Annotated in this window: 92 protein-coding genes and 2 pseudogenes (2 of these 94 running past the window's edge); 49 read left to right on the top strand and 45 right to left on the bottom strand. The window is 74.0% G+C overall.

Annotation, left to right across the window (positions count from 1 at the left end; genetic code table 11):
* The 3 genes in view from CHR28_RS04110 to CHR28_RS04100 are tightly spaced (at most 1 nt apart) and all read right to left on the bottom strand, a layout consistent with a single transcriptional unit that may run on beyond the window.
* A protein-coding gene (locus tag CHR28_RS04110; protein WP_094052038.1) for a tripartite tricarboxylate transporter permease crosses the window boundary here: on the bottom strand, positions 1-741 show its 5' end (the start). Its footprint begins 753 nt before the window's first position; only the first 741 of its 1,494 coding nucleotides appear in the window; it begins with the start codon at positions 739-741; the stop codon falls past the left edge of the window.
* 1 nt (position 742) lies between these two features.
* On the bottom strand, positions 743-1,282 hold the full coding sequence (locus tag CHR28_RS04105) for a tripartite tricarboxylate transporter TctB family protein (protein WP_094052037.1): 540 nt from the start codon (positions 1,280-1,282) through the stop codon (positions 743-745).
* Positions 1,279-2,262 (bottom strand): Bug family tripartite tricarboxylate transporter substrate binding protein, encoded by a 984-nt coding sequence (locus tag CHR28_RS04100; protein ID WP_179272305.1) that lies wholly within the window; start codon positions 2,260-2,262, stop codon positions 1,279-1,281. The genes CHR28_RS04105 and CHR28_RS04100 overlap by 4 nt, the downstream gene beginning before the upstream one ends.
* 287 nt (positions 2,263-2,549) lie before the next feature.
* Between CHR28_RS04100 and CHR28_RS04095 the strand changes: the two genes are divergently transcribed.
* The gene (locus CHR28_RS04095) at positions 2,550-2,720 is read left to right on the top strand and encodes a DUF5670 family protein (RefSeq protein ID WP_031108245.1); all 171 of its coding nucleotides are present in this window, start codon (positions 2,550-2,552) and stop codon (positions 2,718-2,720) included.
* A gap of 71 nt (positions 2,721-2,791) precedes the next feature.
* A complete protein-coding gene (locus tag CHR28_RS04090; protein WP_094052035.1) occupies positions 2,792-3,283 on the top strand; it encodes a hemerythrin domain-containing protein in 492 nt (163 codons plus the stop codon).
* 66 nt (positions 3,284-3,349) lie between these two features.
* Here CHR28_RS04090 and CHR28_RS04085 read toward each other — a convergent pair whose 3' ends face one another.
* A complete protein-coding gene (locus CHR28_RS04085) occupies positions 3,350-4,891 on the bottom strand; it encodes an alpha/beta hydrolase (RefSeq protein ID WP_094052034.1) in 1,542 nt (513 codons plus the stop codon).
* A 367-nt stretch (positions 4,892-5,258) separates the two neighbouring features.
* Here CHR28_RS04085 and CHR28_RS04080 point away from each other — a divergent pair, with 367 nt between their 5' ends.
* The 4 genes from CHR28_RS04080 to CHR28_RS04065 all read left to right on the top strand — a co-directional run bounded on the left by CHR28_RS04080 (position 5,259) and on the right by CHR28_RS04065 (position 8,717).
* Positions 5,259-6,383 carry a Gfo/Idh/MocA family protein gene (locus tag CHR28_RS04080; protein WP_094052033.1) on the top strand — a complete coding sequence of 375 codons (1,125 nt, stop codon included), beginning with the start codon at positions 5,259-5,261 and terminating at the stop codon, positions 6,381-6,383.
* Positions 6,380-7,306, top strand: a complete 927-nt coding sequence (locus CHR28_RS04075; RefSeq protein ID WP_094052032.1) for a PmoA family protein — start codon at positions 6,380-6,382, stop codon at positions 7,304-7,306. The genes CHR28_RS04080 and CHR28_RS04075 overlap by 4 nt, the downstream gene beginning before the upstream one ends.
* Complete coding sequence (locus CHR28_RS04070) at positions 7,300-8,061, top strand: cupin (RefSeq protein WP_094052031.1); 762 nt, start codon at positions 7,300-7,302, stop codon at positions 8,059-8,061. The genes CHR28_RS04075 and CHR28_RS04070 overlap by 7 nt, the downstream gene beginning before the upstream one ends.
* Before the next feature lie 203 nt (positions 8,062-8,264).
* The gene (locus CHR28_RS04065) at positions 8,265-8,717 is read left to right on the top strand and encodes a phospholipase (protein WP_094052030.1); all 453 of its coding nucleotides are present in this window, start codon (positions 8,265-8,267) and stop codon (positions 8,715-8,717) included.
* Positions 8,718-8,813: 96 nt separating this feature from the next.
* On the opposite strand, the gene CHR28_RS04060 is transcribed toward CHR28_RS04065, so the two are convergent.
* The 4 genes from CHR28_RS04060 to CHR28_RS04045 all read right to left on the bottom strand — a co-directional run bounded on the left by CHR28_RS04060 (position 8,814) and on the right by CHR28_RS04045 (position 13,440).
* Positions 8,814-9,515 (bottom strand): phosphatase PAP2 family protein, encoded by a 702-nt coding sequence (locus tag CHR28_RS04060; RefSeq protein WP_094052029.1) that lies wholly within the window; start codon positions 9,513-9,515, stop codon positions 8,814-8,816.
* Positions 9,516-9,687: 172 nt separating this feature from the next.
* Positions 9,688-10,761, bottom strand: a complete 1,074-nt coding sequence (locus CHR28_RS04055; RefSeq protein WP_179272301.1) for a FecCD family ABC transporter permease — start codon at positions 10,759-10,761, stop codon at positions 9,688-9,690.
* Complete coding sequence (locus CHR28_RS04050) at positions 10,758-11,816, bottom strand: FecCD family ABC transporter permease (protein WP_094052028.1); 1,059 nt, start codon at positions 11,814-11,816, stop codon at positions 10,758-10,760. Before CHR28_RS04050 ends, CHR28_RS04055 begins: the two co-directional genes overlap by 4 nt.
* A complete protein-coding gene (locus tag CHR28_RS04045) occupies positions 11,806-13,440 on the bottom strand; it encodes a (2,3-dihydroxybenzoyl)adenylate synthase (protein ID WP_094052027.1) in 1,635 nt (544 codons plus the stop codon). Before CHR28_RS04045 ends, CHR28_RS04050 begins: the two co-directional genes overlap by 11 nt.
* Positions 13,441-13,574: 134 nt before the next feature.
* Between CHR28_RS04045 and CHR28_RS04040 the strand changes: the two genes are divergently transcribed.
* From CHR28_RS04040 to CHR28_RS04000, 9 genes are all read left to right on the top strand, one after another.
* Entirely contained in the window at positions 13,575-14,918 is a 1,344-nt protein-coding gene (locus tag CHR28_RS04040) for a salicylate synthase (RefSeq protein ID WP_094052026.1), read from the top strand.
* Positions 14,919-14,926: 8 nt separating this feature from the next.
* Positions 14,927-16,216: an enterobactin transporter EntS gene (gene entS, locus CHR28_RS04035; protein WP_094052025.1), complete on the top strand. Its 1,290-nt coding sequence runs from the start codon at positions 14,927-14,929 to the stop codon at positions 16,214-16,216.
* Between the two features lie 22 nt (positions 16,217-16,238).
* Positions 16,239-17,051: an alpha/beta fold hydrolase gene (locus tag CHR28_RS04030; protein WP_094052024.1), complete on the top strand. Its 813-nt coding sequence runs from the start codon at positions 16,239-16,241 to the stop codon at positions 17,049-17,051.
* 67 nt (positions 17,052-17,118) lie between these two features.
* Positions 17,119-17,550 (top strand): aspartate 1-decarboxylase, encoded by a 432-nt coding sequence (panD, locus tag CHR28_RS04025; RefSeq protein WP_373453320.1) that lies wholly within the window; start codon positions 17,119-17,121, stop codon positions 17,548-17,550.
* A 3-nt stretch (positions 17,551-17,553) separates the two neighbouring features.
* Positions 17,554-17,772, top strand: coding sequence for an MbtH family protein (locus CHR28_RS04020; RefSeq protein WP_094052023.1), 219 nt, complete (start codon positions 17,554-17,556; stop codon positions 17,770-17,772).
* Entirely contained in the window at positions 17,772-21,008 is a 3,237-nt protein-coding gene (locus CHR28_RS38740) for a non-ribosomal peptide synthetase (protein ID WP_094052022.1), read from the top strand. Before CHR28_RS04020 ends, CHR28_RS38740 begins: the two co-directional genes overlap by 1 nt.
* Positions 21,005-25,552, top strand: a complete 4,548-nt coding sequence (locus CHR28_RS04010) for a non-ribosomal peptide synthetase (RefSeq protein ID WP_094052021.1) — start codon at positions 21,005-21,007, stop codon at positions 25,550-25,552. The genes CHR28_RS38740 and CHR28_RS04010 overlap by 4 nt, the downstream gene beginning before the upstream one ends.
* Positions 25,549-33,525 carry a non-ribosomal peptide synthetase gene (locus CHR28_RS04005; protein ID WP_094052020.1) on the top strand — a complete coding sequence of 2,659 codons (7,977 nt, stop codon included), beginning with the start codon at positions 25,549-25,551 and terminating at the stop codon, positions 33,523-33,525. Before CHR28_RS04010 ends, CHR28_RS04005 begins: the two co-directional genes overlap by 4 nt.
* An 18-nt stretch (positions 33,526-33,543) precedes the next feature.
* On the top strand, positions 33,544-37,104 hold the full coding sequence (locus CHR28_RS04000; protein WP_094052019.1) for a non-ribosomal peptide synthetase: 3,561 nt from the start codon (positions 33,544-33,546) through the stop codon (positions 37,102-37,104).
* A gap of 70 nt (positions 37,105-37,174) precedes the next feature.
* Here CHR28_RS04000 and CHR28_RS03995 read toward each other — a convergent pair whose 3' ends face one another.
* Together CHR28_RS03995 and CHR28_RS03990 are read right to left on the bottom strand one after the other, a co-directional pair.
* Complete coding sequence (locus CHR28_RS03995) at positions 37,175-38,185, bottom strand: iron-siderophore ABC transporter substrate-binding protein (RefSeq protein ID WP_094052018.1); 1,011 nt, start codon at positions 38,183-38,185, stop codon at positions 37,175-37,177.
* A gap of 125 nt (positions 38,186-38,310) precedes the next feature.
* Entirely contained in the window at positions 38,311-39,264 is a 954-nt protein-coding gene (locus CHR28_RS03990; protein ID WP_094052017.1) for a methionyl-tRNA formyltransferase, read from the bottom strand.
* An 84-nt stretch (positions 39,265-39,348) separates the two neighbouring features.
* On the opposite strand from CHR28_RS03990, the gene CHR28_RS03985 reads away from it, so the two are divergent.
* The gene (locus CHR28_RS03985; protein ID WP_094052016.1) at positions 39,349-40,692 is read left to right on the top strand and encodes a lysine N(6)-hydroxylase/L-ornithine N(5)-oxygenase family protein; all 1,344 of its coding nucleotides are present in this window, start codon (positions 39,349-39,351) and stop codon (positions 40,690-40,692) included.
* 136 nt (positions 40,693-40,828) lie between these two features.
* On the opposite strand, the gene CHR28_RS03980 is transcribed toward CHR28_RS03985, so the two are convergent.
* Both CHR28_RS03980 and CHR28_RS03975 read right to left on the bottom strand, forming a co-directional pair.
* Entirely contained in the window at positions 40,829-43,075 is a 2,247-nt protein-coding gene (locus tag CHR28_RS03980; RefSeq protein WP_094052015.1) for a heavy metal translocating P-type ATPase, read from the bottom strand.
* A 2-nt stretch (positions 43,076-43,077) separates the two neighbouring features.
* Positions 43,078-43,290 carry a heavy-metal-associated domain-containing protein gene (locus CHR28_RS03975; protein ID WP_094052014.1) on the bottom strand — a complete coding sequence of 71 codons (213 nt, stop codon included), beginning with the start codon at positions 43,288-43,290 and terminating at the stop codon, positions 43,078-43,080.
* A 189-nt stretch (positions 43,291-43,479) separates the two neighbouring features.
* Here CHR28_RS03975 and CHR28_RS03970 point away from each other — a divergent pair, with 189 nt between their 5' ends.
* Entirely contained in the window at positions 43,480-44,439 is a 960-nt protein-coding gene (locus CHR28_RS03970) for a hypothetical protein (protein WP_094052013.1), read from the top strand.
* A 3-nt stretch (positions 44,440-44,442) separates the two neighbouring features.
* Here CHR28_RS03970 and CHR28_RS03965 read toward each other — a convergent pair whose 3' ends face one another.
* Both CHR28_RS03965 and CHR28_RS03960 read right to left on the bottom strand, forming a co-directional pair.
* Positions 44,443-46,278 carry a glycoside hydrolase family 15 protein gene (locus CHR28_RS03965; protein ID WP_094052012.1) on the bottom strand — a complete coding sequence of 612 codons (1,836 nt, stop codon included), beginning with the start codon at positions 46,276-46,278 and terminating at the stop codon, positions 44,443-44,445.
* Between the two features lie 64 nt (positions 46,279-46,342).
* The gene (locus CHR28_RS03960) at positions 46,343-47,122 is read right to left on the bottom strand and encodes a DeoR/GlpR family DNA-binding transcription regulator (RefSeq protein ID WP_094052147.1); all 780 of its coding nucleotides are present in this window, start codon (positions 47,120-47,122) and stop codon (positions 46,343-46,345) included.
* 152 nt (positions 47,123-47,274) lie between these two features.
* On the opposite strand from CHR28_RS03960, the gene CHR28_RS03955 reads away from it, so the two are divergent.
* Both CHR28_RS03955 and CHR28_RS03950 read left to right on the top strand, forming a co-directional pair.
* Positions 47,275-48,156 (top strand): SIS domain-containing protein, encoded by an 882-nt coding sequence (locus CHR28_RS03955; RefSeq protein ID WP_094052011.1) that lies wholly within the window; start codon positions 47,275-47,277, stop codon positions 48,154-48,156.
* A 13-nt stretch (positions 48,157-48,169) separates the two neighbouring features.
* Positions 48,170-49,030 carry a class II fructose-bisphosphate aldolase gene (locus CHR28_RS03950; protein WP_094052010.1) on the top strand — a complete coding sequence of 287 codons (861 nt, stop codon included), beginning with the start codon at positions 48,170-48,172 and terminating at the stop codon, positions 49,028-49,030.
* On the opposite strand, the gene CHR28_RS03945 is transcribed toward CHR28_RS03950, so the two are convergent.
* Positions 49,020-50,150, bottom strand: coding sequence for a methyltransferase (locus CHR28_RS03945; RefSeq protein WP_094052009.1), 1,131 nt, complete (start codon positions 50,148-50,150; stop codon positions 49,020-49,022). The two genes, CHR28_RS03950 and CHR28_RS03945, sit on opposite strands and share 11 nt — an antisense overlap.
* 67 nt (positions 50,151-50,217) lie before the next feature.
* Here CHR28_RS03945 and CHR28_RS03940 point away from each other — a divergent pair, with 67 nt between their 5' ends.
* From CHR28_RS03940 to CHR28_RS03925, 4 genes are all read left to right on the top strand, one after another.
* Complete coding sequence (locus tag CHR28_RS03940; protein ID WP_094052008.1) at positions 50,218-50,859, top strand: alpha-ketoglutarate-dependent dioxygenase AlkB family protein; 642 nt, start codon at positions 50,218-50,220, stop codon at positions 50,857-50,859.
* Between the two features lie 36 nt (positions 50,860-50,895).
* Complete coding sequence (locus CHR28_RS03935) at positions 50,896-52,140, top strand: ROK family protein (protein ID WP_094052007.1); 1,245 nt, start codon at positions 50,896-50,898, stop codon at positions 52,138-52,140.
* A gap of 157 nt (positions 52,141-52,297) precedes the next feature.
* Positions 52,298-53,188 carry an NAD(P)-dependent oxidoreductase gene (locus CHR28_RS03930; RefSeq protein WP_094052006.1) on the top strand — a complete coding sequence of 297 codons (891 nt, stop codon included), beginning with the start codon at positions 52,298-52,300 and terminating at the stop codon, positions 53,186-53,188.
* A gap of 19 nt (positions 53,189-53,207) precedes the next feature.
* Positions 53,208-53,630: a PPOX class F420-dependent oxidoreductase gene (locus tag CHR28_RS03925; RefSeq protein WP_094052005.1), complete on the top strand. Its 423-nt coding sequence runs from the start codon at positions 53,208-53,210 to the stop codon at positions 53,628-53,630.
* Positions 53,631-53,632: 2 nt separating this feature from the next.
* On the opposite strand, the gene CHR28_RS03920 is transcribed toward CHR28_RS03925, so the two are convergent.
* The 3 genes and pseudogenes from CHR28_RS03920 to CHR28_RS03910 form a co-directional block, all read right to left on the bottom strand.
* On the bottom strand, positions 53,633-54,544 hold the full coding sequence (locus CHR28_RS03920; RefSeq protein WP_094052146.1) for a phosphotriesterase family protein: 912 nt from the start codon (positions 54,542-54,544) through the stop codon (positions 53,633-53,635).
* A complete protein-coding gene (locus tag CHR28_RS03915) occupies positions 54,541-55,119 on the bottom strand; it encodes a DUF4865 family protein (RefSeq protein ID WP_094052004.1) in 579 nt (192 codons plus the stop codon). The genes CHR28_RS03920 and CHR28_RS03915 overlap by 4 nt, the downstream gene beginning before the upstream one ends.
* 12 nt (positions 55,120-55,131) lie before the next feature.
* A pseudogene (locus CHR28_RS03910) lies at positions 55,132-55,709 on the bottom strand (TetR/AcrR family transcriptional regulator).
* A 164-nt stretch (positions 55,710-55,873) separates the two neighbouring features.
* Here CHR28_RS03910 and CHR28_RS03905 point away from each other — a divergent pair.
* Entirely contained in the window at positions 55,874-56,155 is a 282-nt protein-coding gene (locus CHR28_RS03905) for an SHOCT domain-containing protein (RefSeq protein WP_094052003.1), read from the top strand.
* A 377-nt stretch (positions 56,156-56,532) separates the two neighbouring features.
* Here the strand turns inward: CHR28_RS03905 and CHR28_RS03900 are convergent, their stop codons facing one another.
* Positions 56,533-57,033 (bottom strand): ATP-binding protein, encoded by a 501-nt coding sequence (locus CHR28_RS03900; protein WP_094052145.1) that lies wholly within the window; start codon positions 57,031-57,033, stop codon positions 56,533-56,535.
* A gap of 213 nt (positions 57,034-57,246) precedes the next feature.
* Positions 57,247-57,570 (bottom strand): hypothetical protein, encoded by a 324-nt coding sequence (locus CHR28_RS03895; RefSeq protein ID WP_094052002.1) that lies wholly within the window; start codon positions 57,568-57,570, stop codon positions 57,247-57,249.
* 451 nt (positions 57,571-58,021) lie between these two features.
* Here CHR28_RS03895 and CHR28_RS03890 point away from each other — a divergent pair, with 451 nt between their 5' ends.
* Positions 58,022-59,146 (top strand): PLP-dependent cysteine synthase family protein, encoded by a 1,125-nt coding sequence (locus tag CHR28_RS03890; protein WP_094052001.1) that lies wholly within the window; start codon positions 58,022-58,024, stop codon positions 59,144-59,146.
* A gap of 16 nt (positions 59,147-59,162) precedes the next feature.
* Here the strand turns inward: CHR28_RS03890 and CHR28_RS38895 are convergent.
* A pseudogene (locus CHR28_RS38895) lies at positions 59,163-59,261 on the bottom strand (SRPBCC family protein); the annotation flags it as partial.
* A 118-nt stretch (positions 59,262-59,379) separates the two neighbouring features.
* Positions 59,380-60,216 (bottom strand): DeoR/GlpR family DNA-binding transcription regulator, encoded by an 837-nt coding sequence (locus CHR28_RS03880; protein WP_094052000.1) that lies wholly within the window; start codon positions 60,214-60,216, stop codon positions 59,380-59,382.
* A 291-nt stretch (positions 60,217-60,507) separates the two neighbouring features.
* On the opposite strand from CHR28_RS03880, the gene CHR28_RS03875 reads away from it, so the two are divergent.
* On the top strand, positions 60,508-62,853 hold the full coding sequence (locus tag CHR28_RS03875; RefSeq protein ID WP_094051999.1) for a hypothetical protein: 2,346 nt from the start codon (positions 60,508-60,510) through the stop codon (positions 62,851-62,853).
* Positions 62,854-62,860: 7 nt separating this feature from the next.
* Here CHR28_RS03875 and CHR28_RS03870 read toward each other — a convergent pair whose 3' ends face one another.
* The 4 genes from CHR28_RS03870 to CHR28_RS03855 all read right to left on the bottom strand — a co-directional run bounded on the left by CHR28_RS03870 (position 62,861) and on the right by CHR28_RS03855 (position 67,633).
* Entirely contained in the window at positions 62,861-65,299 is a 2,439-nt protein-coding gene (locus CHR28_RS03870; protein WP_094051998.1) for a right-handed parallel beta-helix repeat-containing protein, read from the bottom strand.
* 226 nt (positions 65,300-65,525) lie between these two features.
* Positions 65,526-66,131: an Rv1733c family protein gene (locus tag CHR28_RS03865; protein ID WP_094052144.1), complete on the bottom strand. Its 606-nt coding sequence runs from the start codon at positions 66,129-66,131 to the stop codon at positions 65,526-65,528.
* A 174-nt stretch (positions 66,132-66,305) separates the two neighbouring features.
* On the bottom strand, positions 66,306-67,133 hold the full coding sequence (locus CHR28_RS03860; protein ID WP_094051997.1) for an MOSC domain-containing protein: 828 nt from the start codon (positions 67,131-67,133) through the stop codon (positions 66,306-66,308).
* Positions 67,134-67,201: 68 nt separating this feature from the next.
* A complete protein-coding gene (locus tag CHR28_RS03855; protein ID WP_094051996.1) occupies positions 67,202-67,633 on the bottom strand; it encodes a DUF6643 family protein in 432 nt (143 codons plus the stop codon).
* A gap of 296 nt (positions 67,634-67,929) precedes the next feature.
* Here CHR28_RS03855 and CHR28_RS03850 point away from each other — a divergent pair, with 296 nt between their 5' ends.
* On the top strand, positions 67,930-69,228 hold the full coding sequence (locus CHR28_RS03850; RefSeq protein WP_094052143.1) for a TerD family protein: 1,299 nt from the start codon (positions 67,930-67,932) through the stop codon (positions 69,226-69,228).
* 16 nt (positions 69,229-69,244) lie between these two features.
* Here the strand turns inward: CHR28_RS03850 and CHR28_RS03845 are convergent, their stop codons facing one another.
* Positions 69,245-70,438, bottom strand: a complete 1,194-nt coding sequence (locus CHR28_RS03845) for a glycosyltransferase (protein WP_094051995.1) — start codon at positions 70,436-70,438, stop codon at positions 69,245-69,247.
* Positions 70,439-70,477: 39 nt separating this feature from the next.
* Here CHR28_RS03845 and CHR28_RS03840 point away from each other — a divergent pair, with 39 nt between their 5' ends.
* Both CHR28_RS03840 and CHR28_RS03835 read left to right on the top strand, forming a co-directional pair.
* Complete coding sequence (locus tag CHR28_RS03840) at positions 70,478-71,263, top strand: glutamate racemase (RefSeq protein WP_094051994.1); 786 nt, start codon at positions 70,478-70,480, stop codon at positions 71,261-71,263.
* A gap of 129 nt (positions 71,264-71,392) precedes the next feature.
* The gene (locus CHR28_RS03835; protein WP_094051993.1) at positions 71,393-71,947 is read left to right on the top strand and encodes a hypothetical protein; all 555 of its coding nucleotides are present in this window, start codon (positions 71,393-71,395) and stop codon (positions 71,945-71,947) included.
* A gap of 28 nt (positions 71,948-71,975) precedes the next feature.
* On the opposite strand, the gene CHR28_RS03830 is transcribed toward CHR28_RS03835, so the two are convergent.
* The gene (locus CHR28_RS03830; RefSeq protein ID WP_256984117.1) at positions 71,976-73,007 is read right to left on the bottom strand and encodes an O-antigen ligase family protein; all 1,032 of its coding nucleotides are present in this window, start codon (positions 73,005-73,007) and stop codon (positions 71,976-71,978) included.
* Positions 73,008-73,294: 287 nt separating this feature from the next.
* Between CHR28_RS03830 and lnt the strand changes: the two genes are divergently transcribed.
* The 4 genes from lnt to CHR28_RS03810 all read left to right on the top strand — a co-directional run bounded on the left by lnt (position 73,295) and on the right by CHR28_RS03810 (position 78,317).
* Positions 73,295-74,902, top strand: a complete 1,608-nt coding sequence (gene lnt, locus CHR28_RS03825; protein ID WP_094051991.1) for an apolipoprotein N-acyltransferase — start codon at positions 73,295-73,297, stop codon at positions 74,900-74,902.
* Positions 74,903-74,970: 68 nt separating this feature from the next.
* Positions 74,971-75,450 carry an NUDIX hydrolase gene (locus CHR28_RS03820; RefSeq protein ID WP_094051990.1) on the top strand — a complete coding sequence of 160 codons (480 nt, stop codon included), beginning with the start codon at positions 74,971-74,973 and terminating at the stop codon, positions 75,448-75,450.
* Positions 75,451-75,504: 54 nt separating this feature from the next.
* Positions 75,505-76,305 carry a 3-hydroxybutyrate dehydrogenase gene (locus tag CHR28_RS03815; protein ID WP_094051989.1) on the top strand — a complete coding sequence of 267 codons (801 nt, stop codon included), beginning with the start codon at positions 75,505-75,507 and terminating at the stop codon, positions 76,303-76,305.
* A 68-nt stretch (positions 76,306-76,373) separates the two neighbouring features.
* Entirely contained in the window at positions 76,374-78,317 is a 1,944-nt protein-coding gene (locus CHR28_RS03810; protein WP_094051988.1) for a helix-turn-helix domain-containing protein, read from the top strand.
* 140 nt (positions 78,318-78,457) lie between these two features.
* Here CHR28_RS03810 and CHR28_RS03805 read toward each other — a convergent pair whose 3' ends face one another.
* From CHR28_RS03805 to CHR28_RS03780, 6 genes are all read right to left on the bottom strand, one after another.
* Positions 78,458-79,840, bottom strand: a complete 1,383-nt coding sequence (locus CHR28_RS03805) for an MFS transporter (protein WP_094051987.1) — start codon at positions 79,838-79,840, stop codon at positions 78,458-78,460.
* Positions 79,841-80,019: 179 nt separating this feature from the next.
* The gene (locus CHR28_RS03800; RefSeq protein WP_256984110.1) at positions 80,020-81,156 is read right to left on the bottom strand and encodes an ABC transporter ATP-binding protein; all 1,137 of its coding nucleotides are present in this window, start codon (positions 81,154-81,156) and stop codon (positions 80,020-80,022) included.
* Between the two features lie 50 nt (positions 81,157-81,206).
* Positions 81,207-82,139, bottom strand: a complete 933-nt coding sequence (gene modB, locus CHR28_RS03795; protein WP_373453319.1) for a molybdate ABC transporter permease subunit — start codon at positions 82,137-82,139, stop codon at positions 81,207-81,209.
* Entirely contained in the window at positions 82,136-82,948 is an 813-nt protein-coding gene (modA, locus tag CHR28_RS03790; protein ID WP_094051986.1) for a molybdate ABC transporter substrate-binding protein, read from the bottom strand. Before modA ends, modB begins: the two co-directional genes overlap by 4 nt.
* Positions 82,949-83,121: 173 nt before the next feature.
* Positions 83,122-83,520 (bottom strand): TOBE domain-containing protein, encoded by a 399-nt coding sequence (locus tag CHR28_RS03785; RefSeq protein WP_094051985.1) that lies wholly within the window; start codon positions 83,518-83,520, stop codon positions 83,122-83,124.
* Between the two features lie 32 nt (positions 83,521-83,552).
* Positions 83,553-84,326 carry a ribonuclease BN gene (locus CHR28_RS03780; protein ID WP_094051984.1) on the bottom strand — a complete coding sequence of 258 codons (774 nt, stop codon included), beginning with the start codon at positions 84,324-84,326 and terminating at the stop codon, positions 83,553-83,555.
* Positions 84,327-84,587: 261 nt separating this feature from the next.
* Between CHR28_RS03780 and CHR28_RS03775 the strand changes: the two genes are divergently transcribed.
* Positions 84,588-85,808 (top strand): glycoside hydrolase family 88 protein, encoded by a 1,221-nt coding sequence (locus tag CHR28_RS03775; protein WP_094051983.1) that lies wholly within the window; start codon positions 84,588-84,590, stop codon positions 85,806-85,808.
* A 68-nt stretch (positions 85,809-85,876) separates the two neighbouring features.
* On the opposite strand, the gene CHR28_RS03770 is transcribed toward CHR28_RS03775, so the two are convergent.
* Both CHR28_RS03770 and CHR28_RS03765 read right to left on the bottom strand, forming a co-directional pair.
* On the bottom strand, positions 85,877-87,154 hold the full coding sequence (locus tag CHR28_RS03770) for an alginate lyase family protein (protein ID WP_094051982.1): 1,278 nt from the start codon (positions 87,152-87,154) through the stop codon (positions 85,877-85,879).
* 146 nt (positions 87,155-87,300) lie between these two features.
* On the bottom strand, positions 87,301-88,977 hold the full coding sequence (locus CHR28_RS03765; RefSeq protein WP_094051981.1) for an NAD-dependent malic enzyme: 1,677 nt from the start codon (positions 88,975-88,977) through the stop codon (positions 87,301-87,303).
* A 175-nt stretch (positions 88,978-89,152) separates the two neighbouring features.
* Here CHR28_RS03765 and CHR28_RS03760 point away from each other — a divergent pair, with 175 nt between their 5' ends.
* Complete coding sequence (locus tag CHR28_RS03760; protein ID WP_179272299.1) at positions 89,153-89,686, top strand: DUF6069 family protein; 534 nt, start codon at positions 89,153-89,155, stop codon at positions 89,684-89,686.
* Between the two features lie 33 nt (positions 89,687-89,719).
* On the opposite strand, the gene CHR28_RS03755 is transcribed toward CHR28_RS03760, so the two are convergent.
* The 3 genes from CHR28_RS03755 to paaI all read right to left on the bottom strand — a co-directional run bounded on the left by CHR28_RS03755 (position 89,720) and on the right by paaI (position 93,305).
* On the bottom strand, positions 89,720-91,465 hold the full coding sequence (locus CHR28_RS03755) for an enoyl-CoA hydratase-related protein (RefSeq protein WP_094051980.1): 1,746 nt from the start codon (positions 91,463-91,465) through the stop codon (positions 89,720-89,722).
* Between the two features lie 101 nt (positions 91,466-91,566).
* Positions 91,567-92,919 (bottom strand): phenylacetate--CoA ligase PaaK, encoded by a 1,353-nt coding sequence (gene paaK, locus CHR28_RS03750; protein ID WP_094051979.1) that lies wholly within the window; start codon positions 92,917-92,919, stop codon positions 91,567-91,569.
* Complete coding sequence (gene paaI / locus CHR28_RS03745) at positions 92,916-93,305, bottom strand: hydroxyphenylacetyl-CoA thioesterase PaaI (RefSeq protein WP_094051978.1); 390 nt, start codon at positions 93,303-93,305, stop codon at positions 92,916-92,918. The genes paaK and paaI overlap by 4 nt, the downstream gene beginning before the upstream one ends.
* 198 nt (positions 93,306-93,503) lie before the next feature.
* On the opposite strand from paaI, the gene paaA reads away from it, so the two are divergent.
* The 5 genes from paaA to paaE are packed head-to-tail and all read left to right on the top strand — an operon-like array spanning position 93,504 to position 97,242.
* Positions 93,504-94,490 carry a 1,2-phenylacetyl-CoA epoxidase subunit PaaA gene (gene paaA / locus CHR28_RS03740; RefSeq protein WP_094051977.1) on the top strand — a complete coding sequence of 329 codons (987 nt, stop codon included), beginning with the start codon at positions 93,504-93,506 and terminating at the stop codon, positions 94,488-94,490.
* The gene (paaB, locus tag CHR28_RS03735; protein WP_094051976.1) at positions 94,487-94,780 is read left to right on the top strand and encodes a 1,2-phenylacetyl-CoA epoxidase subunit PaaB; all 294 of its coding nucleotides are present in this window, start codon (positions 94,487-94,489) and stop codon (positions 94,778-94,780) included. Before paaA ends, paaB begins: the two co-directional genes overlap by 4 nt.
* Before the next feature lie 10 nt (positions 94,781-94,790).
* Positions 94,791-95,618: a 1,2-phenylacetyl-CoA epoxidase subunit PaaC gene (gene paaC, locus CHR28_RS03730; RefSeq protein ID WP_094051975.1), complete on the top strand. Its 828-nt coding sequence runs from the start codon at positions 94,791-94,793 to the stop codon at positions 95,616-95,618.
* A complete protein-coding gene (paaD, locus tag CHR28_RS03725) occupies positions 95,612-96,127 on the top strand; it encodes a 1,2-phenylacetyl-CoA epoxidase subunit PaaD (protein WP_094051974.1) in 516 nt (171 codons plus the stop codon). The genes paaC and paaD overlap by 7 nt, the downstream gene beginning before the upstream one ends.
* Positions 96,127-97,242, top strand: a complete 1,116-nt coding sequence (gene paaE, locus CHR28_RS03720; protein WP_256984109.1) for a 1,2-phenylacetyl-CoA epoxidase subunit PaaE — start codon at positions 96,127-96,129, stop codon at positions 97,240-97,242. The genes paaD and paaE overlap by 1 nt, the downstream gene beginning before the upstream one ends.
* A gap of 14 nt (positions 97,243-97,256) precedes the next feature.
* Here paaE and CHR28_RS03715 read toward each other — a convergent pair whose 3' ends face one another.
* Positions 97,257-98,888, bottom strand: coding sequence for a PucR family transcriptional regulator (locus CHR28_RS03715; RefSeq protein ID WP_094051973.1), 1,632 nt, complete (start codon positions 98,886-98,888; stop codon positions 97,257-97,259).
* Between the two features lie 269 nt (positions 98,889-99,157).
* Between CHR28_RS03715 and CHR28_RS03710 the strand changes: the two genes are divergently transcribed.
* The 6 genes from CHR28_RS03710 to CHR28_RS03685 all read left to right on the top strand — a co-directional run bounded on the left by CHR28_RS03710 (position 99,158) and on the right by CHR28_RS03685 (position 106,525).
* The gene (locus CHR28_RS03710; protein ID WP_094051972.1) at positions 99,158-100,411 is read left to right on the top strand and encodes an aspartate aminotransferase family protein; all 1,254 of its coding nucleotides are present in this window, start codon (positions 99,158-99,160) and stop codon (positions 100,409-100,411) included.
* 76 nt (positions 100,412-100,487) lie between these two features.
* Entirely contained in the window at positions 100,488-101,927 is a 1,440-nt protein-coding gene (locus tag CHR28_RS03705) for an NAD-dependent succinate-semialdehyde dehydrogenase (protein ID WP_094051971.1), read from the top strand.
* Positions 101,928-102,050: 123 nt separating this feature from the next.
* The gene (locus tag CHR28_RS03700) at positions 102,051-104,018 is read left to right on the top strand and encodes a heavy metal translocating P-type ATPase (RefSeq protein WP_094051970.1); all 1,968 of its coding nucleotides are present in this window, start codon (positions 102,051-102,053) and stop codon (positions 104,016-104,018) included.
* A gap of 304 nt (positions 104,019-104,322) precedes the next feature.
* Complete coding sequence (locus CHR28_RS03695) at positions 104,323-105,285, top strand: phosphotransferase family protein (protein ID WP_256984108.1); 963 nt, start codon at positions 104,323-104,325, stop codon at positions 105,283-105,285.
* Positions 105,286-105,343: 58 nt separating this feature from the next.
* A complete protein-coding gene (locus CHR28_RS03690) occupies positions 105,344-105,988 on the top strand; it encodes a maltokinase N-terminal cap-like domain-containing protein (RefSeq protein ID WP_094051968.1) in 645 nt (214 codons plus the stop codon).
* A gap of 135 nt (positions 105,989-106,123) precedes the next feature.
* Complete coding sequence (locus CHR28_RS03685; RefSeq protein ID WP_094051967.1) at positions 106,124-106,525, top strand: SseB family protein; 402 nt, start codon at positions 106,124-106,126, stop codon at positions 106,523-106,525.
* 30 nt (positions 106,526-106,555) lie between these two features.
* Here CHR28_RS03685 and CHR28_RS03680 read toward each other — a convergent pair whose 3' ends face one another.
* The 5 genes from CHR28_RS03680 to CHR28_RS03660 all read right to left on the bottom strand — a co-directional run bounded on the left by CHR28_RS03680 (position 106,556) and on the right by CHR28_RS03660 (position 111,194).
* Entirely contained in the window at positions 106,556-106,945 is a 390-nt protein-coding gene (locus tag CHR28_RS03680; RefSeq protein ID WP_094051966.1) for a MarR family winged helix-turn-helix transcriptional regulator, read from the bottom strand.
* A gap of 73 nt (positions 106,946-107,018) precedes the next feature.
* On the bottom strand, positions 107,019-108,050 hold the full coding sequence (locus CHR28_RS03675; RefSeq protein WP_094051965.1) for a LacI family DNA-binding transcriptional regulator: 1,032 nt from the start codon (positions 108,048-108,050) through the stop codon (positions 107,019-107,021).
* Positions 108,047-108,955, bottom strand: a complete 909-nt coding sequence (locus CHR28_RS03670; protein WP_094051964.1) for a carbohydrate ABC transporter permease — start codon at positions 108,953-108,955, stop codon at positions 108,047-108,049. The genes CHR28_RS03675 and CHR28_RS03670 overlap by 4 nt, the downstream gene beginning before the upstream one ends.
* Entirely contained in the window at positions 108,952-109,878 is a 927-nt protein-coding gene (locus tag CHR28_RS03665) for a carbohydrate ABC transporter permease (RefSeq protein WP_094051963.1), read from the bottom strand. Before CHR28_RS03665 ends, CHR28_RS03670 begins: the two co-directional genes overlap by 4 nt.
* A complete protein-coding gene (locus tag CHR28_RS03660; protein ID WP_094051962.1) occupies positions 109,875-111,194 on the bottom strand; it encodes an ABC transporter substrate-binding protein in 1,320 nt (439 codons plus the stop codon). Before CHR28_RS03660 ends, CHR28_RS03665 begins: the two co-directional genes overlap by 4 nt.
* Before the next feature lie 183 nt (positions 111,195-111,377).
* Between CHR28_RS03660 and CHR28_RS03655 the strand changes: the two genes are divergently transcribed.
* The 3 genes from CHR28_RS03655 to CHR28_RS03645 all read left to right on the top strand — a co-directional run.
* Entirely contained in the window at positions 111,378-113,399 is a 2,022-nt protein-coding gene (locus tag CHR28_RS03655; RefSeq protein ID WP_094051961.1) for a beta-galactosidase, read from the top strand.
* Positions 113,400-113,511: 112 nt separating this feature from the next.
* The gene (locus tag CHR28_RS03650; protein ID WP_094051960.1) at positions 113,512-115,071 is read left to right on the top strand and encodes a glycoside hydrolase family 53 protein; all 1,560 of its coding nucleotides are present in this window, start codon (positions 113,512-113,514) and stop codon (positions 115,069-115,071) included.
* Between the two features lie 239 nt (positions 115,072-115,310).
* A protein-coding gene (locus tag CHR28_RS03645; RefSeq protein ID WP_094051959.1) for an ArsR/SmtB family transcription factor crosses the window boundary here: on the top strand, positions 115,311-115,343 show its beginning. Its footprint extends 225 nt past the window's final position; 33 of the gene's 258 nt are visible here — the first part of the coding sequence; it begins with the start codon at positions 115,311-115,313; its stop codon lies beyond the right edge, outside the window.

The raw sequence follows: 115,343 nt of genomic DNA, 5'->3' as shown, positions 1-115,343 counted from the left end.
GTTCACATCCCCGCGCCCCAGCCAGGGACGCCCCACCGGAATCGGCTCGGGCGGCCTGCGCCGCAGGTGCGCCGCGACCCACAGGGCCTCGCCGATCGCGAAGAGGCCGACCGCGACGATGACGACGTCGATGCCGTCGGCGAGTTGCAGGGAGCCGAAGGTGAGGCGCTGCTGGCCGGTCATCTGGTCCAGGCCCACCAGCCCCAGCGTGAGACCGATGAGCAGGGAGGCCATGCCCCGGATCCGGGACGAGCCCAGCACCGACGTCACCGCGATGAACGCCAGCACCATGATGGCGAAGTAGTCCGGCGCGCCGATGTCCACGGCCAGTTCGGCGACCGTCGGCGCGAGCGCCACCAGCAGCAGCGTGCCGACCATGCCGCCCGCGAAGTGCCCGATCGCGGCGGCCGCGAGGGCCTGCGCGCCGCGCCCGGACTTCGCCATGGGGTTGCCCTCGATGGCCGCCACCACCGCCGCGCTCTCGCCGGGGGTGTTGAGCAGGATCGAGGTGGTCGAGCCGCCGAACATCGCGCCGTAGTAGATGCCGGCGAACATGATGAACGCGCCGGTCGGGTCGAGCCCGTACGTCACCGGCAGCAGCAGGGCGACCGCCATCGCCGGGCCGATGCCCGGCAGCACGCCGATCGCCGTGCCGAGCAGGACGCCGATCGCCGCCCAGAGCAGGTTGATGGGCGTGAGGGCCGTACCGAAGCCGTCCAGCAGGGAGTTGAGGGCGTTCATGTCACAGCACTCCCATCAGCGGACCGCCGGGCAGGGGCACTCCGAGCAGGTTGTTGAAGACGGTGTAGGTGACGAGGGAGAGCACGGCCGCGATGAGCGGATCGCGGTCGATCCGCCTGCTGCCCAGCGCGAACGCCGCGCCCCAGAACAGCAGTGCGCCCGCGACGGGGAAGCCGAGCGGCTCGATCAGCACGGCCGACCCGAGGAACACCCCGGCCAGCAGCAGCACGGTGCGCCAGTCGGCGGGCTCGGACAGGTCGACGTCCTCGCCGCCCTCCGCCTGGCCGCGGCCGCCGCGCAGCACGTCGACGGCGAGCAGCGCCGCGATGAGGAGCAGGCCCGCCCCTACCACTATCGGCACGGTTTTCGGCCCGACCGGGCCGCGCTGGGCGATGTCGACGTCCATGGTGAGCGCGTCCGTCAGGACGAGCGCGCCGAGCGCCAGCAGCAGGGCGCACACGCCGAGTTCGGAGTGCTCCTTGAGCCATGAGCGCCGGTCGTCGCCCCGCGTGGGGGGCAGGTCGGTGGTCTGCGTCGTCACAGTCCCAGCTCCTTCAGCACCGAAACCACGCGCTTGTCCTCGGCGTCGAGGAAGGCGCCGAACTCCTCGCCCGTGAGGAAGGCGTCGTCCCAGCCGTTCTGCTCCATGGCCTTGCGCCACTCGTCGGAGTCGTGGAGTTCCTCGATCAGCCGCACGAGCTTGGCGCGCTCGCCGTCCGTCAGGCCGGGCGGAGCGACGATGCCGCGCCAGTTGGTGAAGTTCACGTCGTACCCGGCCTCCTTCAGCGTGGGCGCGTCCAGTCCTTCCACGCGCTCGGGGCCGGTGACAGCGAGGAGGCGCAGCTCGCCCGCCTTGATCTGGTCCAGGTACTCGCCGACGCCGGAGACACCGAAGGCGACCTTGTTGCCGAGGATGGAGGCGAGCAGCTCGCCGCCGCCGTCGAAGGGGATGTAGTTGACCTGCTTCGGGGGGATCCCGGCGGCCCGCGCCATCAGCATCGGCGCGAGGTGGTCGGGCCCGCCGGGGGAAGAGCCGCCGCCCACCGGCAGCTTGCCCGGGTTCTCCTTCCAGGCGCCGATCAGGTCGTCGATCGTCTTGTACGGCGAGTCCTTCGCGACCACGACGACGTCCTGCTCCTCGGTGAGCCGGGCGATGGGCGTGGTGTCGCCGAGCGTCTTCGGGGCGTCGTTGGAGCGGACGGCGCCCACGACCCCGAGGCCCATGGACATGGCGAGCTTGCCGTTGCCGTGCTCGCTCACCAGCCGGCTCAGGCCCACGGTGCCGCCGGCGCCGGGCAGGTTGAACACCTCGATGCCGTGGGTGAGTCCGGCGTCCTCGGCGTTCTTCGCGGCGGTGCGGGCGGTGATGTCGTAGCCACCGCCGGGCGTGTTGGGGACCATGAAACGCAGGCCCGGGATCTGAGTGCCGGTCTCGGAGCCGCTGCCGGTGGTCAGCAGCGGCGGTCCGACGAGCACGAGCACGGCGGCCCCGAGCAGGGCGAGGGGGGTGCGCAGGCGCACGAGTGCCACCACCTGTCGGTACGTTGTCGCGGGTAGGTCGATGCCCTGTGGGGGAGGGTGATGCGGGCCACATGGTGCCCGGACGCCGGCGAGGTGTCTCGCTTGCGGAATCAACGGAGGTTGTGGTCATTACGGTCGCGGCCGGGCCGGGCCGGGGCGGCCCGGCCGGCGTTCCGCCCGCGCGGCCGAATCGGTCCTCTTGCCCGCCATTCGCCTGGGAAAACAAAGCAATTTCGCTGTGTGTGGTGGAAAAGCCCGGGCATCAGGAGGTCTGGAGGTCGATAACAATGGTTCCTTTGCTTCTTGTCCTGCTGCTGGCCCTGATCCTCTTCGGTGCGGGTTTCGCGCTCAAGGCCCTGTGGTGGATCGCGGTGATCGTGCTGGTCCTGTGGCTGCTGGGCTTCGTGCTCCGCTCGGCCGACAGTGGCGGCCGCAAGGGCCGCTGGTACCGGTGGTAGGCGAACGAAAAGTCCGGAATGGGGTAAAGGAATGAGACCCGATTCCCTCGTATGAAAGGCGTTCCGGTTCCATGGCCGATACACAAGACGTCGTCGAGCTCATTCTCCGTGATCACCGGCGTATGGAGGACCTCTTCCGCGACATGCGGAGCGTCGAAGCCGACCGGGCGGGCGCTCTGCGGGAGTTCTCGGACCTGCTGATCGCGCACGCGCTGGCCGAGGAGGCCAAGGTCTACCCGGCGCTCAAGCGGTACAAGAACATCGACGACGAAGAGGTCGAGCACGGCGAGGACGAGCACGACGAGGGCAACAAGGCCCTCCTGGAACTCCTCCAGGTGGAGGAGGTCGGCTCCGACGAGTGGGACGAGAAGCTCGAGGAGCTCGTGGAGGCCGTCACCCACCACGCCGACGAGGAGGAGCGCACCATCCTCAACGGCGCGCGCGAGAACGTGGCGATGGACCGGCGCGAGGAGCTGGGCCGGGAGTTCTGGCAGGAGCGCGAGCGGCAGCTGAAGGCCGGCTGCGGTTCCGTCGACAACGTGCGCAAGATCGTCGAGTCCTGAGAACGCCGCTCATGGGTCGGGAGCCCGGACCGGGAACGGTCCGGGCTCCGGCCTGTGCCGGCCCCGCTAGGGTGCCTCGCAGTCCACGTCCCGCCCCGGCAGTCGCCCCGTGGCCAGGTACGCGTTGACCGCGTCGTCCACGCACGGCACGCCGTACACGCCGTACACCGCGTGCTGGTCGGCGCCGCGCAGGGTGATCAGGCGCGAGGAGGACCAGCGGGAGCGCACGGCCCGGGCGCCGTCGTAGCCGGTGCGCGGGTCGCCGGTGGCGTTGACGAGCAGCGCGGGCAGGTCGGCGCGGACCGTCGTCGGGCGTTCGCGCGGCCCGTCCCAGAAGGCGCACGGGCCGATGTTCTGCGTGACGGGCGCGAACAGCGGGTCCCGGGCGCGGGTGCGCCGCACGTCACGCCAGTAGGCTTCCGGGTCGCGGGGCGCGGCACGGTCGCCGCAGAGGATCGCCGTCTGCGCGCTGCCGTACGCGGAGTCGGTGCCGGTGAGCACGAAGTCGAGCACCCCCGCGAGCCACGGGGACGGCGTGACCCGCTCTCCCCGAGCCGCCCGCAGCAGGTCCCCGACGCCCTGCGCGAAGTCCCCGTAGGCGACGTCGTGGTGCTGCGACAGTCCGTTGAAGACGACGACGGGCAGCACGTGCTCGTCCACGCGGTGGCCGCCGAGCCGCAACGGGGAACGGGCGGCGGCCCGGCGCACCCGCTCCACGGCCGCCAGCACCTCGCCCCGGGTCCGGCCCAGGCCGTGGGCCGCGTCCCGGGCGGCGGCCCAGGAGGCCCAGCCCCCCAGCGCGCGGCGGTTGGCCCGCTCGGTGCCCACCAGCAGCCGGGGGCCGTAGCGCTCCGGGTCGATCACCCCGTCCAGGACGACCCGGTCGGTGCGGCCGGGGAACATCGTGGCGTACACCTCACCCAGGTAACTGCCGTAGGAATAGCCGAGGTAGGAGATCCGGCGCTCGCCCAGCGCGGCGCGCACGACGTCCAGATCGCGTGCCGTGTTGCGGGTGGTGGCGTGGGGGAGCAGGTCGCCGGCATGGGTCCGGCAGCGTTCGGCGAGGTCCCGCGCGAAGGCGGTCACGCGGCCGAAACCGGCCCGGTCCTCACCCGCCGCGCGGAAGGCGGAGCCGGTCGGCCAGCGGCAGTCCAGCGGAGTGCTGCGGCCCACGAAACGGGGGTCCACCCCCACCACGTCGTAGCGCGCCCCGGCGTCCTTCATCGCCTCGCGCACCCAGGGCGGGTCGCCGAGCGTCCGCCCGCCCGGTCCGCCGCCGTTGAGCAGCAGCGGGCCGACGCGGCGGCCCGGGTCGGTGGCGCGGATCCGGGAGAGGGCGACGGTGATCGTCCGGCCGCCGGGGTCGGAGTAGTCCAGCGGTACGGTCACGTCGGCGCAGCGGGCGCCGGCCTGTTCCAGTTCCCTGCCGGTGGTGTCGTCCGGGCCGAGCACACAGCCCTTCCAGGTGAGGCGCTGCTGGTGGTAGCGGGCGAGAGGGCCGGGGCCGGGGCTCGCGCCGGCCGTGGCGGGCAGCGCCGTCAGCGCGAGAGCGGCGGCCGTCAGGGCGAGGGCGGCTCGTCTCGCGGTTCCCGGGAAGCGGGGTGACACGGGTGGGTGTCCTTTCTGTCGCCGATGCCCCTTGGGCAGCCGGGCAGCCGGGCAGCCGGGCAGCCGGGCGGGGGCGGGCCGGGCCAGGGGCGTGGTGCGACAGAACGCTAGGGACGGGCGGCCCCCCCGGGCACTCCGGCAGGCAGCCGGTCCGGGGTGGGGCCAGCCCCCGAGCCGGGGCGGGGGAACGCCGTTTCCATGGCGGGGGCAACAACCGGAAACTCCGGCTCAAGCTGGGAGAATGCGCGATCCGACGGGCTGCGGGTCACTGCAGGGGGGTTGTCCAGACATGCGCCCGCGCCTAGGGTCCCTTCCGAGTGCAAGCGCTTTCCAAGCGTGAGTCCGCCGGCCGTCCGAGGAGCGCCGCATGTCCGTGTCCCCAGGGTCCCCCACCCGCCGCCGCGTGGCCGTCGTCGGCACCGGGGCCATCGTCGGCGGCAGTCATCTGCCCGCGCTGCGCGCCCACGCGGACCGGGTGGACCTGGTGGCCGCCGTCGACGTGGACCGGGAGCGGCTGGACGCGTTCCGTGCCCTGGCCGGCGAACAGGTCGCCGCCCACACCTCGTTGGACGCCATGCTGGACGCCGAACGCCCCGACCTCGTCCTGATCGGCACCCCGCCCTCCCTGCACCGCGACCAGACGGTGGCCGCGCTCAAGGCCGGCGCCTGGGTGCTGTGCGAGAAGCCGCTCACCCTGTCGCTCGCGGAGTACGACGACATCGCCGCCGCCGAGGAGGCCTCCGGCGCGTACGCGGCGGTCGTCTTCCAGCACCGCTACGGCTCCGGCACCGTACACGCCAGGGAGCTGATCGCCGCCGGCGAGCTGGGCGCCCCGCTGGTCGCGCACTGCCAGACGACCTGGCACCGCGACGCCGCGTACTACGCGGTGCCCTGGCGCGGGAAGTGGGCCACCGAGGGCGGCGGCCCGACCATGGGCCACGGCATCCACCAGTACGACCTGATGCTGCACCTGCTCGGCCCGTGGGAGGAGATCCGGGCCATGGCGGCGCGCCTGGTCCACGACACGGAGAGCGAGGACGTCTCCACCGCCCTGGTGCGGTTCCGCAGCGGCGCCCTCGCCACGGTCGTCAACAGCGTGCTGTCCCCGGACGAGGTGAGCCGCATCCGCATCGACTGCGCGGACGCCACGGTCGAGCTCACCCACCTGTACGGCCACACCAACGACAGCTGGGTCTACACCCCCGCCCCGCACGTCGCCGCCGCACGCGCGACCGACTGGCGCACGCCCGCCGAGGACGTTCCCAGCTCCCACACGGCCCAGCTCGGGGCACTCCTCGACGCCTACGACACCGGCACCCGCCCCCCGGGCAGCGGCCAGGACGCCCGCGCCACCCTGGAGTTCGCCGCCGCCCTGTACAAGGCGGCGTTCACCGGACGGCCGGTCAGCGCGGGGGAGATCCGTCCCGGCGACCCCTTCTACGAGGCCATGCACGGCGAGCACCCCGACTGGGCCCCCAAGGAGCGCGCATGACCATCCGCGTCACCCACACGCACGGCGAGGCCGTCGCCGTCACGGCTGCCGACGGCACGGAGATCCTCCGCTACGTCTACCGTCCCGACCCCGACCCGTTCGAGGCCCGCAAGCCGTACGCCCACCCGGTGCGCACCCTGTCCGGCCGCACGGTCACCGGCTACCGCCCCCACGACCACCGCTGGCACAAGGGCCTGCAGATGACCGCGAGCCATCTGTCCGGCCAGAACTTCTGGGGCGGCAACTCGTACGTGCACGGCGAGGGGTATCTGCGCCTGCCGGAGCGGGTCGGCTCCATGCGGCACGACGGCTTCCCGGAGTTCCGGGCCGAGGCCGACCGGCTCGCCCTCACCGAGGACCTCACCTGGATCGAGAACGGCGGTGAGGAGTGGGCCCGCGAAGTGCGCGGCCTGACCGTCCACTCGGTCGACGAGGAGGCCGGCGCCTGGGCCCTGGACTGGTCGGTCCGCCTCACCAACACCCGCTCCGAGCCCCTGGTCTTCGGCTCGCCGACCACCGCGGGCCGGGAGATGGCCGGCTACACCGGACTGCAGTGGCGCGGCCCGCGCGACTTCACCGGCGGCACGGTCTTCGCGCCGGACACCGACGCCGGTGCGGGCAAGCTGATGGGCAGCCAGGGCCCGTGGCTCGCCTTCACCACCGAACACGACGACGTCGACGGCCACTCGACCCTCGTCTTCGCGCACGCGCCCGAGAACCTCGACGGCTCGTCGGCGATCCACGAGTCGCACTGGTTCGTGCGCTCCGAGCCCTTCCCGACGGTCGCCTTCTCCTGGGCGTTCTTCGAGGAGTTCGAGCTCCCGCCGGGCGAGTCCTTCGCCTACCGCTACCGGCTGCTGATCGCCGACGGCGCCTGGGACCGCGACCGGGTCGGCACCCACCTGGCGGGCCTGCCGTGGTGAGCGCGCCCGAGCCGCGCCTCGCCCACCCGCTCCCCGGCGCGATCGCCCTGTCCCACCTCAGCCCCTACGACTGGCAGGCCGCCGACGGGATCTGCGGCGGCAGCCCGCACCTGCACCTGGTGTGCACCGAGGCGTACGTCGTCACCGGCGGCCGGGGAGCGGTGCAGACCCTGAGCCCCGACGGCTACCGGGACATCCCCCTGGAAGCCGGCTCCCTCGTCTGGTTCACGCCGGGCACCGTGCACCGCATGGTGCAGGGCGACGATCTGCGCGTCACCGTGCTCATGCAGAACAGCGGCCTGCCCGAGGCGGGGGACGCGGTCTTCACCTTCCCGCCCGGGGTGCTCGCCGACCCCGAGGCGTACGCGGCCGCCGCGAGCCTGCCGCCGGGCACCGGGCCGGCGACCGAGGCGGCCGCCCGGCGCCGCCGGGACCTCGCCGTCGAGGGCTACCTCGGTCTGCGCGAGGCCCTGGTCGCCGGGGACGACGGCCCGTACCGCGCGTTCCAGCGGGCCGCCGCCCGGCTCGTGCGGGACAAGGTGCCCACCTGGCGCGCCCTGTGGCGGGCGGGCGCCCTGGCCACCGCCGAACGCACCGGCGCGCAGCTCGACGCGCTGGCCGACGGCGAACCCGCCCACCTCGCCGAGGCCACCGCCCACGAGGCCGCGCCCACCCGGCGCGGCGGCTTCGGCATGTGCGGCCGCCGCGACGAGTACGCCCTGCCCGGCACCACGCCGCCTCACCGGCCGGAGTAGCGCCTGCTGTCGCTCGCCGGCGTCGAGGGCCGGGCCCTGGCCGCGGTCGATGTCGCCCGCCGGTCCGCTGCCGTTCTTCTCGAACAGCCGGGAATTCAGGGGCTCTTGGTGCAGGAGGGGTGTGAGAACCGGGGGGAGTTGGTCATCCTCTTGTCATGAACCTGCGGCCCGACGGGCGGGTCGCAGCCTCATGGAGGTGTGGGATGCACCGAAAGATCGCCACAGGTCTTGCCGCCTCGACCCTGGCCCTCGTCACCGTCGCCGCCACCGCCACGACCGCGAGTGCCGCTCCCGCCGACAAGCCCCAGGTGCTGGCGAGTTGGACGCAGACCAGCGCGTCCAGCCACAACGCCTGGGCCGCCGCCCGCGCGAACCAGGCCGCCTGGTCCGCGTACGCCTTCGACTGGTCGACCGACTACTGCTCCTCCTCGCCGGACAACCCGTTCGGCTTCCCGTTCTCCCTGTCCTGCGCCCGGCACGACTTCGGCTACCGCAACTACAAGGCCGCGGGCACCTTCGAGGCCAACAAGTCCCGTATCGACAGCGCCTTCTACGAGGACCTCAAGCGGGTGTGCAACGCCTACAGCGGAGGCACCAAGACCTCCTGCGACGGCACGGCGTGGACGTACTACCAGGCCGTGCGCGCCTTCGGCTGACCGCCGGTACACGCCGGGAGGCCGGGCACGGAGCGATGGCTCCGCACCCGGCCTCCCCGTGGACCCGGCGGCCGGCGCATCCGGCCGCTCAGTCACTCAGTCGCGCACCAGGCCGGCGACGCGGATGCGCGGCCACGAGCGGGCCGCCGCGAGCAGCGCCTGGGTACGGGCCGGCGGTGTGGCCGCTGCCGCCGCCAGGGCCGCGGCGGCGCTCGCGATGCCGAGGACGGCACCCGCCGCCACGTCACCCGGATAGTGCACACCCGTGTGGATGCGGGAGTAGCCGACGGCGCTCGCCAGCGCCCCGAGCGGGACCGCGGCCGGCGGCAGGACCACGCCGACCGCCGTGGCGAACGCGACCGCCGACGCGGTGTGCCCCGACGGGAAGGAGGCCGACGTCGGCATCGGGACGTGCCGGTCCACCGTCACCCGGGCGGCCTCGCGGTCCGGGCGGGCCCGGCGCACCAGGCGCTTGCCGAGCAGGTTCGCCGACGCCGACGCCACGGCGATCGCCCCGACCCCGGCGAGCGCGGCCCTGCGCGGCCGCTTCCCGGCGAGGGCCAGCGCGGCGGCGATGGCGAACGAGATCTTCGAGTGGTCCGCCGCGTGGGACAGATGGCGCAGCGTCCGGTCGAGGGTGGGGGTCGGGGTGGCGGCCACCGCCGCGTACAGGGCGCCGTCCACAGCTCTGAGATCGCCCATGACGGCGCCCAGGAGCCGGCCGGGGCCGCCCGAGGGCTCGCCGTCCCCGGCGAGCGTACGGAGGGCGTTCTCGTCTGTGGTCGTCGGATCGGTCATGTGTCGTTCTCCCCGCAGTGGCCTTCCCAGCACGGTACCGGCTCACGCCGGGCGCACGCTCGGCACCCCCGCGCGCCGGTACCTCCCGGGTGCCCGGGCGGCGGCGGGTCATCCGGCGGCCCTGGCCCCCGGGAGGTACCGGCGCCCGGCGGGCGGGCGGCCCCGGTGGCTCTCAGATCCGCCCGGCGCGTCGCTGACGGCGCAGCAGCAGGGCCAGGTACAGGCCGCCGACCACCGCGGTGACCACCCCGACGGGCAGCTGGGCCGACTCGTGCAGATGCTGCGAACCGAAGTCCGCGGCGACCACGAGGAGCGCGCCGGTGCAGGTGGCGGCGAGGAGGTTGGGCCCGGGCTGCCGGGTCAGGCGCCGCGCCAGCTGCGGGGCGATCAGGGCGACGAAGGGGATCGGCCCGGCCGCGGCGGTGGCCACCGCGCAGGCCGCCGTGGCGAGGACCAGCATCACCAGACGCGTGCGCTGCACCGGCACCCCGAGCCCGCCCGCGACGTCGTCGCCCATCTCCAGGATCTTCAGCCGGCCCGCGACGCACACGATCAGCGGCAGCACCACGAGCAGTCCCAGCGCGGCGGGCCGCACGTCGGCCCAGCCCCGGCCGTTCAGGCTGCCGTTGAGCCACACCATGGCCTGGGCGGCCTCGGTGAAGCGGGCCTTGGCGAGCAGATAGGCGTTCACGCCCTGGAGCAGGGCGCTGATGCCGATGCCGACGAGGACCAGCCGGAAACCGTGAATGCCCTGCCGCCAGGCCAGGACGTAGACCAGGACGGCGGTCGCGAGGCCGCCGCCCACCGCCCCGAGCGCCACCTGGCCGCCGCTGCCGCCCGCGACCAGCACGACCAGCAGGCCCCCGGTGGCCGAACCGTAGGTGAAGCCGACGATGTCGGGGCTGCCGAGCGGGTTGCGGGACAGGCTCTGGAACAGTGCGCCGCTCACCCCGAGGGCGGCCCCGGCCAGGATGCCCGTCAGCAGCCGGGGCAGCCGCAGTTCGTTGACGACGAAGTCGGTGCGGGGGCTGCCGTTGCCCAGCAGGGTGCGCACGACGTCGGCGGGGGAGATCGGGTACTCCCCGGTGCCGAGGGCGAGCACGCCCACCCCGGCCGTGACGGCGAGCACCAGCAGGCAGACCGTCAGGGCGCGGACGTCCAGCCGCAGGGACAGACGCCGGCGGCCGCTGCGGACGACGTGGGTGCGTGCCGCGGGCCGCGTGGGGGCGGGCGCGCCCGTGCTCATGACGCCACCACCCTGCGGTGGCGCACCAGCGCGATGAACACCGGCGCCCCGACGACCGCCGTGACCACGCCCGCGTCGAGCTCGTCCGGGCGTACGACGACCCGGCCGAGGACGTCCGCGAACAGCAGCAGGGCGGGGGCCAGCAGCAGGGACAGCGGAACGGTCCAGCGCTGGTCGGCGCCGACGACCATGCGGGCGATGTGCGGGACGGCGAGCCCGACGAACACCAGTGGGCCGACCGCCGAGGTCGCCGCCCCGCACAGCAGGGTCACGGCGAGCAGGCCGAGGAAGCGGGTGCGGTGCAGATGGGCACCGAGCGAGCGGGCGGCGTCGTCGCCGAGGGCCATCGCGTTGAGCGGCCGTACCAGGGCGAGGGCCAGCACCAGGCCCACCACGACGAACGGTGTGATGGTCGTCAGCGTGTCGTTGCCGGCCCGGGCGAGCGAGCCCACGCTCCAGAACCGCAGCTGGTCCAGGGCCTGCGCGTCGAGCAGCATCAGGGTCTGGCCGACGCCGGTGAAGACCGCGGCGATCACCGCGCCGCCGAGTGCCAGCCGTTCGGGCGTCGCTCCGCCGTGTCCGCCCGAGGCCAGCGAGTACACCAGCAGGCCCGCCACCACCGCGCCCGCCATCGCGAACCACACCGAGGCCCACAGGCTCGTCACGCCCAGCACGGTCAGGGACAGGACGACGCCGGTGGCGGCACCGGCGTTGACGCCGAGCAGCCCGGGGTCGGCCAGCGGGTTGCGGGTGAGCGCCTGGATCAGGGCGCCCGCGACCCCGAGGGCCGCGCCCGCGGCGATGCCCGCCAGGGTGCGCGGGACCCGTACGTCCCAGACGACGGAGGCGGCGGTCGAGCCGTCGTCGTGGCGCAGCGCGTCCACGACGACGGACACGGGCAGCGACCGCGAGCCGACGGCCAGGCTGAGCAGGACGGCCGCGAGGAGCAGCAGCAGGGCGCCGAGGACGGCCAGGGAGCGGGTGGAGGTCCGGCGGCGGGGCGGCGCGGCGGACGGCTTCTCCGGGCGGGCCCGAGCGGTGGTCTCAGCCGGCACCGCTGCCCTCCGCGTGCAGCAGGGCGGTGATCCGGCGGCCCAGTTCCTTCTTGTCGATCTTGCCGACGGAGGTGCGGGGGAAGACGTCGGTCACCTCCACCCGGTCGGGCAGCTTGTACGCGGCGACGCCCCGTTCCGTGAGGAAGGCGGCCAGTTCCCGCTGGGTGGGCGGGACCGCCGGGCCGCGCGGCACGAGGTAGGCGCAGGTGCGCTCGCCCATGGTCGCGTCGGGCATGCCGACGACGGCCGCGTCGTGCACGGCGGGGTGGGCGAGGAGATGGTTCTCCAGCTCCTCGGCGGAGATCTTGTCGCCGCCCCGGTTGATCTGGTCCTTGGCCCGGCCCTCGACGACCAGGTGCCCGGAGGGCAGGACGCGCACCAGGTCGCCGGTGCGGTAGTAGCCGTCGTCGGTGAAGGAGCGGGCGTTGTGCGCGGGCGCCCGGTAGTAGCCGCGCAGGGTGTAGGGGCCGCGGGTGAGCAGCTCGCCGGTCGCGCCGGGCGGCACGTCGTGCCCGTCCTCGTCGACGACCCGGATCTCGTCGGCCGGGGACATGGGGCGGCCCTGGGTATGGGCGACCAGCTCCGGCGGGTCGTCCAGGCGCGTGTAGTTGAGCAGGCCCTCGGCCATGCCGAACACCTGCTGCAGGGCGCAACCGAGGGCGGGTGAGACACGGGACGCGGGTTCGGCGCCCAGTTTGGAGCCGCCGACCTGGAGCAGCCGCAGCGAGGACAGGTCGGCCTCCTCCCACTCCACGGCGTCCAGCCACAGCAGGGCGATCGGCGGGACCACGGCGGTGACGGTGACCCGCTCGCACTCGATCAGCGCGAAGGCGTCCTCCGGGCTCGGCGTCGGGGAGAGGACGACGGTGCCGCCCACGAGCAGCGTGCCGAGCAGGCCCGGGCAGGCGAGGGCGAAGTTGTGCGCGGTGGGCAGCACCACGAGGTAGACGGTGGAGCTGTCGAAGCCGCAGATCCGGGCGCTGGCGCGGACGTTGTAGGCGTAGTCGTCGTGGGTGCGGGGGATGAGCTTGGGTTTGCCGGTGGTGCCGCCGGACAGCAGCAGCACCGCCACGTCCGAGGGGTCGGGCACCGGCAGCGGGACGGGGTCGGCGTCGACCCCGTCCAGGGCGGTGAACTCGGCGGCGTCACCGGCCACCAGGACGTGTTCCACGGACGGCACGGCCTTGCGGACGGCCCGGGCGAGGGTCCGGTGGTCGAAGTGGTCATGGGTGTCGGGGATCGCGAGGGCGCGGGCGCCGGCGGTCTCGGCCACGTGGACGAGCTCGCTCTCCCGGTGCGCCGGGAGGGTGAGCACCGGTACGGCGCCGGCCCGCAGCAGGGCGAAGAACAGCACCACGAACGCGTCGGTGTTGGGAAGTTGGACCACCACCCGGTCCCCGGCCGCGATGCCGAGCCGGCGCAGACCCGCGGCCTGCCGGTCGGCGCGGGCGTCGAGCTCGGCGTAGGTCCACCGGGCCCCCTCGCCGTCCACCAGGGCGACCCGCTCCGGGTCGGTCTCGGCCCGGTCCCGCAGCAGCCGGTCCAGCGGCCGGCCCTCCCAGAACCCCTCGGCCCGATACCTCTGCGCGGCCTCTTCCGGCCAGGGAACCCAACCGTCGAGCATCCTCAACTCCCGCCTGCAGTTTAGGAAAGGCTTGCCTAATGGAAGATCCGGGTCAAGCCTGGACGAGACTTCGCTGCGGAGGCTAGGGTCTTTTCTTAGGTTAGGTTAACCTAAGCTAGCTCGGGAGGTAGTCGTTGCTGCGGTACCGGAGCGCGCGGACGGAACTGCCGGGAGACCCCGTCCTGCTGGCCGCCAGGCTGGCCGAGTCGGGACTGTTCGACCAGTACATGGTCTACGAGAAGGACGGCGAGTGGTGGTTCGCCGGAGGCGCGCTCGGTGAGGTCGTGGCCGACCGCTCCACCGTCCGCCGCCGCTGGCTGACCGAGGAGCACGCGGACCCGGTCGGGCCGCACCCCCTCTGCCAAGTCCAGGAAAAACTCACGGAGATGGCCGTCGAGGACTGGCACGCCTACGGCTGGATGGCCTACGAGTTCTCGCAGCTGAACACCGGTCGCCCCGACCGTGCCGGAGAAGGGCGGCTGCTGCATCTGGTCGTCCCGCACAGCGAGGTGAGGCTCCGTCAGGGCGGCGCCGAGGTGCGCAGCACCGACGCTCAGACCCTGCGGGCGTTACTCCGGCTGCTCGCCGAACCCGTCACCCGGGCCCCCGTCGAGGCCCGGCCGATCGACATCGCCGACACCGACGGCACCTACCCCGAACTCGTGGCCCGCGCGATCGAGGAGATCCGGGCCGGCGCCCTGCAGAAGGTCATCCTCTCGCGCACCGTCCCGGTGCCGTTCCCGGTCGACTTCGTCGCCACCTACGTGCACGGCCGCTCCCACAACACCCCGGCCCGTTCCTACCTGATGCACCTCGGCGGACGCCGGGTGGCCGGCTTCAGCCCCGAGACCGTCGCCGAGGTCGGCGCGGACGGGCAGGCCCTCACCCAGCCGCTCGCCGGGACCCGTGCCCGGGGTTTCGGCGAACAGGAGGACGAACGGCTGCGCGCCGAACTCCTCGCCGACCCCAAGGAGATATCCGAGCACGTGCTCTCCGTGAAGCTGGCGGAGGAGGAGATGGCCACCGTGTGCCGCCCGGGCACGGTGTCGGTGCGCGACCTGCTGAGCGTGCGCCGGCGCGGCTCCGTGCAGCACCTCGGCTCCACCGTGCACGGGCAGCTCGCCGAGCACACCACCGCCTGGGACGTGCTGCGCGCCGTCTTCCCGGCCGTGACCGCCTCCGGCATCCCCAAGGAGCCGGCCTACGACTGCATCGCCCGGCTGGAGAAGGAGCCGCGCGGCGTCTACGGCGGCGCGGCCCTCATGGCCGGCAGCGACGGCTCGCTGGACGCCGCCCTCGTCCTGCGCAGCCTCTTCGAGGAGGACGGCCGCACCTGGCTGCGGGCCGGCGCCGGTATCCTCGCCGGGTCGACTCCCGCCCGGGAACTGGAGGAGACCTGCGAGAAGCTGCGCAGCGTCGCCCCCTACGTCGTCCCCGCGCAACCGGCGCCGCTCGCCGCGCCGTCCCTGAGGAGTTAGGTGCGAAGGTGCGACTGGGAGAAGTCGTCGTCGACGTCACACCCCTGCGGGCCGGCCGGGACTTCCGGCTGCTGTTCGCCACCCAGGCGATCTCCATGCTGGGCACCCACCTCACCTCGGTCGCGGCCGGCCTCCAGGTCTACGCACTGACCGGTTCCTCGGTCCAAGTGGGCCTGATGAGCCTGTCGTTGGGGCTGTCGCTGCTGGTCGGGCTGATCGCCGGCGGGGTGCTCGCCGACCGGGTGGACCGGCGCCGGATCGTGCTCGTGACCCGGGCCGCGACCGCCGTGGTGATCACCGGTCTGGCGGTGAACGCGGCCCTGCCCGACCCGCGGGTGTGGTTCGTGTTCGTGGCCGCCGTCCTCGCGGGCGGCACCGCCGGACTGGGCGGACCGGCCCTGATGGCCGCGACGCCCGCCCTGGTGGCGCCCGGCCAACTGGCCGCCGCCGGGGCGCTGATGACCCTGACCGCACAGCTCGGCGCCATGGCCGGCCCCTCCCTCGCGGGGGTCATCGCGGCCGGGCCGGGCATCGCGCTGTGCTTCGCCATCGACGCGCTCATCTACGTCGTCGGGCTCGCCCTGCTGGCCCCGCTGCCCCGCCTCGCACCCGGAGGGGGCGGGGAGCCGCAGCACCCGCTCAAGGCCATGGGGGAGGGGCTGCGGTTCCTGCGCGGCAACCAGGTCGTGGCCGGGCTGCTGCTCATCGACGTGTGCGCCGTGGTCTTCGCGATGCCCTACGCGCTCTTCCCGGAGCTCGGCACCGAGCACTTCGGCGGCGGCCCCTCCACCGTCGGCCTGCTCTACACCGCCCCCGCGGTCGGTTCCTTCTTCGGGGCGCTGACCAGCGGCTGGACCGGCCGCATCCACCACACCGGACGGGCCCTGATCGGCGCGGTCGCACTGTGGGGCGTGGCGATCACCTGCTTCGGTCTGAGCCCGGGCCTGTGGACCGCCCTGGTGTTCCTGGCGCTGGCGGGCCTCGGTGACACCGTCTCCGAGATCCTGCGCCGGGCCCTGCTGCAGCACTACACGCCCGACCGCCTCCAGGGCCGGGTCGGGAGCCTGTGGCTCGCCCAGGCCACCGCCGGGCCCTCCGTCGGCAACGTCGAGGCCGGTCTGGTCGCGCGGGGCCTGGGCTCCGCGGCCGGTGCCGCCGCCGTCGGCGGGGTGATCTGCCTGGCCGGTGTCGCCGCGGTCGCCCTGGCCCTGCCGGGGCTGCGCAGGGCGACCCTGCAGGGGCCACCCGCCGACGACAAGCGGACGGCGCCCGCCGAGAGGTCACCGGCCGCCGACTGACCGTGCGCCCGCGAGGAGAGGCATGCCCAGCGCGATCGTCAACGGAGTGCGGATCCACTACGAGGACACCGGCCACGGCGAGCCCGTGGTCCTGGTCATGGGCCGGGGCGCCCGCGGCCGCGCCTGGCACCTGCACCAGGTGCCGGCGCTGGTCGAGGCCGGGTACCGCGTGGTCACCTTCGACAACCGGGGCGTCCCGCCGAGCGAGGAGTGCCCCGGGGGTTTCACCGTCGACGACCTCGTCGGCGACACCGCCGGACTCGTCGAGCACCTCGGCCTCGGACCCTGCCGGCTGGTCGGGGTGTCCATGGGGGCGTACGTCGTCCAGGAACTGATGCTGCGCCGCCCCCGGCTCGTGCGGCAGGGCGTGCTGATGGCCACCCGGGGCCGCACCGACCATCTGCGCTCGGCCATGGCCGCGGCCGAACGCGCCCTGTACGACGGCGCGGTGACGCTGCCGCCGGCCTACGCGGCGTGGGTGCGGGCGCTGACGAACCTCTCACCCGCCACCCTCGACGACGAACAGCGGGTGCGTGACTGGCTGGAGCTCTTCGAGCTGTCACCCGAGCCCGCCGGGCCGGGCGTGCGCGCCCAGCTCGGCCTGGAACTCCCGCAGGGGCGGCTGGAGGCGTACCGGGCGATCGACGTGTCCTGCCTGGTGATCGGATTCGCGGACGACGTCGTGCTGCCGCCGCACCTGGGGCGCGAGGTCGCCGAGGCCGTCCCGGGCGCCCTCTACCAGGAGATCAAGGGCTGCGGCCACTACGGCTACCTGGAGCGGCCGGACGAAGTGAACCGCGTGCTGCTGGAGTTCTTCCGCAACTGTTCCGCGTAGCCGTTCTTCCGGACACGGCGATGTTGAATTAGGTTAGCCTCACCTAAGTGCTACTCCTCAGGGGGTCATGGTGCAGCGCACCTTGCTCAACGGCAAGATCCACCGAGCCACCGTCACCCAGGCCGATCTGCACTACGTAGGGTCCCTGACGATCGATCAGGACCTCATGGACGCCGCCGACATCACCGAGGGCGAGCAGGTCCACGTCGTCGACATCGACAACGGCGCCCGGCTCACCACGTACGCCATCACCGGCGCGCGCGGCACCGGCGTCATCGGCGTCAACGGGGCCGCGGCCCACCTCGTCCACCCCGGCCACCTCGTGATCGTCATGTCGTTCGCCGCGCTCGACGAGGCCGAACGGGCCGGCCACCGGCCCCGGGTCGTCCACGTCGACCAGGCCAACCGGATCGTCGCGCTCGGCGCGGACCCGGCCGAGCCGGTGCCCGGGGCGCCGGACCAGTACTCCGGAGCCTTCACCCAGCAGGAGGGGAACTGAGCCATGGCCAACCCGTTCGACGACGACAGTGGCGTCTTCCGCGTCCTGGTGAACGACGAGGGCCAGTACTCGCTGTGGCCCGACTTCGCGCCCGTACCGGCCGGCTGGGACAGCGTGCACGGTCCGGACACCCGGGCCACCTGCCTGGAACACATCGAGCGGCACTGGACGGACATGCGCCCGCCCAGTCTGGCCGAGGCCATGGGCGGAGCCGGCCACTGATGGCGCCCCGCCCGGTCGTGGAGGACGTCCTGCCCCTGTCCCCGGCGCAGGAGGGCATGGTCTTCCACGCCCTGTACGACGACAGCGCCCCGGACGTCTACACCGGCCGGCTCGTCCTCCGGCTCGAAGGGCCCCTGGACCCGGCCCGGTTGCGCACGGCCGCCGACGCCCTGCTGGCCCGGCACGCCAACCTCCGGGCCGCCTTCCGCACCCAGCGGTCGGGCCGGCGGGTCCAGGTGATCGCCGGCGGGATCCGCACGCCCTGGCGCGAGACGGACCTGTCCGGCCTGCCGCCGGCCGAGCGGCAGGCGACGTTCGAGAAGCTGCTCGCCCGGGACCGGGAGACCCGCTTCGACCTGGCCCGGCCACCGCTGCTGCGCCTGCGGCTGGTGGCCTTCGGTGACCGGGACCACCGGCTGCTGATCTCCTCCCACCACCTGCTCTGGGACGGCTGGTCCGCACCCGTGCTGGTCCGCGAGCTCTTCCGCCTCTACACCTCGGGCGGCGACCCGGCCGCCCTGCCCCCGGTACGGCCGTACCGCGACTACCTCGCCTGGCTGTCCCGCCAGGACCGCCCGGCCGCCGAACAGGCGTGGCGGGACGCCCTCCAGGACCTCGACGAGCCCTGCCTCCTCGCCCCCGGGGCACGCGACCTGCCCGCCGAACAGCCGGCACGGCACGTCGTGGAGCTGTCCGAGCGGGAGACCACGGCCCTCACCGCGACCGCCCGCGCGTGCGGCGTGACCGTCAGCACCGTGCTGCAGGGCCTGTGGGCGGTGCTGCTCGCGCGGCACACCGGCCGGCTCGACGTGGTCCTCGGCGCCACGGTGTCCGGCCGCGACGCCGACGTGCCCGGCATCGAGTCGATGGTCGGCCTGTTCATCAACACCCTGCCGGTCCGGGTGCGGTTACGCCCCGCCGAGCCGCTCGGCGACCTGCTCCGGCGGATCCAGTCCGAGCGGTCGGCCCTGCTCGGCCACGAGCACCTCGGCCTGGCCGACATCCAGCGCGCCGCCGGGCACGACCTGCTCTTCGACACGCTGCTGGTGTTCGAGAGCTACCCCATCGACGACGAGGGCATCGCCGACGCCCTGGGCCCCGACGGCCCCCGCATGACCGAGGTGTCCGTCCGCGACGCCACGCACTACCCGCTCACCCTCACCGCCCTGCCCGGCGACCGGCTCACCCTGACCCTCGGCCACCGGCCCACGGCCCTCGACGAGGCGACGGTGACCGGCATCGCGGCCGGTCTGCACCGGCTCGTCCGGGCGTTCACGGAGGAACCCGACCGGCCGGTGGGACGGCTGGACCCCGCGCCCGCCGACGGACTCCCCGAGGGCGGCGCCCCGTCGGCCGGGCGGCACACCACCGTCCGTGACCTCTTCGAGGAGCAGGCCGCCCGCACCCCGCGGGCTCCCGCCGTCCACCACGGGGACACCACCCTCACCTTCGCCGGACTCGACGCCGCCGCCAACCGGTTGGCCGCCGCGCTGCTGGCCCGCAGTGCCGGGCCCGAGGCGGTGGTGGCCGTCGCCCTGCCGCGCGGACCGGACCTCGTCACCGCACTGCTCGCCGCCCTCAAGGCGGGGGCGGCCTGCATGCCCCTCGACCCGTCCTACCCGCCCGAGCGGATCGCCCTCATGCTCGGGGACGCCCGGCCCCGGCTCGTGGTGAGCGACCGCGCGACGGCCCGGCGACTCGCCCTCGACCCGGAGTCGGTGTGCGACCCCGGGGAGACGGCCGGCGCCGTGGCGCGCCCGCCGCTGTCACCCGACCACCCCGCGTACGTCGTGTTCACCTCCGGCTCCACCGGCCGCCCCAAGGGCGTCCTCGGCACCCAGCGGGCCCTGGCCAACCGGCTCGCCTGGGGCAGGGAACTGACGGACGGTCCGGGCGGTGTCCGTGTCGCCAAGAGCCCGATCAGCTTCATCGACGGCCTCACCGAACTGCTCGGCGCGCTGGTCGCGGGCGACGCCGTGGCCCTCGCCGACGACGAGTCGGCCGGCGACCCGGCCGCGCTGGCCGCGCTGGCCGGCCGGCACGGGGCCACGATGCTCACCGCCGTGCCCAGCCTGCACACCACCCTGGTCGAGTCCACCCCGCCGGGCGGCTTCACCTCGGTCGCCACCTGGATCTCCAGCGGGGAACCCCTCACCACCGGCCTGGCCCGGCAGATCACCACCCGCTGGCCCGGCTCCCGCCTGGTCAACCTCTACGGCTGCTCGGAAGCAGCGGGCGACAGCCTGGCCCACGCGTACATCCCCGACGCCGACAGGCCCCCAGAGCCTGGCCAGGAGCCCGCAGCGCCCGGCCGCCAGGCCACCGGCATCGTCCCGCTGGGCCGCCCCGTCGCCGGGACCCGCGTGTATGTCCTGGACCCGTTCCTGCGGCCCTCCCCGGTCGGGGCGGGCGGGGAGTTGTATCTCGCGGGGGACGGGCTCGCCCGGGGGTATCTCGGCCGACCCGGGCTCACCGCCGAGCGGTTCGTCGCCGATCCGTTCGGGCCGCCAGGCGGGCGCCTCTACCGCACCGGCGACCTCGCCCGGCTCCGCCCCGACGGCACGGTCGAGTTCCTGGGCAGGGCCGACCAGCAGGTCAAGATCCGGGGGGTCCGGGTGGAGCCCGGGGAGATCGAGGCGGCGGCCCGTGCGCTGCCGGGCGTGCGCCGGGCCGCGGTCGTGGCCCGCCAGGACGGCACGGCACCGCGGCGGCTCGTGGCGTACGTGGAGGCCGAGTCCGGCGGCGACGGCCTGCCGGAGCCCGCCGCCCTGCGGCACGCGCTCGCCGAGCGGCTCCCGGCCCCTCTCGTGCCGGCCGCCGTGGTGGTCCTGCCGGCGCTGCCCCTCACCCCCAGCGGCAAACTCGACCGCCGCGCCCTGCCCGCCCCCGACTTCACCCCATCGAGCGCCTTCGACCCCCCGCGCACCGAGCCGGAGAAGGCACTGTGCGGCCTGTTCGCCGAGGTCCTCGGAGTCGAACGGGTCGGCATCCACGACGACTTCTTCGCCCTCGGCGGCGACAGCATCGTCTCGGTCCGGCTGGCCGACCGGGCCCGCCGGGCGGGACTCGGACTCTCCCCCCGGGACGTGTTCACCCACCGCACCCCGGCCGGTCTCGCCCGCGCCCTGCCGGACGGCACCGCCCCGCAGCGGGAGTTCACCGCGACGGCGGCACCGCTGGTGTCGCTCAGCCCGTCGCAGCTCGACAACGTCAAGGCGAGGTGGAGGAGCCGATGAGCACAGAGCCCGCCGGGGCGGCGGACGACGGGTCCCTGGTCGAGGACGTCCTGCCGCTGTCCCCGCTGCAACAGGGCCTGCTGTTCCACGCCCTGTTCGACCAGGCCGTCCAGGACGTGTACACCATGCAGTCCCTCGTGGAGATCGAGGGCCCGCTGGACCGCGGGCGCCTGCGCGCCGCCGCCGGGGAACTCGTCGCCCGGCACGCCGTGCTGCGCAGCGCCTTCCTGCACGAGGACGACATGGACGAGCCGGTGCAGGTCGTCCTCAAGGAGGTCCCCGTCGACTGGCGGGAGGCCACCGCCGCGGCCGAGGCGGACGTGGCACGGCTCGTCGCCGCCGACGCCGCCGCCCGCTTCGACCCGACCGACCCCCCGCTGCTGCGCCTGACCCTGATCGACCGGGGCGAGGACCGGCGGCTGCTCGTCCTCACCAACCACCATCTGCTCCTGGACGGCTGGTCGATCCCGCTGCTCGTGCGCGAACTCCTCCAGCTGTACGCCCACCGGCTCGCCCCCGGCCGCTGCGCCCCGCCGCCCGCCGTACGGCCGTACCGCGACTTCCTCGCCTGGCTGGCGAGCCGCGACCGGGAGGCGTCCCGGGCGGCCTGGCGCGAGGCGCTCGCCGGCGCGGCACCGGCCCTGCTGGCCCCCGCGGCCGCCGGCCTCGTCCCCGTCCTGCCCGAACTGCACACCCTGCGGCTGTCCGAGGATCTCACCGCCGGCCTGCAGCGCCTCGCCCGCTCCCGGGGCGTCACCGTCAACACCGTCGTCCAGGGTCTGTGGGCCCTGCTGCTGGCGCGCCTGACCGGCAGGGACGACGTGGTGTTCGGCGCGACCGTGGCGGGGCGGCCCGCCGAACTGGCCGGGGCCGAGTCGATGATCGGCCTGTTCATCAACACCGTGCCCGTACGGGTGTCCCTGCCGCCGGGGGAGCCGGCCGCCGCTTACCTGCGCCGGCTGCAGGACGAGCAGGCGCGGCTGATGGACCATCAGTACCTCGGGCTCACCGAGATCCAGCGGGTCGCCGGGGCCGGTGACCTCTTCGACACCCTGCTGGTCTTCGAGAACTACCCGGTCGACCAGGCGGCCGTGGCCCGCGCGGAGGCGGCGGCCGGGCTGCGGATCCTCGACGTCAAGGGCTCCGGCGCCACCCACTACCCGCTGACCCTCGCCGTCCTCACCGGGCAACGCCTCGGCGTCGTCTTCGAGTTCCGGCCCGACTCCTACGACCGCCCGGCCGTGGAACGGCTCGCCACACGCTTCGAACGGCTCGTCCGCGCGGTCGTCGCGGCACCCGACGCACCCCTCGCTGCGCTGGACGTCCTCGCCCCCGAGGAGCGCACCGCGCTGCTGGCCCGCGGCAGGACCGAGCGGCTGCCCGCCCCGCACACCACCCTGCCGGAGATCTTCCGGGACCGGGCCGCCCGCACACCGGACGCGGTCGCCGTCGCCGGCGACGGCAGGCGGCTCACCTTCGCCGAGGCCGACACCGAGGCCAACCGGCTGGCCCGGGTGCTGGCCGGCGCCGGTGCCGGGCCGGAGCGGATCGTCGCCCTGGCCCTGCCGCCCACGCCCGACACGATCACCGCGCTGCTCGCCGTGCAGAAGGCCGGCGCCGCCTATCTGCCCCTCGACCCCGCCTGGCCCGAGGACCGGATCGCCGCGATGCTCGCCGACGCCCGGCCCGTCGCCCTGATCGCCACCACCGCCACCGCTCCCGGCCCGGCCGCCCTCGGCGACGTCCCCGCCCTCCTCCTCGACGACCCCGGCGTCCGGCGGCGCCTCGCGGCGGCGGACGGCAGCGACCTGACGGACGCCGACCGCACCGGACCGCTGCTGCCCGAGCACCCCGCGTACGTCATCTACACCTCCGGCTCCACCGGCCGCCCCAAGGCCGTCGTCGTGCCGCAGCGCGCGATCGTCAACCTGTACGCCGCCCACCACGCCGCCCTGCACGCACCGGCCGCGGCGGCGGCCGGCGGCCGGCCGCTGCGCGTGGGCCACGCCTGGCCGACGGCGTTCGACGCCTCCTGGCAGCCCATGCTGTGGATGTTCGCCGGGCACGAACTGCACCTGGTGCCCGAGGACGTCCGCCGCGACCCCGACGCGCTGCGCGCCTTCCTCACCGAGCACCGCATCGAGTTCATCGAGCTGTCCCCGTCCCTGCTCGCCGAGGTCGTCGCGCGCGGCGGCGACTGGCGCGGCGACCTGAAGGTGCTGGGCGTCGGCGGCGAGGCCGTACCGCCCGATCTGTGGCGCACCCTCAGGGAGACCGGCGGGCCGGCCGCGCACAACCTGTACGGGCCCACCGAGTGCACCGTCGACTCGGCTGACTGCGACCTCGCGCTCAGCGACCGTCCCGCCATCGGCCGGCCCGTGGCGGGCGCCACCCTGTACATCCTCGACGGACACCTCAACCCCGTGCCCGCCGGCGTCGACGGCGAGCTGTACATCGCCGGAGAAGGGCTGGCCCGGGGCTATCTGGGCCGCCCCGGGACCACCGCGAGCCGTTTCGTCGCCGACCCGTTCGGCCTGCGGCCCGGTGCCCGCATGTACCGCACCGGGGACATCGCCCGGTGGACCGCGCACGGCCTGGTGGAGTGCCTCGGCCGGATCGACGACCAGGTCAAGATCAGGGGCTACCGCATCGAACCCGGGGAGATCGAGGCGGCGTTGCTCGACCACGCGCTCGTCGAACGCGCCGCGGTCGTCGTCCGCGAGGACACCCCGGGCGTACGCCGCCTCGTCGCCTACGTCGTCACCGCCCCGGCCGCCCCGCCCGCCGAGGAGACGGCGGAGCTGCTGCGCCGCGCGGCCGCCGCCGTCCTGCCCGACTACATGGTGCCGTCGGCGTTCGTCCCGGTCCCCGCGTTCCCGCTGACCCTCAACGGCAAGCTCGACACCGCCGCGCTCCCGGCCCCGTCCCGCAGCGCCGGGCCCGCCGCGCAACCGCCGCGCACCGCGGCCGAGAAGCAGCTCGCCGATCTCTTCGCCCAGGTCCTCGGGCTGGACGCGGTGGGCGTGCACGACAGCTTCTTCGCACTCGGCGGCGACAGCATCGTCTCCATGAGGCTGGCCGGCCGGGCCCGGGCCGCCGGTCTCGCGCTCTCGCCGCGCGACGTGTTCGAGCACCCGACCGTCGCGGAACTCGCGGCGGCCGCCGCAACCCCTCGGCGCCCGGGCGCGGATCCGGACGCGGGCGTCGGCGACATCCCCCTGACCCCGGCGCTCGCCTCGCTCGTCGAACAGGGCACCCCCTTCGGCACGTTCAGCCAGGCCCGCTTCCTGCGCACCCCGCCCGGCATGGACCTCGACGCTCTGCACCGCACGGTCCAGACCGTCCTGGACCGGCACGACCTGCTGCGCGCCGCCCTCGCGCCCGACGAGCGAGGCACCTGGCGCCTGCGCACCGCCCCGCCGGGCACCGTCCGCGCCGCCGACCGCGTACGGCGCACCGACGCCGCCGGGCTGGACCACGCCACGATCGGCGCGCTCGTACCGGGCGCCTTCGAGGAGCTGGCCGCCGAACTCGACCCGGCCGCCGGGGCGGTGGCGCGGTTCCTGTGGTTCGACACCGGGCCGGACCGCGAGGGACGCCTGCTGGCCGTCGTGCACCACCTGGCGACCGACGCCGCCTCCTGGGGCGTCCTCACCGCCGATCTCGCCGCGGCCTGGCACGGCACCCCGCTCCCCCCGCCGGGCACCTCCTTCCGGGAATGGGCCCGGGCCCTGACCGCGGAGGCCGTCTCCCCCCGCCGTACGGCCGAACTCGCCCACTGGACGGCGGTGTCGGGCCGGCCCGAACCGGACCTGGGCGCCGGTCCGCCGGACCCGGCCCGGGACACCCTGGCCACCCTGCGCCGCCACGAGACGACCCTCGGCCCGGACCTCACCGCACACCTGCTCGCCCACCCCGTGCGGGACGTCCTGCTGACCGCGCTGGCCCTGGCCGTCCCGGCCTGGCGGCGCGAACTGGGCCGCCCCGCCCCGGACCGGTCCGTCCTGATCGCCCTGGAGGGACACGGCCGCGAGGAGCACCTGCTGCCGGACGGCGACCTGTCGGGCACCCTCGGCTGGTTCACGACCGTCTTCCCCGTCCGCCTCGACCCCGGCGACGGACCCCCCGCCGACCGGCTGCGGCGTGTGCGCGACCAGCTGGCGGCCCCGCCCGACCAGGGCATCGGCCACGGCCTGCTGCGCCACCTCAACCCGGGCACCGCCCCCCTCCTCGCCGCCCTCCCGCAGCCCGGGATCCAGGTCAACTACCTGGGCCGGATGAGCCTCGGTGAGCAGCCCGGGGACGCCGCGTTCACCAGCGCCCCCGAGACCGGTGCGGTCGGCGGACTGGCCGACCCGGCGACACCGGTCCGGTACCCACTGGTGCTCGACGCGGTGATCAGCGACGGGACGGACCCCGCCGGCCCGGTCCTCACGGCCTCCTGGCACTGGCCCGAACGCCTCTTCACCCGGGCGCAGACCGAACGGCTCGGCGAACTGTGGACCGCTTCCCTCGAACGGCTCGTGAAAGGCGGAGACCAGTGACCGACACCCAGGCGGCCCCGCCCGCAGACCTCGCGGCCCGCAAGCGGGAACTGCTGCGCCGCAGACTGGAGACCGCCGGACTGGCCGACACCCCCGCCCGGGCCGAACGGATCCCGCCCCGCCCCGCGGGCGCCGGCCCGCTGCCCCTGTCGTACGCCCAGTCCCGGATGTGGCTGCTCCAGCAGCTCGACCCGGCAAGCCCCGCCTACAACGTCTGCCTCGCCATCCGGCTGCGCGGCCCGCTCGACGCCCCCGCCCTGCGCACCGCGCTGGCCGGCCTGCTCGCCCGGCACGAGGTGCTGCGCACCCGGTACCCCGCGGCCGACGACGGAACACCGCACCAAATCGTCGACGAAAAAGCGGAGTTGTGCTTCGAGGCGGCTGATCTGTGCGAGCTGCCCGCGGGCGAGCGGGACCGGCGCACCGGTGAACTGGCCCGCACCGCCTCCGCGACCCCGTTCCACCTCGCCACCGACCACCCCCTGCGGGCCCTTCTCGTGCGGCGCGACGACCACGACCACACCCTCGTGCTGACGGTCCACCACATCGCCTGGGACGGCGGCACCTTCAACGCCCTCTCCCGCGACCTGAGCGCCCTCTACCGGTCCGCACTCACGGGCGGGGGCGAGCCGCTCCCGGAACTCCCCGCCCAGTACGCCGACTTCGCGCTCTGGCAGCGCACCACCTTCACCGACGAGCGGCTGGCCGGGCACCTCGACCACTGGCGCACCGCCCTGGTCCCGCCGCCCCGCCCCCTGGACCTGCCCACCGACGCATCCCGCGCGCCCCGGCCCACCGCGCACGGCGACCGCCGCTTCCACACCTTCGCGCCCGAGGTCACCGACCGCCTCACCGCCTTCGCCCGCACGGCCGGCGCCACCCCGTTCATGGTCCTGCTCGCGGGCCTGGCCGCCCTGCTCCACCGCCTCACCGGCGCCACCGACATCCCCGTCGGCTCGGCCGTCATGAACCGCGACCTGCCCGGACTCGACCGGCTGATCGGCAACTTCGGCAACACCCTGGCCCTGCGCGCCGACCTCGCGGGGGACCCGGGGACCGGCGAACTCGTCGAGCGGGTACGCCGGTTGTGCACCGAGGCGTACGCCCACCAGGACATGCCGTTCGACCTGCTGGTGGAGCGGCTGCGGCCGGAGCGGCAGCCGGGCCGGGCCGTCTGGTTCGACGTCATGCTGCTGTTCCTCACCCAGGGACTCCAAGGGCCCGAACTGCCCGGGGTGAGCGCCGAGTGGGAGACCGTCCACAACGACACCACCCAGTTCGACCTGTCCCTGGAGGCCTTCCTCACCGGCGGACGGCTGCGCATCGAGGCCACCTACCGCAGCGCCCTGTTCACCCCGGAGACCGCCGACCGCCTGCTGCACCGGCTGGAGACGCTCCTGGCCGCCGGACTCGCCGATCCCGAACGGCCTATCTCGCGGCTGCCGTTGATGCCCGCCACGGAGGAACACCAGGTCCTGGCGGAGTGGAACGCCACCGCCCGGCCCGTCCCCGACACCACCCTGGCCGCCCTGCTCACCGAGCAGGCCGCCCGCACCCCCGGCGCACCGGCGCTCACCCACGAGGACGGCACCCTGAGCCACGCCGCACTCCACGCCCGCGCCAACCGACTGGCCCGCCTGCTGATCGACCACGGCGTCGGACCCGAACACCGTGTCGCCGTGGCCCTCGACCGGGGACCCGACCTCGTCGTCGCGCTCCTCGCGACCCTCCAAACGGGCGCCGCCTACGTCCCCCTGGACACCGGCTACCCCGCCGCACGCCTCGCCGTGATGATCGAGGACGCCGCCCCGGCCCTCGTCATCACGTCGAGCGGCACCGACGGCCGGATCCCCGCCACTGCGGGCCCCGTACTGCTGCTCGACGACCCCGGCCTGCGCGCGCGCTTGGCCGACCGCGCACCCGGGCCCGTCACCGACGCGGACCGGCTCGCGCCCCTGCGGCCGGAGCACCCCGCGTACGTCATCTTCACCTCCGGCTCCACGGGCCGCCCCAAGGGCGTCGTCGTCCCGCACGCCGCGATCGTCAACCGGCTGCTGTGGATGCAGGACACCTACCGCCTCGGCCCCGAGGACCGGGTGCTGCAGAAGACCCCGGCCGGCTTCGACGTCTCCGTCTGGGAGTTCTTCTGGCCGCTGATCACCGGAGCGGCACTGGTCCTCGCCCGCCCCGGCGGCCACCGCGACCCGGCCCACCTCGCCGCGCTGATCCGCGAACACCGCGTCACCACCACCCACTTCGTCCCGTCGATGCTGCGGGTCTTCCTCGACGACCCCGCCGCCACCGGGGCCCGGGGCGTGCTGCGCCGGATCGTGTGCAGCGGCGAGGCCCTGCCGTCGGACCTCGCCGAACGCTGCACCCGCCTGCTGGCCGGCACCGCCCTGCACAACCTCTACGGCCCGACGGAGGCGGCCGTCGACGTCACCGCCTGGCCCTGCGCCGACGGCACGCGCTCCGCCGCGGGCTCGGTGCCCGTCGGACGCCCGGTGTGGAACACCCGCACCCTCGTCCTGGACGCCGCCCTGCGCCCGGTGCCGCCCGGCGTGGCCGGCGAGCTGTACCTGGCCGGGATCCAGCTCGCCCGGGGCTACCTCGGCCGTCCCGCCCTGACCGCCGCCCGCTTCGTCGCCGACCCCTACGGCCCGCCCGGCAGCCGCCTGTACCGCACCGGCGACGTGGTCCGCTGGACCGCCGACGGCGCCCTGGAGTTCCTCGGCCGCGCCGACGACCAGGTGAAGATCCGCGGCTTCCGGGTCGAGCCGGGCGAGACGGAGGCCGCCCTGGCGGCCCTGCCGGACGTGTCCCAGGCGGCGGTCACCGTACGCGGGGACGCGCACGGCGAACCCCGCCTGGTCGCCTACGCCGTGCCCCGGCCCGGCGCCCGGCCGGAACCGCCGGCCCTGCGCCGGGAGCTCGCCGGCACCCTGCCGGACCACCAGGTGCCCTCCGCCGTCGTCGTGCTGGACGCCCTGCCGCTCACCCCCAACGGCAAACTCGACCGCGCCGCCCTGCCCGCCCCCGACCTGTCGGCGCTCACCACCGCCACCGCGCCCCGCACCGAGGCGGAGGCGACCCTGTGCCGCCTCTTCGCGGACCTGCTCGGGCTGCCCTCGGTCGGCGTCCACGACGAGTTCTTCGCCCTCGGCGGCCACTCCCTGCTCGCCAACCGGCTCGTCGCCCGGGTCCGCGCCGAGCGGGGCGTCACCCTGCCGCTGCGGGCCGTCTTCGACACGCCCACCCCGGCCGCCCTGGCGCCCCTGCTGGACGCGCCCGGCGAGCGGCGGCCCGCCCTGCGCCCCGCCGCCCGCCGCCCGGAGCCCGTGCCGCTGTCCTTCGCGCAGTCCCGGCTGTGGTTCCTGCACCGGCTGGAGGGACCGGCCCCCACCTACAACATTCCCACCGCCGTCCGGCTCCACGGCCCGCTCGACCCCGCCGCCCTGCGCGCGGCGCTCCAGGACGTCGTGGACCGCCACGAGGCCCTGCGCACCGTCTTCCCCGACCAGGACGGCGTGCCCCGGCAGGAGATCCGCACGGACGCGGCCGTGCCCTTCGAGGTGCTGAGCGCGCCGGCCGGGGAGGTCGACGCGCTGCTCGCCCGGGCCGCCGCCCACCCCTTCGCCCTCGACCGCGAACTCCCCGTGCGCGCCACCCTCGTGAGCGTCGCCCCCGACGACCACGTGCTGCTCCTGCTCGTCCACCACATCGCCACCGACGGCTGGTCGGACGAGCCCCTGCTGCGGGACCTGGCCACCGCCTACGCCGCCCGCCGCAGCGGCGCGCCCCCGGCCTGGCCGCCGCTCGCCGTGCAGTACGCCGACCACACCCTGTGGCAACGCGAGCTGCTCGACGAGGAGTTCACCGCCCGCGAGGTCCGCTCCTGGGCCCGGCGCCTGGACGGGCTCCCGGAGGAACTCCAGCTGCCCGCCGACCGGCCGCGCCCGGCCGTGCCCGGCCACCGCGCCGGCGCCGTCGGCTTCACCCTCGACGCCGCCACCCACCGGGCACTGCGCGCGCTGTCCGCCGAGTCCGGCGGCACCGTCTTCATGGCCCTCCAGGCCACCCTCGCCGTGCTGCTCGCCCGGCTGGGCGCCGGCGACGACATCCCGCTCGGCACCCCGGTCGCCGGCCGCGCCGACCCCGCCCTCGACGACCTGGTGGGCCTGTTCGTCAACACCCTCGTGCTGCGCACCGACGTCTCCGGCGACCCGTCGTTCCGCACGCTGCTCGCCCGGGTGCGCGCGGCGGACGTGGACGCCTACGCCCACCAGGAACTGCCCTTCGAGAAGCTGGTGGACGCGCTCGCGCCGACCCGCTCGACGGGCCGCCACCCGCTCTTCCAGGTCATGCTCGCCCACCAGCAGGCCCCGCCCGCCGTACGGGACTTCGCCGGCCTCACCCTGAGCGAGCGACGCGTCCCCTTCCACACCGCCAAGACCGACCTGGCCTTCCACGTCTTCGAACGGGCCGAAGCGGGCGGCGTCGACGGCTCCCTGGTCTACAGCGAGGACCTCTACGACCGCGACACGGCACGGGAGCTGACCGAGCGGTTCGTCCGTCTGGCCGGTGAACTGGCCCGGCACCCCGACCGCCCGGTGGGCGCCGCCGACGTCCTCACCCCGCGCGAACGGCACCTGCTGCTGGAGGAGTGGAACGACACCGCGTGTCCCATGCCGGCCACCACCCTCACCGCCCTGGTGGAGGAGCAGGTCGCCAAGACCCCACAGCTCGTCGCGGTCGAGTACGGCGCCCCCGGCGGACCCTCGCTCACCTACGCCGAACTCGACGCCCTGGCGGGCGGCCTGGCACGGCGGCTCGGCTCCCTGGGCGTGGGCCCCGAGTGCCGGGTCGGCATCCACCTGGAACGCTCCGTGGAGATGGTCGTCGCGCTGCTCGCCGTGCTGAAGGCCGGCGGTGCCTTCGTCCCGCTGGAGCCGTCCTGGCCCGCCCGCCGCATCGCACAGGTGTGCCGGGGCACGGCCCTGACCGCCGTCCTCGGCCGGCCCGGCGACGACCACGTCCTCGGCGGCGACACGCTCGGACCGGACGCGCCGCCCGTCGTCGAGGTCACCCTCGACGGACCCACGGCCGACCACCCGTCGGTCCCCGTCGACCCCGAGGGCCTCGCCTACGTCATCCACACCTCCGGCTCGACCGGCACCCCCAAGGGCGCGATGATCCGGCACCGGGCCATCGCGCACCGGCTGCTGTGGCAACGCGGCCTGCTGGGCTTCGGCACCGACGACGCGGCCCTGTTCAAGGCGCCGCTCGGCTTCGACATCTCCGTCAACGAGATCTTCCTGCCCCTGGTCAACGGCGGCCGCGTGGTGATCGCCGAACCCGGCGGCGAACAGGACACCGACTACCTGCTCGACACCGTCGAACGGCACCGGGTGACCTTCACCTACCTGGTCTCCTCGATGCTCGACCTGCTCCTCGAACTGGACGGCTTCGCCCGCCGCGCCGCCTCGCTCAAGCACGTGTGGTGCGGCGGAGAGGTGCTCACCCCCGAACTGTTCGCCCGGTTCCGGGCCGCCAGCGGGGCCGTGATGTACCACGGCTACGGCCCGGCCGAGGCCACCATCGGCGTCAGCCACGTCGTGTACCGCACCGGCGCCGTCCGCAGCGCCGTCTCCATCGGCCGGCCCAACTCCAACACCCGCCTGTACGTCCTGGACGAACGGCTCCAGCCCGTCCCGGTGGGCGTGCCGGGCGAGTTGTACGCGGGGGGCGTCTACCTCGGCCGGGGCTACGTCAACGACCCGCGCCGCACCGCCGGCCACTTCGTCGCCGACCCGTTCGGCCCGCCCGGCGAGCGCCTCTACCGCACCGGCGACCTGGTCCGCCGGCAGCGCGACGGCAGCCTGGAGTTCCTCGGCCGCGCCGACAACCAGGTGAAGATCCGCGGCATGCGCGTGGAGCTGGAGGAGATCGAGGCCGTCCTCGAACAGCACCCGGGCGTCCGGCGCGGCGCGGTGGTGGTCCGCGAGGACGCCCCGGGCGTCAAGCAGCTCGCCGGATACTGCCTGGCCGCCCCCGGCGTCCTGCCCGGACTGCGGGACTGGCTCCGGGAGCGGCTGCCCGAGCACATGGTGCCGCGCACCCTCAGCGTCCTGGACGCCTTCCCGCTGCTGCCCTCCGGCAAGGTGAACCGGGCCGGCCTGCCCGCCCCCGAGTCCGCCCCCGGCTCCGGCACCTCCCGGGAGCCCGCCACCGAAGGCGAACGGCGGCTCTGCGCCCTCTTCGCCACCGTCCTCGGCCTCGAACAGGTCGGTGCCGACGACGACTTCTTCCAGCTGGGCGGCGACAGCATCGTCTCCATCCGGCTGGTGACCCTCGCCCGCAAGGCCGGCCTGCCCCTCAGCCCCCGGCAGGTCTTCCAGTCGCCGACCCCGGCCGGACTCGCCGCGGCCGCGGCCGCCACGGACACCGGGCACACGAGCACCCCCGGAACGCCCGACGACCCGGTGGGCGAGGTCGCACTCACCCCGGTCATGCGGTGGGCGGCCGGCCCCGACGGCTCCTACGGCGGTCTCGCCCAGGCCGTGCTGCTGGTGACGCCCGCCGGCCTCACCGAGGACGACACCGTCACCGTCCTCCAAGCCCTGGTGGACCGGCACGACATGCTCCGCGCGCGGCTGGCGGACGACGGCAGCCGCCTGACGGTCCCCGCCGAGGGCAGCGTGCGCGCGGGCGAGCTGCTGACCCGGGCGCAGGACACCGACCTCGCAGGGCAGCTGGCCGGGGCGGTGGCCCGCCTCGACCCCCGCGCCGGGCGGATGCTCCAAGCGGTCCTGCTCGGCCCGGACCGGCTGCTCCTGGTCGCCCACCACCTCGTGGTCGACGGCGTGTCCTGGCGGATCATCACCGCCGAGCTGGCCGACGCCTGGCAGGCCCTGCGCTCCGGGACGCCCCCGCGCCCGGTCTGGACCGGCACCTCCTTCCGCCGCTGGAGCCGCCTCCTGGCCGAGCAGGCCCGCACGCCGGAACGGAGGGGCGAACTGCCCTTCTGGACCGGGACGCTGGAGCGGGGACGCCCCCTGCTCGACCCATCCCTCGACCCCGCCCGGGACACCGCGGCGACGGTGCGGGAGGAGCGGCTCGTCCTCCCCGCCGACCTGACCGCGCCGCTCCTGACCACGGTTCCCGCCGCCTTCCGGGCCGCCGTCCCGGACGTGCTGCTGGGCGCCTTCGCGGTGGCGGCTGCCGCCTGGCGCGAGGAGCGCGGCGACCACGCGGGCCGCTCCCTCCTCGTCGGGCTCGAAGGACACGGGCGCGAGGAGCGACTCGCCGCGGGTGTCGACCTGTCGGCCACGGTGGGCTGGTTCACCACCCTCCACCCCGTCGCCCTCGACCCGGGCCCGCTCGACCTCGGCGAGGCCCTCTCCGGCGGCACGGCCGCGGCCACGGCCCTGAAGCGGATCAAGGAGCAGCTGCGCGCCGTACCGGACCACGGCATCGGCTACGGCCTGCTGCGCCACCTCGACCCCGCCACCGCCGCCGAACTGGCCGAACACCCGGAGCCGCAGGTCGTCTTCAACTACCTCGGCCGGTTCACCGCGTCCGCCTCCGGCACCGAACCGTGGGAGCTCGCCCCCGAGGCGCCGATGCTCGCCGTGCCGCGGACCGACGGGCGGCCCGCCGCGACCGGGCTGGAGATCAATGCCGTCGCCGTCGAACAGGCCGACGGGGTCCGGCTCCACGTGTCCGCCGCCGCCCCGCACGCGTTCCTGCCCCCTTCCGGGACCCGCGCCCTGCTGACGCTCTGGGAGCGCGCGCTGCGCGGCCTCGTGCGGCACGCCGAGAACACCCCGGCCGGCGGGCTCACCCCCTCGGACCTGCCCCTGGTGGCCCTGACGCAGGAGGACATCGAGGACTTCGAGAACGCCTTCGAGCACGACAGCGACGACTTCGGCTTCGACGACTCCGACGACTACGACGACAACGACGGCTTCTGAGGGACAGCGGAGGAACCGGTGACGCAGCACCCCCCGACCGCGGACGAGCTGCTCCGTACGGTCACCGACACATGGGGCCCGGACACCCCACCGGGCGACGACGACAGCCTCATAGCCTGGGGCCTGGACTCCATCACCCTGATGAGGATCGCCGGCTCCTGGCGCAAGCGAGGCGTCAAGGTCGGCTTCGCCGAACTCGCCCGCGAACCCACCCTGCGGGCCTGGCGGGCGCTCCTCACCTCCAGGGCTCCGGCAGAGCCGGCGGGACCGGCACAACCCGCAGAACCAGCCGAACCGGCCGTCGGGGCGCCCGAGCCCGAACCCGGCGAGCCCTTCCCGCTCGCCGTGATGCAGCACGCCTACTGGATCGGCCGCGGCGACGACACCACCCTCGGCTCCGTCGCCGCCCACCTCTACGTCGAGTTCGACGGCTCCGGTGTCGACCCGGACCGGCTCGACACCGCCGTACGGGCCCTGGTCCGGCGGCACGGCATGCTCCGGGCCCGCTTCACCGACGACGGCCGCCAGCAGATCCTGCCCGGCCTCACCCGCCCGGCGACGGCCGTCAACGACCTGCGGGCCCTGGACCCCGGGACGGCCGCGGCCAAACTGGAGGACGTGCGGCACTCCTCCTCGCACGCCCGGCTCGACGTCGCCGCCGGTGAGGTGTTCTCCGTGCAGCTCTCCCTGCTGCCCGAGGGACGCAGCCGGCTGCACGTGGACGTCGACATGCTCGCCGCGGACGCCCTCAGCTACCGCGTCCTGCTCTCCGACCTCGCCCGGTTCTACCGCGACCCCGACGCCGCGCTGCCACCGATCCGTACCAGCTACCCGGCCTACCTGGCGGAGCGCGCCGAGGTCCGGCGGCTGAGCCGGGAGCAGGCGCGGACGTGGTGGCGCAGGCGGGTGCCCGAGCTGCCCAGCGCGCCCGGCCTGCCGCTGGTGCCCGAGGCGGAGCGCGCCGACCCGACCCGGGTGACACGGCGGCACCACTGGCTGCCGCCGGAGGAGAAACGACGGCTGGCCGCCCGCGCCCACCAGCACGGGCTGACCCCCGCGATGGCCGTCGCGACCGCCTTCTCGGAGGTGCTGGCCGCCCACAGCGGTCAGCCGCGCTTCCTGCTGAACGTCCCCATGTTCGACCGCCGCGGCTCCCACCCCGACACCGACCTGCTCGTCGGCGACTTCACCAGTTCGGTCCTGCTCGACGTCGACCTGACCGAGCCGGCCCCGTTCACCGAGCACGCCCGGCGGCTGCAGGACCGGATGCACACCGACGCCGCCCACGCCGACTACTCCGGCGTGGAGGTGCTGCGCGACCTGACCCGGCAGCGCGGCGAACAGGTCCTCGCGCCGGTGGTGTTCACCAGCGCCCTCAACCTCGGAGAGCTGTTCGACGCCGAGGTGCGCGACGCCTTCGGGCAGCCGGTGTGGATCATCTCGCAGGGCCCGCAGGTGCTGCTGGACGCCCAGGTCACCGAGGTCGACGGGGGACTGCTCGTCAACTGGGACGTGCGCGAGGACGCGTTCCCGGCCGGGCTGGTCGACGCGATGTTCGCCGCGTTCCACGGGCTGGTCACGCGGCTGGGCACCGAGGACGACGTCTGGGACCGGCCGGTCGCCGCCCTGCTGCCCGAGGAGCAGTCGGCGGTCCGCAGGGCGGTGAACGCCACCGGCGCTCCGCGCAGCCACCGTCTGCTGCACGAGGGCTTCTTCCTCCGCGCGGCCGAGCGGCCCGACGCGCCGGCCCTGCTGTGGGGGACGGAAAGCACCCTGAGCTACGGCGAGTTGGCGAACCGGGCCCTGCGCTGCGCCGCCGCCCTCGCGGACCGGGGAGTCGGACCGGGCGACACCGTCGCGGTCAGTCTCCCCAAGGGGCCCGACCAGGTCACGGCCGTCCTCGGTGTGCTGGCCGCAGGCGCCGCGTACGTACCGGTCGGCGTCGAGCAGCCACCCGCCCGCCGCGACCGCATCCGCACCACGGCGGGCTTCCACCTCACGCTCACCGACGGAACCCTCCATGGAACCGGCAACGGGACACCCCACGAGACCACCGGCGGCCCCGTCGGCGGAACGCCCCCCAGCCACACGGCCGATGACCGCCTGGCCGTCCAGGACGCGCTCCGCCACGACCCGCTGCCCGCGCCCGTCCCGGTGGACGAGGAACAGGTCGCCTACGTCCTGTTCACCTCCGGCTCCACCGGCGAGCCCAAGGGCGTCGAGGTACCTCACCGGGCGGCCATGAACACCGTCGACGACCTCGACGCGCGCTTCGCCGTGAGCCCCTCGGACCGCTGCCTCGCCCTGTCCGCACTCGACTTCGACCTCTCCGTCTACGACCTGTTCGGTCTGCTGAGCGCGGGCGGCGCGGTGGTGCTGATCGACGAGGCCGACCGCCGCGAGGCCCGGCCGTGGGCCGAGCTGGTGCGCCGGCACCGGGTCACCCTCCTCAACTGCGTCCCGCCCCTGCTGGACATGCTGCTGCTCGCCACCGGCCCCGGCGAACTGGCCGGACTGCGGGCGGTGCTGCTCGGCGGGGACTGGGTGGGCACCGACCTGCCCGGGCGGCTCGCCGAGCGGGCCCCGGGCTGCCGCTTCACCGGCCTGGGCGGCACCACGGAGACGGCCATCCACTCCACCGTCTGCGAGGTCGTGGACGCCCAGGTGCCCGCGCACTGGCGGGCCGTGCCCTACGGCACCCCGCTGCGCAACGTCCGCTGCCGGGTCGTCGACCCGCGGGGCCGGGACTGCCCGGACTGGGTGCCGGGCGAACTGTGGATCGGCGGGGACGGAGTGGCGCTCGGCTACCGGGGCGACCCGGAGCGCACGGCCGAGAAGTTCACCGAGGCCGACGGGGTGCGCTGGTACCGCACCGGCGACCTCGCCCGCTACTGGCCGGACGGCACCCTGGAGTTCCTCGGCCGGCGCGACCACCAGGTGAAGCTGCGCGGCTTCCGCGTCGAACTCGGCGAGGTGGAGGCGGGACTCGCCGGGCATCCGGCGGTGCGGCGCGCCGTCGCCGGCCTGACGCGGGGGCCAGGTGTCCAGCTGGCGGCCGCGGTGGCCGCCGACGCGGGCACGACGGGGGAGGACCTGCGGCAGTGGGCCCGCGAGGTCCTGCCGCCGCACATGGTCCCGGCCCGGATCGCCGTCGCGGCGGAGCTGCCGCTCACCGCCAACGGCAAACTCGACCGCCGCGCCGTCCGGGCGCTGTGGGAGACACGAGGGCCGGGGGAGGAGGAGCAGCCCCTGGAGCCCGGCACCGCCCTGGAGACGGTCGTCGCCCGCGTGTGGGCGGACGTCCTGGGCACCGGGCGCGTGGGCCTGGACGACGGGTTCTTCGCGCTCGGCGGCGACTCGGTGCTCGCCACCGTCATCGTGAGCCGGCTGCGGGAGGCCCTGGACACCTCCGAGGTGTCGGTGCGGGCCCTGTTCGCCACCCTCACGCCGGGCGGCATGGCCAAGCGGCTGGCCGCCGAGGAGCACACCCCGGGGCGGCTCGAACAGGTCGCCGCGCTCCACCTGGAGATCGAGGGCATGTCGGCGGAGGAGGTCGACTCGGCGCTCGGCGGGGTCTGACGGACGTCACGGCGGCGGGGCGCGTCACGCGCCCCGCCGCCGTCGATCCCCCTCGGGACTTCGGCCCGGACTACTCGTCCAGCTTGGCGAACCCGGCTTCCAGGTTGTCCAGCGCCCACGGGATGCCCAGCACGGACGGGCTGCGGAGCTGGCTGATGGTCGCCACGTCGGTCACGACGTAGCGGTCCTCCTCGACCGCGGACATGTTCTTCACCAGTGCGCTGGACTCGAAGGCCTTCTTCAGCTCCGGGGTGGTGAAGGCGATGACGACCAGGTCCGCGTCGAGCTTGTCGAGCTGCTCGAAGGACAGTTCGCCGGTGGGGCTGCCGCTGACCGTCTTGATGTTCTTCACCGACGGGGTGAGGCTCAGCCCGACCTCGCTCATCAGCTTCGCCGCGAAGTCGTCCTCCGAGGCGATGGTGTAGATCTTGGCCGGCGTGTTGCCGATGGACAGGCTGTAGGTCTTGCCCGCCAGCCCGGGGTGCTTCGCCTTCACGTCGGCGATGCTGCCCTCGGTCTCCTCGATGGCCTTTCCGGCCTCGTCCTCCCTGCCGACGGCCTTCGCCACCACCTGGACGTGTTCCTGCCAGGTCTGCTTGCCCCACGCCGTCTCGTAGCCGATGGTCGGGGCCACCGCGGAGAGCTTCTTGTAGTTCTTCTCCAGGGTGAAGTCGGAGGTGGCGAGGATCAGGTCCGGCCGGAGCGCCGCCACCTCCTCGAAGTCCACCCCGTTCATGGTGTTCAGGAGCTTGGTCTTCTTGGTGTCGACCCGGTCCTTCAGCCAGGGGTGGACCCCGTCGGCGGCGAACGCGTCCTTGGAGACGGCGACCGGCGTGACCCCGAGGGCGTACAGGGCGTCGACGTCGTCGGTGCCGCCGTCGCCGATCACCACGATCCGCTCCGGCTCCGCGGTGATCCTCGTGCTGCCGAACTTGTGCTTGATGGTGACGGGGAAGGCGGACGAGGCATCCGTCTTCCCGCCGCCGGAGGAGGGGGCGGAGTCGTCCTTGACGGAGCCGCAGGCTGCCAACCCGGCGGCCAGGGTGACGGTGAGAAGGGTGGTGCGGAACTTTCTCGGCATGTGCGTCCCTTGTCGCCGGGTACAGGCAGGAGTCATACGGCCGTCAGTAAAGCAAGGTAAGCCTTACCTCAGCAACGGTTTCCGGACAATTCCCGCTCGCCCGCGCCGATGTGAGGTAGCGTCAGTTATGGACGCGCCGTCAGATAGCCGCCCATCGTGCGGAAGTAGTCGGTCGACGCGTACTCCGTGCCGTCCTCCGTGCGCAGCCGCCGGACGAGGAGACCCGGGCAGCGGCCGGTGTGCGCCTCGGGCCCGGCCACGATGACCACGCCGTCGCCCTCGCGGATGAAGATCCGCCCGGGCGTGCCGCCGTAGCGTCCCTCGGAGACGGCGGCCGAGGTGATCCTGAGCCGCTTCCCCCGGTGGAAGGCGTACGCGTTCGGATAGGGGTCCGACTGGGCGCGCACCAGCCGTTCCAGTCGCTCGGCGGGCCAGGTCCAGTCGATGCGGCTGTCCTCCTCGGAGCGCTTGTGGAAGAAGCTGGCCCGGCCGCGGTCCTGCGGCAGCCACCGGCCGGTGTCCCGTCCGGTGGAGATCAGGTCGAGCGACTCGCGCACGATCGGGGCGATGAGGTCGACGGTGCGGTGGAACAGGTCGGTCGCGGTGTCGGCCGGTCCGACGGGTACGGCGCGCTGCACCAGGATGTCACCGGCGTCGAGTTCGCCGTTCATGCGGTGCGCGGTCACCCCGACGCGCTCCTCGCCGTTGAGGAGCGCCCAGATGATCGGCGAGAAGCCGGCGTACGACGGCAGCAGCGAGTCGTGGATGTTGAGGGTGCCGTGCGGCGGGAGGTCGAACACCTCCGGGGGCAGCCAGGTGCGCCAGTTGTTGGCCACGATGAGGTCCGGGCGGGCCGCGCGCAGCGCGTCGAGGAGTTCGGGGTCGTCGGGGCGGTTGCGCAGGAGGACGGGGACGTCGTGCTTGGCGGCGAGGTCGGCGACGGAGTCGTCCCAGATCTTCTCGTAGGCGTGGTCGCTCTTGGGGTGGGTGACGACGAGGGCGACCTCGTGGTCGGAGTCCAGCAGGGCCTGGAGCGTGCGGTGACCCCAGGTCTGATAGCCGAACATGGCGACGCGCATGCGGTTCTCCCTCTCCGGCGGCTCCATTGCAAGGTAAGGCTAACCTTATCTAACATGTGGCTGCCTGAGGGAGGCGATGCCACGGTGAACTCACCGCTCACGGGATCGGACACCACGGACACCACCTACGACGTCCTCGGAATAGGCTTCGGGCCGTCGAATCTCGCCCTGGCCATAGCGATCGAGGAACACAACGCGGGGGTCCCGCCGGAGCGCCGGCTCAACGCCCTCTTCCTGGAACGGCAACCGCGCTTCGGCTGGCACCGGGGCATGCTCATCGACGACGCGACGATGCAGGTCTCCTTCCTCAAGGACCTCGTCACCCTGCGCGATCCGGCCAGCGACTACAGCTTCCTGTGCTTCCTGCGCGAACGCGGCCGGCTCATCGACTTCCTGAACCAGAAGACGCTCTTCCCGCTGCGGGTGGAGTTCCACGAGTACTTCGAGTGGGCCGCCGCGCGCGTGCGGCACCTGGTGGCCTACGACCGCGAGGTGACCGCCGTCGACCCGGTGCGCGACGCGTCGGGCGCCGTCACCGGGTTCGACGTGGTCTGCGCCGGCTCCGGCGAGACGTACCGGGCGGGCGACCTCAGTGTCGCCGTCGGCCTGGAGCCGCACCTGCCCCCGGGGGTCGAGCTGTCCGAACGGGTCTGGCACAACAGCCAGTTACTGCCCCGCGTGGCCGAACTGCGCGACCGGCGCACGCCGGTGCGCCGCGCCGTCGTCCTGGGCGCGGGGCAGAGCGCCGCCGAGACGGTCGACTATCTGCACCGCTCCTTCCCCGAGGCCGAGGTGTGCTCGGTCTTCGCCAAGTACGGCTACACCCCGGCCGACGACAGCCCGTTCGCCAACCGCATCTTCGACCCGGAGGCGGTGGACGTGTACTTCGGAGCTCCCTCCGAGGTCAAACAGTCCCTCTTCGACTACCACCGCTCCACCAACTACTCCGTCGTCGACATGGACCTCATCGAGGCGCTGTACGCGACCTCCTACCAGGAGAAGGTCGCCGGCCGGGAGCGGCTGCGCTTCCTCAACGTCTCCCGGATCCGGGACGTCCGCACCCGTGCCGGGGGCGCGCTGGACGTGGTCGTGGAGTTCCTGCCGACGGGGGAGCAGCGGGTGCTGGAGGCCGATGTCCTGGTGCACGCGACCGGCTACCGCCCCCGGGACCTCACCACGCTGCTGGGCGAGGCGGCCAAGGTCTGTCTCCGCGACGACGAGGACGCCATCCGTGTCTCCCGCGACCACCGCGCCGAGACCGCCCCGGACGTGACTGCCGGCATCTACCTCCAGGGCGGCACGGAACACACCCACGGCCTGACCTCCACCCTGCTGTCGACCACCGCGATCCGCGCGGGCGAGATCCACCGCTCCCTGCTGAACCGGCGCGCCGAGCACCTGCGCCCGTCGGCCGGACTGGGGGCGTGACCTCCCGGCCGGGGCGCGCACCGTCCTGCCCGAGGGCGCGAACCGTCCTCCCGGGGCAGGCAGGTCCTGCCCGAGGGCGCGCACCGTCCTGCCCGGTGCGCGCCCGCGCGGCAGCGCCGTGGAACCGGCTCGTGCGTCAGTCCGCCGCGCGGAAGGTGCGCAGGCGCAGTGAGTTGCCGACCACGAAGACCGACGAGAAGGCCATGGCCGCCCCGGCGATCATCGGCGTGAGCAGGCCGGCCGCGGCCAGCGGCAGGGCCGCCACGTTGTAGGCGAAGGCCCAGAACAGGTTCGAGCGGATGGTGCCGAGGGTGCGCCGGGCGAGCCGGATGGCGTCCGCCGCGGCCCGCAGGTCGCCGCGGACGAGGGTCAGGTCCCCGGCCTCGATCGCGGCGTCCGTGCCCGTGCCCATCGCGAGACCGAGGTCGGCCTGGGCGAGGGCCGCCGCGTCGTTGACGCCGTCGCCGACCATGGCGACCGAACGGCCCTCGGCCTGCAGCCGCTTGACGACCTCCACCTTGTCCTGCGGAAGCACCTCGGCGATGACCTCCTCGATGCCCACCTCGCGGGCGACCGACTCGGCGACGGCCTTGTTGTCACCGGTCAGCAGCAGGGGTGTGAGCCCCAGCGCGCGCAGCCGCCGGACCGCCTCCGCACTCGTCTCCTTCACCGCGTCGGCGACTTCCAGCACCGCCCGCGCCTCGCCGTCCCAGGCGACCGCGATGGCGGTGCGCCCGGCGTCCTCGGCCGCCGCCCGGGCCCGTGCCAGTCCTGCCGGCAGCTCCATCGCCCACTCGGTCAGCAGCCGCTCCCGCCCGACCAGCACCGCATGGCCCTCGACGACGCCCTGGACGCCCAGTCCGGGCACGTTCGCGAAGTCCTCGGGCACGGGCAGCGTGCCGAGCTTCTGCAGCGCCCCGTCGGCGACGGCCCGGGCGACCGGGTGCTCGGAGGAGTGCTCCAGCGCCCCGGCCAGCCGCAGCACCTCGGCCTCGTCGGCGCCGTCGGCGGTGTGCACGGCCAGCAGGGTCATCCGGCCGGTGGTGACGGTGCCGGTCTTGTCCAGGACGACGGTGTCGACGTGGCGGGTGGACTCCAGCACCTCCGGGCCCTTGATGAGGATGCCGAGCTGGGCGCCGCGCCCGGTCCCGACCAGCAGCGCGGTCGGGGTGGCGAGGCCCAGGGCGCACGGGCAGGCGATGACGAGGACGGCCACCGCGGCGGTGAAGGCGGCCGTGAGCCCGACGCCGTTGCCGAGCCAGAAGCCCAGCGTGCCCAGCGCCAGGGCGATCACGACCGGAACGAACACGGCCGAGATCCGGTCCGCGAGGCGCTGCGCGGCGGCCTTGCCGTTCTGCGCGTCCTCCACCAGCCGGGCCATCCGGGCCAGTTGGGTGTCGGCTCCGACGCGCGTGGCGCGGACGACGAGCCGACCGCCGACGTTGAGCGTGGCGCCCGTGACCGGGTCCCCGGATCCCACCTCCACCGGCACGGACTCGCCGGTCAGCATCGAGGCGTCCACGGCCGAGGACCCTTCGATGACCGTCCCGTCGGTGGCGATCTTCTCCCCGGGACGCACCAGGAACCGGTCCCCGACGCGCAACTCGCCCACCGGCACGGTCTGTTCGCGGCCGTCCTCCCGCAGCACGGTGACGTCCTTGGCGCCCAGCTCCAGCAGCGCCCGCAACGCCGCCCCCGCCTTGCGCTTGGCCCGGGCCTCGAAGTACCGCCCCGCCAGGATGAAGGCGGTGACGCCCGCGGCGGCCTCCAGGTAGATGTTGCCCGCTCCGTCGGTGCGCTCGATGGTCAGCTCGAACGGGTGCGTCATGCCCGGCGTGCCCGCGGTGCCGAGGAACAGCGCCCACAGCGACCACAGGAACGCGGCGGACGTGCCCACCGAGATCAGTGTGTCCATGGTGGCGGCGCCGTGCCGGGCGTTGACGAAGGCCGCCTTGTGGAAGGGCCACGCCGCGTACGTCACGACGGGCGCGGCCAGCGTCAGCGACAGCCACTGCCAGTACTCGAACTGGAGCGCCGGGATCATGGCCAGGGCCACCACCGGCACCGACAGGACCACGGCGGTGATCAACCGCTCGCGCAGCGGCCGGAGTTCGTCGGGCTCGTCGCCCGGTTCGCCGGGGGCCGGGGCGGGCGCGGGCTCCCGGGCCGTGTACCCGGTCGCCTCGACCGTGGCGATCAGATCGCCGACGGACACGTCACCGGAGTAGCTGACCTTGGCCTTCTCGGTGGCGTAGTTGACGCTGGCGGTCACCCCCGCCATGCGGTTGAGCTTCTTCTCGATGCGTGCCGCGCAGGAGGCGCAGGTCATCCCGCCGATGGCGAGTTCCACCTCGGCGGCGGTGCCGGTCGTGCCGGTGATCATGCTCAGGCCCTCCCCGTGAGCGCGTAGCCGGCCTCGTCGACGACCTCGGCGATCGCGGCGTCGTCGGGCTCCGCGGCCGTGGTGACGGTGACGTGTCCGCTGCCGAGGTCGACCTCGACGCCGCTGACGCCGTCCAGCTCGCCGATGACCTCGGTGAGCGTGGCCTTGCAGTGACCGCAGGACATTCCGGCGACGGCGTAGGTGGTGGCGGGCATCGGTGCCTCCTGGAGAGTGATCCGAAGATACGGGGCGGGGGTATGCCCCGCTGCCTTCCTGTATACCCCCACCGGGTATACGATGCAAGCGTCGGAACAACTTGACTCGGTACCCCCCAGGGGTATGGTGAAGTGCAAGAAGGCCCCGCATTCCGGCGGGAGGCCCGGTATCTGAAGGAGCCGAAGGCCATGAACACCGCACTGAAGATCACCACCTTCGCCGCCGCCCTGGCCGCCACGTTCGGCACGGCCTACGGGGTAGGCCAGGGCATCGGCCCGGTCGTCGCCGACGACCCGCCGAAGCACCGTGACGCACACACCCGCCCCGCGCCCCGGCCCGGGCAGACCGACGGACACGCGGGACACGACACGCCCCCGGCGGGAGGGCTGCAGATCTCCGAGGGCGGCTACACGCTCGACCTCGCCACCCCGCGCGTCACCGCGGAGCAGCGCACCGACCTGCGCTTCACGGTCCGGGACGCCGAAGGCCGCGCGGTCACCTCCTACCGGCGCGAGCACGACAAGGAACTCCACCTCATCGTGGCCTCACGCGACCTGCTCACCTACCGCCACCTGCACCCCACCCGCGCCGCCGACGGCACCTGGAGCATCCCCGTCGACCTGCCCCGCGCGGGCGGCTACCGCGTCTTCGCCGACTTCACCCCGGCCCGGCAGGGTGCGAAGAACCTCACCCTCGGTGCCGACCTCGCCGCCTCCGGCCCGTTCACGCCGAAGGAACTCCCCGCCCCGAGTAGCACCTCCGAGACCAACGGCTACGAGGTGGAACTGGCCGGCGCCCTGCACCCCGGCAAGGCGAGCGAACTGAAACTGAAGGTCTCCCGCGACGGCAGGCCCGTCACCGACCTCCAGCCCTACCTCGGCGCCTACGGCCACCTGGTCGCCCTGCGCGCGGGCGACCTCGCCTATCTGCACGTCCACCCGAACGGCGAACCGGGCGACGGCACGACCAGGCCCGGCCCGGACATCTCGTTCACGGCCACGGCACCCAGCGCGGGCTCCTATCGCCTGTTCCTCGACTTCAAGCACGACGGCGAGGTCCACACGGCGGCCTTCACCATCCACACAGGCCCGGCCCCGGCCACCCCCGCCACCCCGGAGGGACACACGGACGACGGCCACGGGCACTGAGCCTCACCCCAGGGCCCGGTCCAGGTTGAAGGCCGCGCTGATGAGCGCGAGGTGGGTGAACGCCTGCGGGAAATTGCCCTGTTGCTCCCCGGTGTGGCTGATCTCCTCGGCGTACAGGCCGAGATGGTTGGCGTACGTGAGCATCTTCTCGAAGGCCAGGCGCGCCTCGTCGATCCGGCCGGCGTGCACCATCGCCTCGACGTACCAGAACGAGCAGATGGAGAACGTGCCCTCGTCGCCGCGCAGCCCGTCGGGGCTGGAGCGCGGGTCGTAGCGGTAGACGAGCGAGTCGGACACCAGTTCCTCGGTCAGCGCGTCCAGCGTCGACAGCCACTTCGGGTCCGTCGGGGCGATGAACTTCGTCAGCGGCATCATCAGCACGGCCGCGTCCAGCACGTCGTCGTCCTCGTGCTGCACGAAGGCCCGGCGCCGCTCGGACCAGCCCCGGCTCATGATCCGCCGGTAGATCGTGTCGCGGCACTCCCGCCAGCGGGGCAGGTCGGCGGGCAGTCCGCGCCGGTTGGCCATCCGGACGGCCCGCTCGATCGCCACCCAGCACATCAGCCGCGAGTACAGGAAGTTCTTGCGCCCGCCCCGGGTCTCCCAGACGCCCTCGTCGGGCTGGTCCCAGTGCGCGCAGACCCAGTCCACCAGCGCGCACACGTCGTCCCACTGGCCGCTGGAGATGGGCTGCGCCCACTTGTCGTAGAGGTAGATGGAGTCGATCAGCGCGCCGTAGATGTCCAGCTGGAGCTGGTCGGCCGCCGCGTTGCCGACCCGCACCGGCGCCGAGCCGTGATGGCCCTCCAGGTGGTCCAGCTCCCGCTCGGGCAGCTCGGTGCGCCCGTCGATGCCGTACATGATCTGCAGCGGGCCGGAGCGCGTGCCCTCCCCGGGGCTGATGTGCCGGGTCACGAACCGCATGAACGCCTCGGCCTCGCCGGTGAAGCCCAGCCGGAGCAGGGCGTAGACGCAGAAGGCCGCGTCCCGCACCCACACGTACCGGTAGTCCCAGTTGCGTTCGCCGCCGAGCTGCTCCGGCAGGCTCGTCGTGGGCGCGGCGACGATCGCGCCGGTCGGCGCGTAGGTGAGCAGCTTCAGGGTCAGGGCCGAGCGGTGCACCATCTCCCGCCAGCGGCCCTTGTACCGGGACGCGGACAGCCAGCGCCGCCAGTACGCCACGGTCGCCGCGAACTGCTCCTCGGCCTCCGTGCGCGCGCACCGGCGGGGCGTCACCTCGCCACCGACCTTGTCCAGCGCGAACACCGCCGTCTCGCCCTCGGAGAGCTTGAAGTCCCCGTACACGTCCGGCCCGTCGGCCTCCAGCGGCACGGTGGCGGTCAGCGCGAGCGCCAGTCCGTCGGCCTCGAAGACCGCCACCTCGCCGGCCAGCCGGACCGTGTGCGACCGGCTGCCGTAGTCGAACCGAGGCGCGACGCGCGTACGGAACGGGATCGAACCGCGCACGCACACCACCCGGCGGATCAGCCGGTGCCGCTCGGCCTCGGCCGACTCGCCGTCGACCGGCATGAAGTCCTGCACCTCGCCGACGCCGTCCTCGGTGAAGAACCGCGTGATCAGCACGTTCGTGTCGGGGAAGTAGAACTGCTTGGTCCGGGCCGGCACGGCCGCCGCCAGCTCGAAGCAGCCGCCGCGCTCGGCGTCCAGGATCGCGGCGAAGACACTCGGCGCGTCGAAGGCCGGGCAGCAGTACCAGTCGATCGTGCCGTCGGTCCCCACGAGGGCCACACTGCGCAAATCCCCGATCAGCCCGTGCTCGGCGATCGGCACGTACCGCCGCCGTCCGGGACCGCCCCGCTCCCGCGCCGTTGCGCCCATGACAGCCTCCCTGCCGGGTGCGTCTCAGCCCCAGCCTAGGACGGCCGGCGGCCCGGCGCCGCCGTCACACCGTGAGGACCCGCAAGCCGGCCTCCTCGAAGGCCCGTACCGTCTCCGGCGCGGCCGCCGTGTCCGTGACCAGCGTGTCCACCGCCTCCGCCGCGCAGATCCGGGCGAACGCCCGCTGCCCCAGCTTGCTGGAATCGGCGGCCACGACCACGCGCTCCGCCCGCTCGCACAGCAGCCGGTTGATCGCCGCCTCCGCCTCGTCGTGCGCCGCGGCACCGTGCGTGACGTCGAAGGCGACGACCCCGAGCACCGCCACGTCGACGGTGATCTGCCCGAGCACCCCGTCCGCCAGCGGCCCGACCAGCTCGTACGACTGGGCCCGCGCGACCCCGCCGGTCAGCACGATCTTGAACTGGGGCCGCACGGCCAGTTCGCTGGCGATGTTCAGCGCGTTCGTCACCACCGTCAGCGCGGGCGAGCCGCTCGCCAGGTCCCCGCGCACGGCCAGGGCCCGTGCCACCTCCGTCGTGGTCGTGCCGCCGGTCAGCCCGACCGCCTCCCCGGGGGCGACCAGGTCCGCGACGGCCCGGGCGATGCGCTGCTTCTCCGAGGCGTGCCGGGCCGTCTTGTAGCGCAGCGGCAGCTCGTAGGAGACGCCGTGCACGACCGCGCCGCCCCGCGTGCGCACCAGCATCTGCTGCTCGGCCAGCCGGTCGAAGTCACGGCGGATCGTCGCCGCCGACACCCCCAGCTCCCCGGCCGCCTCCTCGACGTCCAGCCGGCCGCGCTCCACGAGCAGTTCCAGCAGCGCCTTCCAGCGGGCGTCGCGCGACATCCGCACCTCCACGTCTCGATCTCCGGGCGACCTTAACGCAACCGATGCGCCCGTATGCTTGATGATGCTCGAAAGCTGGCTATATCTTGCAACAACAATCAGTCTTGCACCGATGACCGGCACCGGGTCGAGATCACCGTGGAGGGTGCGGCATGACGCATGTCGAGGACGAGCTGACCAGCCAGCCCGAGTGCTGGGCCCGGGCCGCCGCGGAGGCGGCCGGCCACGCACCGGTGCTGCCGGCACCGGGCGAGCGCGTGGCGATCGTCGGCTGCGGCACCTCGTACTTCATGGCGCAGGCCGCCGCCGCCCTGCGCGAGGACGCGGGCCAGGGCGAGACCGACGCGTTCGCCGCCTCGGAGTTCCCCCACGGCCGGACCTACGACCGGGTCGTCGCCCTCACCCGCTCCGGCACCACGACCGAGGTCCTCGACCTGCTCGCCCGGCTGAAGGGCCGCACCCGCACCACCGCCGTCACCGCCGACCCCGACACCCCCGTGCGGGAGGCCGCCGACGAACTCGCCGTCCTCGCCTACGCGGACGAACGGTCCGTCGTCCAGACCCGGTTCGCCACCACCGCCCTCACCCTCCTGCGCGCCCACCTCGGCCTCCACCCGCCCGCCGCCGTCACCGACGCCCGGACCGCGCTGACCCGGCCCCTGCCCGAAGGGCTCGTGGATTGCGGGCAGTTCACGTTCCTCGGGCGCGGCTGGACCGTCGGCCTGGCGAACGAGGCCGGACTGAAGATGCGCGAGGCCGCCCTGGCCTGGGCGGAGACGTACCCGGCGATGGAGTACCGGCACGGCCCGATCAGCGTCAGCACCACCGGCACGGCGACCTGGATGCTCGGAGACGCACCGGACGGGCTCGCCGAACAGGTGCGCGCCACCGGGGCGTCGTGGATCGCCGGCGACCTGGACCCGCTCGCCGAACTCGTCCGCGCCCAGCGCCTCGCGGTCGCCGTCGCCGCGTCCCGCGGACTGGACCCCGACCGCCCCCGCCACCTCACGCGCTCGGTGATCCTCGCGCCCTGACCCTGGAGACCCCGTGCCCCTCACCACCACCGGCGAACTCGTCACCCGGGCCGCCGCGGCCCGCTCCGCCGTCGCCTCCTTCAACATCATCACGCTGGAGCACGTCGAGGCGGTCGTCGCGGGCGCCGAGTCCGCGCACACGCCCGTCGTCCTCCAGGTCAGCGAGAACGCGGTCAGGTTCCGCGGCGGACGGCTGCTGCCGCTCGCCCGGGCCGCCGCCGCGGCCGCCGAACAGGCCGCCGTACCCGTCGCCCTCCACCTCGACCACGTCCAGGACGACGCCCTGCTGTACCAGGCGGTGGACGCCGGGTTCAGCTCCGTGATGTACGACGCGGCCCGCCTGCCCTACGAGGAGAACCTCGCCGCGACCCGGGCGGCGGTCGACTGGGCGCACGCCCACGGCCTGTGGATCGAGGCCGAGTTGGGCCAGATCGGGGGCAAGCACGGCAGACCCCCGCTGGACGCCCACGCCCCGGGCGCCCGCACCGACCCCGAGGAGGCCCGGGCCTTCGTCGCCGACTCGGGCGTGGACGCCCTGGCCGTCGCCGTCGGCAGCGCCCACGCCATGACCACCCGCACCGCGGCCCTCGACCACGCGCTCCTCAAACGCCTGTCGGCCGCCCTGGACGTCCCGCTGGTCCTGCACGGTTCCTCCGGCGTGCCCGACGGCGAACTCACGGCCGCGATCGCGGGCGGCATCACCAAGGTCAACATCGGCACCGCCCTGAACATCGCGCTGACCGGAGCGATCCGGGACTTCCTCGCCGACCGTCCGGAGGCGGTCGACCCGCGCGGCTACCTCACGGTCGCCCGTGAGGCGATGACCCGGACGGTGGCCCGGACCCTGCGCACCCTCGGGGCGCCTACCGCTTGACGGCCTTCAGCACCACGAACTTCGGGTCGCTCGCCACGACCCGGCTGTTTCCGAACAGCTTCCGCAGCTTCACGTGGTAGCCCAGATGCCGGTTGCCGATCACCCACAGCTCCCCGCCGGGCCGCAGCGCGCGCCGCGCCCCGCTGAACATCCGCCAGGCCGTGGCGTCGGTGGTCGCCTGGTGGGAGTGGAACGGCGGGTTGTTCAGCACCAGGTCGACACTGCCGGACGGCACCCCCGCCAGCCCGTCACCCACCCGGAACTCGGCCCGCCCCGGCCCGCCGTTGGCCCGGTACGTCGCCTCCGCCGACGCGACGGCCTGGAACGACTCGTCCACGAACAGCACCTCGGCGCCCGGGTCGGCCAGCGCCACGGCCGTCCCCACGATCCCGTTGCCGCACCCGAGGTCCACCACCCGGCCGCCCCCGCCCTCCGGCAGGTGCCGCAGGAAGAACCGGGTGCCGATGTCGAGCCGGTCCGCGCAGAAGACGCCCGCGTGATTGACCACCGTGCGCCCGGAGACGGCACCGATCCCGTCCGGCAGGGTGTAGACGTACGGCCACGGACCGGCCGGCCGCGCCAGGGCCGGATCCGGTGTGCAGAGGATCAGCCGGGCCTTCTTCTCGGCCAGGGAGGTGCGGGTCGGGCCGAGGATCCGCTCGAACAGCCGGAGCGTCGAGGTGTGGATCTCCTTCACCATCCCCGTGCCCACGACCACCGTCCCCGCGTGCACGGCCGGGGCCAGCCGCAGCAACTGGTCCTCCAGCAGCGCCAGGCTCTTGGGCACCCGCACCAGCAGCACGTCGATCCGCTCCGGCGGCGGGTCCTGGGTGGTGAGCAGCCGCACCGCGTCCGGCTCGGCCCCGGCCCGCGCGAGGTTCGCGCGCGTCGCCTCCTGTGTCAGGTACGAGTCGGTGATCTGCACCGGCCGGTGCTCCGCGAGCGCCGTGACCAGCGCGCCCCAGCGGTCCCCGACCACCACGACCGTGCCCGACAGCGGGACCTCTTCGCGCTCCAGGTGCCGCAGCAGGTACTCGTCGGAGGCGTCCCAGGCGCGCAGCGTCTCGCGCGGGTCCTCGGGGAAACGGGTCAGCGCGAGCGCGCCCCACGGCGTCGTCATACGGTCGTTCATCGTGCGTCCAGGCTAGCCGAGCCGCAGCTCAGCCCGGTCGGGCAGGATGGAAGGCATGGACGGCGAGCTGTTCCCCAGGTCCCGCGCCGAGATCGCTCCCGGTGCGGTGCACGTGCCGGACTGGCTGGACGCCGACGAGCAGCGCTCGCTGCTCGACGCCTGCCGCGGCTGGGCCCGGCCACCCGCCGGACTGCGCACGGTCCGCACCCCCGGCGGCGGCACCATGACCGCCCGGCAGGTGTGCCTGGGCTGGCACTGGTACCCCTACGGCTACGCCCGCACGGTCACCGACGGGGACGGCGCCCCGGTCAAGCCCTTCCCCGACTGGCTCGGCGACCTGGGCCGCCGCGCGGTCCGCGACACCCTCGGAGGGCCGCCACCCGCCTACGACATCGCGCTGATCAACTTCTACGGAGCCGACGCCCGCATGGGCATGCACCGGGACGGCGACGAGAAGTCCAACGCGCCGGTGGTGTCGCTCAGCCTGGGCGACACCTGCGTCTTCCGCTTCGGCAACACCGAGACCCGCACCCGGCCCTGGACCGACGTCGAGCTGCGCAGCGGCGACCTGTTCGTCTTCGGCGGGCCCTCCCGGCTCGCCCACCACGGCGTGCCCCGGGTGCACGCCGGCACGGCACCGCCCGGACTCGGCCTGACCGGACGGCTCAACATCACGCTCCGGGTCAGCGGCCTGTAGACCGCCGCTGTGGCGGATCATGACAGACTCGCCCTCATGAGCGGGAAGGCGGACCCCCGGCCGGGGGACGGGAGCACCTCGAGGACACGGCTGGACCGGGGGCGCGGAGCCCTCGGACCCGCGCTGGAGCTCGTGCACACCGGACGTGCCCCGACCCGGGCCGTGCTCACCGCCGAGCTCGGCGTGACCCGGGCGACGGCCGGCGCGGTCGCCGCCGAGCTGGAGGCGCTCGGGCTGATCCGGGTCGACGCCCGGCCCGGCGCGGCGGCCGGCTCGCAGGGGCGGCCCTCGCACCGGCTGGCGGTCGCCGAGGACGGGCCCGTCGCCCTCGCCGCGCAGGTCCACGCCGACGGATTCCGGGCGGCACTGGTCGGACTGGGCGGCCGCATCGTCGCCACCGCGCCCGGCTGCGAGACCGTCGACGCCGACCCGGCGAAGGTGCTCGCCTCCGTCGTCACGGCGGGCGCCGAACTGCTCCGCGAGACCGGACGCCGATGCGTCGGCGCGGGCCTCGCCGTGCCGTCCGCCGTCGCCGAACCCGAGGGCCTGGCCCTCAACCCCCTGCACCTGGCCTGGCCCGCGGGCGCCCCCGTGCGGGACATCTTCGCCGAGCAGGTGCGCGCGGCCGGCATCGAGGGACCCGCCTTCGCCGCGAACGACGTCAACCTCGCCGCCCTCGCCGAGCACCGGCACGGCGCCGGACGCGGCTCCCGCGACCTGCTGTGCGTGGCCACCGGCCACCGGGGCGTCGGCGGCGCGCTCGTCCTCGACGGCCGCCTGCACCGGGGCAGTTCGGGCCTCGCCCTGGAGGTCGGCCACCTCACCGTGCACCCCGAGGGCCGCCCCTGCCACTGCGGCAGCCGCGGCTGCCTCGACGTGGAGACCGACCCGCTGGCCTTCCTCACGGAGGCCGGACGCGAACCGGGCCCCGAGGTGTCCCTGCTCCAGCAGTCCATCGACCTGATCCGCCACCACTACGACGACCCGGGCGTGCGCACCGCCGCCGAGGCCCTCATCGACCGGCTCGGCCTCGGACTCGCCGGCCTCGTCAACATCCTCAACCCGGACCGGATCATCCTCGGCGGCCTGCACCGCACCCTTCTGGACGCCGACCCGGCCCGCCTCCGCGCGGTCGTCGCCGACCGCAGCCTGTGGGGCCAGAGCGGCGGCGTCCCCATCCTCGCGTGCACCCTCGACCACAACAGCCTGGTCGGAGCGGCCGAACTCGCCTGGCAGCCGGTCCTGGACGATCCGCTGGGAGCCCTCACCGGCCGCACCTGACCCGGCGTCACCCGACCGCGCGGCCTCACGGGCGACGGCAACCCGACCCCACCGGTATCAGGCTTGGCCCCTCCGCTTCCGGGAAGGCGAGCCGTCGAGCGGGCAGGCTGGTGGGCACAGAGCACGCCCGCACCGCACCACCGAGGAAGTTGACGCAATGACCGACCAGCTCACCGTGAGCGTCCTGGGCACCGGCATCATGGGCGCCGCCATGGCCCGCAACCTCGCCCGGGCCGGGCACACCGTCCGCGCCTGGAACCGCACCCGGGCCAAGGCCGAACCCCTGGCCGCCGAGGGAGCCCACATCGCCGGCACGCCCGCCGAGGCGGTCCGGGGCGCCGACGTCGTCCTGACCATGCTCCACGACGGCCCGGCCGTGCTGCAGACGCTGCGCGAGGCCGCTCCCGACCTGCGCCCGGGCACCGCGTGGGTGCAGTCCACCACCGCCGGCCTCGACGACGTCGCCGAGCTGGCCGCCGTCGCCCGCGACCACGGCCTGGTCTTCTACGACGCCCCCGTCCTGGGCACCCGGCAGCCCGCCGAGGCCGGGAAGCTGACCGTGCTCGCCGCCGGGCCCGCCGAGGGCAGGGACCGGGTGACGCCGGTCTTCGACGCCGTCGGCGCGCGCACGGTCTGGACCGGCGAGGACGGGGCCGCGGCCGCCGCCACCCGGCTGAAGCTGGTCGCCAACAGCTGGGTCCTCGCCGTCACGGCCGCCGCCGGTGAGACACTCGCCCTCGCCAAGGCCCTCGACGTGGACCCGCGCGGCTTCTTCGACATCGTCGCGGGCGGTCCGCTCGACATGGGCTACCTGCGCGCCAAGTCCGACCTGGTCCTCGACGACCGGCTCACCCCGCCCCAGTTCGCGGTGAGCACCGCCGCCAAGGACGCCCGCCTGATCGTCCGGGCCGGCGCGGAGCACGGCGTCCGCCTGGACGTGGCCGAGGCCGCGGCCGCCCGCATGGAGCGCGCCGCCGCCCGGGGCCACGGCGACGAGGACATGGTCGCCGCCTACTTCGCCAGCTTCGACGACAACCCGTCCGCCTGAACACCCCGGAGGTTCCCCCATGTCCAAGCCGCCGCTGCCGCCCGAGGCCGAGGCCCTGCTGAGCCGGCCGAACCCGTGCGTCATGGCCACGCTGCGCTCCGACGGGGCGCCGGTCTCCACCGCCACCTGGTACGTGTGGAAGAACGGCCGCGTACTGATCAACCTCGACGCGGGCCGCGTCCGCCTCAAGCACCTGCGCCGCGACCCGCGCGTGACCCTCACGGTCCTCGCCGCCGACGACTGGTACACCCACGTCACCCTCATCGGCCGCGTCACCGAGATGTACGACGACGAGGGCCTGGCCGACATCGACACGCTCTCCCGGCACTACACCGGCAAGCCCTACCCGGAGCGGGCCCGGCCCCGGGTCAGCGCCTGGGTCGAGGTCGAACGCTGGCACGGCTGGGGCGCGATGAAGGACAGCGACCAGGCCTCCACCTGAGGTCAGCGCCGCCACTCGGTGCCGAACGCCCGCCCCGGGTTCTCCGTGAGGATCCGCCGCACCAGTTCCTCGCCCACGGCCTGGACGAGGCGCGGCCGCACCCGGCGCAGCAGGTACGGCATCCCGGGGCCGCCGTTCACCGAGCGGGCGGCGGCCGTGGTGGTGTCCGCGCCCAGCAGCAGCCGGTCGCCGAACCCGGCGTCGGCCAGGGCCCGTACGGCGTCCGGCATCCGCCAGTCCGTGGCGTGGTGCGCGCGTGACGGGCCGTCGAACGCCAGATGGCAGCCGGACTCGGCGGCCTGCCGGTGCGTCACGAGGTCGGGGGAGCGGTTCAGGTGCCCGAGCACCACCCGGTGCGGCGGCACCTCGAACCGCCCGCACAGCACGTCCAGGACGTCGAGGGCGCCGGTGCCCAGCTCCAGGTGCACGGCGATCGGCGCGCCCGTGGCGTGATGGGCCTCGGCGGCCGCCGCCAGGGTCCACCGGGCGTGCGCGTCGAGCGCGTGGAAGCCTCCGGCGACCTTCACCAGCCCGGCCCGCACCCCCGACGTCCCGATGCCGTCGGTGAGTTCGGCGACGAACACCTCGGCGAGCCGGCCGCGCAGCCGGGCGAGGGTGTCCTCGTCGTAGTGCGCGGCCTGGTGCAGTCCGGTCGCCGCCACCAGGTGCACGCCGGTCTCCCGGGACAGGGCAGGCAGATCCGCGGCCCGCCGCCCGAGCCCGTACGGCGTCCACTGCACCACGGCCCCGCCGCCCTGCTCCCGGAACGCGGTGAGTTCGGCCCGCGCCGCCGCCCCGCTGCGCAGCTCCTGGCCGGGCAGCCGGGGACTGCCGAAGAACAGGTGGTCGTGGGCGTCGCACACGCCCAGGTCCCCGGGGCGGACGTCCCCCAGCACCGTGCGGACCGCGCTCACCACCGGCGTCCCCGGCGGATCCGGTCCCGGCCCGGCGCCGACAGGTGCAGCACCTCGAAGACGTCGCCCTCGGTGCCGGCCGGCTCCTGGTCCCAGAGGGAGAACGTCACCAGCTCCCAGCGGCTGGTGTCGACGGCGGCCGCGGCGAGCAGGACCCCGTCCCGGCCCGCCAACCGCCGCGCCCCTCCCACCGCGTCCCCCGCGAGGTCCGCCAACAACCCGTCCCCCGGCAGCTGTTGCTCCCTCCTCACCGCGAACGACGGCTGCCCACCCGCCCCTTCCTCGTACGCCAGGCCCGTCCACTGCCGTGCCGACGGGCGCCCGAAGTCGTCGACGATGCCCTGGAACCCGCCGCCCCAGAGGAAGGCGTTCATGCCGTCGACGGTGTTCCAGAGGTAGAACGGCGCGTACGCGTTGACCGGCGAGCCGCGCCGACCGCGCTCGCGTATCAGATAGGCCTTGAGGCCGAGCCCGTCCCAGTCGTCCAGCAGATGACCCCGGCGGGCCACCCGGTCGCGGACGATGCCCATGTCGTAGTCGGCGGGCAGGGTGATCTCGTACTGCAGGGCGTGCATCCTTCGGTCTCCTCAGGGGGTCCGGGGCGCCAGCAGGGACAGCAGACCGCGCACGCCCGCGTCGAAAGCGGCGGGGGAGCCGGAGGCGCGGGCGAGGACGTACCCGCCCTGGACGGTCGCGACGACGGCCGCGGCGATCTCCTCGCCGTCGAGGCCGGACCCGAACTGCCCCTGCTCCCGGCCCTCTTCGACGAGCGCGGCGATCCGCCCGCGGAGCCAGCCGAGCGTCTCGTCGACGGGCGCGCGCAGTTCGGCGCTGGCCATCACGTCCGGGTCCATGGTCAGCCGGCCCACCGGGCAGCCCCGCAGCACGTCCCGCTCGCGCCGCAGATACGCCTCGATGCGCTCGTACGGCGTCCCGGGTCCGTCGAGCACGGCCGCGGCGGTGGCGCGCATCTCCTCGGCGGTGCGCCGGATCGCGGCCAGCGCGAGGTCGGGCTGCCCTTGAAGTGGTGGTACATGCTGCCCTGCCCGGCGCCCGAGCGCTCCAGGATCGCCTTCGGGCTGGTACCCACGTAACCGCGCTCCCACAGCAGGGCGCGAGTCGACTCGATCAGCCGCTCCGAGGTGCTCATGGCGGCACTGTACATACCAGTAGTTACAGAAGTCGAGGACGGCCGGAGCACGCGGACCGTGCGGCATACTCCCGGCGAGGTACGCACACAGCCGCCGCCCGTACGACGACCGCGGACCCGCTCCCGGACGACGCTCGGAGTACTACGCACTCCGGCACGCGAACGAGGAGAGGGACGACATGCAGACCCTGGCGCACTTCGGCGACGGCGGGCCCGGCCCGTGGATCCTGTTCTTTCCGGTCATCTGGGCGCTGGTCATCGGCGGCGGCATCGCACTGCTGCGCCGCACGGTGTGGCGTGGCCGCCGCGGCGGGCCCGCGCACCGGTCACCCGTGGACGAGCATTCGCCCATCGCGGTGCTGGGCCACCGTTTCGCCTCCGGCGAGATCGACGAGGACGAGTACTGGCGCCGCCTGTCCGTCCTGACGGAGGAGTTCGGCCCCACAAAGGGCACTCCCTGACCAGGCCGACCACCCCGACTCCGCGGCGGCGGCCCGCCACCCCCACGCCCCGCAAGCCGCCAACGGCGATCCCCACCCACAGGCGACCTCGACGCCTCGATCGGCCGTTACGGGCGGCGCGTGGGTGGGTGAAGGCCCACGCAACGCTCGGAAAGCCGCCAACGGCGATCCCCACCCACAGGCGACCTCGACGCCTCGACCGGCCGCTTCGGGCGGCGCGTGGGTGGGTGAAGGTCCGCAGCGCCCCGTAAGCCGCCCACGGCGATCACCACCCACGGACAACCCCGCCCCCTCGACCGGCCGTTACGGCTGGCGCATGGGTGGGCCAAGGCCCGTCGCGCGACCCCGCGGGGACGGGGACGGTGGTCACCGCCCGGTCAGCCGGCAACGGCGGACCGGGCGGGAGCATGTTCGGGCCGGAGCACGTCGGCGGACGCCCCGACCTCGGCGAACCGGCGCGCGGGTTTCTCCTGGACCGCGCGCCGCCGGCGCGTCGGCGCCGCGACCGCCGGAGCGGACGTCGGCAGGGTGAACCACACGACCTTGCCCGACTCACCGTCCGGCCGGACGCCCCAGCTCTCGCTCATGGCGGCGACCATCGCCAGCCCGCGACCACAGGTCGCCAGCGGCTCGGCGTCGTCGACCACGGGCATCCGCGGATCGCCGTCGCGCACGGAGACGGTGAGCCGGTCGAGCAGCAGCTCTATCTCCACGGTGCATGTCTTGTCGGGCTGGGCGTGCCGGTGGACGTTGGACAGCAACTCCGTCACACCGAGCGAGGCCCGGTCGATCAGAGCGTCCAGATGCCAGTAGCGCAATTGCGCAGATACGATTCTGCGGACCTGGCCGATCCGCGACGGCAGGGCTTGGAGCTCCACCGTGCAGTGCCTGCTTGGGTAGCTGATCACGGCTGCGACTCCCCGACGTGAGGTCCGGAAGAACACGGAGTTCGGATCCAGCAGGGCGCCTTCGTGACACTGCCGCCCGCTGTCGTGGCCGGCGGGCTGGTTCGCAGCGTTATCGCCGGTAAACCCAGAGTGACGTGAGACCAGAGTGACGCAGGGGGTGAGGGAGCGCAACTCGCGGACATCTCAGTCGCCACGCCCCGCCGCCCGGCGCACGGCCTCGATGAAGCGCCGCGCGGCCGGCGGCCCCGGTTCCCCCGGGGCGGGATCGTGCTCGCCCAGGGTGAGCAGGTACCGGTTGCCGTTGAGGTCGGCCGTCGCCCGGTCCTCGGGCCCGAACCAGGGCCTGGAGGCCCGCACCGCCTGCACCGGGGCGCTGTCGATCTCGCTGCCGTAGCTGGTCAGCAACTCGACCCGGCCGCCGCTGATCCGGACCTGTCCGGCCCGGGTGAGCGAACGCAGCCGCTTCCCGATCCGCACGCCCGTGGCCTCGAACTCCGGCTCCGCCATGCCACCCGCCCCCTTGTGCGCGTCGGTGTACCGGCCCGCTCCGCGCGGCGCCCGGTACGGGCTCGTGTCCTGGTCCAGTGTGCCCCGTCCGGGAACCGCTCCTGCCCGGGTGGCGCCCCGCGTCCGCCGCGACGCGCCGCTCCGGTGCTGCGTCGTGCCCTGCCGGGAACCTCGGCCCGAAACCGTCCGGAACCTCGGCCCCGCGGTGAAGTCTGCCCCCACCCGGCGCCGAGCACCAGTACGTGCGAGCGCTTCGGCCGGGGGCGCCCGCAGCACACTCGCGAATGCGCCCCCGGGACCGCGCGCCCCCTTGCACCGGCCTCTGCCCCAGGGGGCGCTTTGGGGGGCTCAAAGGTGCGTTTATGCAGGTGAGAAGCGTGCGCCGGGTGCCTATGATCGAGGGGTCGGCCGCGCGATCCGTCGTCGGCGCGCAGCGTTAGGAGCCCCCCTCGTGAGCACTCCCCAGCAGACCCGCACCGGCGTGACCCTCGACGTCGACCACAGTGACACCGGATACCGCGCGTGGCTGAAAGAGGCCGTCCGCAGGGTCCAGGCCGACGCCAACCGGTCGGCCGACACCCACCTGCTCCAGTTCCCGCTGCCGGAGAGCTGGGGCATCGACCTGTACCTCAAGGACGAGTCCACCCACCCCACCGGCAGCCTCAAGCACCGGCTCGCCCGCTCGCTGTTCCTGTACGGCCTGTGCAATGGCTGGATCCGGCCGGGCAGACCGGTGATCGAGGCCTCCAGCGGGTCGACGGCCGTCTCCGAGGCGTACTTCGCGAAGCTGATCGGCGTGCCCTTCATCGCCGTCATGCCGCGCACGACGAGCGCCGAAAAGATCCGCCTCATCGAATTCCACTCCGGCACCTGCCACTTCGTGGACGACCCGCGCACCATGTACGAGGAGTCCGCCCGCCTCGCGGCCGAGACGGGCGGCCACTACATGGACCAGTTCACCTACGCCGAACGCGCCACGGACTGGCGCGGGAACAACAACATCGCCGAATCCATCTTCCGCCAGCTCCGGATGGAGCGGTTCCCCGAGCCGGCGTGGATCGTCGCCACGGCGGGCACGGGCGGCACGTCCGCGACCCTCGCGCGCTACGTCCACTACATGCAGTACGACACCCGCGTCTGCGTGGCCGACCCCGAGAACTCCTGCTTCTTCGACGGCTGGACCACCGGCGATCCGGACGTCACGTGCGACTGCGGCTCCCGGATCGAAGGCATCGGCCGGCCCCGGATGGAACCGAGCTTCGTACCCGGCGCGATCGACCGGATGATGAAGGTGCCCGACGCGGCCAGCGTCGCCGCCGTCCGGGCTCTGGAACGCGCCATCGGCCGCAAGGCGGGCGGATCGACGGGCACGGGCCTGTGGAGCGCGCTGAAGATCGTCGCGGAGATGGTGTCCGAGGGGCGGCAGGGGAGTGTCGTGACCCTGCTGTGCGACCCCGGGGACCGGTACCTCGACAAGTACTACTCGGACGGCTGGCTCGCCGGGCAGGGGCTGGACATCGCGCCCTACACCGCCGCCATCGACACGTTCCTGGAGACGGGCACCTGGCCCTGCTGAGGCCCGGTCCTCAGGCCGTGAGCCGCCACCCCTCGACGATCGCCCGCGCCCCGGGCGCGTTGGTGACGTCGACGCGGTAGGCGTACACCTCGGGTGCCTCGGCCAGACGTGCCGTACGGGAGCGGTTTCGACGAAGTCGAGACCCTCGGGGCGCAGTCGGTGAGCCATGGACGGAGGCCTCCTCGCACAGCCGGACGGTGAGCGCCGGGGGCGTCACCCTGGCCGGCGCCCCGTCAGATGTCCGCATCCTCGTCGGGCTCCGGCTCCCCGGCCACGACCAGCCGCCGCAGGTGCTCCGCGACCACCCCGCGCGCCTCGTCCGGCAGGCCGGCGTCGGTCACCAGCGTGTCGACCCGCTCCAGCGAGGCGAACGAACTCAGGCCGACCTTGCCCCACTTGGTGTGGTCGGCGACGACCACGACCCGCCGCGCCGACTGCACGAGCCGCCGGTTGGTCTCGGCCTCCGCGAGGTTCGGCGTCGACAGCCCCGCCTCGACCGATATGCCGTGCACGCCGAGGAACAGCAGGTCGAAGTGGAGCGCCGCGATCGCCTGGTCGGCCACCGGCCCCACCAGCGAGTCGGACGGCGTGCGCACGCCCCCGGTCAGTACGACCGTGGCGGCACCCTGCCGGGGGCCCGAGCTGCGCTGGGCGGCGTGGAAGACGTCGGCGACCCGCACCGAGTTGGTGACCACCGTGAGGTCGGGGACGTCCAGCAGCTGGTGCGCCAGGGCGTACGTCGTCGTGCCGCCGGACAGGGCGATCGCCGCGCCCGGCGCGACCAGCCTGGCCGCCGCCCGGGCGATGTCCTCCTTGGCCGTCAGCTCCAGTCCCGACTTGGCCTCGAACCCCGGCTCGTGCGTGCTCGCCTCGACCACCGGGACCGCGCCGCCGTGCACCTTCTCCAGGACGCCCTGGCGGGCGAGCGCGTCGAGGTCGCGGCGGACCGTCATGTCCGACACGCCGAGCTTGCGCGTCAGCTCGTTGACCCGGACCCCGCCCCGGCGGCGGACCTCGTCGAGGATCAGGGAGCGCCGCTGCTCCGCGAGGAGGTTCTGATTCTCGCTCACGTACGCTCCGGTCCTTTCGCCTCAATGCCGTCCGACACGCCCGGCGCACCCTCCCGGACCGGGGCATTCTCCCCCGGGCTCCGGTGCGCGGACGTCCCATCCTCGCATGGCGTGCCACGGAGGGCCCCACCACCCGCTCGTCGCGCACATGTCATTCCGGGCTCGACTCGCGCACGGCTTCGTCACGGAAGGGGGAGATTCCGTGACAGCAGGTGTGCGGCGCCCCGGAAGGGGGATCCTTGTGCCCGCACAGGCAGAGCCGACGGCGTGTCACGGGGGAAGTGCGCATCAGTGGAACGTACGCAGGAACACGCGGCGACCGGCGGACCGGACGGTTCCGCCGCACGGGCGGGCGAGACCGGGGCCGCCCTGGAACTCCTGGTCCACGGCGTGGGCGGCACCACGCCCCAGGACATGCTGGGCGATCCGCGGACCGTGCGGATCACCGGCGACGACACCGCGGCCGTCTTCCGGCGCGCCGACGACGTCGACGCGGAGCACGGCCGCGGCGCCGGACGCCGCGACGGGCCGGTGCCCGAGGCCTACGTCTGGTGCAACCTCACCTCCGGCAACGGCACCCGGGCCCTGTGGCTGCTGCTGTTGCCGTTCATGGTCGTCAACCTCGCCCACTGGATGCGCCCCAGCGCCCGCGACCGCCGCCGGACCGTACGCCTGTACGGCCTGCTGGTACGGCTGGCCGGGCTCACCCTCACGGTGCTGCTCGTCGCCGCCGCCTGCGAGGTCGCCCTCGACCTGACGGCCTGGCAGTGCGCGGGCACGGCCGCCTGCGCCGACCGCCACTCCTGGCTCGGCTTCCTCTCGCCCACCGTCTCCGACGGCGGCTGGTGGAGCGCCCCGGGCCGCAGGCTCGCCCTCGCCGCCGTGGTCCCCACCGCCCTGACCGGCCTGCTGTGGTACCTGTCCCGGCGCACCTGGAGCGACTACGAGTCCCAGCAGCCGATCGCCCGCGACCCGGAGCCCGACGAGGACCCGGGGCCGACCGCGCTCGGCCGCCCCGGGTTCTGGTACGGACGCCGGCTGGTGGCCCGGCTGCGCGCCGCGCACACCGCCGCCGGACTGCTCACCGTCGCCGCCGCGGTCGCCAGCGCCGCCGTCCGCCGGGACCGCGCGCCCGGCGGCCCGGCCCTCCTGTACACCCTCGGCCTGCTCCTGGAAGCGGCCCTGGCGGCCTGCGCGGTCGCCGTCGTCTGGGTGGTGTGCCGCAGGGGCCGCAGCGAGAACCGGCTCGACCGGAAACTCGACGAACGCTCCGTACGCCGCCTGCCTCCGGTCGCGCTCGTCCTGCTCGCCCTCACCCTGCTGTACGCGGGATGGGACCGCCCCGGATGGCGGTCGGACGGCCGGCTGCCCGGCGACACGGCCTTCGGCGCCGTCGCCCTCGTCCAGGGCCTGCTCGTGGTGCTCCTCGCGGCCGTCGCCCACACCCTGCACCGCACCGCCCCCGACCGGCGGGCCGTGCTGCGGGGCCTGGGCGGACCGGCCGTCGCCCTGCTGGCCTGCGCCCTCGGCGGGGTGATGTCCGGCGGCGTCGCGCAGCGCGTCTCCGACTGGCTGGACGGCACCGGCGCGTCGATCGACGGCCCCCCGGTCCTGCTGACCTGGCAGGCGTCCGTGATCCCGCCCCTGCTCCTGGTACTGCTGGGGCTGTTCGGCTGGCTGGCCCACCGCGCCTGGACCCTCGCCCGCGCCGAGCGCGACGCGGTGGCCCGCGACTACCCGGACGAGAACCTGGACCGCGCCCGCACCCGCCGTATCGCCTCCACCCGGGCGATGGCCTCCCTCACCGACCGGGGGCCCCGGATCGTCGCCGTCACCTCCGGTGTCACCCTGCTGCTCGGCGCGGGCGCCCTCGTCGGCGCCCTCACCACCGACGAGACGCCGGGCGAGGCCGCCCAGGGCACCACCCCCGTCGTCCACGGCGCCGCCGAGACCGCCCAGGCCCTCGGCTCCTGGCTGATCGGCCTCGGGTTCATCCTCTTCGTCACCTGGGGCCGCCGCGCCTACAAGGACGCCGCCGCCCGCCGCACCATCGGCATCCTGTGGGACGTCGGCACCTTCTGGCCCCGCGCCGCCCACCCCTTCGCACCGCCCTGCTACGCCGAGCGCGCGGTGCCCGACCTGACCTGGCGGATGGCGACCTGGACCCGCGCCACCGGCGGACGGCTGGTCATCTCCGGGCACTCCCAGGGCAGCGTCCTCGCCGCCGCCGCGGCCTGGCAACTCGCCCCGTCGGACCGCAGACGCGTCGCCCTCCTGACCTACGGCTCCCCGCTGGAGCGCCTCTACGGCCGCTGGTTCCCGGCGCACTTCGGGCCCGCCGCGCTCAGCTCCCTGCACCGGGACGTCGACTGCTGGCGCAACCTGTACCGGCTCACCGACCCCATCGGCGGCCCGATGCGCCTGCCCGGCGACGGCGGCCCGCAGGTCGACCACCCGCCCCTGAAGGACCCCCTCGCCTACGGCCGCACCGACCTGCTGCCGCTGCCCGCGCCCATCCTCGGCCACTCCGACTACCAGGCGGACCCGGTCTTCGCCGAGGAACGCCGCCTGCTGCTGGCCCGGCTGCGGCCCGGGGTGCCCGCACCGCGCGACACACCCGAACCGCCCGCCGCCTAGCGGCGGTTCAGAGCAGCTCGGGGAGATCCTCGGCGTAGAGCAGCGTCAGGTCGTCCGTGCTCGGCTCCGCGAGCTGGGCGACCCGGCTCGCGTGCCGCTCCACCATCGCCTCGAACGTCTGCCGCGCCGTACGGCCGTTGCCGAACGCCGGGCCCTTCGGGAGCCGCGTGAAGTACGTCCGCAGCGCCTCGTCCGCACCCGGCGCGAGCCGGTACTCGTGCTCCTCGGCCTGCTGCTCCACGATCCGCAGCAGGTCCTCCGGGCCGTAGTCGCTGAAGGTGATGGTCCGCGAGAAGCGGGACGCCACCCCGGGGTTGACCGACAGGAAACGCTCCATCTCGGCGGTGTAGCCCGCGACGATCACCACGACCGCGTCCCGGTGGTCCTCCATCAGCTTCACCAGCGTGTCGATGGCCTCCTTGCCGAAGTCGCGGCCCGCGTCCTCCGGGGACAGCGCGTACGCCTCGTCGATGAACAGCACGCCGCCGCGCGCCTTCTCGAACGCCTCCTGCGTGCGGATGGCCGTGGAGCCGATGTGCTCCCCGACCAGGTCGACCCGGGACACCTCCACCAGGTGGCCCTTCTCCAGCACCCCGAGGGAGGCGAGGATCTCGCCGTACAGGCGCGCGACGGTGGTCTTGCCGGTGCCGGGGGAGCCGGTGAAGACCAGGTGCCGCTTGACCGACGCCGCCTTCAGGCCCGCCTGCTGCCGCCGGCGGCCCACCTCGATCATGTCCGTGAGGGCGCGCACCTCCCGCTTGACGCTCTCCAGGCCCACCAGCGCGTCCAGTTCGCCGAGGACGTCCTTGGAGTCGCGGGACGGCGGCGCGGGCTCCGCGACCGGGGCCGGGGACTCCGGTTCGGCGCGCTGCCCCGGGACCGCGCTCAGCAGGCCGGGGGAGTGGCCCGCCGTCTGCACGACCGGCTCCGGCGCCGCCGCCGGCGCCCGCAGCCCCACGCTCTCGTCGCTGGTGCAGTCCTCCACGACGGGCCCCGTCCCGGACGCCGCGTCCCCGCCGCCGTCCGCGAACTCGTAGCCGCCGCGCGCGCACCGCTCCGTGCGGCACTTGCGCAGGGTCGTGCGGCTGCCGTCGATCACGTGGAAGCCGTAGCCGCCGCTGCCCGTCACACGGCAGTTCACGAAGCTGCCGCGGCCCCCCGCCGAGACGTAGACACCCGCCTCCGCCGGGGAGTCGACCGTGCAGCGCTCCACGGTCGGGTCGGCTCCCTTGGTGACGATCACGCCGGTCTGGGTGCCGTCGATCGTGCAGTTCCCGAGCGTGCCGCCGCTGCCGTGGTCGCGGAACCAGGCGCCCGTCGCCGCGTCCCGGATCCGGCAGTCGTCGAGCTGCGCGGTCGCGCCGTCGCTCACCGACACGGCCGTGTTGCGCACCTGCGACAGGTCGCTGTCCACCACGTCGGCCCGTGAGCCGCGGTCGAGCACGAACAGGGCGTCCGGCACGTCGTGCACCCGGCAGGAGTCCAGGACGGCGGTGGCGCCGTCGCTGACCCACACCGCCGGGTAGTCGCCCGTGCTGTCGAAGATCTCGCACTGGTTGGCGTCCACGCGCGTGCCCGGGTCCCACACCGACAGGCCGTTGCGCCCGAACTGCCGCACCGTGGTGCGCGTCAGCGTGAGGACCGAGCGGGAGCGCAGGTCGACCGCGTTCTCCGGGATGTCGTGGATACGGCAGTCGGCGAGCGTCAGCACCGCGTCCGTGTCGAGCGTGACCCCGTCGGCCGTCGTGCGGTGCACATCGCAGTCGGTGAGGTGCGCCGTGGCCCGGCCGGTGATGTGCACACCGCTGCCCCGCACCTCGTAGATCTCGCAGCCCACCGCCTCCAGCGCCGAGTTCTCCCCGGTCGCCGACAGGCCCGAGCCCGAGGCGTGGTGCACCTTGCAGCGCTCCAGCCGGGGGTGGGCGCCGCCGCGCACCGCCACGCCCGCCTGGCCGGCCGCGACGACCTCGCACTCCTCGAACACCCCGCCCGCGCCGTCCAGTACGGCGATGCCGACGCCCGCCGGATTGTCGACCGCGCAGCGCCGGACCGTGGGCCGGGCACTGCCGCGCACCTCGATCCCGGCGGCGGACCGCGTCACCACCCGCACGTCCCGCAGCTCCGGGGTGCCCTCCTCCACCAGCACGGCCGGGGAGGCCGCGTCCTGGCCCTCCACGTACAGGTCCTGGACCACCGCCGAGGCCCGCACGGTCAGCGGCACCCCGTCCACGGGCGCGATCCGCACCGAGCCCGGCGCGTTCTCCGGACCGCGCAGGGTCACCGCCCGCTGCACGACGAGGTTCTCCCGGTAGGTGCCGGGGGCGACGGTGAGGACGTCGCCGTCGGCCGCGGCCTCCAGGGCGGCGGCGAGCGATGCGTACTCACCCGTGCGGCGCCGCCACCGCGACGTGCCGGTGTGCGTCACCTGGACCGTGCCCTGTGCCATGGTGTAGCTGTGCCCCCACCTCGGTCGTACTGATGGCTCGTTCGCCCTCGGGGCGGGCCGGGCGGTGCCGGGACCGCGGCGTATTCCGGCCCGGCGGGCCGGTCGCGCGCGGCGTCGACACCCGGCGCGCCCCTCCTGCTCGCTCGCACGCGGGTTGTGCCGAACGGTTCGGCCGGACCACCGTAGCGTGCGCGCGGGTGGTGGGTTGACCAGAGCCGGAAGGCTGTCAGCTGCCGGTGCCCGTCCTGCCCCAGTCCGGGCCCGCCCTGTCCCATGCCTGGTCCCAACGGGCGTACCGGCGGCGGACCATGCGCCAGACGATCAGCCGTCTGCCGCCCTCGACGAGGCCGCCGGCCACCAGGGCCGCGCCGAAGCCGGCGAGGACCGCGTGCGTCGACGCCGTCGCGGAGTCCAGCGGACGGGCCACCATCCGGCCGTGCCGGTCGGTCCAGATGCGGAACACCTCACCCGGCCGCGGGTCCTTCAGGCCCGCAAGCACCGGGCCCCGGCGGGCGGTGCCGTCGGGGGCGGTCCAGTCGGCGAGGACGCGCGTGCGCATGTCCCGGCCGGTCGACGTCTCGGGGTCGACGTCCAGCGGGGAGCGGTCCAGCTCGCGGACCACGGTGGCCGTCACCAGGTGCCGCGCCCGGTGCTGTTCGCGCACGGAGCGCTGCAAGGCGTCCTGTGCGGCGCCGCCGGCGAGGACTCCGGCCAGCGGGGCGGCCAGCAGGACGAGCAGCAGGGCTGCCAGCGCCACCCAGGCCTCGGCCAGATCGGTCGCGCGGCACAGCGGATTGCGCCGCCAGCGCCAGAGTCCGCTGATCGCTCGCACCGCCCGCACCCCCTTCCCGCTCCGTGATAACCCCCGGCGGAGCCGCCCACGAGCGGAATCCGCCGAGAGAGAGCGAGATCACCTCTCCCGGCCTCTCGTGAACGTCTCCCACCACGCCAACGCCCGGTCCGGCGGCGCGGTTCCCGCCCGGCGGCGGCGATGGTGGCGCCCGCGCTATCCGAGGATCGTGACGGGGTCGCCGAGCCGGATGGTGCCGCGCGACTGCGGCACCAGGTTCTGCCCGAAGACCAGCTTCCCGTCCAGCCGCCGGTGCTGCCCGAGGCTGTGCAGCGGTTCCCGGCCGCGCTCGCCCGAGCCCTGGTCGGTGGTGGTCACCACGCAGCGCCCGCACGGCTTGGCGACGCGGAAGGTCACCTCCCCGACGGCGATGAGCGACCAGTGGTCCTCGGCCCAGGCGTCGGTGCCCGCCACGACCACGTTGGGCCGGAAGCGGTCCATGGGCAGCGGGCCCTCCTGCGCGTGATCCCCCTGCGCGATCAGGGAGTTGAGGGCGTCGAGCGAGGCCGTCGTGGTGAGCAGCAGGGGGAAGCCGTCGGCGAAGGAGACCGTCTCGCCGGGGCGGGCGTAGCGGGGGTCGACCGGCCGGCGTGTGGCGGGGTCGTCCATGTAGGCGAGACGGGCGCCGATGCCCAGGTAGCGGCTGCACCAGGCGTGTGCCGCCTCGCCCTCGGCCGGCACCGCGTCGACCTTGTCGTTGAAGATCTGCACCGGCACCGTGCCGAGCGGCCGGGGGACCGGCACCGTCAGCGGTTCCATGCCGGGCGCGGACAGCCGGACGCCGCCGTCCGGCAGGAGCTCGGCGGCGGCCAGTGCGAGGCGCGGCTGCCGGCGCTGCGTGACGACCTTTCCCCCGTCGTCGACGAGCAGCCAGCGCCGGTCTCCGGCCAGCCCCCAGGGCTCCACGACGGCCTCCCGGGGCGCGAGGCCCCGGACCGCCTTGACCGGATGGACGTGAATCGCGTGCAGGTGTGCGTTCCCCATGGGGCTATCGTGCCAGCCGGCACGGACAGCCCCGCTGGGGGCGGCTCGCTATCCGCGGTACCGGCGGCTCAGTACCCGCGGTACTGCTGGTTGTTGTACGGATCCTGGTAGGGAGCCGGGGCCGGACGGGGAGCCGCGGGGCGCATGGCCTCGTAGCCCGCGGGTGCCGCCGGACGGGGCTGCTGCTGGTACTGCGGGCCGGGGTAGCCGCGCGGAGCGGTCGCCTGCTGCGGGATGTACGCCGCGGGCGCCTGCTGGAGCGGGGCCGGCTGCTGGGCCTGCGGGTAGCCGTAGGCGGGCTGGGCGGGAGCCGCCGGCAGCGCGGGCAGCGCCGACGGGAGGGCGGGCAGGTGGCTGCCCGGCATGTCGTACTGCGCGGGGACCCGGATCGGGGCGATCTGCGGGGTGCCCCGCTCGGCGACGAGCTTGTCGTAGATCGGGGTGTCCGGGAAGGAGGCGGAGTAGTAGCCGCCGCCATAGGTGGAGCGGGGGGAGGTCATGGCACATAAGTTAAGCCCACGATGTGCTGGTTGGGGAGACCGATAAGAGGGTTGTTTTCCGTGTCCGCAGTGACCCGGGATCCCCAATGCGAGCGAACTCGGCAAAAAGGGGCACCGAACCGGTCGGTGATCGTGTAAAGCCCGAGTTCCGGGCGGGTTACCAGCGGTTGGCCACCGATCTTCCGGCGACCGGTGCATGGGAGTTCCGGGCCGGGAGGAATAGGTTGAGCCGACACGACTCGACGGACGGCCGGGGCGGTCCCGGCGCGTGCCACACCATGGGGGCGGCGATGCACATGCTGAAAGGTTCGAACACTCCGGTTCCCACCGCGGCCCTGCGCGTGGAAGTGGGCTGGCGCGGCGGACCGGGCGTGCCGGACGCCGACGCCTCCGCCCTGCTGCTGGTCGCGGGAAAGGTCCGCTCCGACGCGGACTTCGTCTTCTACAACCAGCCCGCGCACTCCTCCGGCGCGATCCGGCACGAGGGCAAACGCGACGCCGGCGGCCGGATCACCGACACGGTCCTGGTCGACCTCGCGCGCGTGGAGCCCGCCGTCGAAACGGTCGTCCTCGCCGCCTCCGCCGACGGCGGCACGTTCGGGCAGGTCCCCGATCTGTACGTCGAGGTCCGGGACGCCGCCCAGGGCACGCCGGTGGCGCGTTTCGAGAACCCGGGCGCCACCACCGAAACCGCCTTCGTGCTCGGCGAGTTCTACCGCCGCCAGGGCGCCTGGAAGTTCCGCGCCGTCGGCCAGGGCTACAGCAGCGGCCTCGAAGGACTCGCCACGGACTACGGCATCACGGTCGACGAACCGCAGCGGGCGGCCCCCGCTCCCGCGGCCCCCGCCCCGACGGCCGCCCCGGCGCCTCCCGCCGCCGCTCCGTCGTACACCCGCCCGCCCGCGACGCAGCCCGTGGCCCCGCCGCCGCCCGCCACGCCCCCCGCCGCCCAGCCCGTCCGCCTCACGAAGGTGACGCTCACCAAGTCGGCCCCCTCCGTCTCTCTCACCAAGCAGGGCGGCACCTCCGGCGCGCTGCACGTGAACCTCAACTGGGAGGTGCGCAAGCAGTTCTCGGGGTGGAGCAGCAAGTTCGGGCGCCCGACCGCGCTCCACTCCGACCTCGACCTCGACCTGTGCGCGCTGTACGAACTCACCGACGGCAGCAAGGGCGTCGTCCAGGCCCTCGGCAACAGCTTCGGGGCGCTGCACCAGCCCCCGTACATCCACCTCGACGGTGACGACCGCACCGGAGCCGTGGCGTCCGGTGAGAACCTCACCGTCAATCTCGACCACAAGCACGCCTTCCGGCGCATCCTCGTTTTCGTCACCATCTACGAAGGCGCCCGTTCCTTCGCGGACCTGAACGCGACGGTCACCCTCCGGCCGCAGCACGGGGCGCCGATCGAGTTCTCCCTCGACGAGTGCACGGTCCCCTCACTCGTGTGCGCCCTGGCGCTGATCACCAACACGGGCGGCGACCTGGTCGTCCAGCGCGAGGCGCGGTACCTGGTGCCCGAGCGCGGCGTGAGCCCCCAGCGCACCGTCGACTACGCCTACGGGTGGGGCATGAACTGGACCCCCGGCAGGAAGTGACCCCCGTGGGCGGCCGTCAGCCCTCGTCGGGCAGGGCTTCCGGGCGCGCGTAGGTGCGGCCCTTCCAGGCCGCACCGCGTCCGCGGTAGTGCTGCACCGCCGAGTCGACCGTCATCAGCAGATACAGGAACGCGGTGAACGGCAGCAGGGGAGCGAGCCACAGGGGCTGCCCGTAGTAGCGGAGCATCGGGACGTACGTCCCCGCCATGACGAGCCAGGCGAGCCCGCCGGTGACCGCTGCCGCCGCATCGCCCCCGGCAAGACCGGCGACCACGGCCGCGGGCGGCACCAGATAGACCAGCACCAGCCCGGCCACCGTCCCGGCCAGCAGCAGCGGCTGGTGGCGCAGCTGCGCGTAGGCACTGCGCGAGACCATCCGCCACAGATCACCCAGCCGCGGATACGGCCGCACGCTGTCGACCCGGTCCGCGAGCCCCAGCCAGACGCGGCCGCCGGCGCCCTTGACGGCTCGCGCTAGGGCCACGTCGTCGATCACGGCGTGCCGGATGGCGTCCGGGATCCGCGCCCGCCCGGCGGTCTCGGCCCGCAGCAGGACACAGCCCCCGGCGGCGGCCGCCGTCCGCGTCCCAACCCCGCTGATCCGGCGGAAGGGGTAGAGCTGCGCGAAGAAGTAGACGAAGGCCGGCACCACGAAGCGTTCCCACACGCTCTCCACCCGCAGCCGGGCCATCTGGGAGACGACGTCGAAAGCTCCCGAGCGGGCCGCCGCCACCAGCTCCCGCAGACTGTCCGGCGCGTGCGCGATGTCGGCGTCCGTCAGCAGCAGGTACTCCGGGCCACGCGCGCGTGCCAGACCGATGCCGTGGCGCACCGCCCACAGCTTGCCGGTCCAGCCCGCCGGCGGTTCGCCCGGCGAGGACACGGTCAGCGGCAGCCCGCCGTGCCGGTCCGCCAGCTCCCGCGCGAGCGCACCGGTGCCGTCCGTACTGCCGTCGTCGACCAGGAAGACCTCCGCCCGGCCCTGGTAGTCCTGCAGCAGCAGGGACGGCAGCGCGGCGGGCAGCACGGCCGCCTCGTCGCGGGCCGGGACGACGACGCACACCGGCGGCCAGACGTCCGGCTCCCGGCGCGGTGGCAGGCGCACGTCCGTGCGCCAGAAGAAGCCCTGGCAGAGCAGCAGCCACAGCCAGGCGAGAAGCGATCCAGCGGCAGTCCAGACAAGGGCGCTCACGCGCGCAGTCTGCCCCACGGGAGCGGCCCCGGAGCGCTCATCGTCTATCGTGATCGGGTGAAGATCGCGCTCATGGACTCCGGTATCGGTCTGCTGGCGGCCACCGCAGCGGTACGGCGGCTGCGCCCCGACGCCGATCTCGTGCTCTCCCTGGACCCCGACGGCATGCCGTGGGGCCCGCGCACTCCACAGGACCTGACCGAGCGCGCCCTGGCCGTGGCCGAGGCGGCCGCCGCGCGCCGCCCCGACGCACTGATCGTCGGCTGCAACACCGCGACCGTGCACGCCCTCACCGCCCTGCGTGCCCGCCTCGAACCGGAGCTCCCGGTCGTCGGAACCGTCCCGGCGATCAAGCCCGCCGCGGCCGGGGGCGGTCACCTCGCCATCTGGGCCACCCCCGCCACCACCGGCAGCCCGTACCAGCGGGCCCTGATCCGCGACTTCGCCGGTGGCGTGCCCGTCACCGAAGTGCCCTGCTGGGGACTGGCCGAGGCCGTGGAGCACGCCGACGAGGCGGCCATCGACGCCGCCGTGGCCGCGGCCGCCGCGCTGACCCCCGAGGACGTGACCACCGTCGTCCTGGGCTGCACCCACTACGAGCTGGTCGCCGAGCGCATCCGGTCCGCCGTGCAGCGCCCCGGCCGCCCGCCCCTGGTGCTGCACGGCTCCGCGGGCGCCGTGGCCGCCCAGGCCCTGCGCCGGCTCGGCGCACAGCCCACGCCCGGGGCCACGCCCCACGGCACGCTGACCGTGCTGCTCAGCGGACGCGAGGGCACCCTGCCCGCTCCCGCCCTGGCCTACGAGGAGGGGCGGCTGCTGCAGGCGGTCACCCCGGCTGGCTGACCCCCACCACGCGCGACGGCCGTCGCCTCCCCGGGTAACCGTCCGCCCGGGCCGGTGCCCCGCCCACCCGGCCCAGTCACGCTCCGCCACGAGGTACCAGCGGAGCGAAACCTGAGTACCCTCAAAGGCATGAGGGACCACCGCCACGGCGAGAACGCCTCCCACGTGCCTGCCGGGGTCTGGACCGGCCGGGCCACCAACCGGGTCCAGTGGCTGCTGGCGCTCGTCGGCGCCGCCTGCATGGCGCTCGGCATCGAGCTGGCCGTCGACTCGGCGTGGACGTCCGGCGCCGCCCCGCTCGTCATGGCCGTCGTCGGCTGCATCGCCGCCGGGCTGCTGGTCCTCTTCGGGACCCTCGCCTTCGTCCACGTCGCCCTGCGGGTCGACGAGGACCACCTGGAGGTGCGCTGCGGCCACATCGGCGTCCCCCGCCGCCGTATCCCCCTCTCCCACGTGGCGGGCGCCACCTACATCTCCCACGTCACGCCCCGCCACTGGGGCGGCTGGGGCTACCGCTGGCGGCCCGAGAAGGGCACCGCGGTGGTGGTGCGCCGGGGCGAGGGCGTCGTGCTGGAGCTGTGGGACGGACACACCTTCACCGTCACCGTGGACGACGCGGAGGCGGCCGTGCGGGTGATCAAGGCGCGGCTGCGGCCCGGGAAACCCGGGGCACCCGCGCACTGAGGCATCGAGGCGCCTCCCCGGGAGCCGGTCACCAGGCGGGAGCGCGTCCGCCGTCCCGCGCGTGCGGATCCGTCGAGCGGCTCGGTGGCTCCTCGGCCAGCGGCCGGGCCGTCGCCAGGCCCGCCAGCAGTCCGGCCCCCACCGACACCGCCGTGAAGCTCAGCGCGTTGCCGATCGCGGCGATGGCGGCGAGCGCCGTCAGGGCCGCGCCCGCGGTCAGGGCCACGGGGGTCGGGCGCGGGCCGCGCCACAGCGCGTACATCATCCAGCCGAACGCCGACACCAGCAGCGCCAGCCCGACGAGACCCTGCTCGGCCGCCTGCTGCAACGCCGCCGAGTGCGGCTTGCCGTCGGACAGCAGCGACGGGGCCGACGCCGGGCTCAGCTCCCCGAAGCGGCCCGGGCCCGCCCCCAGGGCGCTGTTGTCGCGCAGCAGGTGCCAGGCGTCCTGCCACAGCTGGACCCGGTGCGTCGTCAGCCGTCCCTCGAGGGCGGCGGCGAACCCGCCCGGCACGCTCCCCGACGCCACCGCCCAGGTCAGGCCCGTCACCACCGCCGCCACGGCGGCCAGCACCGCGAGGCCGGCGCCGCGGTGCCGGGTGCGGCCGGCGGCCAGCGAGCACAGCAGCACCGCGACACAGGTGACACACCCGGTGGCCGAACCGAGCACCGCCGCCAGCACCGCGGTGCCCGCGGCCAGCAGACGCAGCGCGAACCGTGCGAGGAAGCCCGGAGCGGCCCAGGCCGCGCAGCACGCGGCACCCGCCGACAGCGTCAGCACCGCCGCGGTGGCCCCCGCGTGCCCCAGCGGCGCGGAGATCTGCGGGCCCGGAGCCAGATGCGGCACGGCCAGCGTCAGCCCGACCCCGGCCAGCGCACCGGCGCACGGGGCCCCGACCGGCAGCAGGGCCCCGCCGATCCGGCCCGCCGCGTACCCGGCCGCCACGGCCAGCACCGCGAGAAGCACGCCCTCCGGCCGGCCGTCGTGCGCCGCCGCCGTGATCAGGGACCAGCCGGCGCAGGCCCCCAGCACCACGACACCCGTCGCGTCGGAAACGATTCTTCTCTCGCCGTCCGCGTCCGGCCCGGACGCGGACACCCCGCCTCGACCCACCACGCCACGCCCCCCGCACCCGTCGCCCGCACCAGTCGCCCCCGACCTGTGAAGACCCCGGTCACCGGGACCGTCACCGGCCGCGGGACTGAGGCTTCGGCACACCGTAACGGCTGGTGGACATTTTGGGGATGTGTCGTGACGAAATGAGCAGCAGGCCGCGGCACCCGCGGGGCCCGGGGCGCCGCGGACCGCGCTGTCGGTGCGCAGGCCGGTCGACTTAGACTCCGGGAGTGACCGTCACCGCAACCTCCGTCGACGAGTCGGACCAGCTGGACCCGCGGACCGCGCCCCGGGCGCGCGTCTGGGCCCGGCGGCTCGTCCCGGCCGCCGCAGCCGCGCTCTCCGGCCTGCTCCTCTACGTCAGCTTCCCGCCCCGCACCCTGTGGTGGCTGGCCCCACCGGCCTTCGCCGTCTTCGCCTGGGTGCTGCGCGGGCGCGGCTGGAAGGCGGGACTCGGCCTCGGATACCTCTTCGGCCTCGGCTTCCTGCTGCCGCTGCTGGTGTGGACCGGGGTGGAGGTGGGGCCGGGCCCCTGGCTCGCCCTGGTGGCCATCGAGGCGGTCTTCGTCGCGCTGGTCGGCGCGGGGATCGCGGCCGTGTCGAAACTGCCCGGCGCGGCCGTGTGGGCGGCCGCCGTGTGGATCGCGGGCGAGGCGGCACGCGCGCGTGCGCCCTTCAACGGCTTTCCCTGGGGCAAGGTCGCGTTCGGGCAGGCGGACGGCGTGTTCCTGCCGCTCGCCGCGGTGGGCGGCACCCCCGTGCTCGGCTTCGCCGTCGTCCTGTGCGGCTTCGGCCTCTTCGAAGTCGTGCGTCTGATTCTCGACAGGCGGGCCACCGGGCTCGTGCGGCCCGCGGCGGCCGCCGCGGCCGCGCTGAGCCTGGGCGTCCCGGTCCTCGGGGCGTTCGCGGCCCGCCCCCTGGTCAGCGACGAGGCCGAGGACGGCAGCGTCACCGTCGCGGTGATCCAGGGCAACGTGCCGCGCGCCGGTCTCGACTTCAACGCCCAGCGGCGGGCCGTCCTCGACTACCACGCGCGCGAGACCGAGCGCCTGGCCGCCGACGTCGACGCCGGCAAGGTCGCCCGGCCCGACTTCGTGCTCTGGCCGGAGAACTCCTCCGACATCGACCCCTTCGCCAACCCCGACGCCCGCGCGGTGATCGATGCGGCGGCCCGGGCCGTGGGCGTGCCCATCTCCGTCGGCGGCGTCGTCGAACGCGACGGCAGGCTGTACAACGAGCAGATCCTGTGGGATCCGGCCAAGGGACCGGTCGACACCTACGACAAGCGCCAGATCCAGCCCTTCGGCGAGTACCTGCCGCTGCGCTCGCTCATCGGCGCGATCAACCCGGCCTGGACGGCCATGGTCCGCCAGGACTTCAGCCGGGGCACCGAGCCGGGCGTGTTCACCATGGACGGCGCCGAGGTCGGCCTGGTCACCTGCTACGAGGCCGCCTTCGACTGGGCCGTGCGCTCCGAGGTCACCGACGGCGCCCAGATGATCTCCGTGCCGAGCAACAACGCCACCTTCGACCGCAGCGAGATGACGTACCAGCAGCTCGCCATGTCCCGCGTCCGCGCGGTCGAGCACAGCCGGACCGTCGCCGTGCCGGTGACCAGCGGGGTCAGCGCCTTCATCATGCCGGACGGCAGGATCACCCAGCGGACCGGCATGTTCGTGGCCGACTCGCTGGTGCAGAAGGTGCCGCTGCGCTCCTCGCAGACCCCCGCCACCCGGCTCGGCGTCCTGCCGGAGATCGCGCTCGTGCTCGTCGCGGCCGGCGGACTCGGCTGGGCCGTGGGCGCCGGCCTGCGCGGGCGACGCGCCGGTGACGTGTAGCCGTACGCCGGTCGCACGCCGCCTGAAACCGGCCAGGGCGCCCGGACCGGCCCTTTAGGGTCGTGACCATGGCTACTCCTGACTTCATCCGCACGCTCCGCGCCTCCGCGGGCCACCAGCTGCTCTGGCTCCCCGGGGTCACCGCCCTCGTCTTCGACGACGAGGGCAGAGTGCTGCTGAACCGCCGGGCCGACACGCGCAGGTGGTCGGTGATCGGCGGCATCCCGGACCCGGGGGAGCAGCCGGCGGAGTGCGCGGTGCGCGAGGTCTACGAGGAGACGGCCGTGCGCTGCGTCGCCGAACGGGTCGTCCTGGTCCAGGCCCTGGATCCCGTGACGTACGGGAACGGCGACGTCTGCCAGTACATGGACATCACCTTCCGCTGCCGGGCCGTCGGCGGCGAGGCCCGGGTCAACGACGACGAGTCACTGGACGTGGCCTGGTTCGACGTCGATGCCCTGCCCGAGCTGAACGAGTTCGGAGTGCTGCGGATCAAGCAGGCCCTGTCGGACGCCCCCACATGGTTCGGCCCCACTGGATCCAGCTGAACTGTGGGGTGTGACCACATGGGTCGGGGCTGCGGCCCTGCCTAGGGTCGGGGCATGACCGCGCCTCGTGTCCTCCCGGCTCCCCACGCCAGCCCGCTCGACCTCGGCGGCCGCACCGCGCTCGTCACCGGTGCCGCCGGCGGCATCGGCCGCGCCTGCGCCCTGCGGCTCGCCGCCGCCGGCGCCAAGGTCAGAGCCGTCGACCGGGACGCCGCCGGACTGGAGGCGCTCGCCGCGCAGGGCACCGGCCTCGCGGGCACCCTGGAACCGCACGTCCTCGACCTCACCGACCTGGACGCCGCCGAGCTCGCCGCCGCGGGCACCGACGTGCTCGTCAACAACGCCGGACTGCAGCTCGTGCGCCCCATCGAGCAGTTCCCGCCCGACGTCTTCCACACCGTGCTCACCGTCATGCTGGAGGCGCCGTTCCGGCTCATCCGCGGCGCCCTGCCCCACATGTACGGGCAGGGGTGGGGCCGCATCGTGAATGTGTCGTCCGTCCACGGGCTGCGCGCCTCGGCCTACAAGTCGGCCTATGTGGCCGCCAAACACGGCCTGGAGGGACTGTCCAAAACCACCGCCCTCGAAGGCGCGCCCCATGGTGTCACCTCGAACTGTGTGAACCCCGGCTATGTGCGCACCCCCCTGGTCGAGACGCAGATCGCCGACCAGGCGCGGGCCCACGGCATCCCCGAGGAGCGCGTGCTGTCCGAGGTGCTGCTCCAGGACAGCGCCCTCAAGCGGCTCATCGAACCGGAGGAGGTCGCCGAGGCCGTGGCCTACCTGTGCTCCCCGCAGGCCTCCTACATGACCGGCGCCTCGCTCGTGCTCGACGGCGGCTGGACCGCCCACTGAGCGCCGGGCCGCCCCGCAGTTGTCCACAGGCCTGACGGGACGGCCGGGTCATGGTGAATCCTGTGAGCATGTCCAGCGATCACGTGCAGCAAGCCGAGCGCTCCGCCGGCCCCGGGGAACGGCCGGCGAGCGCCGAGACGCCCTACCTGGAGCTCCTGGCCCGGGGCGCGTCCGCCGACGCCTACGAGCAGCCGGTGCTGCTCGCGCGCGCCGAAGGGCGGCCGCCGGAGTGGATCGCGGCGCTCCAGCGGGCCAAGCCGCTCGCCCTGCGCGTCCGCGCGGAGCTGGAGGGCCGGCGCCGCCGCGAGGCCGAGCTGTCCGCGCTGTTCGAGACCGCCCACGACCTCGCCGGCCTGCGCGACCTCGACGCCGTCCTCCAGGCGATCGTCCAGCGCGCCCGCTCCCTGCTGGGCACGGACGTCGCCTACCTCAGCCTGAACGACCCGGCGCGCGGGGACACCTACATGCGGGTCACCGAGGGCTCGGTCGCCGCCCGGTTCCAGCAGCTGCGGCTCGGCATGGGCGAGGGCCTCGGCGGCCTGGTCGCCCAGACGGCACGCCCCTACGTCACCGACGACTACTTCAAGGACGACCGCTTCCAGCACACCCTCACCATCGACGCCGGCGTGCGCGACGAGGGACTCGTGGCGATCCTGGGCGTGCCCCTGACACTGGGGCACCACGTCATCGGCGTGCTGTTCGCGGCGGACCGCCGGGCCCGGGTCTTCGAGCGGGAGCAGATCGCCCTGCTGGGCTCCTTCGCCGCCCTGGCCGCCGCCGCCATCGACACCGCCAACCTGCTCGCCGAGACCCGCTCCGCCCTCGCCGGTCTGGAGCGGGCCAACGAGATCATCCGGGACCGCAGCGGCGTCATCGAGCGCGCCTCCGACGTGCACGACCGGCTCGCCGAACTGGTACTGCGCGGCGGCGGGGTGCACGACGTGGCCGCCGCGGTCTCCCAGGTCCTCGACGGCACGGTCGAGTTCGCGGAGGCCGCCGCGGCACCGGCGGAGGCCCTGGAGGCCTCCCGCGAGGAGGGCCACGCGGTACGCCACGAGGACGACTGGATCGCGGCCGTCGCGGCCGGCGGTGAACTGCTCGGCGCGCTCGTGCTGCGCGGCCACCCGGGCCTCGACCCCGTCGACCAGCGCACGCTGGAGCGGGCCGCCATGGTCACGTCCCTGCTGCTCCTGGCCCGCCGGTCCGCCGCCGAGGCCGAGCAGCGGGTGCGCGGGGAGCTGCTGGACGACCTGCTGGACGCACGCGACCACGACCCGCGCGTGCTGCGGGAGCGCGCGGCCCGCCTCGACGCCGATCTCGACGCCGTGCACGTGGTGCTGGCCGCACGGCTGGAGGGCGGCGCCGCCGACGCCGACGAGGAGGCCGACGTCCGCAGACGCCTGGCGGCCGCGGCGTCCCACCTCGCCGCGACCCGGCACGGCCTCGCCGCCGCCCGTGACGGCGGCACGGTCCTGCTGCTGCCCCTCGGCCCCGGCGGCAGCGCCACCGAGCTGGCCCGCGGCGCCGCCCGGCAGCTGGGCACGGCGGTCCACGCACCGGTCACCGTCGGCGCCTCCGGGCCCGCCGACGGCCTCGCCACCCGTCCCGACGCGGTGGCCACGGCCTACGGGGAGGCCCGGCGCTGCCTCGACGCCCTCCGCCTGCTCGGCCGCACCGGGGACGGGGCGGCCGCCGAGGACTTCGGCTTCCTGGGGCTGCTGCTGGCCGGCGACCGGGACATCCCGGGCTTCGTCGACCGCACCATCGGCCAGGTCGTGGAGTACGACCGGCGCCGCGGCACGGAGCTGCTGCGCACCCTGGACGCGTACTTCGACTGCGGCATGAGCCCGGCGCGCACCAAGGACGAACTGCACGTCCATGTGAACACGGTCGCCCAGCGCCTGGAGCGCGTCGGCCGCCTCCTCGGCGACGACTGGCAGAGCCCGGCCCGCGCCCTGGAGATCCAACTGGCGCTACGACTGCACCGACTGTCGTCACCTACGGGGCACTGACCCCGGGGGGACTGCCCCCAGGGAGGGGCTGACCCGCCGGGCACCGGCCCCAGCGGCCGCCCCCCACGGCACCGCAGGTCGACTGCCCCACGGCGCGGCCCCCGCACGCCTGCGGCGCACGGGGGCCTGGGGCGTGCGTCTCAGAGGGCCCGGGCGTCGTGCGGCGTGCTCGCGGTCGGTGTCGCCTCGGCGGCGTCGACATCGGCCAGGTCCCGGTGGCGGGTCTCCTTGGCCGCCGCCACCGCGATGACCGTGAGGACGGCGGCGGCGATGACGTACAGGGCGATCGGCGTGGAGCTGCCGTAGTCGGACAGCAGCGCGGTGGCGATCAGCGGCGCCGGCGCGCCCGCCGCGACCGAGGCGAACTGGGCCCCGATGGACGCCCCGGAGTACCGCATCCGCGTCGCGAACATCTCCGAGAAGAACGCGGCCTGCGGCGCGTACATCGCCCCGTGCAGCACCAGCCCGACGGTCACGGCCAGGAGCAGGCTGCCGAAGCCGCCGGTGTCGATCAGCGCGAAGAAGGGGAACATCCACAGCCCCACCCCGACCGCACCCATCAGGTACACGGGCCGGCGGCCGATCCGGTCGGAGAGGGCGCCCCACGCCGGGATGACCGCGAAGTGCACGGCGGAGGCGATCAGCACCGCGTTGAGCGCGGTCTGCTTGGAGACGCCGGCCGAGGTGGTGGCGTAGACGAGGATGAACGCGGTGATCACGTAGTAGCTGATGTTCTCCGCCATGCGCGCGCCCATCGCGACCAGGACGTCACGCCAGTGGTGGCGCAGCACGGCGACGAGCGGAAGCTTCTCCGCCGTCGCGTCCCGGGCCGCGCTGCGCGCCTCGGCCTGCGCCAACGCCTGCTTGAACACGGGCGATTCATCGACAGACAGACGAATCCACAAACCGACGATGACCAGCACACCGGAGAGCAGGAACGGGATCCGCCAGCCCCAGCTGGTGAACGCGGCGTCCGACAGCAGGGCGGTCAGCAGGGACAGCACACCGGTGGCGAGGAGCTGCCCCGCCGGTGCGCCGGTCTGCGGCCACGAGGCCCAGAAGCCGCGCCGCCGCGCGTCCCCGTGCTCCGACACGAGCAGCACCGCGCCGCCCCACTCGCCGCCGAGCGCGAAGCCCTGCACCAGCCGGAGCACGGTGAGCAGGACCGGCGCGGCGGTGCCGATGGTGGCGTGCGTGGGCAGCAGTCCGATCGCGAAGGTCGCCCCGCCCATCAGCAGCAGACTCAGCACCAGCAGCTTCTTGCGCCCGAGCCGGTCGCCGTAGTGCCCGAACACCAGGGCGCCCAGGGGCCGGGCGGCGAATCCGACGGCGTACGTCAGGAACGACAGCAGTGTGCCGACGAGCGGGTCGGAGTCGGGGAAGAACAGCTTGTTGAAGACGAGCGCGGCGGCGGAGCCGTAGAGGAAGAAGTCGTACCACTCGATGGTGGTGCCGATGAGGGACGCGGCGACGATGCGCTTGAGGTTGTTCGGCGTTGGGGGAGCGGATGCTGCGGAGGCCATGTGCGCCACTTCCTCGTGTGCGGTGGGGACGGGTACGTGTCGGCACACCGTAGAAACCCGCAGGTCAAGCGCACATGTGGTGAGACACCATAGTTAAGCCCATAACTATGCGTCAGACCACCATGCCCGCTGGCGGTTTCCCTGGTCGCAGTTCGGCAACCGCGGGCAGCGAGCGGACCTCAGACGGGATAGGCGTGGGTCTGGGTGGCCTTTACCGTTGCCCAGACCTCGGCGCCCGGGTGCAGGTCGAGTTCGGTGGCGGCGACCGTCGTGAGGTCGGCGGCGAGGGGGAGTTCGCCGGTGAGGTCGGCGCGGATCTGGTCCCCGTGTGTCTCCAGGCCGTTGACCTCGCAGCGCCACAGGTTGCGGGCGCTGGAGCCGGTGGGACGCGTGCGGTGGAGCGTCACCGCGCCGGGCGGGAACGCCACGAAGACCGGGCCGGACAGCTGCTCGGTGGTGGTGAGGGCCGGGCCCTCGGCGAGCCGGACGGTGTGCCCGTCGGCCTCGCCCCGGTACAGGTTGAGTCCGACCAGCTGGGCGATGTAGTCCGTGCGCGGGTGGCGGGCGATGTCGGACGGGGTGCCCTCCTGGACGACCCGGCCCTGCTCGACGACGACCAGGCGGTCGGCGAGCACCATGGCGTCCAGCGGATCGTGCGTGACCAGGACGGCGACCGCCTCGAAGTCGGCCAGGTGGCGCCGGAGCCGGGCGCGCACCTCCAGCCGCGTACGGGCGTCCAGCGCCGCCAGGGGCTCGTCCAGCAGCAGCAGACGGGGGTGGGTGGCCAGCGCGCGGGCCAGGGCGACACGCTGGGCCTGGCCGCCGGAGAGCCTGCGCGGTCTGGCACCCGCGTGGTCGGCGAGGCCCAGCCGGTCCAGCCATGCGGCGGCCTGCGCGCGGGCCTCCGCCTTGGTGGCGCCGTGGCAGCGGGGGCCGAAGGCCACGTTGTCGAGGGCCGTGAGGTGCGGGAAGAGCAGATAGTCCTGGAAGACGACGCCGACCGGGCGCGACTCCGGTGGCCGGCGGTCCAGGTCCGTGCCGTCCAGACGCAGATGGCCGCCGGTGAGCGGGGTCAGGCCGGCGAGGGCGCGCAGGGCCGTGGTCTTGCCGGCGCCGTTCGGGCCGAGCAGGGCCACCACCTCGCCGGGCGCGACGGCCAGGGCCACGTCCAGGCGGAAGCCGCCCCGCTCCACGACGAGACGGGCGTCGAGCCCTGCCGTACCGGAGTCGACGTGGACGTCGTGGTCCCGGGGCCCCCGGAGCCCTCGGGGCCCGCGTGCGGGGCCCTCGTGCGCTCCGCCGCGCCGACCGCTCATACGGGCCTCCCTCATGACGCTCTCCCTCATGCGGCTCTCCCACATGCCGCTCATCCCGCGCTCATCCAGCGGTCCCGCAGCCCGGCCAGTACCGCGATCGACACCGCCAGCAGCACCAGGCTCAGGGCGATCGCCGCCTCCGGGTCGCTCTGCAGGGCCAGGTAGACGGCCAGCGGCATGGTCTGGGTGCGGCCGGGGAAGTTGCCGGCGAACGTGATGGTCGCGCCGAACTCGCCCAGCGCCCGCGCCCACGCGAGCACCGCGCCGGCCGCGATGCCCGGGGCGATCAGCGGCAGCGTGACCCGGCGGAACGCGGTGAAGCGGGAGGCGCCCAGGGTGGCGGCCGCCTCCTCGTAGCGCGGGTCGGCGGCCCGCAGCGTGCCCTCCACGCTGATGACGAGGAACGGCATCGCCACGAACGCCTCCGCGACGACGACCCCGGCCGTCGTGAAGGGCAGGGTGATCCCGAACCACGCGTCCAGCCACTGCCCCACGATGCCGTTGCGCCCCAGGGCCATCAGCAGGGCCACGCCCCCGACGACCGGCGGCAGCACGAGCGGCAGGGTCACGAGGGCCCGTACGACACCGCGGCCGGGGAAGTCGACCCGGGCCAGCAGCCAGGCCAGCGGCACGCCGATCACCAGGCTCACCGCGGTCGCCGCCGTCGCGCACAGCAGCGACAGTCTGAGGGCCTGCCACACGGCGGCGCTGGTCAGCTGCTCGGGCAGGCTCTGCCACGGAGTCCGAACGAGCAGCGCGATCAGCGGGAAGGTCAGGAAGGCCACCCCGAGCAGCGCGGGAAGGAGCAGCGCCAGGGGTACGCCGGTCCGGACGCGCCCGGCTCGCGGGCCGCCCCGGAGGCGCCGGGATGGCGGGCCGCCCCGGACACGCCGGGACCGCGGGCCGCCCCGGACACGCCGGGACCGCGGGCCGTCCGGGATCCTGTCGGCCGTGTCGCCGGGCCGGTCGTTCGGGCCGGTCACGGGGTGAGGAACCCGGCCCGGCTCAGCACCCGCTCGCCCTCGGCGGACCGCACGAGCGCGATGAACGCCTTGGCGGCCTCGGCGTTGGGCGCGTCCTTGAGCAGGGCGATCGGGTAGTCGTTGACGGCGTCGGCGGACTCGGGGAACTCCACGCCCTCCACCTTGTCACCCGCGGCGCGCACATCCGTCTTGTAGACGACGGCCGCGTCGGCCTCCTTCAGTTCGACCTTCGTCAGGGCGGCCTTCACGTCCTGCTCGTAGGAGACCGGGGTGAGCTTCAGCCCGCCGGCGTCGAGAGCCTTGCGGGCGGCGGCGCCGCACGGCACCTCCTGGGCGCACAGCACGACCTTGAGGCCCTTCGCGGTGAGGTCCTTCAGGGAGGAGATCCGGTCGGGGTTGCCCGGCAGGGTGGCGATCTCCAGTTCGTTGCGGACGAAGGTGGCGGGTGTGCCGGAGGCGTCACCGGCGTCCGTGACGATCTTCATGGTCCTGGGGCTGGCCGCGGCGAAGACGTCCGCGGGGGCGCCGCCGGTGATGCTCGCGGCCAGGGAGTCGCTGCCGCCGAAGCTGAAGGTGACCTTCGTGCCGGGGTGCTCCTTCTCGAAGCGCTTGCCGAGCGCGGTGAAGCTGTCCTGCAGCGAGGCGGCGGCGAAGACGGTCACCTCACCGGTCACCTCGCCCTGGGAGGAGCCGGAGGCGGGGGCGCCCGAGGTGTCCGATCCGGACGACGAGCACGCGCTCAGGGCCAGCAGGGCGGCGGCTCCCGGCACCGCGATGCGGAACGGACGGCGGCGCGCGGTACGGGTCATCTCGGGTGCACTCCCTCTACGGACTCTCGGGTGACGCGGCCGCACCCCCGGTGCGGTGGGCGTGCATGCGTACGTCGATGATAGTGCCGCAGATGCCAGGGGGAAGTCTCCTGTGGGTTCGCATGAGCGGGGGAAGTGTTCCGTGAGGCTGGCATGTGCGTTCGTATGGGGCCTCACGCCCGGTCGATGTGCACGTTCGTCGACTTCACCCGGGCCGTGGCCTCCATGCCGACCTCCAGTCCCAGTTCCTCCACGGCCTCCCGGGTCAGCAGGGACACCAGGCGGTGCGGTCCGGCCTGGATCTCCACCTGTGCCGCGACGTCGCCGAGCTTCACGGCGGTGACGATGCCGGGGAAGGCGTTGCGGGCGGAGGTGTAGGGGGCGGTGTCCTCCTCGGCGCCGCCGCTCTGGGCCAGCTCCACGGAGAAGGCGGCCAGGTCCCGGCCGTCGATCAGGCGCCGTCCGCCCTCGTCCCGGTGGGTCGCCACCCGGCCGGCGTCCGCCCAGCGCCGCGCGGTGTCGGGGCTCACGCCGAGGAGCCGTGCGGCCTGGCCGATCGTGTAGGACTGCATGGGCGCCAAGATAGGCGATCCGGCCGGGCACCTCACCGCCGTGCCGTGCGCCCGAGCCCGTGGTGGTCGAGGAGCCAGCGGCCCAGCAGGGCCCCGCCGAAGAACACGTAGCCCACGCCGATGAGCCAGGACTCCACGACGAGGACGACGCCGACCGCCCCGTAGCTGATCGCGTTGGTGACGATGAGCGGCGTGAAGACGAAGTAGGAGAACGTGCGCAGGCCGACCAGGCCCACCAGGGTGGCCACCGCCCCGGGGAGCAGTTCGCTCCAGCGGACCTGCCCGCCCAGCAGGAAACGCTGCCCCCACCAGAAGAACAGCACACCGGACGCCGTGCTCAGCGCGATCCGCTCGGGTCCGGACACCAGGCTGCGCGTCTGCACCTCCTGGTACAGGTAGAGCGTCATGGCGATCATCCACACCGCCTGGCGCCAGACGCGGTGCCAGGGCCCGGCCGCCAGCCCCCAGATCCGCTCGTAGCCGTTCTGCACGCTTCCCGCGAAGGCCACGCCGAAGACGGCGAGCGCGACGCCGCCGAGCACGCTGGTGGTGCCGATGACCTCCCGCGGAGGGCTGATGATGTCGGTCAGGACCCGGGCGGACCGACCGGACAGCCCCATGCCGTCGGCCAGCCACGAGGCGAAGCCGCCGCGCCCGAGCGGATCGGCGGCGGCCACCACGATCAGCAGCGGTGCCAGCGTGACCAGCGCGAGCGTGGCGAACCCCATGGCCCGGTGCATCAACTCCACGTCGCGGCCCCGCCGGACGAGGGTGTGCGCCCCCAGCCGGTGCCACGCGTCGCGCATGCCGCGCCCCGATGGTCTGGTGGGGCTCATCCCGCGTCCGCCTCCGGATGCGCTCGCTCTCCGCTCGGTCCCGGAGATCGTTGACCGTTCCGAAGCGGGGCAAACATGATCATTCCTGGCCTCCTGTGCCGGGCCGGCGAACAGCCACTCCCCGATGGTCGTTCATCATCATGAACATTGCTCACGTGGGTGTACATCCACGCCCTCACCATGCGACGCTCGGTCAACTCCGTTCCCCCGCCCACCCGTTGGAGGGATCTCATGAGTGTTTCCCGGCGCACCGTGCTGGCGACGGCGGCCGGTGCCGCGGCGACGGTGACGGCGGCGGCACCAGCCGCAGCGGCCGCCCCGGCACCGGTGCCCACCCAGCGGACGCTGCGCGCGGCCGCCGACTACGCCGTCGAGAAGCTGCGCGCCGTCGCGCCGGCCGTGACGGCCTTCCCGGTCGGCACGAAGTTCGAGAAGTGGACCTACTCCCAGAACGGCGACTGGGTCGGCGGCTTCTGGCCGGGCACGCTGTGGATGGCGTGGCTGCACAGCGGGGACGACACCTTCCGCGCCCAGGCCCTCGCCTCCGCGCGCAAGCTCGCCCCGCGCCAGCACGACACCGGCACGCACGACCTCGGCTTCCTCTTCTACCCCTCCTGGGTCACGGCCTGGCGGCTGACGGGCGACGAGACCTGGCGCGCGGGCGCCCTGCGGGCGGCCGACTCGCTGATCAAGCGGTACAACCCGCGCGGCCGGTTCATCAGGGCATGGGGCGCACTCGACGATCCCGGCAACGCCGGCCGCGTCATCGTCGACACGATGATGAACCTCGACCTGCTGGCCTTCGCGAGCGGCCAGACCGGCGACGGCACCTACCTGGACATCGCCGTGGAGCACGCGCGGACCACCCAGCGGGTCTTCCCGCGCGCGGACGGATCCACCCCGCACGTCTACGACTTCGACCCCGCCACCGGTGAGCCGATCGGCCCGAACACCGTGCAGGGGTACAGCCCCACGTCGTGCTGGTCGCGCGGACAGGCGTGGGGCCTGTACGGGTTCACCACCATGTACCGCAGGACCGGCGACCGCGCGTTCCTGGCCACCGCCCGCAGACTCGCCGACTTCGCCGTCGGGGCGCTGACCCCGGACCACGTCCCGGTGTGGGACTACCGCGCCCCGCAGCAGCCGCACGACATCAAGGACGCCTCGGCCGGCGCGATCACGGCCTGCGGCCTCCTCGACCTGGCGGCGGCCACCGGCAGGACCGCCTACCGCGACGTGGCACTGCGGATGCTCACCGCGCTGTCGGAGACGTGCCTGACGAGGAACTCCGCCCGCGCCGAGGCCGTGGTGGCCCGCTGCACCCGCAACCGCCCGGCCGAGGACGGCGTCGAGATCTCCCTCCCGTACGCCGACTACTACCTGCTGGAAGGCATCCTGCGGGTGCTGCGGCCGCAGGACGTCGACCGGGCGATCGACCTCTCCACGGTCTGACGGAACGGTCTGACCGAGCGGCCCGACTGGACGGCCCGACCGGACGGCCCGGCCGGCCCGGGGCGCGGTCAGCCCGCGATGGAGTCCAGCTGTTCCGCCGCCGGGCGCAGGGCCCACAGGTCGCCGCCCGGCGGCTCCTGGAGCAGCGGCACGGCCCGCCGCGCCTCCCGGTCGCCGGCGTCGGCGGCCGCGTGGACGACGTCCGTCGCCGCGAACCGCCGGAAGTCGAGCTCCGGATGCGGCCAGGCGCTCGCCCCCGTCGCCGCGGGCAGCAGGTAGTCCACGGCCTTGAACAGGCTCTGTCCGTCCGGGCCCGTGTAGTCCCACAGGTCGACGCCCACCTTGCGGCCGATGGCGGCCAGCCGTGTGTGGGCGACCAGGGTGAACGTCGAGTAGTGCCAGCTCCGGGTGCGGGCCAGTTCCTGGGGCTGGCTGCCGTCGGGCGCGATCTGCGGCGCGATGCGCTTGCCCCCGGCCTCCAGGACCGTCCGGCGGGCCAGTTCCTCGTCGCCGGTCGCGTAGGCGAGGCCGGCGACCTGCAGGTCGTGGAAGGTGCCGTGGTTGTTGGTGGCGGCGGCTTCCTGCCTGCCGAAGTCGCTGGTGCGGAGCCAGTCGAGGAAGGCGGTGTTCCAGGCCCTCATGCCGGCGCGGTCGCGCGCGGTCCAGCCCGGCGCGCCGGTCTCCAGCAGGGCGAGCGCGTCCAGGACGGCGGTGTACGACTGGGAGAAGTCGATGATGCCGATGGCCCGGCCGTCGTACTTGCAGGGGATGAACTGCGCGTGCCGCAGGTGCGGGTTCATCCGGGTCGCCGGGTCGGGGAACCAGGTGCGCAGCACCTGCCCGGCCTTGCGTGCGTACCGTCGCTCGCCCGTGTAGTACCAGGCGAGGGAGAGGTCGTAGGCCGAGTCGAAGGTCTTCTCGACGTCCTGGCGGTCGGTGCCGGTGTCGACCTCGGGGTTGCGTTCGCCGTCGCGCTGGACGTAGGGGCAGCCCCACGGGTTCTCCGCGGACGGGGTCGTGCCGGGCCACCAGTACGGCGCCTGGCTCAGGTAGTCGTGGACGTCGCCGCTGGGGGCGGGCCGTGGTTTGTCGACGACGGTCCAGGGGCCCTGGTCGAGCCAGCGGTCGGCGCGCGCCCGCAACGCCCGGACGGCGCGCCGCAGCCCGGGATCGCCGTGCTCCAGACGCAGCTTCGTCCGCTGCAGCCGGGCGCCGTCCAGGACGGCGGTGCCGGGAACGCGGGCGGCGTGCCGGGTCTCCCCGTGTGCCGAGGCCATGGGGAGTACCCCGGCCAGCAACGCGGTGAGGGCCAGCAGCACGACGACGGGACGGGACCGTGCCTTCATGGTCCGCCACTCCTCTCTGGTCATGTACGTGAATGACGTTCAGGATGGTGGGAGCTGGCGTGAGCATGCCACGGCACGCGGAAGGGGGGAAGGGCTCGGGAACGGCGGACTGTCGGAGATCCGGACCGAGGTGCCGGGCGCGGTGCTCAGTCGGCGTAGCGGGGTGTCCACTGCGCCCGCGTGATCGCCTCGCGCAGTTCCTCCTCCGTCGCGTGCGGGGCCACCCCGTCCTCGACGGCGGCGAGGGCCGCGGCCAGGGCGATCTCGCGGGCGGAGTCGCGCATCCCGGCCAGCGGAGGCAGCAGCGGCACGGGGCCCTCGACGCCCTCGGCCGCCCGTACCGCGCACCGGGCGACGGCCCGGGCGGCGGCCACGAGCATCCGGTCGGTGACGCGCGTGGCCCGGCCCGCCGTCACCGCGAGACCCATGGCGGGGAAGACGTACACGTTGTTCGACTGCGCCACCGGCACCCGGTGCCCGTCCACCATGAGTGGCGGGAAGGGTGAACCGGTGGCGATCAGCGCCCGGCCGTCCGTCCAGCGGGTCAGGTCGGCGGGCTCGGCCTCGGAGTGGGACGTGGGGTTCGACAGCGGGAAGATGACGGGCCGTTCGCAGGTGCCGGCCATCTGCCGCACGATCTCCTCGGTGAAGGCGCCGTGCGCCGTCGACAGGCCGATCAGCGCGGTCGGCTCGACCCGGCGCACCGCCTCGGCCAGACCCGTGCCGTCCCAGTCGGCGACCTCGCCGTCGTCCCGCGCGAACACCCGCTGCTGCGGGGAGAGTCCGGAGCGGGACGACACCAGCAGGCCGTCCACGTCGAGGATCCAGAACCGCGCCGTCGCCTCGTCCTCGGACAGCCCCTCGTCCACCATGGCCGTCCGGATCATCTCCGCGACCCCGATCGCGGCCGACCCCGCCCCGAGGATCACCAGCCGCTGCTCGGGCAGGGGCGTGCCGGCCACGTCCGCGGCGGTGGACAGGGCACCGAGCGTGACCGCCGCGGTGCCCTGGATGTCGTCGTTGAACGTGAGCAGCCGGTCCCGGTAGCGCTCCAGGATCGGGTACGCGTGGGCCGTGGCGAAGTCCTCCCACTGCAGCAGCGTCCCGGGCAGCTCCGCCTCGACCGCCGCCACGAACGCCTCGATCATCTCGTCGTACTCGGCGCCCGTCAGCCGGCGGTCCCGGCGGCCCAGGTAGCGGGGGTTGCCCAGCAGCTCCTCGTTGTCCGTCCCGACGTCCAGCAGGATCGGCAGGGTGCGGGCGGGGTGGATGCCGCCGATCGCCGTGTAGAGGCTGAGCTTGCCGATGGGGATGCCCATGCCGCCGACGCCCTGGTCGCCGAGCCCCAGGATGCGCTGCCCGTCGGTGACGACGATGACGTCCACGTCCTGGTTGCCGTGCGGGCGGTTGCGCAGGATGTCACGGAAGCGGTGCCGGTCCTCCCAGGTGAGGAACAGTCCGCGCGGCCGCCGGTAGATCTCGCTGAACCGCCGGCAGGCCTCGCCCACCGTCGGTGTGTAGACGACCGGCAGCAGCTCCTCCAGGTGCTCGGTGACCAGACGGTAGAAGAGCACCTCGTTGGTGTCCTGCAACTGCCGCAGGTAGATGTGCCGGTTGAGGGGCTTGTCGTACCCGCGGAACGCCTCGTAGGCGCGGGCGACCTGTTCGTCCAGGGTCTCCACGGCGGGCGGGAGCAGCCCGTCGAGACCGAGTGCCTCGCGCTCTTCGCGGGTGAAGGCGGTGCCCTTGTTGACCAGCGGGTCGGCCAGGGTCGTGACGGCGGGGCTGGTGGTGGGGCGGGGGCGGTGCGTCGGCTGGTCCATGGTGGGACGCCTTCCCGCGACGGGCCGGTTCGTGCGGGTGACGTGTGCCATCCGGACCAACGGCGGGACCGTTCGGGGAAAGTCACCGCGACACCGATGAGTTCCGCGGCGCCGCGCCGTCCATCTCTCCGAAAGGCGCGCCCCGCGCCCCCGACTCACCTCAGGAGACACCGACATGAGTGCGACGACCCCCGAGACCCCGACCGGCACGGCGACCACCCCGACCGCCCCCGCCACCGCCCCGACCGCCCCGGACACCACGGCGACCGCCCCGGCCACCCCCCGGACCGTCACCGGCTTCCTCGCCGCACGTCCCGTCTGGCTCGCCGGAGTCCTGGCGACCCTGGCCGGCGCCGTCGTGACCGAGGCCTTCGCGCTGGGCGCGCGGGCTGCGGGCGTCCCCATGGAAGCGGCGAGTCCCGGCGCCACCGAGGCCGCAGGGATCCCGGTCGGCGGGTTCTTCGGCGGGGTGGTGTTCTGGTCGGTCGCCGGGATCGTCCTCGCGGTCGCGCTCGCCCGCTGGGCCCGCAGGCCCGCCCGCACCTTCACGGTGACCACCGTCGCCCTCACCGCGCTGTCCCTCGCCGGTCCCGCCGTCGCCCCGCACACGGCCGTGTCCACCCAGGTCGTGCTGGCCGTGTCCCACGTGGTGGCCGCCGCGGTGATCATCCCGCTGCTGGCCCGCCGACTTCCCGGCACCCGGCGGTGACGCCCTCCCCCCCACGAAACCGGCGGTCGCACGCTACGGCGTGCCGGTCGTGGCCAGCGGACGGGCGGAGCCGTGCGGGAGCCCGCGGACGAAAGCGGACCGCAGCGCGTGGTACGGGGCCTCCGGGTCGAAGAACGCGGCCCGCATCCGCGCGAGTTCGGTGCGCCGGTACTCGGCGAGCGGCTGCTGGAGCTCGTCCGCGTGACGTGCCGTGGTCTTGGTGGTGATCCGGCGCGGCAGGTCCGGGTCGGCGGCCACGTCGGCCGCCAGCCGCTCCACCTCCGCGGTGAACTCCCGGGGAGACACCGGGACCAGACGGTCCACAAGACCGAGCCGCTCCGCCGTCGCCGCGCTCACCGGCAGGGCCTCGCTCGTCAGCCGCTCGGCCGTCTCGGCGCCCACCCGGCGCGGCAGCGAGTACGTCCAGAACTGCGAGCCGTACAGGCCCAGGTTCCGGAAGTGCGGGTTGAGGACACCGCCCGTGCGGCACCAGACCTCGTCGGCGGCCAGGGCGAGCATCACGCCGCCGGCCGCCGCGTTGCCGCCGAGGGCCGCGATCACCACCCGGTCGGTGGTGCGCAGCACGGCCTCGACCAGGTCGTTCAGGGCGAGGAGGTTGGACCAGGACTCGGCCGCCGGGTCGCCGGAGGCCTCGATGACGTGCAGATGGCCGCCGTTGGAGAAGACGTCGCGGGCACCGCCGAGCACCAGCACCGAGGTCGGGCGGGTGAGCGCGTACCGGTAGGCGGCGAGCAGCCGGCGGCAGTGCGTCGTGCTCATCGCCCCGCCCGGGAACGAGAAGGACAGGAAGCCGACGGCGCCCTGCTGCCGGTAGCGGATGTCGGCCCAGGTGGTGCGGCCGGGAGGCAGTTCGAGCGGGACGGCGATCTCCGGCAGCCAGTACGGGCGGTCCTGCGATCCGGGCATGCCCGGGCCGCTGCCGGGCGGCGCCGGGAAGCCGGCGAGCACCGAGGCCGCCGGGCGGCGGAACGGGGCCGGGTCGCCGGAGCTCCTGCGGGGGCGCAGCTCCGGGATCCACACCGCGCCGTCCCGGGTGGCCCGGCAGAGCGCGCCCGAGCGGGTCGCCAGCAACTCCCCGGGCGCTCCGCGCAGCCGGTCCTCCGGATGGCCGCCGTGCAGGTACACCTCCCGGCCGCAGAGCTCGTCCAGGACGCCCGGCCGCGAGTCGCCCCCGCGCAGCTTGCGCAGCACCGTCTCCGTGTCGTCGTTCTCCCAGTCGATCCGCCGCTGCTCCGGGCGGAAGGCATCGCGCCACACCACGCGGATCCCCGGGTCGCTCTGCGGCCGGGGCTTGAACGAGCCCTCCGCGAAACGCTGTACGGCCAGCAGTACGGCGGCGGTTGCGGCGTCGGACAGCTCGTTGCGGTACACGTCGCCCTTGCCGGCCGGCGGCACCGTGAACGACCCGTCCGCCCAGATGTCCCCCGCGTCCGGCGCCGGGTCGGCCTGCAGCACCGTCACGCCCCACTCGGAGGCGCCCTCGTCGATCGCCCAGTCCAGCGGCGACGGTCCCCGGTCGCCGGCCGGACCGGGGCGCACGATCAGACAGGTGTGCTCCCGCCACACGTCCTCGGGCAGGGGCGACGCGGGCATCGGCGCGACGATCAGGTCCGGACGCATCTCGCGCACGGCGGCGCGGACCGCGTCGTCCCCGTGCGAGGCGAGGACGACGTCCACCTGGTGTCCCTGGTCCGACAGTTCGGTGTACACGCGCTGGGACAGGCTGTTGAACGCGCTGGCGACGAGCAAGATGTCCATGACACGGCATGGTCGCCGGTCGGGGGAGGGCCGCGAAGGACCACGTCGGCGTTTCGCCCCTGATGTCCGCTTACGGCCGGTAGTGCGCTGCTCTGTTCCCCTCAGTCGTCTCGCAGGTCCTTCACCCGGCGGAGCTTGCCCAGGGAGCGTTCCAGGGTCTCCGGCTCGACGATCGCCACCTCCGCGGAGACGCCGACCCCGTCCTTGACGGCCTGCGCGATCGCCCGCGCCGCCGCCTCCCGCTCATCGGGGCCGGTGCCGGGACGGGTCTCGACCCGCACGGTCATGTGGTCCAGCCGGCCCCGGCGGGTCAGCTGGATCTGGAAGTGCGGCGCGACCCCGGGGGTGCGCAGCACGATCTCCTCGATCTGGCTGGGGAACACGTTCACCCCGCGCAGGATGATCATGTCGTCGCAGCGGCCGGTGATCTTCTGGATGCGGCGGAACGCGGGCCGGGCCGTGCCGGGCAGCAGCCGGGTCAGGTCGCGGGTGCGGTAGCGGACGACCGGCAGCGCCTCCTTGGTGAGGGACGTGAAGACCAGCTCGCCCTCCTCGCCCTCGGGCAGCACCTCGCCCGTGATCGGGTCGACGACCTCCGGGTAGAAGTGGTCCTCCCACACGTGCAGCCCGTCCTTGGTCTCCACGCATTCCTGCGCCACGCCCGGGCCGATCACCTCCGACAGGCCGTATATGTCGACGGCGTGGAGGTCCATCCGCTCCTCGATCTCGCGGCGCATCTCCTCCGTCCACGGCTCGGCGCCGAAGATGCCCACCCGCAGACTGCTCGTACGCGGATCGACGCCCTGCCGCTCGAACTCGTCGAGCAGGGTGAGCATGTAGGACGGGGTGACCATGATGATCTCGGGCCGGAAGTCCTGGATGATCTGCACCTGCCGGGCGGTCATGCCGCCGGAGGCGGGGATCACCGTGCAGCCGGCCCGCTCGGCGCCGTAGTGCGCGCCGAGGCCGCCCGTGAACAGTCCGTAGCCGTAGGAGATGTGCACCTTGTGGCCCGGGCGCCCGCCGGCCGCCCGGATCGAGCGGGCCACCAGGTCCGACCACATCGACAGGTCGTTCTCCGTGTAGCCCACCACCGTGGGGCGGCCGGTGGTGCCGCTGGAGGCGTGCACGCGGCGCACCTGGTCCATGGGGACCGCGAACATGCCGAACGGGTAGGTGTCCCTCAGGTCGGCCTTCGTGGTGAACGGGAAGCGGGCCAGGTCCTCAAGGGAGCGGCAGTCCTCGGGCGTGACCCCGGCGGCGTCGAACTTCTCGCGGTACGTCTCCACATGGTCGTAGGCGTGCCGCAGGCTGCGGCGCAGCCGGTCGAGCTGCAGCTCGCGCAGCTGCTCACGGCTCAGGCGCTCGGCGTCGTCCAGCAGGTCGTGGGGGAGGGGCTCACCCCGCCGCCGGCCGGCCGCGGTGTCCGTCGTGGCGTCCGTCTCGCTGGTCATGCCGGCTCCTCCGCCCTCGTGCTCCTGATGCTGCGGCTGCGGCCCCGGAACTCCGCCACCACCTCGTCACCGCGCCGGACGGTCACGTCGTAGAGGCCGCTGCGGCCGTAGCGGGTGCGCTCCTCGGCCCGCGCCACGAGGACGTCGCCCTCGTGTGCCGGGGTCACGAAGGTGATGTCGGCGCCGGCCGCGACCGTCGTCGGGCCGTGGCTGTTGCAGGCGCAGGCGAAGGCGCTGTCGGCGAGCAGGAAGACGTACCCGCCGTGGGCGATGCCGTGCCCGTTCACCATCGACCGGGTCACGGTCATGCGCAGCACGGCCGTCCCCTCGCCCCGCTCCAGCAGCTCGATCCCCAGGCCGCGGGAGGCCTCGTCCGCGGCGAACATGGCCTCCGCGGCCGGTGTCGCGTCAGCGGTATGACTCACTTCTCGCACCACCTTGTAGCCCGACCGAACATTCGGTTAGCTTCGGTGCCGCCAAGTAATCAATTCGCTCCGGTGCCTGTCAAGGGCCGGGGTCTTACCAAGGCCCGGCGCCTTGTCATACCATGGACCGAACGAATGGTCGGTTGGGAAGTGGGACGGATGGACACGACACACTCCAGCCCCCCGGGGGCGGACGGCACCGAGCCGGTTCTCCAGCGGCACTTCGACGCGACGATCGCGCGGGACCAGCGGATCGAGCCGCGCGACTGGATGCCCGAGGGCTACCGGAAGACACTGATCCGCCAGATCGCCCAGCACGCGCACTCGGAGATCATCGGCATGCAGCCGGAGGGCGAGTGGATCACCCGCGCCCCGTCGCTGCGCCGCAAGGCCATCCTCTTCGCGAAGGTCCAGGACGAGGCCGGGCACGGGCTGTACCTGTACTCGGCGGCGGAGACCCTGGGCGCCGACCGCGCCGACCTGACCGAGCGGCTCGTCGAGGGCCGCCAGAAGTACTCCTCGATCTTCAACTACCCGACGCTCAGCTTCGCGGACGTCGGCGTGATCGGCTGGTTCGTGGACGGCGCCGCGATCTGCAACCAGGTGCCGCTGTGCCGCTCCTCCTACGGGCCGTACGCGCGCGCCATGGTGCGGATCTGCAAGGAGGAGTCCTTCCACCAGCGGCAGGGCTACGAGCTGCTGATGACGATGATGCGCGGCACGCCGGAGCAGCGTGAGATGGTCCAGGACGCGGTGAACCGCTGGTGGTGGCCGTCGCTGATGATGTTCGGCCCGCCCGACGACGCCTCGCCCAACTCCGCGCAGTCGATGGCCTGGAAGATCAAGCGGCACAGCAACGACGAACTGCGCCAGCGCTTCGTCGACATGACCGTCCCGCAGGCCGAGAAGCTCGGCGTGACGCTCCCCGACCCGGAGCTGCGCTGGAACGAGGAGCGGGGCCACCACGACTTCGGCACGCCCGACTGGGACGAGCTGATGCGGGTCATCAAGGGCGACGGACCGTGCAACGAGCAGCGCGTGACCCGGCGCCGCACGGCCCACGAGGAGGGCGCCTGGGTGCGCGAGGCGGCCACCGCCCACGCCGCCAAGCAGGCGCGTCGCGAGCGGAAGGGAGCGGTGGCATGACCGCCGGCAAACAGGACTGGCCGCTGTACGAGGTGTTCGTACGCGGCAAGCGCGGCCTGAACCACGTCCACGTGGGCTCGCTGCACGCGGCCGACGACCGCATGGCGCTCACCCACGCCCGCGACCTCTACACCCGCCGCAACGAGGGCGTCTCCATCTGGGTCGTGCGCTCCGAGCACATCGCCGCCTCCACGCGCGACGAGAAGGACCCCTTCTTCGAGCCCAGCGCCGACAAGGTCTACCGGCACCCGACCTTCTACGACATCCCCGACGACGTCCCGCACATCTGAAGGAGAGGGCATGAGTGACGACCACGTCTACCTGACCCTCGCCGAGGGACACGACGACGACACCCGCTGGGCCTACGGCACCGGCTTCGAGGACCCCCTGCACGGCGTCGACACCACCGTCCCGGACGGCGTCGACGCCGGTGAACTGGCGGACCTCTGCGTCACCCTGGCCGACGACGCCCTGGTCTCGGCCCAGCGGCTCGCCGAGTGGACCACCCGCGCCCCCGAGCTGGAGGAGGAGGTGGCCCTCGCCAACATCGGCCTCGACCTGCTCGGCCAGGCCCGCCTGCTCTACTCCCGCGCGGGCCAGGTCGACGGCACCGGCCGCACCGAGGACGCCTACGCCTACTTCCGCGACGCGGACGGCTTCCGCAACGTGCGCCTGGCCGAACTGCCCAACGGCGACTTCGCGTTCTCGGTCGTGCGGCTGCTGGTGTTCTCCAGCTGGCGCCTCGCGCACTTCGAGCGGCTCACCGCGCACCGCGACCCGGTCCTCGCCGCGATCGCCGCCAAGGGCGTGAAGGAGCTGGCCTACCACCGCCAGTACGCGGCCGAGTGGGCCGTACGGCTGGGCGACGGCACCGAGGAGTCCCACCGCCGGATGCGCAAGGCGCAGGAGCAGGTCGCCCCCTACCTGGGCGAGCTGTTCACCGCGTACGACGTGCGGGACGAGGTCGTCGCCGTCCTGCGCCAGGTCACCGAGGCGGCCGGGCTGCCCATGCCGGTCTACCGCCCGCTGCCCGGCTCGGGCCGCTCCGGCGAGCACACCGAGCATCTGGCCCCGCTGCTGGCCGAGTTGCAGGGCGTGGCCCGGGCCCATCCGGAGGCGACATGGTGATCACACTCCTGGACGCGCGGCGGGCCCGGCGGATCGCCGAGCAGGTGCCCGACCCCGAACTGCCCATGCTCACCCTGGCCGACCTCGGCGTGCTGCGCGACGTCTCCCTGACGGAGGACGGGACGGTGGTCGCGAGCCTGACCCCGACCTACTCGGGCTGCCCCGCCATGGCGGAGATGCGCGCCGGCGTGGCCGCCCGGCTGCGGGACGCCGGGTACACGCGCGTGGAGATCCGCACCGTCCTGGACCCGCCGTGGACCAGCGACTGGATCACCCCGGACGGCCGGCGCAAGCTCGCCGAGCACGGCATCGCCCCGCCCGGCGCCGCGCCCGCGCGCCCCGCCGGACCGGTGCCGCTCGTCCTGGCGCCGACCCGCCGCTCGGTGCCCTGCCCGCGCTGCGGCAGCGCGGACACCGAGGAGACCTCCCGCTTCGCCGCCACGTCCTGCAAGGCCCTGTGGCGCTGCCTCGCCTGCCGCGAGCCGTTCGAGTACGTCAAGGAGATCTGATGGAGGACCTGATGGAGCCGGCCCCCGCCCCGGCGGCCCCCGCGCGCGCCCGCCGACGCCCGGTCTTCCACCCGCTGCGGGTCGCCGCCGTGCAGCCGCTGTGCGAGGACGCGGCTGCCGTCAGCTTCGACATCCCGGCCGGGCTGGCCGAGGAGTTCGCGTTCGCGCCCGGCCAGTCGCTGACCCTGCGGCGCGAGATCGACGGCCGCGACGAACGCCGCTCCTACTCCATCTGCTCGCCCGCCGGCACGGCCCCGCGCATCGGCGTCCGGGTCGTCCCGGGCGGCCTGTTCTCCTCCTGGCTGGTGCACGAGGTGCGCCCCGGCGACACCGTCGAGGTGATGGCCCCCACCGGCGCCTTCACCCCCGACCTCGGCACACCCGGCCACCACGTCCTCGTCGCGGCCGGCTCCGGCATCACGCCCATGGTCTCCATCGCCGAGTCCGTCCTGGCCGCCGACTCCCGCTCCCGCGTCACCCTCCTCTACGGCAACCGCCGCACCGGCACCGTGATGTTCGCCGACGAGCTGGCGGACCTGAAGGACCTGTACCCGACGCGCTTCCAGCTCGCCCACGTCCTCTCCCGCGAACCCCGGGAGGCCGAGGTGCTCTCCGGCCGCCTCGACGCCGAGCGCCTCGCGGCACTGGTCGACGCGCTGGTCGACGTGGAGTCCGCCGACCACTGGTGGCTCTGCGGCCCGCACGGCATGGTCCGCTCCGCCCAGCAGGTCCTGGCCGCCCTCGGCGTCCCCGCCGACCGCGTCCACCAGGAGCTCTTCTACGCCGACGACGAGCCGGTCCGCGAGGTCCGGCACACGGAGACCGGCCCCTCCGGCCCGGTCAGCCAGGTCACCGTCACCCTGGACGGCCGCTCCACCACCTCCGCCCTGCCCCGCGAGCGCACCCTCCTGGAGGGCGCCCAGCAGACCCGCCCCGACCTGCCCTTCGCCTGCAAGGGCGGGGTGTGCGGCACCTGCCGGGCCCTGGTCACCGACGGCAAGGCCGACATGCGCCGCAACTTCGCCCTCGAACCGTCCGAGGTGGACGCGGGGTACGTCCTCACCTGCCAGACGTATCCGGTGTCGGAGACGCTGACGGTCGACTTCGACACCTGACGGCTCTCGCCTCCTCACCTGTCCGGCGGGGTCGTCCGGCCGGCGCCCGGGCCGCGTAACGCCATGAGTGCCACGTGGAGTTCGGTGCGGGTCTCGCCGGACTCCAGGCCGGTGGCGAGGAGGCGCTCGATGGTGCGCAGCCGCTGGTACAGCGTCTCCCTGGACAGGCCGCCTCTCCGGGCCGCCGCGGTCTTGTTGCCGGCGGCGTCGAGGTAGTGCCGCAGGGTGGTCACCAGATCGGTGCCGTGCCGGGTGTCGTGGTCGAGGAGCCGGCCCAGGCGGCGTTCCGCGTACCCCTGGACGCGGGTGTCCTCGCGCAGGGCGTACAGCAGGCGGCCCAGGCCGATGTCCGGCAGTTCGTGGAAGGAACGGTCCGCGGGGAGGGGCTGGCCGGGCGGCGTGGCCTCCAGGACGCGCGCCGCCTCCCGGAAGGAGCGGGCGGTGTCGGCGAGGTCCGCCACCGGGGAACCGACGCCCACGGTCGCCCCCGGCAGCAGCTTCAGCACGCCGCGGCTCGCGCGTTCGGCCACCGGGCGCCAGGGGAGGGCGGGGCGCAGGGCCGCCAGGATGCCGAGCCGGCCCGGGGAGAGCTCCCCGACCAGCGCCGGCACCCCCGCCGAGCGCAGTTCCCGGTGCAGCAGTGTCTCCGGCTCGGTGCCCGCGCCACCGGGCCCCGGGTCCACGAGGACGGCCAGGAAGACACCGTCCTGTGCGGGCAGGCCCAGCGCGGCGCAGCGGGCCCGGGCGTCCTCGGGGGAGGAGTGGCGCTGTTCCGCCAGTTCTCGCAGGGCGGCGCGGTGGGCCGTGTGTTCCCAGGGCGTGGCGTGGATGAGGCGGGCCACGGTCAGGGCCATCGCCGTCCGCTCCAGGACGGTGACGTGCTCCGGTCCGAAGGCCGGCCCGTCCCCGGGGAGCATCACCAGCCGGCCCCAGTGCTCGCCCTGGTAGGAGACGGGCGCCGTGAGCCAGCCCGCCGGTCCGCCCGTCGCGGTGCGATCGCCGGCCCCGGCGGCCCGGGAGCGCTGCTCCCACCCGGTGAGCGCCTCCTGGACGGTGCTTCCCGACGGCTCGCAGACCAGCGCCTGGTGCACCAGGTTCTCCAGCACCACCGTCCGCCCGCTCATCTCCGCCGCCGCCCGCACCACGTCCTGCGCTCCGGCGCCGCGCAGCGTCAGCGCCGTGAACGCCTCGTGGATCCGCTGGGTCCGGCGCATCGCGTCGGCCTGGCTGCCGAGGAGCAGGGCGTGGACGACCTGGGTGACCTCCAGGAAGTTGACGTCCCGGGCGAGGGTGACCAGCGGCAGGCCCCGGGCGCGGCAGGCCTGCACGAGCGCGTCGGGCGGGCGGTGGTAGCGCCGTACGAGCTCGATGACCAGGGCGGCCGCGCCCACCTCGGTCAGTTCGTCGACGTAGCGGCGCACCCCGGTGGTGTCGGCGGGCAGGGGCATACCCGTGGTCAGCACCAGCTCGCCGCCCTTGAGGAAGGAGGCCGGATCGGTCAGCTCGGTGATGTGCACCCAGCGCACCGGCCGGTCCAGCCGGTCCGGTCCGGCGACGACCCGGGGCTGTCCCGCGGCCAGGACGGGCAGGGCGAGGACGTCGGCGACGGTGGGCGCACGGCCGGCGCCCGGCGCGGGTTCGTTCACGGTGCCTCCCTGGGTGCCCGGTCACTCTGACAAGCCGCTTCTGACCCGTGCAAGAGCCTGCCGTGGGAGGAGCGGACGGAGGAGAGCCTGCCGTGGGAGGAGCGGACGGAGGGACGGACGGCAGCCGCAGGTCCGGAACCTGACACACCGTCCGGACTGCGCGCCGGGGCTGGACGGTTCGCGCGTTGTCGCCCCCCGCGGCGGCCCGGATGCTCGGTCACGGGAGCCGATCCGGGCGACCAGTCCTCGACGTACGGCCGGGAGCCAGCATGACCGCACTGTCGCCGCACCTCCGTCAGGCCACGCCCGTCACGGCGGCCCGGGGGGAGGGCGTCCACCTCTGGGACGAGGACGGCCGCCGCTACCTCGACTTCACCGCCGGCATCGGCGTCACCAGCACCGGGCACTGCCACCCCAGGGTCGTCGCCGCGGCGCAGGAGCAGGTGGGCACGCTCATCCATGGCCAGTACACGACCGTCCTGCACCGGCCGCTGCGCCGGCTGGTCGACAGACTCGGCGAGGTGCTCCCGGCGGGGCTGGACAGCCTGTTCTTCACCAACTCCGGCAGCGAGGCCGTCGAGGCGGCGCTGCGGCTCGCCCGCCAGGCCACCGGGCGGCCCAACGTCCTGGTCTGCCACGGCGGTTTCCACGGCCGTACGGTCGCCGCCGCCTCCATGACGACCTCCGGCATCCGCTTCCGCTCCGGCTTCGCGCCGCTGATGAGCGGCGTGGTCGTCACCCCGTTCCCGACGGCCTTCCGCTACGGCTGGGACGAGGAGACGGCGACCCGCTTCGCCCTGAAGGAACTGGACTACACCCTGCAGACGATCTCGTCGCCCGCCGACACCGCCGCGGTCGTCGTGGAGCCGGTGCTGGGCGAGGGCGGCTATGTGCCCGCCAACCGGGCCTTCATGGAGGGGCTGCGGGAGCGGGCGGACCGGCACGGCTTCCTGCTGATCCTCGACGAGGTGCAGACCGGCGTCGGCCGCACCGGCCGCTTCTGGGGCCACGACCACTTCGCCGTCACCCCGGACATCCTCGTCACCGCCAAGGGCCTGGCCAGCGGCTTCCCGCTGTCCGGCATCGCCGCCCCCGGGGAGCTGATGGCGAAGGCCTGGCCCGGTTCGCAGGGCGGCACGTACGGCGCCAACGCCGTGGCCTGCGCCGCCGCGTGCGCCACCCTGGACGTCGTACGGGACGAGAAGCTCGTCGACAACGCCGAGGCGATGGGCGAGCGGCTGCGCCGGGGCCTGACGGCCGTGGCCGACCGGACCCCGGGCATCGGCGACGTCCGCGGCCTCGGCCTGATGCTCGCCACGGAGTTCGTCACGCAGGGCGGCGGCCCCGACCCCGAGACCGCCGCCCGGGTGCAGCGCGCCGCCGTGGACGAGGGCCTGCTCCTGCTGCTGTGCGGCGCCTGGAACCAGGTCGTCCGCATGATCCCGGCACTCGTGATCGACGAGGCCGCCGTGGACGAGGGCCTGCGGGCCTGGGCGAACGCCGTCGAGTCCGGCACGGCGTGACCCGAGGAGTGCCGGGACGCCCCGCCCGGCACCGCCCCCGATCCGCCTCCCGCCGCCATCGACCAGGAGAGACACCATGACCGAGGTGCGCAAGCAGTTGTTCGTCGGTGGTGCCTGGGCGGACGCCGCCGACGGCGCCACCCTGCCCGTCGACGACCCCGCCACCGGCGAGATCATCGCCCACGTCGCCGACGCCGGACCCAAGGACGCCCGGCTCGCCGAGGAGGCCGCCGTGCGGGCCCAGCCGGACTGGGCCCGCACCGCGCCCCGCGCCCGCGGCGAGATCCTGCGCCGCGCCCACGACCTCATCGTCGAGCGGACCGGTGACCTCGCCCGCCTGATGACGTCCGAGATGGGCAAGCCCCTCGCCGAGGCCAGGGCGGAGGCGGCCTACGCGGCCGAGTTCTTCCGCTGGTTCTCCGAGGAGGCCGTCCGCGTCGACGGCGGGTACGGACTGCTGCCCGACGGCCGTACCCGCATGCTCCTCTCCCGCCGCCCCGTCGGCCCCTGCCTGCTGATCACGCCGTGGAACTTCCCGCTGGCCATGGCCACCCGCAAGATCGGCCCGGCGGTCGCGGCGGGCTGCACGATGATCCTCAAGCCGGCCCCGCAGACCCCGCTGTCCGCCCTCGCCCTGGCCGGGATCCTGCACGAGGCGGGCCTGCCCGACGGCGTGCTGAACGTCGTGCCCACCTCACGTGCCCAGGAGGTCTGTGAACCGCTGCTGCGCGGCGGCCGCATCCGTAAACTGTCCTTCACCGGCTCCACGGCCGTCGGACGGCTGCTCCTCGCGCAGTGCGCCGACACCGTCGTCCGCACGTCGATGGAGCTCGGCGGCAACGCCCCGTTCATCGTCTTCGACGACGCCGATCTGGACGCGGCCGTGGACGGCGCCATGATCGCCAAGATGCGCAACATGGGCGAGGCCTGCACTGCCGCGAACCGCTTCTTCGTCCACCGGTCCGTGGCCGGCGAATTCGGCCGGCGGTTCGCCGAACGGATGGGCGCGCTGGAGGTGGGCCCCGGCACACGCGACGGCGTCGACGTCGGACCCCTCATCGACGCGGCCGGACGCGCCAAGGTCGAGGAGCTCGTCGCCGACGCGGTCGAGCGCGGCGCCCGCGTCCTCACCGGCGGCCGCACGCCCGACGGCCCCGGCTGCTTCTACCCGCCCACCGTGCTCGCCGACGTCGCCCCCGGCAGCCGCCTGCTGCAGACCGAGATCTTCGGCCCCGTCGCCGCGATCCTCACCTTCGACGACGAGGACGAGGTCCTGCGCCGGGCCAACGACACGCCCTGGGGCCTGGTCGGCTATGTCTTCACCCAGGGCCTGGACCGCGGACTGCGCGTCAGCGAGGGCCTGGAGACCGGCATGGTGGGCCTCAACACCGGCCTCGTCTCCAACCCGGCCGCGCCCTTCGGCGGCGTCAAACAGTCCGGACTCGGCCGCGAGGGCGGCCGCGCCGGGATCGGGGAGTTCCTGGAGTACCAGTACGTGGCGGTACCGGTGGGCTGACGCGTGGGACGGACGCGGGCCGGCGCAGGGGGCGGAGCAGGCCCCATATGAAGGCATGAATGAGTCTTCATGTGTTCCTGTATGGTGAGGGTCGCCGACGCGCCCCCGCCAGAAGGACCCCCGATGACCTCCACCCTCACGCCGCAGCCGGTGCACCGGGCCGAATCCGCCCGGGCCGGAGCCGTCCCGCGGCGCCGTACCCGGGTGCTCGCGCTGCCCGAGGCGCGCTGGGCCACCGCGGCCACCGTCTTCTTCCTGCTCGCGCTGCCCCTGGACCTGACCGGAGCTCCCGCCTGGACCTGGGGCCCGCTGTACGCGCTGGCGTACGTCACGGGCGGCTGGGAGCCGGGCTGGGAAGGGCTGAAGGCGCTGCGGGAACGCACCCTCGACGTCGACCTGCTGATGGTCGTCGCCGCCCTGGGCGCGGCATCGATCGGGCAGGTGATGGACGGCGCGCTGCTCATCGTCATCTTCGCCACCTCCGGCGCGCTGGAGGCCCTGGCCACGGCCCGTACCGCCGACTCCGTCCGCGGCCTGCTCGACCTGGCCCCCGCCACCGCCACCCGGCTGGCCCCCGACGGCAGTGAACAGACCGTGCCCGTCGGGGAACTGGCGGTCGGGGACACCGTCCTGGTGCGCCCGGGGGAGCGGATCGGCGCCGACGGGCTGGTCCTGGACGGGGCGAGCGAGGCCGACCAGGCCACCATCACCGGCGAACCCCTCCCCGTGCCCAAGGAACCGGGCGACGAGGTCTTCGCGGGCACCCTCAACGGCACCGGCGCCCTGCGCGTCCGGGTCGAACGCGACGCGTCCGACTCGGTGATCGCCCGGATCGTCCGCATGGTGCAGGAGGCGTCCGAGACCAAGGCGCCCACCCAGTTGTTCATCGAGAAGGTCGAACAGCGCTACTCGCTGGGCATGGTGGCCGCGACCCTGGCCGTCTTCCTGGTGCCGCTCGCCTTCGGCGCGCAGCTCACCGACGCGCTGCTGCGCGCCATGACCTTCATGATCGTGGCCTCGCCGTGCGCGGTCGTGCTGGCCACCATGCCGCCGCTGCTCTCCGCCATCGCCAACGCCGGACGGCACGGCGTGCTGGTCAAGTCCGCCGTGGTGATGGAGCGCATCGGCCAGGTGGACGCGGTCGCCCTGGACAAGACCGGCACGCTGACCGAGGGCACCCCGCGCCTCACCGACGTCCGGCCGCTGCCCGGCCCCGGCCTGTCCGAGGACGAGGTGCTGACCCTCGCGGCGGCGGCCGAGCGGCCCAGCGAGCATCCGCTGGCCCGGGCGGTCGTGGACGCCGCCCGCGAGCGCGGCCTCGACCTGCCCGAGGCGGCGGACTTCACGTCCACGCCCGGTGTCGGCGTGAGCGCCGTCGTCGCCGGCCGCACCGTCGCGGTGGGTGCCCCGGCCCGGCTGGCGGACGACGTCCCGGGCCCGGCCGCCGCACTGGAGGAGTCGGGCCGTACGGCCGTCCTGGTCGTCGTCGACGGCGTCCCCGCCGGGCTCCTCGGCATCGCCGACCGGCTGCGCCCGGACGCGGCCGGGACGGTCGCCTCCCTCGCCCGGCTCGCCGGCACCGCCCCCGTGCTGCTCACCGGCGACAACCCGCGGGCCGCCGCGCACCTGGCCGCCGAGGCCGGCCTCGACGAGGTGCGCGCCGGGCTGCTGCCCCAGGACAAGCTGGCCGCCGTCCAGGAGATGACGGACGCGGGCCGCAAGGTGCTGGTCGTCGGGGACGGCGTCAACGACGCGCCCGCCCTGGCCGCCGCCCACACCGGGATCGCCATGGGCCGGGCGGGCTCCGACCTCGCCCTGGAGACCGCCGACGCCGTGATCGTGCGCGACGAACTCGCCGCGGTGCCCGCCACCGTCGCCCTCTCCCGCCGCGCCCGCAGGCTGGTCGTGCAGAACCTGGTCGTCGCCGGGGTGTTCATCGCCGGTCTGGTGGTGTGGGACCTGGCCGGCGACCTGCCGCTACCGCTGGGCGTCGCCGGGCACGAGGGCTCCACGGTCCTCGTCGGCCTGAACGGCCTGCGGCTGCTGCGGGAGTCGGCCTGGCGGCGCGCCGCCGCGGAGGGAAGCGGCTGAGTCCCGTCGGCGCACCGGCGGCGGACCGCTGCGGGCCCGTACGACGGGGTCGGCCGGGGCGAGGGTGTCGGCCCGTACGACGGGGTCGACCGGGGCGAGCGTGTCGGCCCGGGGCCCCTCGCCCGGGCCGTCGATGCGGTCCAGGTCCAGGAGCGGGAGCAGGAGCAGGAGCCGGTCGGGCCCGCCATGTGCCAGACCCTGGCGTGCCCACCCCGTGCCCGCCCACAGCTGCGGGGCGATGGTGATGACATCCTCCGCGTCCGGGAACTTGCCGGGTGTCGGGCCGAGTTGATCTCATGCCCGCGTGGAGATCTCACGGCACACCATGACGCGCCCCGCCGACGACCCGTGGCCCGGGTACCTCGCCGGGCGCGGGCACCCCGGTGCCCGTCGGATCGGCGCCGGCGTGGAGGGAGTCGTCTACCGGCTGGGCGAGGGACGGATCGCCAAGGTCTGGACCGGCCGGCCACCGTCCGAGCTCACCCGCCGGGTGTACGCGGACCTCGCGCGGCACGCCCTGCCGTTCGCCACCCCGGAGATCCTCGCGGTCGAGGAGCACCGAGGCGTCACGGTGACGTACGAGCGCGAACTGCCCGGCACCCCGATGCGGGCGGACTCCGCGCACGAGGAGTACGAGCGCGAGCTGCCCGTCCGGCTGACGGACACCCTGCTGAGCGTCCTGCGCGGCCTCGCCTCGGTGCCCGGCACGGACGCCATGCGCCGGCTGACCGTGCAGGGCGACGACCGCCCGCTGTGGGAGGGGCACGACCGGTTCCAGGACGCGCTCGCGGCCCTGGTCACCCGTTCCGTGACCCGGAACGGTGCCGCCCTCGCCGCGCGGGTGCCCGGCTTCGAGGCCGGGGTCGCCCGCACGCTTCAGGCGCTGCGGTCCCTGCCCGACGGCCCGGTCAGCGTGATCCACGGCGACCTCGTCCCGCCCAACATCCACGTCGACGGCGCCGGCCGCCCCGTAGCCGTGCTCGACTTCGGCTTCTTCACCACCGCGGGCGACCCCGCCTTCGACGCGGCCGTGACCGCGGCGGTCTGCGACATGTACGGCCCCCACGCCCGCCGGCACACCGACGGCCTCACCCGCCTCTTCGCCCGGGAACTGGGCCACGCACCCGCCACCCTCACCGCCTACCAGGCGGCGTACGCCCTCACCACCTACGACCTCTTCGGCGCGGACGACGGCGACGGGCACTTCCGCTGGTGCGCCGAACAGCTGCGCCACAACGACGTCTTCGGCGCCGGATCCGCCGGCTAGGCACACGGCACAGTCTCGAAGGCTCCCGCCCCACGACCCGACGGAGGGAAATCACGGCATGGCCGTCATCCACCGGACCACACTCACACCGACCAAGCTCGAACTGCTCGCCGCCTGGCTGCCCTCCCGCCCCTGGTACCGCGCGGGCGCGGGCGAGCCGCGGCCGGCCAAGGCCGGGGGATTCCGGCTGGACGACCCGCAGGGGGAGGTCGGGATCGAGTTCATGATCGTGACCGACGGCCCCGGTCCCGCGCCCACGGCCTATCTGGTGCCGCTCACCTACCGCGGCGCCCCGCTCCCCGGGGCGGAGCACGCCCTCGTGGGCACCATGGAGCACGGCGTGCTCGGGCCGCGCTGGGCCTACGACGGCTGTTACGACCCGGTCCTCCTCGACCGGTTGCCGGCCCTGTTCGAAGGCCGGACCAGGGCACAGGACCAGAACATCAGCGACCGCCCCGACGACGACGTCACCGTCTCCCGCACCGGCGACGGCCCCCTGCCCACCGACTTCACCGCCACGGACGACACCGACGGCACCCGGCTGACCTCGCCGCGCGGCCCGGTGCTGCGCCTGCACCGGGTCCTGGAACCCGCCCCGGACGGCCCACCCGCCGCCGGGGGAGCGACGGGCCACCTCGCCGGCTCCTGGACGCTGCCGGACGGCACACGGGTGCGCGGGCTGCTCGCCGTTCTGCACGAGTGATCCCCGAGCCCTCCAGGGAACCTCCGGGACCGGCGAGGGTTGCCCCGGGTTCGTTCGGGTACGCGAGCAGGACCGCACCCGGGGCGGATCATGCCCCGGGTGGGCCGCACGACCGCCGCTACCAGGGAATCTGCCATGGAGACACCCGCAAACGACCCCACGCCCACGCCCGCCCAGCGGGCTCTGGACGTCCTCGCCGAGAACACGGAGGACGCGGCGGCTCTGGACGCGCTCGCCAACAGCGACGTGCTCATCCCCGTGCCCGACGACGCGAACGACGCCGACGCCGCCAATCCCTCGGCGGTGGCGCTGCCCGTGCTGGAGCAGCCGGGCGGCGAGCCGGTGGTGCCCGTGTTCACCTCGGAGGTGGAGATGGCCGGGCTGCTGCCGTTCGTGTCCCGCTACCGTCTGGTGCCCCTCGGCGCCCTCGCCGCGCAGTGGCCGGCCGACGATCTGTCGCTCACCATCGACGGCAGTTCGGAGCACCGGCTGACGCTCACCTCGGAGGGAGTCCGCACCCTGCTGGCACGCCCGTAGGAGGATCCGCCCCGTCCGGGCTCTGGGGGACTACTCGCCCAGGGTCCGGGCCAGTGCGGCCCGCTGCAGGGGCAGCACCTCGGCGTGCAGGTCACGGCCCTTGGCGGTGAGGGCGACCCAGACGCCGCGCCGGTCCTCCTCGCACACCGACCGCGTGACCAGCCCGTCCTTCTCCAGCCGGGCGATCAGCCGCGACAGCGCGCTCTGGCTCAGATGGACCCGCCCCACCAGGTTCTGCACGCGGCACTGGTCGCCCTGCTCGGGCCCGGCCGTCGCGAGCATGTCGAGGACCTCGAAGTCCGAGGCGCCGAGGCCGTGCGGATGCAGAGCCCGGTCGATCTCGCACATCGTGCGCGCGTGCGCCGACAGGATGTCCCGCCACCGCTCCTCGAGCCGCGCACCGGCCGTTTTCGCTGCCATATGGGAACGGTAACACCGGCGCGGCATTCCATGAGCATGCATGGAGCAGGGCTGTGCGCCCGGCTCCCGGAGGCTAGGCCGACTCCCGCTTCACCAGCTCCGTCGGCAGGATCACCGCCGCCGGATCCTCGCCCCCGATCTGCGCCAGCAGCACCCGGACCATCTCGGCGCTGATCCGGTCCCACGGCTGCCGGATGGTGGTCAGCTCGGGGCTGGAGGCGAGCGCGGCGGGGGAGTCGTCGAAGCCGCCCACCGCGACGTCCTGCGGCACCCGCCGCCCCGCCCGCTGCAGCGCGGCCAGCACGCCCTGGGCCATGAGGTCGGAGGCGACGAACACCGCGTCCAGGTCCGGGGCCTGCGCCAGCAGCCGCTCGGCGCCCGCCTCCCCGCCGGCCCGGCTGTAGTCGCCGGGGACCACGAGCTTCTCGTCGAACTCCAGGCACGCCTCGGCGAGCACCTCCCGGTACCCGGCGAGGCGCTCGACACCGCCGGGCGTGTCCAGCGGGCCGGTCACCGTGCCCACCCGGCGCCGGCCGAGCGACAGCAGATGGCGCACCATGTCCCGGGCGCCGTCCCGGTCGTCGGCGGCCACGTAACTCACCTTCGAGCCCAGCCCGATCGGCTTCCCGCAGGCGACCAGCGGCACCCCCGCCCCGCGCAGCTGTTCGGCGACCGGATCGCCGGAGTGGCTGGAGACCAGCAGCACCCCGTCCACGTGCCCGGCGGTGATGTACCGGGTGATGCGCCGCCGTTCGTCCTCGGTGCCCGCCAGCATCAGCAGCAGCGGGATGTCGTGCGCGGCCAGCGCCTGGGTGCAGCCGCGCAGCAGGACGTTGAAGTTCGGGTCCTCGAAGAACCGCTCCTGTGGCTCGGTGAGCAGGAAGCCGACCGAGTCCGACCGGCCGGTGATCAGGGAGCGCGCGTGCCGGTTGACGACGTAACCCGTCCTGCGGATGGCCGCGTTGACCGCCTCCTGCGCGGCCGGGCTGACGTAGTGGCCGCCGTTGAGCACACGTGAGACGGTGCCGCGCGAGACTCCCGCCTCGCGCGCCACGTCGTGGATCGTGGGCGGCCTGCGCCTGCCCCCCGCAGCGTTCATGGTCATGACTTTACGGCTCCGGAGAGCAGATCCAGACTCCAGAACCGCTGGACGACCAGGAAGAGCGCGACCAGCGGCAGCACGGCCAGGAACGCGCCCGTGATCACCAGCGTGTACAGCGCCGGGGAGTTGGCGCCCTGCTCCAGCAACGTGAACAGTCCCAGCGTGATCGGGAACTTCTCGTCGTCGCTGAGCATGATGTACGGCAGCAGGAAGTTGTTCCAGATCGCCACGAACTGGAAGAGGAACACCGTCACCAGGCCGGGGACCATCATCGGCAGCGCGACCCGGGTGAAGATCCGCCACTCGCCCGCCCCGTCCATCCGCCCGGCCTCCACCACGTCGGCCGGCACCGCCGCCGCGGCGTAGATCCGGGCCAGGTAGACGCCGTAGGGCGAGAGGATCTGCGGCAGCAGCACCGACAGGTACGAGTCCGTGAGATCGGCCTGCGCCAGCAGCAGGTACTGCGGGACGGCGAGGATCACCGGAGGCATCAGCACGCCCGCGAGCAGCACGTTGAAGAGCGTCTCGCGGCCCCGGAAGCGGTAGACCGCCAGCGCGTAGCCGCTGACCGCCGAGACACACGCCGACAGCAGCGCGCCGAGGCCGGCGTACAGGGCGGAGTTGCCCATCCACTGCCAGTAGACGCCGTCGCGGTAGGCGTTCAGGTCCCGGACGTTGTCCGCGAAGCCCGTGCCGGGCAGGAACGTGAACGTGGAGAACAGCTCACGGCCGGACTTGGTCGCCGCGATGACCACCCAGGCCACGGGCAGCAGACAGTAGAGGGCGCCCAGCAGCAGCGTGACCGTCGGGACCAGGGCGATCCGGCGGCGCAGCGGCGGGCGGTCCCGGTCCGTGCCGGGCGTGCTGCCCGCCACCGGTTCGGCCTGGGGGACGGCAAGGGAGCTCATCGGGCTGCCTCCTGCTTCTGACGACGGTTCGCGGCTCGCAGGAAGCCGAAGGACAGCAGCAGGGTGACGCAGGCGATGATCACGGCCTGCGCCGCGGCGCCGTGGATGTCGCCGTCGCCGAAGGCGTCCCGGTACACCTTCATCAGCGGACTCCACGTCGTGGACACGGAGTTGGTGAGCGGCTTGAGGGTGGTGGGCTCGTTGTACACCTGGAGCGTGGCGATGATCGAGAAGAAGAACGTCAGCACCAGCGACGGGGCCACCATCGGGATCTTGATGCGCAGGGCGATCTGCAGCGGCGTCGCGCCGTCCAGCCTGGCCGCCTCGTACACCTCCGCGGGGATCGCCCGGAGCGAGGTGTAGATGACGATCATGTTGAAGCCGGTGCCGCCCCACACCGCGATGTTCGACAGGGCCAGGTACAGCGGCCCCCCGTCCAGCAGGTCCGGCCGCGGCAGCCCCAGCCGGTCGAGGACGAAGTGGAAGGGGCTGACGTCGGGCAGGTAGAGAAAGCCCCACAGCAGCGCCGCCACCACGCCCGGGACGGCGTAGGGGAGGAAGATCGCGAGCCGGGTGAAGGGTGTGAGCCGCACCTTCTCCGAGTCGAGCATGAGCGCGAAGAGCAGGGCGAGGCCCAGCATCACCGGGACGACGACACAGCCGTAGCCCAGCACGCGCAGGGCGCCGTCGAGCAGTTCGCTGTCGGAGAGGGCGTCGGTGTAGTTCTCCAGTCCGGCCCAGACCTCGGTGCGGGCGCCGGAGCCGAGGCCCAGGCCGGAGACCTTCACCTTGCGGAAGCTGAGCCAGAGCGCGTAGCCGACGGGCAGGGCGAAGAACAGCGCGAACAGGACCGTCGCGGGAAGGAGGAAGGCGTACGGGGCCCCCTTGACCCCGTACGACCGCCGGCGTGCCGTGCTGTTCACTCCGCGACCTCGAAGCCCTGCTTCTTCATGTCGGCGACGGTGTCGGCCTGCATCGTGTCCAGCGCGGCACCGAAGTCCGACTTGTTCTTGGCGGCGGCGCCGAACGCGTCCTTGAAGCTGGTGTAGGCGACGTTCACGTTCGGGCCCCAGGCGGAGGGCGCGGTGGTCCCGGCGATGCCGGCGGCCTTGGAGTAGAAGTCGGCCTGGTTCGAGAAGTAGGCCGGCGGCTTGAGGAAGGCGCCGCTGGTCTGGGCGTTGGTGGCGGCCGGGTAGATGCCGCTCTCCTTGGCCAGCGCGCTCAGGGCGGCCCGGTCGGTGTTCAGCCAGGTGGCGAACTTCGCGGCGGCCTCCCGGTGCTCGGAGTCCGTGGTGACGGCGGTGGAGGAACCGCCCCAGCTGCCCGTGCGGTTCTCGCCGGCCGACCACTGGGGGAGGGGAGCCATGGCCCACTTGCCCCGGGTGTCGGGCGCGGCGGTGGTGAGGGTGCCCGGGGCCCACACCGCGCTGACCCAGGCGATCTGCTTGCCGGTGTTGAGCGCCTTGTTCCAGGAGGGGGTGTACATCGGCTGGTTGTCGATGGCGCCCTCCTCGACGAGGCCGCCCCAGAACTTCGCGACCTTCCGCGTGGCCGCGTCATTGATCGCGACCTTCCACCGGTCGCCGGAGGTCGTCCACCACCGCGCGCCCGCCTGCTGGGCGAGGCCCGCGAAGAGGCCGGAGTCGTTGGCGGAGAAGGTGGTCAGGTCCTTGCCGGGAGCCGCCTTCTTGAGCTCGCGGGCCGTCTCGGCGAACTCGTCCCAGGTCGTGGGCACGCTCAGGCCGTACTTCTCGAACAGGTCCTCGCGGTAGTAGAACATCATCGGCCCGATGTCCTGCGGGACCGCGTAGACCGCGTCCGTACCCAGGGTCGTCTGCTGCCAGACGCCGTCGGCGAACCGGTCCTTCGCCCCGGCCACGGTCTCGGAGATGTCCGCCAGCGCGTCGTTGCTGACGAGCGTGGGCAGCGCCTGGTACTCGGCCTGCACCAGGTCGGGCGCCTTGCCCGCCTTGTGCGCGGTGAGGATCTTGGTGACCAGGGTGTCGCCGGAGGCCTGCTTCTTCACCGTGACGGTGATCCGGTCCTTCTTGCCCGGCCCCTTGTTCCACAGGTCCACGACCTTGTCCATGCCGGGCGTCCAGGTCCAGTACGTCAGCGAGACCGGCCCCGAGGCGGTCTCGCCGTCCCCGGACTCCGTGCCGCAGGCGGCGAGGGCGGTGGTGCCGAGCGCGAGGGCGACGGCGGATGTCACGAGGCGGCGGCGCGTCGTGTACGGCATGGATCTCTCCCCTGACCTGGGGTCCTCGCCCGCTGCGAGGACCTGCCCTGGTTCTGTGAGCGTTCACAGTAGAGAAACATCCCGGACACTTGTCAATGGTTGGAGCTGTGCGGTTATGTTGGGCTCCGCACCGCGCTGCTGTGTGTGCACGTTCCCAATTGATCGATCAACGGGAGACCATCCATGCCGGACACCACCCCCAGGGGCCTCACCAGGCTCGCCTTCGGCGGGGACTACAACCCCGAGCAGTGGCCGGAAAGCGTCTGGCAGGAGGACGTCCGGCTGATGCGCGAGGCCGGCGTCACCATGGTGAGCGTCGGGATCTTCTCCTGGGCCCTGCTGGAACCCTCACCCGGCACCTACGACTTCGGCTGGCTGGACCGGCTCCTGGACCTGCTCCACGAGCACGGCGTCCGCGTCGACCTCGGCACCCCGACGGTCGTCCCGCCCGTCTGGTTCTACCGGGCGCACCCCGAGGCGCTGCCCGTCACCGCCGAGGGCGTGCGCTACGAGTTCGGCTCCCGCGCGGCCGTCTGCCACAGCAACGCCGACTACCGCGCCGCCGCCGCGCGCATCACCACCGCGCTCGCCGAGCGGTACGGAAGCCACCCCGCCCTGGCGCTGTGGCACGTCCACAACGAGTACGGGGTCCCCGTCTCGGCCTGCTACTGCGACTCCTGTGCCGCCCACTTCCGCCGCTGGCTGGCGGCCGCGTACGGCACGGTCGACGCGGTCAACGAGGCCTGGGGCACGGCCTTCTGGGGCCAGCGCTACACGGACTTCGAGCAGATCAGCCCGCCCCGGCTCACCCCGGCGACGGTCAACCCGGCCCAGGCGCTGGACTACAAGCGGTTCGCCGACGCCACCATGCGCGAGAACTTCCGCATGGAGCGGGACATCCTGCACCGCCTCTCCCCGGGCGTTCCGGTCACCACCAACTTCATGACGGCCCTGAGCCAGTGCGACTCGGTCGACTACTGGGCCTGGGGCCGGGAGGTCGACCTCGTCACCAACGACCACTACCTGATCACCGACGGCCGCCGCACCCACGTCAACCTCGCCATGGCCGCCGACCTCACGCGCTCCGTCGCGGGCGGCGCCCCCTGGCTGCTGCTGGAGCACTCCACCTCGGGTGTCAACTGGCAGCCCCGCAACCCCGCCAAGGCCCCCGGGCAGATGGCCCGCAACTCCCTCGCGCACGTGGCACGCGGCTCCGAGGGCGCCATGTTCTTCCAGTGGCGCCAGTCCCGGCGCGGCGCCGAGAAGTTCCACTCGGCGATGGTCCCGCACGGCGGCACCGGCACCCGTGTGTGGCGCGAGGTCGTCGAACTCGGCTCCTTCGTGGACGCGTTGGCAGAGATCCGCGGCACGCGCACCGACGCCGACGTGGCGGTGCTGTGGGACTGGCACTCCTGGTGGGCGCAGACCCTCGACTGGCGCCCCAGCGTCGACCACGACGCCCGCGAGCGCGCCGACGCCTTCTACGAGGCCCTCTACGACCGTCACCTCACCGTCGACTTCGCCCACCCGGAAGCCGACGTGTCGAGGTATCCCCTGGTCGTCGTCCCGGCCCTGTACCTCATGACCGAGGCGGCCGGGCGCAACCTGACGGCGTACGTGGAAGGCGGCGGCACCCTGGTCGTCTCGTACTTCTCCGGCATCGTCGACGAGCACGACGCCGTCCACGAGGGTGCCTACCCGGGCCCGCTGCGGGACGTCCTCGGCCTGACGGTCGAGGAGTTCTCCCCGCTGCTGCCCGGCGAACGCGTGCGGATCACCGGACCCGACGGGACCGAGCTGGGCGCCGACGTGTGGACCGAGTTCGTGGTGCCCCGCGGCGCCGACACGGTCCTGGCCTACGCCGACGGCCCGGCCGCGGGACTGCCCGCCGTCACCCGGCACCGCCTCGGCGAGGGCACCGCCTGGTACGTCTCCACCCGGCTCGGCGCCGACGGCCTGGACACGCTGCTCGGCAGGGCGGCCGCGGACGCCCGGATCGCCCCGCGCCCCGACCTGCCCCGGGACGTCGAAGTCGTGCGCCGCACCGGCGAGTCGGGCACCTACCTGTTCGCCGTCAACCACACCGGCGCGGACGCCAAGGTGCCGCTGGAGGTGCCCGGCACCGAGCTGCTCACCGGCGAACGCGCCGCCGGCCGTCTCGCGGTCCCGGCCGGAGCCGTCCGGGTCGTCCGGCTCGACGGCTGAACCGACTCCCTCCGCCCGCGCGTGCCACGAGCTGCGGGCGGAGGGGCTCTCCCGGCCCGGCCGAGGGCGGGAGGCACCAACCGACCCCACGTCGAAGGGACGACGGACGACGATGTTCCATCCCAGACGCACCCTGAGGGCCCTGCTGCCGCCGCTGGCCGCCGGGCTGGCCCTCACCGCCCTGCCCGCCGGCTCCGCCCACGCCGCGAGCACGCTGACCAACGGCGGCTTCGAAGCCGACGGCGCGGGCACGGCCACCCCGGCCGGCTGGTCCGAGTACGGCGACACCGGCGCCTCGTTCACCGAGTCCGGCGGCCACGGCGGCAGCCACCGCCTGAGCCACTGGGCCGCCGGCGCCTACAAGGTGGAGACGTACCAGTACCTGTCCGGACTCACCAACGGCGCCTACCGGCTCACCGCCTGGGTGCGTTCGGGCGGCGGGCAGAAGTCGGCCTACATAGCGCTGAAGAACTGCGGCGGCGCCGAGCAGCGCACCGACCTGCCGGTCTCGGCCAGTGGGTGGATCCGCATCGTCGTGCCGGTCAACGTGACGAGCAACCAGTGCACGATCAGCGTCAACAGTGACGCGAACGCGGGCAACTGGATCAATGTGGACGACCTGACGTTCGCGCCGGGCACCTCCGGCACGTCGATCAAGGGCGCCGACATCTCGTCCCTGGCCAAGAGCGAGGCCAAGGGCGGCGTCTACCGCAACGCCTCGGGTGCCGCCGGCGACGCCCTGTCCGTCCTCAAGTCGAACGGCATGAACTACGCCCGCCTCAAGGTGTGGGTCGACCCGGCCGACGGGTTCAACGACAAGGCCCGCGTCCTGGCCGTGGCCAAGCGCGTCAAGGCCCAGGGCATGAAGCTGCTGGTCGACTTCCACTACTCCGACTTCTGGGCCGATCCGGGCCGTCAGGACAAGCCCGCGGCCTGGGCGGGGCACACGTACGGTCAACTGAGGACGGACGTGTACCGCCACACGTACGACGTGTTGAGCGCGTTGAAGGCCCAGGGCACCACCGCCGACATGGTCCAGGTCGGCAACGAGATCAACGGCGGCATGCTGTGGGACGAGGGATCCACCTCCCACTGGACGCAGCTGGCCGGTCTGCTCAACTCCGGGTACGACGCGGTCAAGGCGGTCGACTCCGCCACCGCCGTGGCCCTGCACCTCGCCGAGGGCGGTGATCTGGAGGGCACCCGCTGGTGGTTCGACAGCGCGCGCTCGCACGGCGTGCGGTTCGACGCGATCGGCCTGTCGTACTACGGCTACTGGCACGGCACCCTCGCCGACTTCCAGACGACCCTGGACGACGCGGCCACCCGCTACGGCAAGCCGGTGTTCGTCGCTGAGACGGCCTATCCGTTCCGCCTGGACAGCGAGGACTCCCACGAGAACATCATCGACACCGCCGGCGAGCTGGTCCCGGGCTATCCGGCCAGTGTGGCCGGCCAGAGCCGGTGGATGAACGACGTGGCGAGCATCGTGGAGGCCGTCCCGAACGGCCGCGGCCTCGGCATCTTCTACTGGGAGGCCACCTGGACCGCCGTGCCCGGCAACGGCTGGGACCCCACGGACCCGTCCTCCGGCAACGCCTGGGAGAACCAGGCACTGTTCGGTTACGACGACCGGGCGCTCGCGTCGATGTCCTGGTTCCGCCACCGCTGAGCCGGTGGGGGAGGGGCGCGAACCTTCCGCCGGGCGCGTCCCTCCCCGCCTGCCGGGCGCGTCCCTCCCCGCCTCGCCACCTCCCTTGCCCGCGCCGAACTGCTCTGTGTCGTACGGCAGTTCGCCGCGTGGGCGGTACGTATCGGTCAAGCCTGCCGAGTCCCGGACACGGCCGCATCGAGTGCGGGACAGTGGGAAGACGCGGTGCAGAGGACGACGCCGCGAGGCAGGGGCACGTCATGCTGAGGACTCCCACGGACGAGACGAGGCTG

This window comes from Streptomyces sp. XY006, from assembly GCF_002237655.1.
Classification (GTDB): domain Bacteria; phylum Actinomycetota; class Actinomycetes; order Streptomycetales; family Streptomycetaceae; genus Streptomyces; species Streptomyces levis.
Note: the sequence above shows the minus strand (reverse complement) of the source record. Positions and strands in the feature narration are given on the sequence as shown.

Bases quoted from the DNA above. Each gene is read 5' to 3' on its own strand.
- CHR28_RS04095 (WP_031108245.1), top strand. From the start codon at position 2,550: ATGGTTCCTTTGCTTCTTGTCCTGCTGCTGGCCCTGATCCTCTTCGGT.
- CHR28_RS03655 (WP_094051961.1), top strand. From the start codon at position 111,378: ATGCCGGACACCACCCCCAGGGGCCTCACCAGGCTCGCCTTCGGCGGG.
- CHR28_RS03975 (WP_094052014.1), bottom strand. From the start codon at position 43,290: ATGCCCGCCACCACCTACGCCGTCGCCGGAATGTCCTGCGGTCACTGC.
- paaD (WP_094051974.1), top strand. From the start codon at position 95,612: ATGGTGATCACACTCCTGGACGCGCGGCGGGCCCGGCGGATCGCCGAG.
- CHR28_RS04045 (WP_094052027.1), bottom strand. From the start codon at position 13,440: ATGCTCGACGGTTGGGTTCCCTGGCCGGAAGAGGCCGCGCAGAGGTAT.
- CHR28_RS03995 (WP_094052018.1), bottom strand. From the start codon at position 38,185: ATGCCGAGAAAGTTCCGCACCACCCTTCTCACCGTCACCCTGGCCGCC.
- CHR28_RS03860 (WP_094051997.1), bottom strand. From the start codon at position 67,133: ATGGGGAACGCACACCTGCACGCGATTCACGTCCATCCGGTCAAGGCG.
- CHR28_RS03960 (WP_094052147.1), bottom strand. From the start codon at position 47,122: ATGTCGCGCGACGCCCGCTGGAAGGCGCTGCTGGAACTGCTCGTGGAG.
- CHR28_RS03895 (WP_094052002.1), bottom strand. From the start codon at position 57,570: ATGGCGGAGCCGGAGTTCGAGGCCACGGGCGTGCGGATCGGGAAGCGG.
- CHR28_RS03935 (WP_094052007.1), top strand. From the start codon at position 50,896: ATGAGCGGGAAGGCGGACCCCCGGCCGGGGGACGGGAGCACCTCGAGG.
- CHR28_RS04090 (WP_094052035.1), top strand. From the start codon at position 2,792: ATGGCCGATACACAAGACGTCGTCGAGCTCATTCTCCGTGATCACCGG.
- CHR28_RS04020 (WP_094052023.1), top strand. From the start codon at position 17,554: ATGGCCAACCCGTTCGACGACGACAGTGGCGTCTTCCGCGTCCTGGTG.
- CHR28_RS03770 (WP_094051982.1), bottom strand. From the start codon at position 87,154: ATGAAGGCACGGTCCCGTCCCGTCGTCGTGCTGCTGGCCCTCACCGCG.
- CHR28_RS03820 (WP_094051990.1), top strand. From the start codon at position 74,971: ATGGCTACTCCTGACTTCATCCGCACGCTCCGCGCCTCCGCGGGCCAC.
- CHR28_RS03980 (WP_094052015.1), bottom strand. From the start codon at position 43,075: ATGATCACCGGCACGACCGGCACCGCCGCCGAGGTGGAACTCGCCATC.
- CHR28_RS03775 (WP_094051983.1), top strand. From the start codon at position 84,588: ATGAGTGTTTCCCGGCGCACCGTGCTGGCGACGGCGGCCGGTGCCGCG.
- CHR28_RS03680 (WP_094051966.1), bottom strand. From the start codon at position 106,945: ATGGCAGCGAAAACGGCCGGTGCGCGGCTCGAGGAGCGGTGGCGGGAC.
- paaK (WP_094051979.1), bottom strand. From the start codon at position 92,919: ATGACCAGCGAGACGGACGCCACGACGGACACCGCGGCCGGCCGGCGG.
- CHR28_RS03755 (WP_094051980.1), bottom strand. From the start codon at position 91,465: ATGGACATCTTGCTCGTCGCCAGCGCGTTCAACAGCCTGTCCCAGCGC.
- CHR28_RS03700 (WP_094051970.1), top strand. From the start codon at position 102,051: ATGACCTCCACCCTCACGCCGCAGCCGGTGCACCGGGCCGAATCCGCC.
- CHR28_RS03940 (WP_094052008.1), top strand. From the start codon at position 50,218: ATGGACGGCGAGCTGTTCCCCAGGTCCCGCGCCGAGATCGCTCCCGGT.
- CHR28_RS04055 (WP_179272301.1), bottom strand. From the start codon at position 10,761: ATGAGCACGGGCGCGCCCGCCCCCACGCGGCCCGCGGCACGCACCCAC.
- CHR28_RS03805 (WP_094051987.1), bottom strand. From the start codon at position 79,840: ATGGCCTCCGCAGCATCCGCTCCCCCAACGCCGAACAACCTCAAGCGC.
- CHR28_RS03675 (WP_094051965.1), bottom strand. From the start codon at position 108,050: ATGACCATGAACGCTGCGGGGGGCAGGCGCAGGCCGCCCACGATCCAC.
- paaI (WP_094051978.1), bottom strand. From the start codon at position 93,305: ATGTTCGCCGCGGACGAGGCCTCCCGCGGCCTGGGGATCGAGCTGCTG.
- CHR28_RS03945 (WP_094052009.1), bottom strand. From the start codon at position 50,150: ATGACGACGCCGTGGGGCGCGCTCGCGCTGACCCGTTTCCCCGAGGAC.
- paaE (WP_256984109.1), top strand. From the start codon at position 96,127: ATGGAGGACCTGATGGAGCCGGCCCCCGCCCCGGCGGCCCCCGCGCGC.
- modA (WP_094051986.1), bottom strand. From the start codon at position 82,948: ATGACCCGTACCGCGCGCCGCCGTCCGTTCCGCATCGCGGTGCCGGGA.
- CHR28_RS03710 (WP_094051972.1), top strand. From the start codon at position 99,158: ATGACCGCACTGTCGCCGCACCTCCGTCAGGCCACGCCCGTCACGGCG.
- CHR28_RS03800 (WP_256984110.1), bottom strand. From the start codon at position 81,156: ATGAGCGGTCGGCGCGGCGGAGCGCACGAGGGCCCCGCACGCGGGCCC.
- CHR28_RS03905 (WP_094052003.1), top strand. From the start codon at position 55,874: ATGCAGACCCTGGCGCACTTCGGCGACGGCGGGCCCGGCCCGTGGATC.
- CHR28_RS03850 (WP_094052143.1), top strand. From the start codon at position 67,930: ATGCTGAAAGGTTCGAACACTCCGGTTCCCACCGCGGCCCTGCGCGTG.
- CHR28_RS03650 (WP_094051960.1), top strand. From the start codon at position 113,512: ATGTTCCATCCCAGACGCACCCTGAGGGCCCTGCTGCCGCCGCTGGCC.
- CHR28_RS03965 (WP_094052012.1), bottom strand. From the start codon at position 46,278: ATGGGCGCAACGGCGCGGGAGCGGGGCGGTCCCGGACGGCGGCGGTAC.
- CHR28_RS38740 (WP_094052022.1), top strand. From the start codon at position 17,772: ATGGCGCCCCGCCCGGTCGTGGAGGACGTCCTGCCCCTGTCCCCGGCG.
- CHR28_RS03990 (WP_094052017.1), bottom strand. From the start codon at position 39,264: ATGCGCGTCGCCATGTTCGGCTATCAGACCTGGGGTCACCGCACGCTC.
- CHR28_RS04030 (WP_094052024.1), top strand. From the start codon at position 16,239: ATGCCCAGCGCGATCGTCAACGGAGTGCGGATCCACTACGAGGACACC.
- CHR28_RS04065 (WP_094052030.1), top strand. From the start codon at position 8,265: ATGCACCGAAAGATCGCCACAGGTCTTGCCGCCTCGACCCTGGCCCTC.
- paaB (WP_094051976.1), top strand. From the start codon at position 94,487: ATGACCGCCGGCAAACAGGACTGGCCGCTGTACGAGGTGTTCGTACGC.
- CHR28_RS03815 (WP_094051989.1), top strand. From the start codon at position 75,505: ATGACCGCGCCTCGTGTCCTCCCGGCTCCCCACGCCAGCCCGCTCGAC.
- CHR28_RS03780 (WP_094051984.1), bottom strand. From the start codon at position 84,326: ATGCGCGACGCGTGGCACCGGCTGGGGGCGCACACCCTCGTCCGGCGG.
- CHR28_RS03970 (WP_094052013.1), top strand. From the start codon at position 43,480: ATGAACACCGCACTGAAGATCACCACCTTCGCCGCCGCCCTGGCCGCC.
- CHR28_RS03765 (WP_094051981.1), bottom strand. From the start codon at position 88,977: ATGGACCAGCCGACGCACCGCCCCCGCCCCACCACCAGCCCCGCCGTC.
- CHR28_RS04075 (WP_094052032.1), top strand. From the start codon at position 6,380: ATGACCATCCGCGTCACCCACACGCACGGCGAGGCCGTCGCCGTCACG.
- CHR28_RS03915 (WP_094052004.1), bottom strand. From the start codon at position 55,119: ATGCACGCCCTGCAGTACGAGATCACCCTGCCCGCCGACTACGACATG.
- CHR28_RS03690 (WP_094051968.1), top strand. From the start codon at position 105,344: ATGGCCGTCATCCACCGGACCACACTCACACCGACCAAGCTCGAACTG.
- CHR28_RS04010 (WP_094052021.1), top strand. From the start codon at position 21,005: ATGAGCACAGAGCCCGCCGGGGCGGCGGACGACGGGTCCCTGGTCGAG.
- CHR28_RS03925 (WP_094052005.1), top strand. From the start codon at position 53,208: ATGTCCAAGCCGCCGCTGCCGCCCGAGGCCGAGGCCCTGCTGAGCCGG.
- CHR28_RS04080 (WP_094052033.1), top strand. From the start codon at position 5,259: ATGTCCGTGTCCCCAGGGTCCCCCACCCGCCGCCGCGTGGCCGTCGTC.
- CHR28_RS03855 (WP_094051996.1), bottom strand. From the start codon at position 67,633: ATGACCTCCCCCCGCTCCACCTATGGCGGCGGCTACTACTCCGCCTCC.
- CHR28_RS03870 (WP_094051998.1), bottom strand. From the start codon at position 65,299: ATGGCACAGGGCACGGTCCAGGTGACGCACACCGGCACGTCGCGGTGG.
- CHR28_RS03670 (WP_094051964.1), bottom strand. From the start codon at position 108,955: ATGAGCTCCCTTGCCGTCCCCCAGGCCGAACCGGTGGCGGGCAGCACG.
- panD (WP_373453320.1), top strand. From the start codon at position 17,119: ATGGTGCAGCGCACCTTGCTCAACGGCAAGATCCACCGAGCCACCGTC.
- CHR28_RS03955 (WP_094052011.1), top strand. From the start codon at position 47,275: ATGACGCATGTCGAGGACGAGCTGACCAGCCAGCCCGAGTGCTGGGCC.
- CHR28_RS03660 (WP_094051962.1), bottom strand. From the start codon at position 111,194: ATGCCGTACACGACGCGCCGCCGCCTCGTGACATCCGCCGTCGCCCTC.
- CHR28_RS03760 (WP_179272299.1), top strand. From the start codon at position 89,153: ATGAGTGCGACGACCCCCGAGACCCCGACCGGCACGGCGACCACCCCG.
- paaA (WP_094051977.1), top strand. From the start codon at position 93,504: ATGGACACGACACACTCCAGCCCCCCGGGGGCGGACGGCACCGAGCCG.
- CHR28_RS04060 (WP_094052029.1), bottom strand. From the start codon at position 9,515: ATGACCGATCCGACGACCACAGACGAGAACGCCCTCCGTACGCTCGCC.
- CHR28_RS03835 (WP_094051993.1), top strand. From the start codon at position 71,393: ATGAGGGACCACCGCCACGGCGAGAACGCCTCCCACGTGCCTGCCGGG.
- CHR28_RS03930 (WP_094052006.1), top strand. From the start codon at position 52,298: ATGACCGACCAGCTCACCGTGAGCGTCCTGGGCACCGGCATCATGGGC.
- CHR28_RS03810 (WP_094051988.1), top strand. From the start codon at position 76,374: ATGTCCAGCGATCACGTGCAGCAAGCCGAGCGCTCCGCCGGCCCCGGG.
- CHR28_RS03685 (WP_094051967.1), top strand. From the start codon at position 106,124: ATGGAGACACCCGCAAACGACCCCACGCCCACGCCCGCCCAGCGGGCT.
- paaC (WP_094051975.1), top strand. From the start codon at position 94,791: ATGAGTGACGACCACGTCTACCTGACCCTCGCCGAGGGACACGACGAC.
- CHR28_RS03705 (WP_094051971.1), top strand. From the start codon at position 100,488: ATGACCGAGGTGCGCAAGCAGTTGTTCGTCGGTGGTGCCTGGGCGGAC.
- CHR28_RS03785 (WP_094051985.1), bottom strand. From the start codon at position 83,520: ATGCAGTCCTACACGATCGGCCAGGCCGCACGGCTCCTCGGCGTGAGC.